The 100,192-nt window shown below is 64.4% G+C and carries 93 protein-coding genes and 1 pseudogene (1 of these 94 cut by a window edge); 44 read left to right on the forward strand and 50 right to left on the reverse strand.

Features of this window, described 5'->3' with window-relative positions:
* The 8 genes from flhA to dnaE all read right to left on the reverse strand — a co-directional run.
* Nucleotides 1-1,559, reverse strand: partial view of a flagellar biosynthesis protein FlhA gene (gene flhA / locus AC5IJH_RS03475; protein ID WP_491901403.1) — the 5' portion only. 562 nt of this gene lie to the left of the window's left edge; 1,559 of the gene's 2,121 nt are visible here — the first part of the coding sequence; the start codon lies at nt 1,557-1,559; its stop codon lies off the left edge, out of view.
* Nucleotides 1,556-2,860 carry an EscU/YscU/HrcU family type III secretion system export apparatus switch protein gene (locus AC5IJH_RS03480; protein ID WP_491901404.1) on the reverse strand — a complete coding sequence of 435 codons (1,305 nt, stop codon included), beginning with the start codon at nt 2,858-2,860 and terminating at the stop codon, nt 1,556-1,558. Before AC5IJH_RS03480 ends, flhA begins: the two co-directional genes overlap by 4 nt.
* Nucleotides 2,861-2,884: 24 nt before the next feature.
* Nucleotides 2,885-3,679, reverse strand: coding sequence for a flagellar biosynthetic protein FliR (locus tag AC5IJH_RS03485; protein ID WP_491901405.1), 795 nt, complete (start codon nt 3,677-3,679; stop codon nt 2,885-2,887).
* Between the two features lie 3 nt (nt 3,680-3,682).
* A complete protein-coding gene (locus AC5IJH_RS03490; RefSeq protein WP_491901406.1) occupies nt 3,683-3,952 on the reverse strand; it encodes a flagellar biosynthetic protein FliQ in 270 nt (89 codons plus the stop codon).
* A gap of 15 nt (nt 3,953-3,967) precedes the next feature.
* On the reverse strand, nt 3,968-4,672 hold the full coding sequence (fliP, locus tag AC5IJH_RS03495) for a flagellar type III secretion system pore protein FliP (protein ID WP_491901407.1): 705 nt from the start codon (nt 4,670-4,672) through the stop codon (nt 3,968-3,970).
* Nucleotides 4,669-5,097, reverse strand: coding sequence for a flagellar biosynthetic protein FliO (locus AC5IJH_RS03500; RefSeq protein WP_491901408.1), 429 nt, complete (start codon nt 5,095-5,097; stop codon nt 4,669-4,671). Before AC5IJH_RS03500 ends, fliP begins: the two co-directional genes overlap by 4 nt.
* Nucleotides 5,094-5,540, reverse strand: coding sequence for a FliM/FliN family flagellar motor switch protein (locus AC5IJH_RS03505; RefSeq protein WP_491901409.1), 447 nt, complete (start codon nt 5,538-5,540; stop codon nt 5,094-5,096). The genes AC5IJH_RS03500 and AC5IJH_RS03505 overlap by 4 nt, the downstream gene beginning before the upstream one ends.
* A 370-nt stretch (nt 5,541-5,910) precedes the next feature.
* The gene (gene dnaE, locus AC5IJH_RS03510; protein ID WP_491901410.1) at nt 5,911-9,465 is read right to left on the reverse strand and encodes a DNA polymerase III subunit alpha; all 3,555 of its coding nucleotides are present in this window, start codon (nt 9,463-9,465) and stop codon (nt 5,911-5,913) included.
* A gap of 983 nt (nt 9,466-10,448) precedes the next feature.
* Here dnaE and AC5IJH_RS03515 point away from each other — a divergent pair.
* On the forward strand, nt 10,449-11,417 hold the full coding sequence (locus AC5IJH_RS03515; RefSeq protein ID WP_491901411.1) for a carbohydrate kinase family protein: 969 nt from the start codon (nt 10,449-10,451) through the stop codon (nt 11,415-11,417).
* A 64-nt stretch (nt 11,418-11,481) separates the two neighbouring features.
* Here AC5IJH_RS03515 and AC5IJH_RS03520 read toward each other — a convergent pair whose 3' ends face one another.
* The gene (locus AC5IJH_RS03520; RefSeq protein ID WP_491901412.1) at nt 11,482-13,335 is read right to left on the reverse strand and encodes a tRNA nucleotidyltransferase/poly(A) polymerase family protein; all 1,854 of its coding nucleotides are present in this window, start codon (nt 13,333-13,335) and stop codon (nt 11,482-11,484) included.
* Between the two features lie 221 nt (nt 13,336-13,556).
* Here AC5IJH_RS03520 and AC5IJH_RS03525 point away from each other — a divergent pair, with 221 nt between their 5' ends.
* The 16 genes from AC5IJH_RS03525 (at nt 13,557) to AC5IJH_RS03600 (ending at nt 28,774) form a co-directional block, all read left to right on the forward strand.
* The gene (locus AC5IJH_RS03525; protein WP_491901413.1) at nt 13,557-14,081 is read left to right on the forward strand and encodes a DUF6982 domain-containing protein; all 525 of its coding nucleotides are present in this window, start codon (nt 13,557-13,559) and stop codon (nt 14,079-14,081) included.
* 40 nt (nt 14,082-14,121) lie between these two features.
* Nucleotides 14,122-15,162: a UDP-3-O-(3-hydroxymyristoyl)glucosamine N-acyltransferase gene (gene lpxD / locus AC5IJH_RS03530; RefSeq protein WP_491901414.1), complete on the forward strand. Its 1,041-nt coding sequence runs from the start codon at nt 14,122-14,124 to the stop codon at nt 15,160-15,162.
* Nucleotides 15,163-15,221: 59 nt separating this feature from the next.
* A complete protein-coding gene (locus tag AC5IJH_RS03535) occupies nt 15,222-16,028 on the forward strand; it encodes a response regulator (protein WP_491901415.1) in 807 nt (268 codons plus the stop codon).
* A complete protein-coding gene (locus AC5IJH_RS03540) occupies nt 16,028-16,405 on the forward strand; it encodes a hypothetical protein (RefSeq protein WP_491901416.1) in 378 nt (125 codons plus the stop codon). The genes AC5IJH_RS03535 and AC5IJH_RS03540 overlap by 1 nt, the downstream gene beginning before the upstream one ends.
* Nucleotides 16,406-16,513: 108 nt before the next feature.
* Complete coding sequence (locus AC5IJH_RS03545) at nt 16,514-17,059, forward strand: AI-2E family transporter (protein ID WP_491901417.1); 546 nt, start codon at nt 16,514-16,516, stop codon at nt 17,057-17,059.
* A 132-nt stretch (nt 17,060-17,191) separates the two neighbouring features.
* A complete protein-coding gene (locus AC5IJH_RS03550) occupies nt 17,192-17,632 on the forward strand; it encodes a recombinase family protein (RefSeq protein WP_491901418.1) in 441 nt (146 codons plus the stop codon).
* A 119-nt stretch (nt 17,633-17,751) separates the two neighbouring features.
* Nucleotides 17,752-18,498 carry a YebC/PmpR family DNA-binding transcriptional regulator gene (locus tag AC5IJH_RS03555; RefSeq protein WP_491901419.1) on the forward strand — a complete coding sequence of 249 codons (747 nt, stop codon included), beginning with the start codon at nt 17,752-17,754 and terminating at the stop codon, nt 18,496-18,498.
* A 118-nt stretch (nt 18,499-18,616) separates the two neighbouring features.
* Nucleotides 18,617-19,357, forward strand: coding sequence for an acyloxyacyl hydrolase (locus AC5IJH_RS03560; RefSeq protein ID WP_491901420.1), 741 nt, complete (start codon nt 18,617-18,619; stop codon nt 19,355-19,357).
* Nucleotides 19,358-19,376: 19 nt separating this feature from the next.
* Nucleotides 19,377-20,300 carry a glutamate formimidoyltransferase gene (gene ftcD / locus AC5IJH_RS03565; RefSeq protein WP_491901421.1) on the forward strand — a complete coding sequence of 308 codons (924 nt, stop codon included), beginning with the start codon at nt 19,377-19,379 and terminating at the stop codon, nt 20,298-20,300.
* A 142-nt stretch (nt 20,301-20,442) separates the two neighbouring features.
* Nucleotides 20,443-21,402, forward strand: coding sequence for a hypothetical protein (locus AC5IJH_RS03570; protein ID WP_491901422.1), 960 nt, complete (start codon nt 20,443-20,445; stop codon nt 21,400-21,402).
* A 429-nt stretch (nt 21,403-21,831) separates the two neighbouring features.
* Nucleotides 21,832-23,130 (forward strand): selenium-binding protein SBP56-related protein, encoded by a 1,299-nt coding sequence (locus tag AC5IJH_RS03575; protein ID WP_491901423.1) that lies wholly within the window; start codon nt 21,832-21,834, stop codon nt 23,128-23,130.
* Nucleotides 23,131-23,343: 213 nt separating this feature from the next.
* A complete protein-coding gene (purQ, locus tag AC5IJH_RS03580; RefSeq protein WP_491901424.1) occupies nt 23,344-24,069 on the forward strand; it encodes a phosphoribosylformylglycinamidine synthase subunit PurQ in 726 nt (241 codons plus the stop codon).
* Nucleotides 24,020-24,883, forward strand: a complete 864-nt coding sequence (locus AC5IJH_RS03585; RefSeq protein ID WP_491901425.1) for a tyrosine-protein phosphatase — start codon at nt 24,020-24,022, stop codon at nt 24,881-24,883. Before purQ ends, AC5IJH_RS03585 begins: the two co-directional genes overlap by 50 nt.
* Before the next feature lie 271 nt (nt 24,884-25,154).
* On the forward strand, nt 25,155-25,370 hold the full coding sequence (locus tag AC5IJH_RS03590) for a hypothetical protein (RefSeq protein WP_491901426.1): 216 nt from the start codon (nt 25,155-25,157) through the stop codon (nt 25,368-25,370).
* A gap of 148 nt (nt 25,371-25,518) precedes the next feature.
* Nucleotides 25,519-27,681: a RecQ family ATP-dependent DNA helicase gene (locus AC5IJH_RS03595; RefSeq protein ID WP_491901427.1), complete on the forward strand. Its 2,163-nt coding sequence runs from the start codon at nt 25,519-25,521 to the stop codon at nt 27,679-27,681.
* 28 nt (nt 27,682-27,709) lie between these two features.
* Nucleotides 27,710-28,774 (forward strand): isoaspartyl peptidase/L-asparaginase family protein, encoded by a 1,065-nt coding sequence (locus tag AC5IJH_RS03600; RefSeq protein WP_491901428.1) that lies wholly within the window; start codon nt 27,710-27,712, stop codon nt 28,772-28,774.
* A gap of 6 nt (nt 28,775-28,780) precedes the next feature.
* Here AC5IJH_RS03600 and AC5IJH_RS03605 read toward each other — a convergent pair whose 3' ends face one another.
* The 7 genes from AC5IJH_RS03605 to mazG all read right to left on the reverse strand — a co-directional run bounded on the left by AC5IJH_RS03605 (nt 28,781) and on the right by mazG (nt 36,223).
* Nucleotides 28,781-30,061 carry a metal-dependent hydrolase family protein gene (locus AC5IJH_RS03605; protein WP_491901429.1) on the reverse strand — a complete coding sequence of 427 codons (1,281 nt, stop codon included), beginning with the start codon at nt 30,059-30,061 and terminating at the stop codon, nt 28,781-28,783.
* Between the two features lie 58 nt (nt 30,062-30,119).
* Entirely contained in the window at nt 30,120-31,376 is a 1,257-nt protein-coding gene (locus AC5IJH_RS03610; protein WP_491901430.1) for an ABC transporter permease, read from the reverse strand.
* Entirely contained in the window at nt 31,369-32,280 is a 912-nt protein-coding gene (locus AC5IJH_RS03615; RefSeq protein ID WP_491901431.1) for an ABC transporter ATP-binding protein, read from the reverse strand. The genes AC5IJH_RS03610 and AC5IJH_RS03615 overlap by 8 nt, the downstream gene beginning before the upstream one ends.
* A gap of 96 nt (nt 32,281-32,376) precedes the next feature.
* Nucleotides 32,377-33,234, reverse strand: coding sequence for a DUF2076 domain-containing protein (locus AC5IJH_RS03620; RefSeq protein WP_491901432.1), 858 nt, complete (start codon nt 33,232-33,234; stop codon nt 32,377-32,379).
* A gap of 91 nt (nt 33,235-33,325) precedes the next feature.
* Entirely contained in the window at nt 33,326-34,453 is a 1,128-nt protein-coding gene (menC, locus tag AC5IJH_RS03625) for an o-succinylbenzoate synthase (RefSeq protein ID WP_491901433.1), read from the reverse strand.
* Between the two features lie 31 nt (nt 34,454-34,484).
* Nucleotides 34,485-35,297 (reverse strand): GNAT family N-acetyltransferase, encoded by an 813-nt coding sequence (locus tag AC5IJH_RS03630; protein ID WP_491901498.1) that lies wholly within the window; start codon nt 35,295-35,297, stop codon nt 34,485-34,487.
* A 50-nt stretch (nt 35,298-35,347) separates the two neighbouring features.
* Nucleotides 35,348-36,223 carry a nucleoside triphosphate pyrophosphohydrolase gene (mazG, locus tag AC5IJH_RS03635; protein ID WP_491901434.1) on the reverse strand — a complete coding sequence of 292 codons (876 nt, stop codon included), beginning with the start codon at nt 36,221-36,223 and terminating at the stop codon, nt 35,348-35,350.
* A 67-nt stretch (nt 36,224-36,290) separates the two neighbouring features.
* Between mazG and AC5IJH_RS03640 the strand changes: the two are divergent.
* Together AC5IJH_RS03640 and AC5IJH_RS03645 are read left to right on the forward strand one after the other, a co-directional pair.
* Nucleotides 36,291-36,665 (forward strand): annotated as a pseudogene (locus AC5IJH_RS03640) (prepilin peptidase); the annotation flags it as partial.
* Nucleotides 36,666-36,714: 49 nt separating this feature from the next.
* Nucleotides 36,715-37,146 (forward strand): prepilin peptidase, encoded by a 432-nt coding sequence (locus AC5IJH_RS03645; RefSeq protein WP_491901435.1) that lies wholly within the window; start codon nt 36,715-36,717, stop codon nt 37,144-37,146.
* Between the two features lie 10 nt (nt 37,147-37,156).
* Here the strand turns inward: AC5IJH_RS03645 and AC5IJH_RS03650 are convergent, their stop codons facing one another.
* Both AC5IJH_RS03650 and AC5IJH_RS03655 read right to left on the reverse strand, forming a co-directional pair.
* Entirely contained in the window at nt 37,157-37,726 is a 570-nt protein-coding gene (locus tag AC5IJH_RS03650) for a DUF1569 domain-containing protein (protein WP_491901436.1), read from the reverse strand.
* 95 nt (nt 37,727-37,821) lie between these two features.
* Nucleotides 37,822-38,703 carry a tetratricopeptide repeat protein gene (locus AC5IJH_RS03655; protein ID WP_491901437.1) on the reverse strand — a complete coding sequence of 294 codons (882 nt, stop codon included), beginning with the start codon at nt 38,701-38,703 and terminating at the stop codon, nt 37,822-37,824.
* Nucleotides 38,704-38,827: 124 nt separating this feature from the next.
* Here AC5IJH_RS03655 and AC5IJH_RS03660 point away from each other — a divergent pair, with 124 nt between their 5' ends.
* From AC5IJH_RS03660 to recR, 4 genes are all read left to right on the forward strand, one after another.
* Nucleotides 38,828-39,271, forward strand: coding sequence for an SET domain-containing protein (locus AC5IJH_RS03660; protein WP_491901438.1), 444 nt, complete (start codon nt 38,828-38,830; stop codon nt 39,269-39,271).
* Nucleotides 39,272-39,463: 192 nt separating this feature from the next.
* A complete protein-coding gene (gene dnaX, locus AC5IJH_RS03665) occupies nt 39,464-41,593 on the forward strand; it encodes a DNA polymerase III subunit gamma/tau (RefSeq protein WP_491901439.1) in 2,130 nt (709 codons plus the stop codon).
* Nucleotides 41,594-41,680: 87 nt separating this feature from the next.
* Complete coding sequence (locus AC5IJH_RS03670) at nt 41,681-42,001, forward strand: YbaB/EbfC family nucleoid-associated protein (protein ID WP_491901440.1); 321 nt, start codon at nt 41,681-41,683, stop codon at nt 41,999-42,001.
* A 9-nt stretch (nt 42,002-42,010) separates the two neighbouring features.
* Entirely contained in the window at nt 42,011-42,610 is a 600-nt protein-coding gene (gene recR / locus AC5IJH_RS03675) for a recombination mediator RecR (RefSeq protein WP_491901441.1), read from the forward strand.
* An 11-nt stretch (nt 42,611-42,621) separates the two neighbouring features.
* Here recR and AC5IJH_RS03680 read toward each other — a convergent pair whose 3' ends face one another.
* Nucleotides 42,622-42,993 carry a response regulator gene (locus AC5IJH_RS03680; protein ID WP_491901442.1) on the reverse strand — a complete coding sequence of 124 codons (372 nt, stop codon included), beginning with the start codon at nt 42,991-42,993 and terminating at the stop codon, nt 42,622-42,624.
* A 257-nt stretch (nt 42,994-43,250) separates the two neighbouring features.
* On the opposite strand from AC5IJH_RS03680, the gene AC5IJH_RS03685 reads away from it, so the two are divergent.
* The 5 genes from AC5IJH_RS03685 to AC5IJH_RS03705 all read left to right on the forward strand — a co-directional run bounded on the left by AC5IJH_RS03685 (nt 43,251) and on the right by AC5IJH_RS03705 (nt 51,455).
* The gene (locus AC5IJH_RS03685; protein WP_491901443.1) at nt 43,251-44,588 is read left to right on the forward strand and encodes an ABC transporter ATP-binding protein; all 1,338 of its coding nucleotides are present in this window, start codon (nt 43,251-43,253) and stop codon (nt 44,586-44,588) included.
* Nucleotides 44,585-46,336, forward strand: a complete 1,752-nt coding sequence (locus AC5IJH_RS03690) for an ABC transporter permease (protein WP_491901444.1) — start codon at nt 44,585-44,587, stop codon at nt 46,334-46,336. Before AC5IJH_RS03685 ends, AC5IJH_RS03690 begins: the two co-directional genes overlap by 4 nt.
* A gap of 182 nt (nt 46,337-46,518) precedes the next feature.
* Nucleotides 46,519-48,111, forward strand: a complete 1,593-nt coding sequence (locus tag AC5IJH_RS03695) for a two-component system sensor histidine kinase NtrB (RefSeq protein WP_491901499.1) — start codon at nt 46,519-46,521, stop codon at nt 48,109-48,111.
* Between the two features lie 106 nt (nt 48,112-48,217).
* Nucleotides 48,218-50,380, forward strand: a complete 2,163-nt coding sequence (gene glgX / locus AC5IJH_RS03700; RefSeq protein WP_491901445.1) for a glycogen debranching protein GlgX — start codon at nt 48,218-48,220, stop codon at nt 50,378-50,380.
* Between the two features lies 1 nt (nt 50,381).
* Nucleotides 50,382-51,455 (forward strand): Gfo/Idh/MocA family oxidoreductase, encoded by a 1,074-nt coding sequence (locus AC5IJH_RS03705; protein WP_491901446.1) that lies wholly within the window; start codon nt 50,382-50,384, stop codon nt 51,453-51,455.
* Between the two features lie 13 nt (nt 51,456-51,468).
* Here the strand turns inward: AC5IJH_RS03705 and AC5IJH_RS03710 are convergent, their stop codons facing one another.
* The 6 genes from AC5IJH_RS03710 to AC5IJH_RS03735 all read right to left on the reverse strand — a co-directional run bounded on the left by AC5IJH_RS03710 (nt 51,469) and on the right by AC5IJH_RS03735 (nt 61,732).
* The gene (locus tag AC5IJH_RS03710; RefSeq protein ID WP_491901447.1) at nt 51,469-52,311 is read right to left on the reverse strand and encodes a sugar phosphate isomerase/epimerase family protein; all 843 of its coding nucleotides are present in this window, start codon (nt 52,309-52,311) and stop codon (nt 51,469-51,471) included.
* A 190-nt stretch (nt 52,312-52,501) separates the two neighbouring features.
* A complete protein-coding gene (locus tag AC5IJH_RS03715) occupies nt 52,502-52,744 on the reverse strand; it encodes a hypothetical protein (RefSeq protein ID WP_491901448.1) in 243 nt (80 codons plus the stop codon).
* Between the two features lie 159 nt (nt 52,745-52,903).
* Nucleotides 52,904-56,911, reverse strand: a complete 4,008-nt coding sequence (locus AC5IJH_RS03720) for an Ig-like domain repeat protein (protein WP_491901449.1) — start codon at nt 56,909-56,911, stop codon at nt 52,904-52,906.
* A 453-nt stretch (nt 56,912-57,364) separates the two neighbouring features.
* Complete coding sequence (locus AC5IJH_RS03725) at nt 57,365-58,909, reverse strand: amino acid permease (RefSeq protein ID WP_491901450.1); 1,545 nt, start codon at nt 58,907-58,909, stop codon at nt 57,365-57,367.
* Nucleotides 58,910-59,109: 200 nt separating this feature from the next.
* Nucleotides 59,110-59,808 carry a thiamine phosphate synthase gene (gene thiE, locus AC5IJH_RS03730; protein ID WP_491901451.1) on the reverse strand — a complete coding sequence of 233 codons (699 nt, stop codon included), beginning with the start codon at nt 59,806-59,808 and terminating at the stop codon, nt 59,110-59,112.
* Between the two features lie 31 nt (nt 59,809-59,839).
* Nucleotides 59,840-61,732: a M61 family metallopeptidase gene (locus AC5IJH_RS03735; protein ID WP_491901452.1), complete on the reverse strand. Its 1,893-nt coding sequence runs from the start codon at nt 61,730-61,732 to the stop codon at nt 59,840-59,842.
* 87 nt (nt 61,733-61,819) lie between these two features.
* Here AC5IJH_RS03735 and tmk point away from each other — a divergent pair, with 87 nt between their 5' ends.
* Together tmk and AC5IJH_RS03745 are read left to right on the forward strand one after the other, a co-directional pair.
* Entirely contained in the window at nt 61,820-62,479 is a 660-nt protein-coding gene (gene tmk / locus AC5IJH_RS03740; RefSeq protein WP_491901453.1) for a dTMP kinase, read from the forward strand.
* Between the two features lie 33 nt (nt 62,480-62,512).
* Nucleotides 62,513-63,943 carry a cytochrome P450 gene (locus tag AC5IJH_RS03745; protein ID WP_491901454.1) on the forward strand — a complete coding sequence of 477 codons (1,431 nt, stop codon included), beginning with the start codon at nt 62,513-62,515 and terminating at the stop codon, nt 63,941-63,943.
* Nucleotides 63,944-63,993: 50 nt separating this feature from the next.
* On the opposite strand, the gene AC5IJH_RS03750 is transcribed toward AC5IJH_RS03745, so the two are convergent.
* From AC5IJH_RS03750 to AC5IJH_RS03760, 3 genes are all read right to left on the reverse strand, one after another.
* Nucleotides 63,994-65,019 (reverse strand): SDR family oxidoreductase, encoded by a 1,026-nt coding sequence (locus AC5IJH_RS03750; protein ID WP_491901455.1) that lies wholly within the window; start codon nt 65,017-65,019, stop codon nt 63,994-63,996.
* Nucleotides 65,020-65,241: 222 nt separating this feature from the next.
* Nucleotides 65,242-65,421, reverse strand: a complete 180-nt coding sequence (locus AC5IJH_RS03755; RefSeq protein ID WP_491901456.1) for a hypothetical protein — start codon at nt 65,419-65,421, stop codon at nt 65,242-65,244.
* Nucleotides 65,418-65,648, reverse strand: a complete 231-nt coding sequence (locus tag AC5IJH_RS03760) for a hypothetical protein (protein ID WP_491901457.1) — start codon at nt 65,646-65,648, stop codon at nt 65,418-65,420. The genes AC5IJH_RS03755 and AC5IJH_RS03760 overlap by 4 nt, the downstream gene beginning before the upstream one ends.
* A 110-nt stretch (nt 65,649-65,758) precedes the next feature.
* Between AC5IJH_RS03760 and AC5IJH_RS03765 the strand changes: the two genes are divergently transcribed.
* On the forward strand, nt 65,759-66,154 hold the full coding sequence (locus AC5IJH_RS03765) for a (R)-mandelonitrile lyase (RefSeq protein ID WP_491901458.1): 396 nt from the start codon (nt 65,759-65,761) through the stop codon (nt 66,152-66,154).
* A 13-nt stretch (nt 66,155-66,167) separates the two neighbouring features.
* Here AC5IJH_RS03765 and AC5IJH_RS03770 read toward each other — a convergent pair whose 3' ends face one another.
* From AC5IJH_RS03770 to AC5IJH_RS03780, 3 genes are all read right to left on the reverse strand, one after another.
* Entirely contained in the window at nt 66,168-66,560 is a 393-nt protein-coding gene (locus AC5IJH_RS03770; RefSeq protein WP_491901459.1) for a putative quinol monooxygenase, read from the reverse strand.
* A 94-nt stretch (nt 66,561-66,654) separates the two neighbouring features.
* Entirely contained in the window at nt 66,655-67,587 is a 933-nt protein-coding gene (locus AC5IJH_RS03775; protein WP_491901460.1) for an SDR family NAD(P)-dependent oxidoreductase, read from the reverse strand.
* Nucleotides 67,588-67,639: 52 nt separating this feature from the next.
* Nucleotides 67,640-68,206 (reverse strand): TetR/AcrR family transcriptional regulator, encoded by a 567-nt coding sequence (locus AC5IJH_RS03780; RefSeq protein WP_491901461.1) that lies wholly within the window; start codon nt 68,204-68,206, stop codon nt 67,640-67,642.
* 85 nt (nt 68,207-68,291) lie between these two features.
* On the opposite strand from AC5IJH_RS03780, the gene AC5IJH_RS03785 reads away from it, so the two are divergent.
* Both AC5IJH_RS03785 and AC5IJH_RS03790 read left to right on the forward strand, forming a co-directional pair.
* Nucleotides 68,292-69,389, forward strand: coding sequence for a DNA polymerase III delta subunit-related protein (locus AC5IJH_RS03785; protein WP_491901462.1), 1,098 nt, complete (start codon nt 68,292-68,294; stop codon nt 69,387-69,389).
* A 322-nt stretch (nt 69,390-69,711) separates the two neighbouring features.
* Nucleotides 69,712-70,008, forward strand: a complete 297-nt coding sequence (locus tag AC5IJH_RS03790) for an Hfq-like protein (protein WP_491901463.1) — start codon at nt 69,712-69,714, stop codon at nt 70,006-70,008.
* 28 nt (nt 70,009-70,036) lie between these two features.
* Here the strand turns inward: AC5IJH_RS03790 and AC5IJH_RS03795 are convergent, their stop codons facing one another.
* The gene (locus AC5IJH_RS03795) at nt 70,037-71,122 is read right to left on the reverse strand and encodes an L-threonylcarbamoyladenylate synthase (protein ID WP_491901464.1); all 1,086 of its coding nucleotides are present in this window, start codon (nt 71,120-71,122) and stop codon (nt 70,037-70,039) included.
* A 43-nt stretch (nt 71,123-71,165) separates the two neighbouring features.
* Here AC5IJH_RS03795 and AC5IJH_RS03800 point away from each other — a divergent pair, with 43 nt between their 5' ends.
* Nucleotides 71,166-71,750: a class IV adenylate cyclase gene (locus AC5IJH_RS03800; RefSeq protein ID WP_491901465.1), complete on the forward strand. Its 585-nt coding sequence runs from the start codon at nt 71,166-71,168 to the stop codon at nt 71,748-71,750.
* A gap of 10 nt (nt 71,751-71,760) precedes the next feature.
* On the opposite strand, the gene AC5IJH_RS03805 is transcribed toward AC5IJH_RS03800, so the two are convergent.
* The gene (locus AC5IJH_RS03805; RefSeq protein ID WP_491901466.1) at nt 71,761-73,974 is read right to left on the reverse strand and encodes a winged helix-turn-helix domain-containing protein; all 2,214 of its coding nucleotides are present in this window, start codon (nt 73,972-73,974) and stop codon (nt 71,761-71,763) included.
* Nucleotides 73,975-74,155: 181 nt separating this feature from the next.
* On the opposite strand from AC5IJH_RS03805, the gene AC5IJH_RS03810 reads away from it, so the two are divergent.
* Complete coding sequence (locus AC5IJH_RS03810) at nt 74,156-74,776, forward strand: hypothetical protein (RefSeq protein WP_491901467.1); 621 nt, start codon at nt 74,156-74,158, stop codon at nt 74,774-74,776.
* A gap of 73 nt (nt 74,777-74,849) precedes the next feature.
* On the opposite strand, the gene secA is transcribed toward AC5IJH_RS03810, so the two are convergent.
* The 5 genes from secA to AC5IJH_RS03835 all read right to left on the reverse strand — a co-directional run bounded on the left by secA (nt 74,850) and on the right by AC5IJH_RS03835 (nt 82,310).
* Nucleotides 74,850-77,963, reverse strand: coding sequence for a preprotein translocase subunit SecA (gene secA, locus AC5IJH_RS03815; RefSeq protein WP_491901468.1), 3,114 nt, complete (start codon nt 77,961-77,963; stop codon nt 74,850-74,852).
* Between the two features lie 125 nt (nt 77,964-78,088).
* A complete protein-coding gene (locus tag AC5IJH_RS03820) occupies nt 78,089-79,015 on the reverse strand; it encodes a tyrosine recombinase XerC (RefSeq protein ID WP_491901469.1) in 927 nt (308 codons plus the stop codon).
* Complete coding sequence (locus tag AC5IJH_RS03825) at nt 79,012-79,932, reverse strand: tyrosine recombinase (protein WP_491901470.1); 921 nt, start codon at nt 79,930-79,932, stop codon at nt 79,012-79,014. Before AC5IJH_RS03825 ends, AC5IJH_RS03820 begins: the two co-directional genes overlap by 4 nt.
* A gap of 149 nt (nt 79,933-80,081) precedes the next feature.
* On the reverse strand, nt 80,082-81,509 hold the full coding sequence (locus AC5IJH_RS03830; RefSeq protein WP_491901471.1) for an MATE family efflux transporter: 1,428 nt from the start codon (nt 81,507-81,509) through the stop codon (nt 80,082-80,084).
* A 60-nt stretch (nt 81,510-81,569) separates the two neighbouring features.
* On the reverse strand, nt 81,570-82,310 hold the full coding sequence (locus AC5IJH_RS03835; protein WP_491901472.1) for a glycoside hydrolase domain-containing protein: 741 nt from the start codon (nt 82,308-82,310) through the stop codon (nt 81,570-81,572).
* Between the two features lie 242 nt (nt 82,311-82,552).
* On the opposite strand from AC5IJH_RS03835, the gene AC5IJH_RS03840 reads away from it, so the two are divergent.
* The 3 genes from AC5IJH_RS03840 to AC5IJH_RS03850 are packed head-to-tail and all read left to right on the forward strand — an operon-like array spanning nt 82,553 to nt 84,659.
* Nucleotides 82,553-83,296, forward strand: coding sequence for an HAD family hydrolase (locus AC5IJH_RS03840; protein ID WP_491901473.1), 744 nt, complete (start codon nt 82,553-82,555; stop codon nt 83,294-83,296).
* Nucleotides 83,293-84,111 carry an ABC transporter substrate-binding protein gene (locus tag AC5IJH_RS03845; protein ID WP_491901474.1) on the forward strand — a complete coding sequence of 273 codons (819 nt, stop codon included), beginning with the start codon at nt 83,293-83,295 and terminating at the stop codon, nt 84,109-84,111. The genes AC5IJH_RS03840 and AC5IJH_RS03845 overlap by 4 nt, the downstream gene beginning before the upstream one ends.
* 35 nt (nt 84,112-84,146) lie before the next feature.
* Nucleotides 84,147-84,659: a (deoxy)nucleoside triphosphate pyrophosphohydrolase gene (locus tag AC5IJH_RS03850; RefSeq protein ID WP_491901475.1), complete on the forward strand. Its 513-nt coding sequence runs from the start codon at nt 84,147-84,149 to the stop codon at nt 84,657-84,659.
* Here AC5IJH_RS03850 and AC5IJH_RS03855 read toward each other — a convergent pair.
* From AC5IJH_RS03855 to AC5IJH_RS03865, 3 genes are all read right to left on the reverse strand, one after another.
* Entirely contained in the window at nt 84,656-85,906 is a 1,251-nt protein-coding gene (locus tag AC5IJH_RS03855) for an NRAMP family divalent metal transporter (protein WP_491901476.1), read from the reverse strand. The two genes, AC5IJH_RS03850 and AC5IJH_RS03855, sit on opposite strands and share 4 nt — an antisense overlap.
* A 129-nt stretch (nt 85,907-86,035) precedes the next feature.
* Entirely contained in the window at nt 86,036-87,295 is a 1,260-nt protein-coding gene (locus AC5IJH_RS03860; RefSeq protein ID WP_491901477.1) for a magnesium transporter MgtE N-terminal domain-containing protein, read from the reverse strand.
* Nucleotides 87,296-87,351: 56 nt separating this feature from the next.
* Nucleotides 87,352-87,762: a hypothetical protein gene (locus AC5IJH_RS03865; protein WP_491901478.1), complete on the reverse strand. Its 411-nt coding sequence runs from the start codon at nt 87,760-87,762 to the stop codon at nt 87,352-87,354.
* A 152-nt stretch (nt 87,763-87,914) separates the two neighbouring features.
* On the opposite strand from AC5IJH_RS03865, the gene AC5IJH_RS03870 reads away from it, so the two are divergent.
* The gene (locus AC5IJH_RS03870) at nt 87,915-88,343 is read left to right on the forward strand and encodes an ATP-binding protein (RefSeq protein ID WP_491901479.1); all 429 of its coding nucleotides are present in this window, start codon (nt 87,915-87,917) and stop codon (nt 88,341-88,343) included.
* Between the two features lie 51 nt (nt 88,344-88,394).
* Nucleotides 88,395-88,742, forward strand: a complete 348-nt coding sequence (locus tag AC5IJH_RS03875) for an STAS domain-containing protein (protein WP_491901480.1) — start codon at nt 88,395-88,397, stop codon at nt 88,740-88,742.
* Between the two features lie 88 nt (nt 88,743-88,830).
* On the opposite strand, the gene AC5IJH_RS03880 is transcribed toward AC5IJH_RS03875, so the two are convergent.
* Nucleotides 88,831-89,571 carry an SDR family oxidoreductase gene (locus tag AC5IJH_RS03880; RefSeq protein WP_491901481.1) on the reverse strand — a complete coding sequence of 247 codons (741 nt, stop codon included), beginning with the start codon at nt 89,569-89,571 and terminating at the stop codon, nt 88,831-88,833.
* 111 nt (nt 89,572-89,682) lie between these two features.
* Here AC5IJH_RS03880 and AC5IJH_RS03885 point away from each other — a divergent pair, with 111 nt between their 5' ends.
* Nucleotides 89,683-90,690 carry an AraC family transcriptional regulator gene (locus tag AC5IJH_RS03885; protein WP_491901482.1) on the forward strand — a complete coding sequence of 336 codons (1,008 nt, stop codon included), beginning with the start codon at nt 89,683-89,685 and terminating at the stop codon, nt 90,688-90,690.
* Here AC5IJH_RS03885 and AC5IJH_RS03890 read toward each other — a convergent pair.
* The 3 genes from AC5IJH_RS03890 to AC5IJH_RS03900 form a co-directional block, all read right to left on the reverse strand.
* A complete protein-coding gene (locus tag AC5IJH_RS03890) occupies nt 90,687-91,262 on the reverse strand; it encodes a LemA family protein (protein WP_491901483.1) in 576 nt (191 codons plus the stop codon). The genes AC5IJH_RS03885 and AC5IJH_RS03890 overlap by 4 nt on opposite strands.
* Nucleotides 91,263-91,304: 42 nt before the next feature.
* Entirely contained in the window at nt 91,305-92,087 is a 783-nt protein-coding gene (locus AC5IJH_RS03895; protein ID WP_491901484.1) for a TPM domain-containing protein, read from the reverse strand.
* A gap of 102 nt (nt 92,088-92,189) precedes the next feature.
* Complete coding sequence (locus tag AC5IJH_RS03900) at nt 92,190-92,858, reverse strand: DUF4142 domain-containing protein (protein ID WP_491901485.1); 669 nt, start codon at nt 92,856-92,858, stop codon at nt 92,190-92,192.
* A 250-nt stretch (nt 92,859-93,108) separates the two neighbouring features.
* Here AC5IJH_RS03900 and AC5IJH_RS03905 point away from each other — a divergent pair, with 250 nt between their 5' ends.
* Nucleotides 93,109-95,178 (forward strand): S9 family peptidase, encoded by a 2,070-nt coding sequence (locus AC5IJH_RS03905; protein WP_491901486.1) that lies wholly within the window; start codon nt 93,109-93,111, stop codon nt 95,176-95,178.
* Between the two features lie 54 nt (nt 95,179-95,232).
* Here AC5IJH_RS03905 and AC5IJH_RS03910 read toward each other — a convergent pair whose 3' ends face one another.
* From AC5IJH_RS03910 to AC5IJH_RS03930, 5 genes are all read right to left on the reverse strand, one after another.
* A complete protein-coding gene (locus tag AC5IJH_RS03910) occupies nt 95,233-96,675 on the reverse strand; it encodes a YncE family protein (RefSeq protein ID WP_491901487.1) in 1,443 nt (480 codons plus the stop codon).
* Nucleotides 96,676-96,822: 147 nt separating this feature from the next.
* Nucleotides 96,823-97,323, reverse strand: coding sequence for a GNAT family N-acetyltransferase (locus AC5IJH_RS03915; RefSeq protein ID WP_491901488.1), 501 nt, complete (start codon nt 97,321-97,323; stop codon nt 96,823-96,825).
* Nucleotides 97,320-97,688 carry a YdcF family protein gene (locus AC5IJH_RS03920; RefSeq protein WP_491901489.1) on the reverse strand — a complete coding sequence of 123 codons (369 nt, stop codon included), beginning with the start codon at nt 97,686-97,688 and terminating at the stop codon, nt 97,320-97,322. Before AC5IJH_RS03920 ends, AC5IJH_RS03915 begins: the two co-directional genes overlap by 4 nt.
* Entirely contained in the window at nt 97,676-97,963 is a 288-nt protein-coding gene (locus AC5IJH_RS03925; RefSeq protein WP_491901490.1) for a hypothetical protein, read from the reverse strand. The genes AC5IJH_RS03920 and AC5IJH_RS03925 overlap by 13 nt, the downstream gene beginning before the upstream one ends.
* Nucleotides 97,964-97,983: 20 nt before the next feature.
* The gene (locus tag AC5IJH_RS03930; protein WP_491901491.1) at nt 97,984-98,628 is read right to left on the reverse strand and encodes an L-threonylcarbamoyladenylate synthase; all 645 of its coding nucleotides are present in this window, start codon (nt 98,626-98,628) and stop codon (nt 97,984-97,986) included.
* A gap of 174 nt (nt 98,629-98,802) precedes the next feature.
* Between AC5IJH_RS03930 and AC5IJH_RS03935 the strand changes: the two genes are divergently transcribed.
* Both AC5IJH_RS03935 and AC5IJH_RS03940 read left to right on the forward strand, forming a co-directional pair.
* Nucleotides 98,803-99,633, forward strand: coding sequence for a TrmH family RNA methyltransferase (locus AC5IJH_RS03935; protein WP_491901492.1), 831 nt, complete (start codon nt 98,803-98,805; stop codon nt 99,631-99,633).
* On the forward strand, nt 99,630-100,192 hold a 563-nt coding region (locus tag AC5IJH_RS03940), incomplete at its 3' end, for an AAA family ATPase (protein ID WP_491901493.1). The genes AC5IJH_RS03935 and AC5IJH_RS03940, both read left to right, overlap by 4 nt.

A 100,192-nucleotide genomic window follows, 5' to 3' on the forward strand; every position in this document is an offset into this window, starting at 1 on the left:
TTGGTCTCCGCTCGGCTGAGCAGCTCGTGCGCGTAGCGCCGCACCAGCTCGGATAAGTGCATGGTGATCACCGTGGTCGGATCGACCACCGAGTACCCGGCAGCCAGTGCCTGCTCTTCGAGTGCCGGAGCGATCCAGCGTGCCGGCACACCAAACGCGGGCTCGCGTGTCTCACGGCCCGGCAGCGGGCGCGCATTTGTGTCTGCCGAAACAGCCAGCAGTTGATTCGCCTCGGTCTGCCAGCGGCCAATCTCGACCCCGCGCAACGAGACGACATATTCCCTGGGCTTCAGTCGCAGATTGTCCGCGATATGAACGGGTGGCACGATGAAGCCAAGCTCAGTGGCCAGATGCCGGCGCAGCGTGCGGATGCGCGGCAGCATCTGCCCGCCCTGCTTCTCATCCACCAGCGGTATCAACTGGAAACCGATCTCGAGCGAGAGCTCGTCCATGCGCAGCAGGCCGGCCAGGTTCTCGCCCTGTGCCTTCTCTGCATCCTTCTTTGCCGTCTCTGCCGCAGCGACGGTCGCGTCCGGAACGGCATGACGCCGTGCGACCTGGCGGCCCGTGAACAGCAGCGCGCCGGCCACCAGTACGAAGGGCAGCTTGGGCAGCCCTGGCACCAGCGCCATCGCGCCCAGCACTCCTCCCGCCAGGTACAAGGTCGATGCGCGGCCGAGTAGCTGCTCGCCCAGCTCCGCCCCCAGTGCGCCAGCCGACGATGCGCGGGTGAGCACCATGCCGCCTGCCACCGAAACCAGCAACGACGGAATCATCGTCACCAGCCCATCGCCCACGGTGAGGATGGTGTACGTCTTCACCGCATCGGCCAGCGCTACGCCCTGCTGCAGCGTTCCGATCAGCAGACCCGCGATGATGTTGATGGCTGTGATCAGGATGGTCGCCATCGAATCACGCTGATTGAAGCGTGCAGCGCCATCCATGGCGCCATAGAACTCGGCCTCGCGCGCCACTGCCTCGCGGCGTTTGCGTGCTGAGACTTCATCGATCAACCCGGCGTTGAGATCGGCATCGATCGCCATCTGCTTGCCCGGCAGCGCGTCAAGCGTGAAGCGCGCCGTCACCTCGGCCGTGCGCACCGCGCCATGGCTGACGACCAGGAATTGAATCGCGATCAGGGCGAGGAACAGGACAAAGCCGACAACGTAATTTCCGCCGACCACGAACTGCCCGAACGCCTCGATCACACTTCCCGCCGCGGCCGTGCCCTCGCCGCCATGCAGCAGAATGCGGCGGCTGGACGCAATATTCAGCGAGAGCCGGAACAGCGTGAGCAGCAGAAGGAGCGTTGGGAAGACAGAGAAGTCGACAGCCTTGCGCACCTGCACCGCGGCGAGAAACACAAGGACAGCGGCTGCAATCGATATCCCGAGCAGCAGGTCGAGCACTATGGCGGGCAGCGGAATCAGCATCACGAACACAATGCTGATCGCGGCAGCCGGCAGCGCGAAGGCGCGCATTCCGTTCAGACGGCGCAGCCAGGGAGCAGCTGCGGACGATGGTGTGCCAGGTACGGCGAGAGGGGCGGCGGTGCTCATAGCGTGTCCTCAGAGGGGATCGGCCGCAGCGCAAGGCCGGCCAGATTGGCGAGCGTAGGTTCTGTCGACGTGCGCTCTGTTGTCGCGCGCCTCGATGTTGTGCGCGTGGGTGTTGGCCCTTGCGTGGTTGCCGGGCGTGGCGCTGCGTTCGGCCGCCCTGGATTCGTCACATCTCGGGTGGCTCTCGCGCCAGAGGTTTGCGTGCTCGCACCCGGAACAGCCGCTGAAGACGTCTGCTGATGCGCGCGCATGCGGCGCATGCGCTCCTCAGCCTCCTGCCGGAAGAGGTAAGCGAGAATTGCAGCCACGGCGGCGTAGAGTTCGCCCGGGATGTTCTGCCCCGGCTCGACGGCGCGGTACAGCGAGCGGGCCAATGGCGGATTCTCCACCAGCGGAATGCCCGCCCAGCGCGCCTCTTCACGAATCTGCGCGGCGAACAGATCTCTGCCCTTGGCCAGCACCTTGGGCGCTTCCATCGTGCTCATGTCGAAGGACAGCGCCACCGCATAGTGCGTGGGATTGGTGATGACCACGCTCGCCTTGCGCACATCAGCGCGCAGGTTGCGGCGACGCATCTGCCGCTGCAGGCCGCGGATGCGGCTTTTCATCTGCGGATTGCCTTCGCTCTCCTTGAACTCCTCACGCATCTCCTGCTTGGTCATCTTGAGGCGGCTCTCCCACTGCCGCCACTCGACCAGGAAGTCGATCAGCGACCAGGCCAGCAGGATCCACGCGGTGTTGACGAGCAGCTCATATGCATCGCCCAGCACCTCAGGAATGTGCGCGAGGCTGAAAGCCGGCAGTTGCGCGAGCGATGTAAGGAAGCGAAACCACTCATACGCGAGCAGCGCCACTGGAACCAGCGAACGGCCCAGGCGCACCAGCGAGCGCGTCGAGACGATATGCTTTGCGTTCTCGAACGGATTGAGCTTCGACCAGCGCGGCGTCAGTCCATCCGGATGGATGGTGATGCCCTGGTTCTGAGCCACGGCGACGACCAGGCTGGCCAACGCCGCTGCGAGCATGACCAGCAGGCACGGCGCCGCACCGGTCACGATAATGTGGACCATCGCCGTGCTCAGCGCATCACCGGTCAGCTCCCGCTCACGCATCAGGACGAGAGACTGTTCGTACGCGTGCCGCCACACCGGAAGCCACAGCCGCACAGCCCAGCCCAGGGTGAGACTGCCGGCGAGCAGGCCAGCCGAGGAGACCAGGTCGCGACTGCGCGGTCGGTCGCCTTTCTCAATGGCTTTCTGGCGCTTTTGCGGACTGGCTTTCTCTGTGCGATCACTGCTCATCAACAAAACTCCTCGTGTACTCGATCAGGCAGGGTGGGCGGCCAGTCCGGCCAGCATGGTTTGCGCGCTGTTTAGTAGGCCCTCGAAGCGCGCTTCGAAGAACGCCGGCCACAGCGCGAGCGAGCCGATCAGCATGCCGTAGCCAAGCAGCGTCTTTACAGGAACCGTGAGCGAGAGAACCGGAAGCTGCGGTGCGAGGCGCGCCATCAGCGCGACACCGATCTCGACGAGCAGCGTGGCCGAGAGCACCGGCAACGCGAGCTGCAGTGCAGCCAGGAACACCCCACCGGTGAGCCCGATCAACGGCAGCCCGATGTCACGCGGCGCGATACCAGCCCCCACCGGAACCGTTACGAAGGTCCGCAGCAATGCGCTTAGCAGCACACGGTGGAGCCCGGCCGCGAGCAGCACCGTCGTCTCAAACAACCCGAGCATCTGCGACAGCAGCGGTGTCTGCACCGAACTGTTCGGGTCGAGCAGGTTGACCAGCGAGAAGCTGAACTGCAGGCCGAGGATTTGCCCGGCAAGCGAGGCGAGCTCATTCAGCATGGAGAGCGTGAGGCCCAGCACAGCCGAAACACCCAGCTCACCCAGAATGCTCCGCAGATCGATCGTCGCGTGCGCACCGGGCAGCCCGGCAGCGAGCGGTGTCAGCAGTGCAGTAAGCGCCACTAGGAATGTGGCCTTCACCTTGACCGGCAGCGCTTGCGAGGAAAAGATGGGCGCAAAGACAAACAAACCACTCACCCGGATACACACCAGCAGTGCGGTCGTCAGGAATGCGGCCCAATCGTTCGGAAGTGACGCGAGAGTCGGCATCGGCTAGCTCGCGAAGCGGTGCAGGTCGCCCAGCAGCGATCCGGTGAAGTAGACCAGCCGGTGCATGAACCACGGCATGCCGACCAGCAGGACGCCTGCAACGATCAGCAGGCGAGGCACGGTCGAGAGCGTCTGGTCCTGCAACGACGTGAGGGTCTGGACCAGGCTGATGATCAGACTGGAAAGACCCGCAATCACGAGAACAGGAAGGCTCAGGATCAGCGCTTCATGCAGCGTCATGCGCATCAGTTCGGAGACCTGGTCGGGCGTCATCTGTTTCTCCGTTGGTTACGAGAAGCTCTTCAGCAGTGATCCGGCGAGCAGGTTCCAGCCGTCCACCATGACGAACAGCAGGATCTTGAGCGGGGTCGAGATCGTGACAGGTGGGAGCTGCATCATGCCGATAGAGGTCGTCACCGAAGCGACGACAAGATCGACCAGCAGGAAGGGGAGGAAGAGGACGGCGCCGATCTGAAATCCGGATTTCAGCTCCGACAACATGTAGGCCGGCACGACGACGCGCAGGGGGAGGTCCGCAGGCGTCTTCGGACGAGCGACTGCGCCCGCGTTCACGAACAGAGCCAGGTCCTTCTCACGTGCGAAGCGCAGCATGAACTGCTTTGGGGGGACGGTGCCCCGCTCGATTGCCTCCCAGCCGGAGATCTGGCCCTGCTGGAAGGGCTGGATTGCCTGCTGATTCACAGCCACCATCACCGGCTGCATCAGAAACCAGGTCATCATCAGCCCCAGCCCCATCAGCGTCTGGTTGCCCGGTGCGGTCTGCGTCCCAAGCGCCTGGCGCAGGAAGTGGAAGACCACCAGCAGCCGCACCATCGGCGTGATCGAAAGCACGATGGCCGGCACCAGCGTCAGCATCGTCAGGGTGAAGACGATCGTCCACGGGACGGAGTTGTTGTTGCCCTTCAGTGCTTCAAGGGTGCGCTGCCCCTCCGGGCTGATCACCCACATGGCAAGCGAGGTGGTCGCGGTCATGCCCGCCCCCGTGCCCGCAACCGAGCCGCTGTGCGCGGACGAGCACTGTTGCGGCCCGCAGATTGCACCGGCCGACGAAGCGGCGTGATGCTGGGCGTTCCGTCCGCCCCAACGCCCACCACCATGCGGCTGCCGGCGACATCGACCAGCAGCAATGAACTCTTCTGTCCGAGAGACACACGGTCGAGCACCGCAACGCGAGCGCCCTTGGTCGCGCGCCTACCGGCGAACAGCCGACCGAGCAGTCCTCTTGCGAGCACGCTCTGTTTAGGCTGCCGCATGGACTCGAGCACATTGGCCCAAAACGGCGGCATGGACGGCTTCGGAGCCGCACTCGTCTGTGACGAGCGCGCATTCCACGGCAGGGTCGCGTCAATGTGCACGGTCGCGACCGGACGGGCAAACCAGGCGTGCAGGGCGGTCATGCTTTCCTCCGCCACTTGTGCCGCCAGGCCAGGCGCTTTACGCGCGCAGTGAGCTGCTGCTCGACGGACTCAAGCTCGACCAGCAGCAGCCGCTCACCAGCGGCGGTCAGCACCAGGTCGCGCACCGAGAGGTGCTCGGTCATCAGCAGCGCGCCCGTGTCCAGGTCCTGCAGGTCGCGCAGGGTGAAGCGGACCAGCGGCACGCGGAGTTCCACGCGGAAGGGGATCTGCTTCAAGTGATCGGGCAGCACGACCGTGCGCTCGGCCAGCGTCCGCTCCTCGAACTCGCCTTCTTCGATATCCGTTGAGTTCGCCGGGACAGGCGCGAGCTCGGTGCACTCCGGCTCGACCGGCGGTGCCATCTCTTTCAGCGGGGGCTCGAGCAGCGGAGGCTGCACCTGCGGAGCGGCGCCGAGGGCACTCGCTGGCTCCGGTGCTTCCATGGCTTGTGGATGTGTGTCCATGCCCGGGACAGGTGCACGCCGGCAGCCACGTTGTGGCGCCGTCTCCTTAGAAGGCTGTGAGAGTGCAGCCAAGTGCAGCAGGGGTGCACAAACACTGGCTCTGCCGGCCCTCAACCCGGGCGAGGAGAGCCACACAATCTCAAACCATCGCCGGATGGGCCAGCGGTGTGGAATCGATTCTTAGAGGACCGCAAGAAACCCGGCGACCGCTAACTATCGGGTCAGCAGACTGGGGAATGCGCGATCCCGGCGACCACCCCTGGCGACCATACGTGGCGACCTTGTGTCACAGCTCCCGTCACACATTAGATCGGCAGGAGTGCCCAAGGACTTGAGCCAGCAGATCGCGTTAGTCGATCGCCTGGACGGCGCCGCGGCCGAGCAGCTCCTCGGCCCGCTCGATGAAGACCCGGTCGGCCCCGACCGACAAGCCCGCCGGCTCAAGCATGACTACGAACTCACCCCGTTGCTCCAGGTTGATCATCAGCTTGCCCGGACCGGGAGCGCTTTGAATCATCGAGTGCAGCGAGAGCAGGGTCTGCTCGTTCGCGCGCTCTAACGTCACCTTGATGCGCACGTTCTGCGGAAAACGTACCCTCACATCTTCGAGCGCCGTGATTGACGACACCGCCAGCTTGGGCGCGGCGTCTTCTTCTGCACGCAACTGCCCGCGCACCACCACCGGGACATCAATCTTCAGTGCCTCTGCGAGCTTCGGGTAGTCCTTGGGGAAGCAGATCAGGTCGATCTTGCCCATCTGGTCTTCGAGCGCAGCCTGCGCATACAGTTCGCCCGAGCGCTTCGACTTGGCCACCTTCAGCCCGACGATCACGCCAGCGACAGCAATCTCGTTCTCCGGCTGTTGCCCGCGGCGAGTGGGCGGCGGCGACGGCTTCATCTCAAGCGCATCCGCAGTGCTCAGGGCCTTCACGTTCTTGATCTTGTCCGCGTACTTGTCGAGCGGGTGGCCGGAGACGAAGAAGCCAAGCACCTCCTTCTCGGACTGCAGACGCTGGTTCTCATCCCACTCGGGCACATTGGGCAGCGGATCGATCGCGTGCGCGCCGTTGCCGTTCGATGAAGCACCATTCGCGGTCGCATCGTCAAAGATCGCTCCCAGTCCGGCGAACAGGCCGGACTGGCCAGCCGCAAGGTCCCGCTGCGACTTCTGCGCTCGCTCCATCGCTTTGTCGACGGCCGCCATTAGTGGCCCGCGCGAGCCGAAGCTATCGAGCGCACCCGCCTTGATCAGCGATTCGATGACGCGCTTGTTCAGCAGGCGCAGATCGACCACCTCGCAGAACTCCCACAGCGACTCGAAGCCGCGCTGCTTCTCCTCAAGGAGCTTCGCGCGCGCGGTCAGAATCGAGTCGATCGCATTGCGGCCCACGTTTTTGATCGCGGTCAGACCGAAGCGGATCACCTTGCCGTCCGGTGTAAAGTCAGCATCGGAGACGAGCGCATTCGGCGGCTCGACCGAGATCTCCATCTCTCGGCATTCGCTGATGTACTTGACCACGTTCTCCGGCTTGGAGATTTCGCTCGTCAGCAGCGCCGCCATGAACTCGACCGGGTAGTGCGTCTTCAAATAAGCCGTGTGGTAGGCCAGCAGTGCGTACGCGGCGGAGTGCGATTTGTTGAAGCCGTAGCCCGCAAACTGCTCCATCAGGTCGAAGATGCGCGTCGCCTTGTCCTTCGGGCGCTTGCGCTCTGCCGCACCGGTCAGGAAGCGCTCGCGCTGCTTTGCCATCTCTACCGGATTCTTCTTGCCCATCGCGCGACGCAGCAGGTCCGCTTCGCCGAGCGAGTAGCCGGCCAGCACGTTCGCGATCTGCATCACCTGCTCCTGGTAGACGATGACGCCCAGCGTCTCCTTCAGCAGCATCTCGAGCTCGGGCAGTTCGTACTCCACCTTGCGCCGGCCCCACTTGCGCTCGATAAAGTCGTCGATCATGCCGCCCTGGATCGGTCCCGGACGGTACAGCGCGTTCAGTGCGGTCAGGTCTTCGACCGTCGTGGGTTTATAGCGGCGCAGCACATCGCGCATGCCGCCCGATTCGAATTGGAATACGCCGGACGTCAGCGCCTTATGGAAAACATGCTCGTACGTGCGCTGGTCATCAAGCGGCACCGTCGCCATGTTGACTTCACCGCCCTGGTTGCGGCGGATCAGCTTCAAGCAATCATCGATCACGGTCAGCGTGGTCAGCCCAAGAAAGTCCATCTTGAGCAGGCCCATCTTCTCGACCGCTTTCATGTCATACGCGGTGACGATCTCGTCGTTCTTCGACCGGCTCACCGGCACCAGCTCGGTCAGCGGCTTCGGCGCAATCACCACGCCGGCGGCGTGCACACCCGCACCGCGCACCAGTCCTTCCAGCTTGCGTGCCGTGTCGACCAGTTCCTTCACCAGCGGCTCGGCATCGTAGGCGGTCTGCAGTTGCACAGAATCTTTCAGCGCCTGCTCAATCGTGATGCCGATGGTCGCGGGTATCAGCTTGGCAATGCGGTCCACATCGCCATACGGCATATCGAGCGCGCGACCCACGTCCTTGATCGCCGCCTTCGCCGCCATGGTGTTGAACGTGATGATCTGCGCGACCTGCTCGCGGCCGTACTTGCGCGTGACGTAATCGATCACCTCGCCGCGCCGGTTCATGCAGAAGTCGATATCGATATCCGGCATCGACACGCGCTCCGGGTTCAGGAAGCGCTCAAACAGCAGCTCATTCTGCAGCGGATCAATGTCCGTGATCTCCATCACGTAGGCGACCAGCGACCCGGCCGCCGAGCCACGCCCCGGTCCCACCGGGATATCGTGCTCCTTGGCGTAGCGAATGAAGTCCCACACGATCAGGAAGTAGCCGGGGAACTTCATCTGCTTGATGCATTCAAGCTCCCGCTCCAGCCGCTCGCGGTAATCCGACTCGGACTTGCGCAGCAGGCCGCGATCCTTCAGGTGCTGGATCGAGGTCTGCAGCCGCTTCTCAAAGCCGGCGCGGCACACCTCCTCGAAGTACGAATCGATCGTGTGGCCCGGCGGCACCGCAAACTCCGGAAACGGGTTGTCCACCTTGTTCAGCTTCAGGTGGCAGCGCTCCGGGAACTCCATCGTGCGCCGCACAACCTCGGGCGCATGCGAGAACAGGCGCTCCATCTCTGCGGCCGACTTCACATAGAACTGGTCGGAGTCGAACTTGAAGCGCTTCGGATCGTGGATCGATCCGGCCGTCTGCACGCACAGAAGCACCTCGTGCGCGTGGTGATCGTCCTCGCACAGGTAGTGGCTGTCGTTGGTCGCGACCAGCGGGATGCCCAGCTCTTTTTCCAGGCGAAACATATCCGCGTGGATCTTTTTCTCGAGCTCGAGCCCCTGGTCCTGGATCTCGAGGAAGAAGTTGCCCTTGCCGAAGATGTCCTGGTAGCCGGCGGCTGTGGCGCGCGCCGCCTCGTACTTGCCCGCCATCAGGTTCTCGCAGAACTCCCCCGCCAGGCAGCCGGAGAAGCCGATCAGCCCCTTCGCGTGCTCCGCGAGAAAGCGCTTCGAGATGCGCGGCTTGCGGTAGAAGCCATGCAGCGAGGCCTCGGACGTGATCCGGACCAGGTTGCGATAGCCCTCTTCGTTCTCCGCCAGCACCAGCAGGTGGTTGTAGTCATCGCCCTGCGGATCGGCGCGATGGTCTTCTTTTTTGCAGACGTATAGTTCGCAGCCGAGGATAGGCTGGATGCCCTTGGCCTTCGCCGCGTCGAAGAAGTGCACTGCGCCGTAGATGTTGCCGTGATCCGTGATCGCGACAGCCTTTTGGCCAATCGAATCGACGTGCGCAACCAGCTTCTCAACGTCACAGGCGCCGTCGAGCAGGGAGTAGTCCGTGTGCAGATGAAGATGGGTGAATTCAGCCATAGCCCTGCTTCAATTCTAGGCGGGTGCATGCCCATTGACAGCGCGGGAGCCTGTGCGCGACCGGACGATTGTGAGGAAATCAGGGGCAAAACATGCGCTCAATCGCGGGCCGCCATCGGGCTCGCTTTCAGGGTGGATCCGCAGCGCGCCCACCTGTAGCAAGCCTTGTCTCTGCAACGTTAGGCCTCGGATGGTGTAAACCGCCTGGCAGCAAGCAGAAGCTAAAAGCGTTGGCAGAACTCCGTGCTGAAGTACCTGGTAAGGAACCGGTGTTGTGGCTCCTTCGACCATAAGGACGCCTCCAGCGACACCGTACCCGAGCCGTAGACCTCTGCTCGCGCACCCTGTCCGGTATCTCCGGGCCACACGACGGTGGCATCCAGCGTGTGCGTGCCCCTCTCGATCGGAATCAGTACTTCATCCTTCCCGCTTCCATTCAGAACCAGGAAGTCTTCCCCAGCTCTGGACAAGCAGGAGTCTGTACTCCTGAACTGGTTGAGGCGAACCGATACGAACCCCTCATCGTATGACTGCAGCGTGTATTGCAGTCGGACGCGAAGCGTCACCGGCGCGCCTCGTTGGAATCTCTGTGTTGGCAACGTGACTGTAAGGTTCGAGATTGAATCGCTGAGAAGCGGAGCCTTTCCGCGCTGATTGCGGGGCGGTTGTTTGCGGCAGCCCGCGCCGCTAAGGACGGTGAATCCCATGCCGACGAAGCAAAACAAAGCAAGACGCAGGGGTGAAGAGACGGGGCGAGAGGCGAACTTGCGTAGTTTGAGCATCGCGTCTTTTGCGATTCGCCCGCGTGCCATGCTGGGTCAGTTCTGCCCATCGACTCCCCACGCTTTTGTGCACTTGTCGGACGCAGCCTCGCGAGAGCCTCTGGTTCAGGATACTCACCCAGGAGCATACAGGTCAGCACCTCGACGCACGCCATTCGGCGAACCGACAGAGGGCGCCCGCGCCCGCTTACAATCATCCCCATGACGCTGTCGCCCTCGGTCGACCTCGTCGGCGTGGGGCTGAACGCGACCGACACTCTCATCCACGTGCGTGAGTTTCCGCAGCGTGGCGCAAAACTCGAATACGAACACGAGACCGTGCTGCTTGGCGGCCAGGTGGCCACTACGGTCGTCGCCTGCCAGACCTGGGGCCTCTCCACGCGCTACATCGGCAAGCTGGGCGACGATCACGCGGCCACGCTGCATGCCGAAGCCTTTGCGCAGCTCGGCGTCGAGTCGCACCTGGTGCGCGTGCCCGATGCGGCAAGCGCCCGCTCGCTTATCCTGGTCGACCCGCAAGGTGAGCGAACCGTGCTCTGCCGGCGCGAGGAGCGGCTGACGCTCGACCCCACTGAGCTGCGCCGCGAGTGGATCGAGAACGCGCGTGCGCTGCACGTCGATGGACATGACACCGCGGCTGCGACACAATCTGCACGCTGGGCGCGTGCGGCCGGCGTCCCGGTGATCGCCGACCTCGACGAGACCTATCCGGAGGTCGACGCGCTGGTCGAGAACGTCGACTACCTGATCGTCAGCCGCGACTTCCCCGCCCGGCTCACCGGCGAGTCCTCGCTCCCCGATGCGCTCCGCGCCCTGGGCCGCCGCTACGGCTGCCGCCTGACTGCGGCCACGCTTGGTGCGGACGGCGTGCTCGCGTGGGACGGCGAGCGCTTTCACCATGCGGCCGCCTACTGCGTTCCTGCCGTCGACACGACGGGCGCGGGTGACATCTTCCACGCCGGATTCATCTATGGCCTGCTCGCAGGTTGGCCGCTCGCCCGCCAGCTCGACTTCGCGTGCGCTGCTGCGGCGCTCAACTGCACGGCCGAGGGTGCCCGCGGCGGCATCGGGCCGCTTGCCGGAGTGGAGTGCGTGATCGCCGAGACACGGCGCTATGCCGCGGCGTCGGACGTGCTCGCCAGCCTCGACCGAGTCGCGCCTTCAAGGTAAGGCCCTGCATACAAGAAGAGGCGAGCCATCGGCTCGCCTCTTCCGCTTGCAAAATCGACTTCGTCTACCGGCGCTTCGCTGGAGCCTTCTTGGCCGGCTTCTTCGCAGCCGGCTTCTTTGCCGGAGCCACCTTCTTGGCCGGTGGCTTCGCAGCCTTCTTCACCGGCTTCGGAGCGGGCTTCGCTGCTTTCTTCGCGGGCGCTGCCTTCTTCGGCGCAGGCTTGGCAAGCTTCGCTGGAGCGGCCTTGACTGCCTTCTTCGCGGGCGCGGCAGGCTTCTTCGCCGGCACTGGCTTGGCATTGACCTTGCTGGCTGGCTTGGCAGGGGCAGCTTTCGCAGCAAGCACCACCTTCGCCGGAGCAGCTTTGGTTGGTGCCACAGCGGCCTTCACTGCGGCAGAAACGGCCTTGGCCGGAGCGGGAGCAGCCTTGGCAGGCGCTGCCGCCGGCTTCAGCTCGGGCTTCGCGGCAGGTTTCCCCTTCGCTGGCGCAGTGGGCGGAACGGGAGCCGTCGCAGCAGCCGGCGCAGCCTCCGGGCTTTTGGCCGCCTTGGCTGCTTCGTCCTTCTTCTTGGGTGAGTCTTCCTTCTTCGAAGACTTCTTCTTCGCCGCGCGCGGCTTGCGCAGGTTGACCGGAGGCGGTGGCGCGGGCGGCGAGTACGGCTCGAGGAACGCGCGCAGCGCGGCCTCGTCGTTCAACTTGTTATCGATGGTCTGAAAGAACAGCTCTTCGAGCAGCTCGGGATAGCGCTCGAGCTCCGGCGTGATGCGCATCTCGAGCATCAGGGCGGTCGGAACCTTCTGCCGCGCCTCCGGCCACACTTCGAACAGGTTCTTGTACTTGCTCTGGATCGCGGCATTGCGACCGGTCAGCCCCAGCCACAGCACCGGCTCGGCGGCGGAGCGCGTCAGCAGCTTCCACGAAGCCGACGGTGCGCTCGCATCCTTATGGGTCAGCCGGGCAGCAAACGCCTCGGCCTCCTTGCCCAGACGCTCCCACTCCTTCACAAAGCCGGGCCGCACAAACAGCTTCTTCAACGCGGCAACGTCCTTCGGCTCCATGCGCGCGGTCAACAGCTCCATCGCGGCGGCGGAGCTATCCGGGTAAATCCCTTCCATCTGGAGGCGGGTCTGCAGCTCATGAAGCTGCGCCATGCCCTGCGCGTCCGCGGTGTTGGCGCTCCAGGCTGGGAACAGCTCTGCCAGCCAGCCCTGCTCTTCGAGCGTCCGGAGCATGTCGAGCGGTGATTCCTCATGCCCGATCTCTTCCAGCTCATAGCCGCGCTGAAACGCGCTGATCAGCTTGAAGACGCCCTCTTCGCGCGCATTGTCGAAGCGCTGCTTGGTGCGCTCATCCATCTGCCAGCCCAGGCGGGCGCTCAGTCGAGCGGCACGGAAGAGTCGGATGGGATCTTCGAGAAATCCGTAGTTGCTGACCAGCCGCAGGCTCCGCATCTCGATGTCGGCGACGCCGTTGGTCGGGTCCATCAGCAGACCGAACGAGCCCTCGTTCAGCGAAATTGCCATCGCATTGACGGTGAAATCGCGCCGACGCAGGTCTTCAAGGATGCTGGTCCACTCATAGACCGGGTGGGCAGGCTTGGGAAACGTCTCCTTGCGAGCCGACGCGATCTCCAGCCGGACACCGCCCGCATGGCGCAGAAATATGGTCTGCGAGGCGGGGTGCGAGCCCCACAGCAGGAATCCGGCGGCTTCGAGTGGTTTCTGGAGGTCGAGGGCATTTCCCTGAACCGTCACATCCAGATCGCGGACGGGGTGGCCGCTGGTCAGGTCACGCACCGCGCCGCCGGTCAGGAAGCTGGTCATCCCCTCACTACGGGCAGTATCGCGAACCGCAGTCAGCGCATTGCGCTGCGCCGGAGACAGGCGGCGCTCCAGCAGGTAAACGTAGTCGGGCATCGGGTTTGTCAGCCGCCCCTTGCAGCCGTCGCGTGGCTGGCTCTATCTATATCGTTCTGTGAGGGTTAGCACGATAACATGCAGAATCTCACCGCCTAACGTTAGCATAATGTGACATTCTTGGCTACCGTTCTGCACACTTTGTGCTGCAGCCACGCATCAGATATGCGACAATCCGCAGGCCCGGGCGCTCCTCTACCCGGCAGAGCGCGGATCCACTCATGGGCGGCACACAGAAAAAGGCGATCCTTCGCATGCAGGACGGCTCCTGGCTGGCCGGCTACCTGCCTGCAGGCGACTTTGTACGTGCCGGTGCCGTCGAACTGCTGGACCTCTCCGCCAGGCGACAAACCATTGTTCTTCAGTCACTTCGCTGGATCTGCTTTGTGCGCGACTTCAACTCTGGCGAGCCTGCCAACCCCGAACGCCTGCTGCGCACCACCTTTGCATCCCGTCCCCGACTGGCTGGGCTGTGGCTACGACTGACCCTGACCGACAACAGCGAACTTGAAGGCGTGGCCGCCAACGATGCCACCCTGCTGGACCCGAATGGGTTACTGCTGACCCCGCCGGATACCCGCTCCAACACGCAGCGTCTGTTCATTCCGCGCTCCAGCGTGCGCGAGTTCACCGTGATTGCCGTCGTCGGCACCGCCACCGCGCAACGCAAGCCACCAGCCGTCGCTCCCGATCGCCGCGCCGGCCAGGGCGACCTCTTCTCCGCTGCCAATCCCAAGGCGGTCTGAGCCGGCCGGCGCTTTCGACGCGGCGATTACCATGCCAAGCATGAGACTTAGCGACCTGGCCGACCGCCTCGGGGCCACGCTTCACGGGGACGGCGAGCTCGAGATTCGCGGTGTCGCCGGCATCGAGGACGCCGGCCCCGGCGAGCTCACCTTTCTTTCGAACCCCCGGTATGCCCCGCTCGCTCACACCACCCGCGCCAGCGCCGTTCTGGTCGAGCCGGACTTCTCCGACATTCCAGCTGCCACGCTGCGGCTCAAGAACCCCTACCTCGCGTTTGCCCGCGCACTGGAGCTATTTCACCCCATGCCGACGTACGCGCCCGGCATTCACCCCACGGCGGTCATCGACCCCACGGCACGCATCGGACGAGACGCGCACATCGGGGCGTATGTCGTCGTGGGCGAAGACGTCGTGCTTGGCGATGGCTCTGTGCTGCTGCCCCACGTCGTGCTCTACCGCGGGGTGCAGGCCGGCAGCGCACTGTTTGCGCATGCGCACTCTATCGTTCGCGAGCACTGCGTGCTGGGTGACCGCGTCATCCTCGGCAATGGCGTCGTGGTCGGTGGCGATGGCTTCGGCTTCGCCAAGCGCGAAGACGGCGGCTGGCACAAGATCCCACAGTCCGGGCCAGTGCGCATCGGCAGCGATGTCGAGATCCAGGCCAATGCCTGCATCGACCGCGCCAGCGTCGGTGCGACCGTGATCGCGGATGGCGCGAAGATCGACAACCTGGTTCAGGTCGGTCACGGCTCGAGCGTGGGCGAGAACACGCTCCTGTGTTCGCAGGTCGGGCTTGCCGGATCGACCGAGATCGGCCGCAACGTGATTCTCGCTGGACAGGTTGGCGTCGCCGGACATTGCCGAATCGGTGATGGTGTCATCGCGACGGCACAATCGGGTATCCCGAACGACGTCGCTGCAGGTAAGGTCGTCAGTGGCTATCCGGCGATCGACAATCGCCAGTGGCTGCGTGCGTCGGCTGCCTTCCTTCGCCTGCCGGATCTTGTTCGTCGCATGCGCAGTGTCCCCGGGTCCCGTGATCCGCAGAGCGATCGGGAAGATAGCAATCCGCAGAAATAAAAGAGAGGAGCGAGGAAGCACGGCAGCGCTCGCGTGCATCCGCGCATCAGATTCTGTCAATGTCCGACATCGAAGAGATCAGACCTGCTGGGGGTGTGGCCGAGGCTGTGCAGGAAGCTCCTGTCCGCGTACTGCTGCTGGATGATCACCCGGAGAACCTGCTCCTGCGCTCGACCATTTTGCGTAAGCACGGCTACGTCGCGGAGACGGCTGACTCCGTCGAGGCCGCGCAGCAACTGTTGGACAACATCGACATCGCTGTCCTCGACTACCACCTCGGCGCAGGCCGCTTCGGCACCGACGTGGCCGCCGAGCTGCGCGAACGCCGGCCCGAAGTCCCGATCATCATTCTGTCGGCCACCCTCGAGCGTCGCTTCGGCGGGGTCGAGGACATGCACCTGCTCAAGGGCTACAGCTCGATCGACGATCTCGTCACCGCGCTGCGATCGTTTGAAGCCAAGCGCCGTGGCAAGCCGGTCGTCGTCGACGCGCGCGACTTCTTCTACTCGCGGATCAACATGGCGATGGGCGATGACATCGTGCTCGAGATCCTCGACGCGAACGGCAACTGGCAGTACGTGAACGAGACATGCGCACGCCTGCTGGAGCAGCCGCGCGACTGGTTCCCCGGCAAGAACATGTTTGTCGAGATGCCCGAGCTGGCCACCGACTGGCGCGACATCCTGCACACGGTCGCCGTCGATCGCGAGACCTATATCGACCGCACCTACCGCGGACTGCTGAACCTGCCGCGCAAGGGCGAGGGCTGGGTGTGGAATGTGCTCGCCTTCCCCATCAAGCTGCACAACAACCAGACCGGTGTCGTGCTGACGGCGCGCATCCTTGAACGGAAGACCACGCTCTGATGCGGCAACCCCTCCTGCTCTCCCTTTCCGTGCTGCCGCTGCTGGCCGCCGGCTGTCATGCGCGCCCCGACCCGGGCGCACCCACGGCTCCCTTTCAGATCACCGTGCATAACCAGGGCGGCGACATCCATCAGATGGAGGTCGACTACCCAAACGCCAGCTTTGGCCGGGACTACATGCCCTCCGGTGGCACCTACAGCTACACGCCGAAGCTGATCGGCTCCGGCCCGCTCAAGATCAGCTTCAACGATGCCGGTGGCAAGAACCACACCGCGACCGGCCCGGTGCTGAACGACCAGATGCGCGCCACGCTGATCATCTCGATTGGTGAAGATGAGGGCATCATTTTTCAGGGCCTGCCGCAGCCCGGTCGTTAGCACCGCGATCAGAATCGTCACTGCGAGAAGAACGTTGTCCGCCCTGGCCAGCTATCACATGCGCTGTTGGGGCGCGACTCTCACGCCGGATCGGAGGTGCCGCACTCGATGAGCACGCCTCCCGACCCTCGCCTGCCTGACTCTCGCCTGCCCGAAGCTCCAGCGCGGCTTGCGCCCTCCACCCGGGCCGCTCACGCCCCTGCATCGCAGCACCTGCGCACAGCCGGCTCGGCACTGGCTAGCTGGTGGCGCGCGGTGTCGATCGAGGCACTGTGCGTTGCGATCCTTTGGCTGATCGGGCTCGAAATCCTGCACGTGCCGCTCGCGCCCGCATGGGCTCTGGTCGCCGGGCTGATGGCGTTTGTTCCCAACGTCGGCGGCGTCATCGCGCTGATCGGCCCCGTGTTCAGCATTCTGTTTACGGGTCGTGATCTCTACCGGCTCGGGTTCCTTTTCGGCATGTACGCGCTCATCGTCATCATCGACCAGCTCGCGCTCCAGCCGTGGCTGATGAAGCGCACAACCCGTGTGCCGGTGTGGGCATCGATTCTCGTGCCGATTGCGCTCGGGATCGTGGTTCCCTTCTGGGGTGTGCTGCTGGCGCCCCCGCTGCTGGCCGTCCTCTACGCCTTTCGGCGGCCGAAGCAGCGCTAGCCTCCCGTCCCGCGCTGTCCGCAAGCGAACAGCTCTTTTTGCTTCCGGACACTCCCGTCGTTCTGTCGCCAGTGTTCGGCGGTCCGTTTGTGGCACCGCGCGTGCTCTTCCATACGGCGAAAGGACCCTCCCATGCCGTCCTATGAACGTGTTCGTGATGTCGTGACCGGTGCGTTTCCGCAGGATGTGATCGAGCAGCGACGCCAAGGCGGCTGGCAACTCGTATCCCTGGACTGGCGGCGCGAGTTGCCGGGCGATGAGCCGCCGAGCGCTGGCGCGTTCGCTGACGAGATCCCATACGGACTACGCATCTCTGACGATGGGCAGCGGCTCGAGATCGATACGCAAGAGAACCTCGTGCTCCTGCAGATGATGCAGCTGCTCGCGCAGGACTTCTCTTACTCAAGCATCGTCGGCGATCTGAACGAGAAGGGCTACCGCACCCGCGAGGGCCGCCCCTGGTCGCGCGTGGCCGTGTTCAACATGATCCCGCGGCTGATCGAAGTTGGCCCGCGCATGTTCTCGTCGAAGGAGTGGGAAGAGCGTCGTCTGCAGTTCGCAAAGATGGTGTGACGAGGCTGGCGGCGACGCTGAGAGATCCTGTTCTGAGTGCTACAATCGGGTGTCCCGGCGCGCTGCCTGCATCACCAATGGCGGCTTGCCGACCAGTCATCGCACGCAGCAGAGGTCCTATGTCCGGCCACTCCAAATGGGCCACAATCAAGCACAAGAAGGGCGCGCTGGACGCCAAGCGCGGCAAGATCTTCACCCGTCTGATCAAGGAAATCACCATGGCCGCTCGCGGCGGCGGTGATCCCGATGGCAATCCGCGCCTGCGCACCGCCATCCTCGCGGCGAAAAACGAGAACATGCCGCAGGACAACATCAAGCGCGCGATCCAGCGCGGCACCGGCGAGCTGCCGGGTGCGCTCTACGAAGAGATCACCTTCGAGGGCTACGGTCCGGGCGGCGTCGCCGTCATCGTCGAGACCTCGACTGACAATCGCAACCGTACGGTGAGCGAAGTGCGTCACTCGTTCGCGAAGAACGGCGGCAATCTCGGCTCGGAAGGTTCGGTGCGCTTCCTGTTCTCAAAGAAGGGCCTGATCGCCGTGCCCAAGGAGAACGCCGACGAAGACAAGCTCATGAACCTGGTGCTTGAGAACGGCGGCGACGACCTGAATGACGAAGGCGACACCTGGGAGATCCTGACCGACCCGGCCGCATTCAACGCTGTGCTCGAAGCCATTCGCGCGGCCAAGATCGAGACTGCGATGGCTGAGATCACCATGATCGCCAGCACCTATACCAAGCTCGAAGGCGCACCGGCCAACCAGATGATTCGCCTGCTCGAGGCGCTCGAAGATCACGACGACGTGCAGAACGTCTACTCCAACTTCGACATGGACGCGAAGCAGATGGAAGAAGTCGCTGGCTAACCACCGGCTGCCGCACACCGAAGGCCGCCCGCTGCCGGCGGCCTTCTTTCTGTCACCTTCGCTGCTCGCTCACGTCTCATTGAAGAACTCCGGCGCGCTCGCGCATCCGATACGACGCATGCAAACAATCTGCCGACTTCCGCTAGCCGTCGCGCTGGCCTCCACTCTCGCTCTGCCTCTGGCTGCTCAGTCCAGCAGCCGCACGAGCACGACCTCGCAGACTGCGACTCTCTCTCCGGTGCAGGATGTGCTCTCGCGCCGCGCGTGGAACTACGGCGTGTTCTTCGACGGCGGGTTCAGCGCCCGCAACAAGCCGGACTTTCGCTTCCTGAACGCAGGTGGACGCGTCGGCAAGATTCTTACCGATCCGATCGGGCCCAGCATCCTGCGTGGGCAGTTCGAGTACAGCGCGGAGCTGATGCCGTGGTGGCAGGGCTACACCAGCCCGTTCAATCGCTACAACCTGACCGCGACCAGCAACCCCGGTGTGGCCGCGATCCAGGGACCCTATCGCACCGGCGGCACCTACAACGGCGTCAGCACGACGCCGATCATCTTGCGCTGGGATCTGCAGGGCACCAAACGCATCCTGCCATTCGTGCAGGGCGCGGGCGGGCTGATCTGGACCAATCACAAGTTTCCGCCTGTCGGCCCCTTTCCGCTGCCCGGCCACCAGGGCACCAGCGTCTGGAACTTCACGCCGCAGTTCGGCGTCGGCGTGCAATACTTTCTCGCGCCGCGGCGTTCGCTCACCTTCAACGCCAACGCGGTCCACATCTCGAACGCCTCGCTCGGCGACGCCAACCCGGGCGTGAACGCGACCGTGCAGTTCCAGATCGGCTACAGCTGGTGGAAGTAGTGCGAGCGATGCCCCGTCCATGACTCGTCCAACGACGCATCCGGTGATCGAATGCGTGCCCAACTTCTCTGAGGGGATGAACAGCGAGCGGGTGCTGGCCATCGTGCGCGCCATGCAGGTGCCCGGCGTGTCGCTGCTCGACTGGTCGCAGGACGCGGATCACAACCGCTCGGTGGTCACCATCGCGGGACCGCCCGCGGCGGTCGTCGAAGCAGCGATCCTCGGCGCCGGCAAGGCAGCAGAGCTGATCGACCTGACCCGGCAGACGGGTGTGCACCCCCGCATCGGCGCGGCCGACGTCATTCCGTTCGTGCCCGTGCGCGATATCTCGCTCGAGCACTGCGCACTGCTCGCCCGCCAGGCTGGCGAGGAGATCTGGCGTCGTTACAGCGTGCCGGTCTACTTCTACGAGGCGGCTGCCGCCCGCCCGGACCGCTCGCGGCTCGAAGATGTGCGGCTCGGCCAATTCGAAGGGCTGCGCGATGCGGTTCGTCGCGACCCGGGCCGACGTCCTGACGTCGGCGGCCCGGACCTGCACGCGACCGCCGGCGCCAGTGTGGTGGGCGCGCGGCGCTTCCTGATCGCCTGGAACGTGTTTCTCGACAGGCCTGACGTGGCCCTCGCCCGTTCGCTGGCACGCGAAATTCGTGATTCCGGGGGCGGGCTGAAGGGCGTCAAAGCCTTGGGCGCCATGGTGCGTGGCCGCGCCCAGATCTCGATGAACCTGACCGACTTCCGCGTCACCCCGCCCAGCGCCGTCTTTGCCGACCTGCGCCGCCGAGTGGAAGGCCGTGGCGCCCGGATCATCCAGGGCGAGCTGATCGGGCTGATCCCGGAGGCTGCAGTTGAGCAGGACAGCGAGTGGCTGCGTCAATTAGAGGACTTCTCGGCCGAAACCAAGGTCCTCGAGCGCCGGATGGAACATCCGCTGCCCTGGCCCTGAGCCCCAGGTTCGATGCCGCAGTAACAAAGAGGGCGTAACCGGGTTGTCACCCGGAAGTGATAGAGAGAGCGCCGCCACACCGCCGTAAGATAGATAGTCGAGCGGTGTCTCTGGCGCCGATGCGCGAAGGAAGCTGGTTCTGATGATGAAGACCCTTGGAAAGCTCGTTGGTAGTGCCCTGCTCGTTCTTGGAATGGCCGCGTTGCCCGCTGCGGCTGCACAGCTCAGCGCCGACGCCCGGGCCGCCATCCCCCGCGACGTGCAGCAGTTGATCGTGATCGACTACCGCGCCATGCAGAACTCGCCCGCCGCCATGCAGCTCAAGGGCAAGGTCATGCCCCCGGAGCTGAAGAACCTGGAGCAGGCGTTGCAGGTCTCCGGCCTGAATGACAACCACGATGTCGACGAGCTGGCGTTCGCCTCCTTCCGCACCAAGGGATCGGGCGAGTCGACGCGCATCGTTGGCGTGGCGCAGGGCCAGTTCTCGGTCGACGAGATCATGGCCAACTTCAAGAAGAAGAAGATCAAGCCGGTAGCGCTGCGCGACAACCGTGTCTACCCGCTCGGCGCGTCGGGCATGCAGGTCGTCTTTCTCAACCCGACCACGATGATCTTCGGTCAGCACGACTCGCTGATCAACGCGCTCGATACGCGTGACGGGCTGCAATCGAGCCTGCTGACCAACAACACAATGGGCGACATGATCTCGTCCGTTCAGGATGAGCCGCTGTGGAGCGTGCTCGACCAGAAGGGTACGCAGACGATGATGCAGTCGCTGCTCGGCCAGGGCGCCAGCCTGGGCGACTACGACACTATCAAGAAGCGGATCCTCAGCTCCTGGTACACGATGGACTTCCAGAACGGTGTGAAGTTCAACCTCGACGTGCTGACGCCGGATACCTTCACCGCTGCGAGCATCGCTTCCCTGCTGAACGCTGCCGCGCTCTACAAGAAGATGAGCGGCACGGACATCGAGAAGCAGGCGCTCGACGGGACGAAGATCGACTCCAACTCCGGCAAGCTGATCGTCAGCTACTCCTCCAGCGATCGCCAGTTCGCGACGCTGCTGCAGTCGAGCCTCTTCCAGTCGGTCGTCCACTAGACGCACTGGCACCTGAAGACACAAGGGCGCCGCACTCGCGGTGCCCTTTGTGCTGTACGCGCCTGCACAACTCTCTGGCCGAACCGATAGGGGCTCTCACCGGCGGCCGCCGGCACATCGGCGCGAGGCGCTCTCACCGGCTTCGCTGATTTGCGTATCTTTTCGAGCCGGAACTGCGAACCACGTGTCATAATCGGACGCCTTCAAGCCAGCAGCTTAATCAACGGTTCTCCCCCGGATTCCGCTGCTGTTTCGTTTACGTCCATAGCATTGGGCCCACCAGCGGTCTGTAATCCCCTCTCGGTTCCTGGAGGGTCCGGATCACACAACAGCCCCCTGCTTCCAGATAGCCCTGCAGCTAAACGATTTGGTTTCCTGAGGTGTCGGATGTTGAAGAGGAATTGGGCTACGGGAAAGTTGGCGAGGCTGGTGAGCCTGGCCGCAGCGGTGCTACTAACGACCGCCTCCTACGCGGAAAACAATGGGGGGAGTCCGCATCAGGTTAGCAGCGGACCCCAAAGCGATAAGGTGCTCTACATCTGGGCGCAGGACGAAGCGCATATCGCTCCAGACTTCCTTGCTGTGGTCGATTTCAACGAGGAATCTGCGAAATATGGGCAGGTCATCAACGTTGTACCGCTGCCGCCGCCCGGCAACATTGGGAATGAGCCGCACCACTGCCATCTCAATTCAAACAAGACGATCTTAGGGTGCGGCGGACTGCTGAGCCTGCTCAAGAATCAGAACGGAATTTTCTTCTTCAACGTCGCGGACGCGAAGAAGCCGAAGTTCATGTTCTCTGCGAAAGCCGTTGAATCGAGCATGACCGACGACTTCCTGCCCATCGAGAACGGTGGATTTCTCATTACACAGATGGGCTCATCGACCGGCATGGCACCTGGCCGGGTTGCAGAGTTCGATGGCCGTATGCGCTTCGTGGCGAACCACTTCGGACTTATGTCGATGTTTCAGGAATGGCCTGAAACCGCGCCTCTGGACGGGTTTAACCCTCACGGTATCTCGGCGCGTCCGGATCTGAATTTGATGATGACCTCGGACTTCCTCATGCCGAGTAGCACATTGATGGGTTCCATGGGGCCGGTCCTGCGAGGGTCTGTCCGTATCTGGGACTATCGAGAACGCAAAATCACGAAGACCGTCGACCTGTTCGCGCCGGACGGCACTCCTGCGCAAGGCACGATGGACGTGAAGATGCTTCCGTACGATTCGCATGGCTATGGGTACACGTCCGGCATGTTTGACGGCCACGTGTACCTGATCGATCCTGAGCATGGCCGCGGCACTCCCGTATTTGACCTCTCCACGGTCGAGCCTCATGTAGACACGCCGGTCCGCGGTGGCATGGGGCAGATCATGGCGACGCCGCAATCTGGCGACCGGCTCATCCTGGGTACATTCATGGCAGGACAAGTCGTTATGCTGGACGTCAGCAATCGTTTTAATCCGAAGCAGCTCTCCGTGGTGAGTTTCGGCGCGAATGCCGGGCCGCACAACCTGGTACTGAACGACGACGATAGCCGACTTGTGATCACCGACTACTTCCTGAATGAAGACGCCGCCGGGATCATTCACTTCGAAGGCGACCACAAAGTCCACGTGCTCAAAGTCACGCACGATACGCTGACCGAAGACAACCGATTCAAACTGGACTTCAATACGGCATTCAAGACAGGTCCAGCGCGTCCTCACGGCATTGCGATGAAGTAAGCTCGTGTTCTCGACCGGCCGCCCAGGTCAAACTGTCTCTTCGAGCGCGCTCGAAGAGATGAAAGAATTGACCCGAACAGGGCTGGTTGGGACCACCTTGCCGACAGAGTCCGCCCGGTGGACGCAGGAGGGTGCTCCGCCGCTGGCCCACCCTCGCCGGGGAGGGGCGTCGCCTGTCACCTCCTCCTTGCCGCGCTTTGCTACGCTAGAGGCATGAAATTTGGCGTCCTCGTCTTTCCCGGTTCGAACTGCGACCATGACACCTTCCACGTCATTGCGGAGGTGGCGCGCCGGCCCGTGACCATGCTGTGGCACGAGTCGGAAGACCTCGAGGGCTGCGACGCCATTCTCATCCCCGGCGGCTTCGCCTACGGCGACTACCTCCGCACCGGCGCCCTTGCCCACTTCGCGCCCATCATGCAGTCGGTCAAGCGCTTCGCGGCCTCCGGCGGTCTCGTGCTCGGCATCTGCAACGGCTTCCAGATCCTCTGCGAGTCCGGCATGCTGCCCGGCGCGCTGATGCGCAATGCCGGCCTGAAATACGTCTGCCGCCAGGTCCACCTGCGCACCGAGACCAGGGATTCGCCCTTCACCAGCCGCCTCACGCGCGGGCAGGTGCTGCAAATTCCGATCGGCCACATGGAAGGCAACTACTACTGTGACGAATCGACCCTGGCGACCCTGAAGCGGGACGACCGCGTCGCCTTCCGCTACTCGACCCCCGCGGGAGAGATCACAGCCGATGCCAATCCGAACGGCTCGCTTGAAAACATCGCCGGCATTCTGAATGAGGGTCGCAACATCCTTGGCCTGATGCCGCACCCGGATCGCTCGAGCGAGGGGCTGCTCGGCTCGGCCGACGGGCTGCTGGTCTTCCAGTCCATGATCGATGCGCTCGGCACAGGCGAACGGCAGCCAGCCGCCGCAGTCCACGCCTGATCCCATGATCGACATCCATCATCACCTGCTGCCCGGCGTCGACGACGGCGCGCCCGACCTGAACGTGTCGCTTGCCATGGTCGAGATGGCGCTGGCCGATGGCATCACCCACATTGCATGCACACCGCACGCCAGCCATCACTACCAGTACGATCCCGAGCGCAACGCCGCAGTCTTCGCCGAGCTGCAGGACGCCGTGCATGCCCGCTTCGGTGAGCAGATGACCTTAGCGCTCGGCTGCGACTTTCACCTGATGTACGACAACATCGAGGACGCGCAGCGCTACCCGACGCGCTACACCATCAACGGCCACAACTACCTGCTGGTTGAGTTTCCGGACACTGCGATCTCGCCCAACACGGCGCGCACCTTTTACGATCTGTCGCTCTCCGGCATGACGCCCGTGATCACCCACCCGGAGCGCAACCTGATCCTGTCGCGCCAGCCGGAGCGCATGTACGAGTGGATCCAGGCCGGTGCGCTGGTGCAGGTCACCGCCGCATCGCTGCTCGGTCGCTTTGGACCGATCGCCGAGCGCGCCGCGCATTGGCTGCTGGACCACCGCTGGGTCCATTTCCTGGCCACCGACGCGCACAACACCCACTCGCGCCCACCGCTGCTCAGCCCGGCGTTTGCCGCGGTCGCCGAGCGCGTGGACGCCGCCACGGCCGAGCGGCTGTGCCTGCACAACCCACGCGCCGTCTTCTACGGCGACGCCCTCGGACCGCAGCCCGAACCGGCCCCGCCACACTCGGTTGCAGGCCGGCGCGCGGCGGGCAAAGGCGGATTTTTGAGCCGTTTCTTCGGCCGCTGACGTTACCGTAGTGACTCTCTCGCCGATCCGGGTGCTGCCCGTTTCGATGTATAGACCCAACAACTTAGACCTCGTAGGCTGACGACACAGGAAAGCGAAACATGGGTGTGCTCTCTTCCAGCCGGAGGCTTGGGAGAGGCTCGCCTTCCTCGCGCCTGGACTTCCCCGCGGGACATCTTCGGTTCATCCGGGGATCCCAGATCAGGTGTGGTTTGGCGAACGGTAAGTTCGAACTGCGCAGCAAACGTTTTACCCGTCCCGGAGTGGCCGCATGAGCGACTTCCTCGCTTCGATTCTCGGTCTTGGTTTCACCCTCGTGGTCTGCCTGCTTGCTGTGCAGGCTCTGTTGAGCCCGTGGCTCCGCGTCCGGCGCAGGGGCGAAGAGGGACGGGCCAGAAAGCGCGCTCCGGAAGCCGCGCCCTCCCACACCACGCATCCAGCACCGCACATCACTGCTACCCCGGAGACCACCGTCCAGGTCGGCTGACCGTCTCGCACGGTGGCCGATGGTGACGGCGGACGTTCTCTGAAGCCGGGCTGACCCGAAGCAGCATGCCACGCCTCCATGCAACCGCCGGAGGACATCGCGCAGTACCCGTTATGCACCACGGTCTGTGCGACCATGAAGTAGCCGCATGCCTCCGCCGTCGCCGACTCCGCTGTTTCCTGCCACGCCGGTCCCGCCTCTGCCCGATGCCGGGGCGCTAACGCCCGAGCTCTCGCTGCGCGCCCTGCTCGAGCGCACCTTCGGCTTTGCGAGCTTCCGTGCCAATCAGGAAGAGGTCTGCCGCGCCGCGGTTGCCGGGCGCGATGTGCTGCTGGTCATGCCAACCGGCGCAGGCAAGTCGCTGTGCTACCAGCTTCCAGCGATCGCGCGGGGCGGCACCGCGCTGGTCATCAGCCCGCTGATCGCCCTCATGGAAGATCAGGCCGCCAAACTCTCCGCGCTCGGATTGCGGGTCGCCCGCATTCACTCCGGCATGGATCGCGCGGCCTCGCGGCAGGCCTGCGTCGACTATCTCAGCGGCAATCTGCAGTTCCTGTTCATCGCGCCGGAGCGGCTGCGCGTGCCCGGCTTCGCGGAGATGCTCGGCAAGCGCCGGCCGTCGCTGATCGCAATCGACGAGGCCCACTGCATCTCGCAATGGGGGCACGACTTCCGCCCGGACTACCGGACACTCGGCCAGCATCTGCACCTGCTCCGGCCCGCCCCCGTCCTCGCCCTGACGGCGACCGCAACCCCCGTCGTGCAGCGCGACATCCTCACCCAGCTCGGCCTCGAACAGGCGGTGCCGTTCATCCATGGCTTCCGCCGCGACAATCTCGCGATCGAAGTCGTCGAGCTTTCAAAGCCGCAGCGCACCGAGCGCGCGCTTGAGCTGCTGCGCCCGCCCGAGCATCGGCCAGCCATCGTCTATGCGCCCACGCGCCGCGATGCCGACGAATGCGCTGCTTACCTTGCGGTTCACTTCCCTGCCGCGGCTTATCACGCGGGGCTCAGCCCGGAGCAGCGCGACAATGTGCAGCGTCGCTTTCTCTCCGGCAAGCTTGACGTGGTCGTCGCCACGATTGCGTTTGGCATGGGCATCGACAAGGCCGATGTCCGCACCGTCATCCACACCGCGCTGCCCGCGAGCCTTGAAGCCTACTACCAGGAGATCGGCCGCGCGGGCCGCGATGGCCTGCCCAGCCGCACCGTCCTGATGCACTCCTTCGCCGACCGGCGCACGCACGAGTTCTTCATGGAGCGCGACTACCCGGAGATCGATGCGCTCGAGCGCATTCACAGTAGGCTGCTTGGCCCCAAGGGCAGCGCGGCGCCGGACCCGATCCATCGCGAAGAGCTGCGCTCCGCTCTGCGCATGGATGCCGAGATCTTCGAGAAGGCGCTCGAGAAGCTTTACATCCATGGCGCCGTGACGGTCACGTTTGATGAGCTCGTGAGCCCCGGCGCCGAGGTTTCAGCGTGGCGCAAGACCTACCGCTCGCAGGCCGAGCATCGGCGACTGCAGTTGGAACTGGTGACACGGTTCGCAGAAGGCCATGCCTGCCGCATGGCAGCGTTGGTCGGGCACTTCGGCGATACGGCGGACAGCCGACGCCTGTGTGGCCGGTGCGATTTCTGCTCGCCCGAACGCGCCATTGCACAGAGCTTCCGCTCGCTCAGCACCCAGGAGGAGCAGGCGGCGCGCGGCATCCTGAAGGCGCTGCGCAATGCGTCCTCGCCCTCAACCGGCCGCCTCTACAAGGAGCTCTACCCGCGCGAAGAGCTCTCGCGCAATCACTTCGACGATGTGCTTGGCGCGCTCGCGGCTGCCGGCTATGTGCGGATCGAGGATGCCAGCTTCGAGAAGGACGGTCGCCCGGTGAACTACCGCAAGGCGGCGCTCACGCGCGAGGGTGAAGACTTCTCGGAAGGTGCGCCGCTCGAGCTGAACCTGCGGGAACGCGCCGCACCAGCCAAGCGCAAGCGGCTGCGCAAAGACACCGCGGCAGAGAGCGCGCCACGCACCGCTGGCGGCAGCACATCGTCGCGGCCCCGGCCCGCACCCGAGCGGCCCGTCATCCAGCTCTCGCCCGAAGGCGAAGCGCTCGAAGCGCGACTCAAGGAATGGCGGCTCGCGCTGGCGAAGCGCGACGGCAAGCCGCCGTTCTTCATCTTCGGCGATGCGGTGCTCCGCTCGATTGCAGACGCACGGCCCACCACGCTGGCTGCGCTCGCGCGCATCAGCGGTGTGGGTGCAGCCAAACTCGAGCGCTTCGGTGCAGATATCTGCCGACTCTGCCGCGAGGGCTGACGCGCAGGGCTGATGTAGTATTCCCCGCATGCTCGCTCGTCCCCTCGCTGCCGCTGCTCTCCTGTTCCTCACCATGACCTCTGCTCAAGCGCAGTCCGCAACGCCCGCCCACAAGTGGTCCATCGTCGTGCATGGCGGGGCCGGCGTCATCGAACGCAAGTCGATGTCACCCGAGACCGAGGCCGAGTACCGCGCCGCGATGAAGACCGCGATCGAGACAGGCGCTGCCGTGTTGTCGCGCGGTGGGTCGTCGCTCGATGCCGTGCAGGCGACCATCCAGTACCTCGAGGACAATCCGCTGTTCAACTCGGGGCGAGGCGCGGTCTTCTCGTCGGAAGGAAAGAACGAGCTCGACGCGGCGATCATGGATGGCGCAACGCTCAAGGCCGGTGCGGTCGCGGGCATCACGCACACGCGGCACCCGATCGCCGCAGCGCGTGCCGTGATGGAGCAGTCGTCGTACGTGATGATCGCCGGTCATGGCGCGGATGATTTCGCCGCGAGCAAGGGCCTGGAGCAGGTGCCGCCCAGCTTCTTCTTTACCGAGCGGCGCTGGCAGGGGCTGGTCAAGCAGTTGCAGCAGGAGGGCAAGCCGGCGCCCGCGCGACCGGAAGGCGCGCCGCCCGCGCCTGACAAGCCCGTCTCTGAAATCGAACCGCCCGATGCGCACAAGTACGGCACGGTAGGCGTCGTCGCTCTCGATCATGCGGGCAACATTGCCGCGGGCACCTCGACCGGCGGCCTGCAGAACAAACTGCCCGGCCGCGTGGGCGACTCGCCCATCATCGGCGCTGGCACCTATGCATCGAATCACTCCTGCGCTGTCTCCGGCACGGGCACCGGCGAATACTTCATCCGGCTTACCATCGCGCGTGAAATCTGCGCGCTGGTCGAAGATAAGCACATGAAGCTGCAGGCCGCAGCCGACCAGGTGATCCATCAGCAGTTGCAGGATCTGCACGGCGACGGCGGCATCATCGCCATCGCGCCGGACGGTCAGGCCGTGTGGAGCTTCAACACACCCGGCATGTACCGCGCACGCATGGCAGAAGGTGGCCAGCCTACGATTGCTGTCTACAACGACGAGCCCTAATTGGGGTCAAGGTCGGCGGTAGACCACGCCGTCCTTGATCACCAGCCGCACATCCTTGACAGCCGTGATCTCGTGCGTCGGGTCGCCCGCCACGGCGATCACATCGGCCAGCATCCCCGGATGCAGTCCGCCCAGGTCCTTGCTGTGGCCGAGCACGGCAGCATCGGTCGCAGTCGCTGCCGTCAGCGCCTCGACGGGGGTCATGCCGTCACGCACCAGCCAGTCGAGCTCGCGCCAGTTGTCGCCATGGGTGAAGACACCGACATCGCTGCCGCAGCCGATCGTCACGCCGGCTTTGCGCGCCAGTGCGAAGGCATGCTCTGCCCCTTGCATGTCCTCGGTGGGCGCGCTGCCACGTTTGTAACCGTGAAAGTACTCTGAATACGCCTCGACCGCGGTCAGCGTCGGCATGTAGGCGATGTGCTTCTCGGCCATCAGGCGGAAGGTGGCCTCGCTGCCATTGTCGCCGTGCTCGATCGTGTCCACCCCGGCCAGCGCGGCGCGTCGCATGCCCTCGTCCGACGCTGCGTGCACCGCGACCGGACGACCCGTGTCGTGCGCGGCCGCGACCATCGCGTTCATCTCCGCCTGCGTAAACGTGGGCCTCGTCTCACCATTCGGACCGGTGCGGTAGTCGGCGTAGATCTTGATCCAGTCCGCACCGCGCGCGGCCTGCTCGCGCACCGCGGCTACGGCCTCTGCTTCGCCGGTCGCCTGCTGCGCACCCTGGGGCAGTTCGACATCCGGGCGGTAGTTGCGCACAGCGGGACCGTATGCTCCGGTGGCGACGATCGCGCGCGTCACCACCCACAGCCGCGGTCCGGGGATCACGCCCTCTTCGATCGCGCGCTTGATACCAACGTCGGCAAAGCCCGCGCCCTCGGTGCCAAGATCGCGCAGCGTCGTGAAGCCGGCCATCAGCGTAGCCTCGGCGTGCTTTGTCGCCACGACAGTGCGATACGCCGGCGGCTCCGTCAACACCTGCGCATCCCACAGCGTCTCGTTGTAGGGGTGGAGCAGCAGGTGCGAGTGCAGGTCCATCAATCCGGGCAGCACTGTTGCGCCGGGCAGCGCGATGCGCTCGGCATCGGGTGGCACCGTGACACTGGCGCGGGGGCCGACGGCGCGGATGGTCTTGCCGTCGATCAGCACCACCCAGCCACTGTGCAGCGGCTCGCCGGCCGTCCACACTTGTGCGGGCTCAAGCAGAATCGGGTGCGCGGGCCGTGGTTGGGCAGCAACTGCTGTAGCAGTCAGAGAAGCAAGGAGAACGCAGCGGCGAAGCATGCGTGCGAGTGTACTGTGCCGCGCCGCACCGGAAAAGCGCCCAACAGGAGAAGCCTGCCTAGCTGTAGCGCAGCCAGCGCACCAGCTCCGGCAGATTCGCACGCTTGCCGTACATCAGGATGCCGACGCGATAGATGCGCGACGCCAGCCAGAGTGCGCCCCATATGAACACGAGCAAGAGCACGACCGAGAGCGCAAGCTGCCACACCGGCGGCATCTGCGACGACAGCCGCAGATACATCACGATGGGCGTGCATGGCGGGAACAGCGATAGCAGCACGACTGGCAGTGCCGTCGGATTGCTGACGATATAGGTGATCAGCACGATGCCCACAGTCAGCGGCGCAACGATGATCATGCTGAACTGCTGCAGCTCCTGCTCACTGTTCACGCACGCGCCGACCGCGGCAGCGATCGCGCTGTAGAAGAAGAAGCCCAGCAGGAAGTAGACGAGAAAGAACGCGAACTGCAGCGGATGAATGCCAAACGCGCCGGGTCCGCCCTGCGCCAGTGCAGCGCCCGCCTGCGACGCAAGCAGCACAAGAGCAGCCGCGATCCAGATACCGAGTTGCGTCAGCCCCGCCGCGCCAACGCCAAGCAGCTTGCCTGCCATCAGCGTCTGCGGCTCAGTGGTCGAGAGCAGCACTTCGTAGATGCGCGATGTCTTCTCTTCCACGACGGAGCGCGCCACGTTCATGCCGTAGAACACGACCGTGAAGTAGAGCAGAAACATCATCGCGTACGCGCCGAAGAAGCTCTTCATCGAGTTCGCCGGCACCACTTTCCCGCCTCTGACCTGCAGCGTCTCGAAGACGACTGGCTGCTGGATCGCGCTGATCTCGGCCGCGCTCGCCCCGTGATCCTGGAGTTGCAGGCGCTCGCTGGCGCGCATCACCGCGTCATCCAGCCCGCTGGCAGCAAACAGATCGCCGGCGGAGCGCAACACCAGCTGCGCCTTCGCCACACGGCCGCCCTCCTGCTCCAGCCACACATAGCCGTCCAGCTGGCGCGTCTCGACGCGCTTCGTCAGCGCTTCGCGATCTGCCTCCGTTGCAGGAGCGACGATCTTGGCGATCGGCTGCTTGCTGTGCGCGCTCGCATGCTCGTGCATCTCCTGCGCCACCTCGCGTGCCAGCCCAGCATTGTTCGAAGCGATGACGAGCGTCTTCGCTCCGGAACCGAGCCGGGCCGCGCCCATGCTGCCCGCCATCAGCACACCGATGCTGATGGGAAACAGGATCGTCATCACTAGGAAGGCCCGGCTGCGCACCCGTTCCATGTATTCGCGCTTCGCGATCAGCAGCACATCACGCATCGGCCCTGCCCCCCACGGTGCGAATGAAGATCTCCTCAAGCGAAGGCTCGACCACCTCGAAACGCTGAATCTGCGCGCCACTTGCTGCAAGGCGCAGCAGCGCCTGCGGGTCGGTCCCATTGGTCAGCCGGAATTCCGCGCGTCCTGCAAACTCCCGCAGATCGGCGATCCCCGGCGTATCCAGGAACGAGCGATCGCCGCTGTACTCGATCACAATGCGGTCGCGCGCGAAGCGTGATTTAACGCTGCGCATCGTGCCTTCAAGCACTGCCTCGCCGCCATTCACCAGGCAAATGGCGTCGCACAGCTTCTCCACCTGGTCCATGCGGTGCGTCGAGAACAGGATGGTCTTGCCGCGCCGCTTCTCCTCGAGCAGCGTCTGCTCGAGCAACGACGCATTCACCGGGTCGAGCCCCGAGAAGGGCTCATCCATGATGATCAGGTCCGGATCGTGCAGCAGCGTCGCGATGAACTGGATCTTCTGCTGCATGCCTTTCGACAGCTCCTGCGTTTTCTTTTCGATCGCCTCCGTGATGTCGAGGCGCTTGCACCATGAACGCGCTCGGCTCTCCGCGTCACCTGCGCTCAGCCCGTGCAACTGGCCCATGAAGATGAGCTGGTCGATTACCGTCATGCGCTTGTAGAGCCCGCGCTCTTCTGGCAGATACCCGACACGGCGCAGCAGCTCGCGGTGGAAGGGCTCTCCAAAGAGCTGCACCGTCCCGGAGTCGGGCAGCGTCATCCCGATCATCATGCGGATCGTGGATGTTTTCCCCGCGCCATTGGGGCCGAGCAGCCCGAACAGCATGCCGGGCTCGATCGCAAGGCTCAGTTCGCGAACGGCTATCTTGGCGCCATACGCCTTGACGACCCGGTTCAGTGCAACGATCGGTTGAGTTCCCATGTTTGCAGACGAAGTGGCTCAGTCTAGCAAACGCAGTGACGGCCGCCGTTCAAACAATGAAGGCGGCCGTCACTTTTCTTCAGAATGAGTCCCTGCTTAGGACAGGCTGTCGTCGAAACCGCCCCCACCATCGTCGAAGCCGCCGCCGTCATCGAGCGACGCATTGTCGTAGGAGCCGCTGTCGTCGAGCGTCGGAAGGTCGGTGTCGACCTGCGGGCCGCCGTCATCCGCTATCTGCACATCGTTCGCCGTGTCCTGCTGCGGATCGAGGCTGCTGTCGCCCTCACGCGCAAACTGCTGGATGTCAGCCTGGCTGGCCGCATCGCGATCGGGAGATGGCGAGTCGTAGTAGTTGTTGATGACGGTCTCTTCCGGTCGGCCTCCCGTCTCGCCGAGCCCGAAGCCGCCACCACCAAATCCGCCACCACCGAAACCGGCGCTGTGACCGAAGCCATGCATCAGCGACTCGACCCCTTCAAACGCCAGTGCGCCCGCAGCGACACCAGCCGCGGTCTGCGCTGCCGAGCGCAGAAAGCTCGATCCGCCACCGGCTACCGGGGCATACGCCTGCGGCGCACCGTAGGCTGAGGGAGCGGGCTGGGCGTACTGCGGCTGACCGTACTGCGGGACCGGCGTATAGCCGGCGCGCGCTGCGGGCTGCGCCTGCGGCGCTGGTTGATCCTTGTGCCCGAAGAGCGCACCCAAAAAGCTGCCGCTCTTCGCTGGCTCGTGCTGGGCCTGCGCCTGCTGCCGCAGCGCGGCGATTTGGGCCTGCGCCTGCTCGAGCGCGTAGGTCTGTACCAGCACAGTCTGCGCCAGCACGTACGCGGCATCGCGATTGCGAGCGGTCCACTGCTCAATGCGCTGGGCGGCCTCGGGGTCCCGCTCTTCCAGCCGCGTGCTATCCACGCGTGCCATCAGGTCGTCCAGCATCTTCTGTTCCTGCGGGGTCATGCGATCTCCTCCGGCGGCGCAGCCTGCTCCCGCTGCGCGCATCCGTGTTGTTGGATGTAAAAACGCAGGGGAGGCAGGCGCAGTTCCCGACTTAGGAGGCCACCGTCTGCAGCGCACGTACCTCTTCGCGGCGCACGGTCAGCTTGTCGATCAGCCCGGTCTTCACGGCAAAGCCGCGGCCCGGCGTGGTTGGTACGGTGATCGTGCCCTCGCTCGAGACCTCGACCGGCGGCTCGATGATGTCCTCCGCCCAGTAACGCTTCGAGGCAGAGACATCGCCGGGCAGCGTGAAGCCGGGCAGCGCCGCGAGTGCGATGTTGTGTGAGCGGCCGATGCCCGTCTCGAGCATGCCGCCGCACCACACTGGAATGCCGCGCTCCATACAGGCGTTGTGCACGGCGATGGCTTCGGAGAAGCCGCCCACGCGCCCGTTCTTGATGTTGATGATGCGGCAGGATTCCATCTCGACCGCCGCCAGCGCATCGCGCCGGTTGCGGATCGATTCATCCAGGCAGATTGCCGTCTCCATGCGCTTCTGCAGCATGGAGTGGTAGTAGAAGTCATCGGCCCACAGGGGCTGCTCGATCATCAGCAGGTTGAATCGGTCGAAGTCCGCCAGGTGGTCGAAATCGCGCATGCGGTATGCCGAGTTGGCATCGACGCTCAGCATGATCTCCGGCCAGCGCTTGCGCACGGCTTCAAGTACCGCGACGTCCCAGCCCGGCTGCACCTTCAGCTTGATCCGCTGGTAGCCCGCATTGACCTCGCGCTCGATCTTCGCGAGCTGCTGCTCGATTGTCGGCTGGATGCCGACGGAGACACCGCAGGCGATCTCCTCCTGCGTTGCGCCCAGCAATGCGGCCAGGGGCGCCTGCTCGATCTGCGCCTCGAGATCCCAGATCGCATTCTCGAGCGCCGCCTTGGCCATCCGGTTGCCACGCACCCGACGGAATGCCTTGGGACAGTCACCGCCATGCGACGGCTCGGCGGCCGCCAGCATCGGCGCCAGTTCCTGCAGCAGAACGACCCACGCTGTATCGATTGACTCTTCCGAGAAGTACGGGTGCTCACCCGCCACGCACTCCCCCCAGCCGACCAGTCCTTCCGCATGCACTTCGGCGAGCAGCACACGCCGGTCCGTGGTCGTTCCGAAGCTGGTTACAAATGGCTCAACCAGCGGCATGCGAATCTCTCGCAATACGATCGCATCGATCTTCACTCGGTCACTCCTGTCGGTTCCGCGGCCGGCGCTAGGCCGAGGTTTGGTGCGTGCTGGCAGGGGGCGACCAGCGGCTCAGTTCAAAATAGCCGTTGCCCTTTTCATCCCGGGAAAACCCGGTCACTGCAAGACCCAGCGCGAACGCATCCGCGAACCGTTTCTGATTGGCACTTTGGCGTGCCATCGCCTGGTCCGCCGTAGCGACGGACTCTTTCCACTGCATCACCTCGGCCGGCAGCTCGATCCGCTGTTCCGGATCGTGCCGTGGCGGGCGTCGGCCGGCCGCTGCCTCTGTCACCCGCTCCGAATCCAGCCACCATTCTGCATGAAGCCGGTCCGTCGGGCGTCCCCCTTGTGTTCTGGCCGTAGAGGGACCGTAGAAATTGGGGCTGTAGCTCCGGGTGATGGCGCCCAGCTTTTCGATATTGAAAAAAGAGTTTTTGATCTCAAGCGGATCGAAGGTCCACTCGATCAGCCGGATGCCCCGGCTCAGGGCGTCTTCCCGCTGCGCCAGCTTCAGCCGGCGTCCCACCCCGGTATTGCGAAACTCGGGGCGCACCGCAAGCATGTGCGAGTGCAGGAAGGGGAGGCCATGGCGCAGCCCCGGGATGGCAAGGTTGAAGCCGGCCAGCATTCCCTCAGAGGTAAAGGCCCCGATTACCTGGCCCCCGACCCGCTGCGCCACCGTGAACAGCCGGCGGGGCACAACATCGACCGGATCGTAGCCCCAGGTCGCCGTTTGCAGCGCCACACAGAGCTCCAGCTCTTCGAAACCGCGACAGTGACGAACGTCGAGCGGAGAGAGCTCCGCTACCTGGGCTGGACGTTCCGCTTGCTGGTTCATCGGCAAAGTTGAGCCTGCATGGATGAGGTGAACAGGAACGCCTCCTGATCTTACCGGACGGCCGGGCTACCCTGCTGCTTGGCAGCTTTCCACAGGTCTTCGAGCTCCGCGGCAGCCAGTTCGGTCAGGGGCCTGCCGGGAGCCTGCTCCATGTGCGCGAAACGCGTCCGAAACTTGGTATTTGTGCGCTTCAGGGCCAGTTCCGGGTCAACTTTGAGCCGACGCGCCAGGTTCACAACCGTGAAGAGCAGATCGCCCACCTCACCTTCCACGGCCTCGAGCGGAGCCCCGCTGTCGGCCTCGGCCACAATCTCGCGGCACTCCTCCTCGACCTTCTCGAGCAGTCCTTCGTGGTCTGGCCAGTCGAAGCCCACACTGGCAGCCTTCTTGCCCAGGCCCGCAGCCTCAAGCAGCGCGGGAAAGCTGCGCGGCACCCCGGCCAGGAGCGATGCATCCTGCGCGTCGCTGTCCCCAGCATTGTCTGCCGCGGCCTTCTTCTCTGCCGTTTTGATTGCGTCCCAGTTGCGCAGTACACCAATCGCATCCGTGGCCGCCCCCGTATCGACCACCGCGCGATTGCCAGCGGCGGCGCTCGCCTCGTCCCCGAAGACATGCGGGTGGCGGCGGATCAGCTTGCGGTTCAGGTGCCCGAGCACGTCCCGGATGGAAAAGTGCCCGGCCTCGTCGCCCATCTGCGCATAGAACAGCACCTGCAACAGCAGATCGCCCAGCTCTTCGGCGAGATGATCCCACTGCTCGCGTTCGATCGCGTCGAGCACCTCATATGTCTCTTCAAGCGTGTACTTGCGGATGGAAGCGAAGCTCTGCTCCCGGTCCCACGGGCAGCCATCGGGGCCGCGCAGCCGCGCCATGATGGCCACGCTCTCCGCAAACAGCGCGCCCGCATCCTCGGGTGTGTCGCTCATCTCTCCACTCTAGCCGAGGGCCGCGTCGCTTATCAGCAGGGTGCAAGGACCTATACTGCGACCGGCGATGCAGACCCTTCAGCTCCTCTTCGCAGCGCTCTTCGGCTTCGCCTTCGGCAGCTTCCTGAACGTGTGCATCAGCCGGCTGCCGCAGCACCGTTCGATCGTGCGACCGGGCTCGCAGTGCCCGCTCTGCCGCACACCGCTGCGCGCGTGGGACAACATCCCGCTCGTCAGCTTCCTGCTGCTGCGGGGGCGCTGCCGGAGCTGCCGGCAGGCCATCTCGTGGCGTTACCCGCTGGTGGAGCTGGCCACCGCGGTTGCGGCTGTGCTCTGCATCCTGGTCTTCGGGCTGACTCCGGGCAGCGTCGCCCTGGCCCTGTTCTGCGCGTTGATGATTGCGCTCGCGGTCACCGATCTCGAAACACTGCTGCTGCCCGACGCGCTGACATTCCCGGCAATCGGGCTTGGCCTCGTGGCCCGCATGCTTCATGGCTGGCTGGGCGCGGTCCACGCCGGGGCGGGGCCCCTGGCAAGCCGCGCTGCTGTGGGGTCTGCGCGGCGCTATCTCGGGCGTGGCTACCGCCCTGGTGCTGCTCCTGCTGCGGTGGACCTATTGGCTGCTGCGGCGCCGGCAGGGCATGGGAATGGGCGACGTGAAGCTGGCGGCAGCCATCGCCGTCTGGCTGGGCGCACGGCAGGCGGCCGTCGCCTTCCTGCTCGCATCGGTCGGCGGCGCCATCGTTGGGCTCTTGTTGCTCTACGTGCGGCGCCGCGGAGCGGTAGCGGAGGGCGCGCAGGCGCTCGCCGCAGGCGACGCCGCGATTCCATTTGGATTTTTTCTGTGTCTGGCGGCGATTTACTGCGTGTTCTACGGTCCGGAGACGCTCACCTGGTATCTCGGTTTCTTCTCCGGACGGTGATCGCGGTCGCTTAGACGCGCGCCATGTGTCTTGCCTGCACCACTTCGACCATCAGGCCATTCCGCACTTCCGCGACCTGGCGTGTGTGATGAAGCAGGTGCAGCACGTGATAACGGCGCAACTGGTCCACGCGCAGCGGCCCAAGCAGAAAGTGGCGACTGACGCGCTCCATACCGAAGCGTTGGCGGGTCTCTTCAAGAACGGCGTCCAGCGCTTCGATCGACTCACCGATGCGCTCCACCAGTTCACGAACGCTCGCCGAATTCAGGCGATCCGGCGGCGTTGTCTCTGGCGGCGCCCCCACACCCTTCGGCATATGCCCGGCACTCAGCACCATCAACTGCATCATCCACTCGGTGCGTGTGCGATTGCGACTGCAGGAGCGATCCGGGCGTCCTTTAGCGAGCCGCTCTTCGAGAGCCGTGCGGGTCTGATCAAGAGCGAGGATCAGGTGCTCAACAATCTGCTGGATCGACCAGCACTGCGGGCGTCCCCATGGATGGACGTGCGCCGACGTTGCATCGAGTGTCGCAATCTCGTCGGAGAGGCGGCGGTACGCGGATGCAAAGACCGGATGCACGATGGACCAACCTCCACGAGAACTGTAGACCGCGGCACCTGCCTGAGCAACTAGGCAAAGTGTGGTGCCAATAATGAACTTGAGTACCCGAACATCTACTTTTGCAGGTCGCCAAGTGCCTTGCGGGCAGACCTGGCTTCCTTGCCATCGGGCGCGACGTCAAGATACAGCTTGTAGTTCGCCAAAGCTTCGTCTTTTTTGTGTAACTTGTCCGCGGTCGAAGCCAGCCCGTAGATAGCATCCAGGTTGGCCGGATCCAGTCGCGATGCCTCGGCGAAGCGCGCGTAGGCGCCCTGGTAGTTACCTTCGGTGTAGTAATACTTGCCGACCCGCACATCATCGGCCGCCCGACCTTCACCGGCCAGCGAGCCGCTCTCGATGTCCTTGGACGAGGGCTTGCGCAGCCGATGCCGCGCGCCGCTCTGCGGAACATCGCCGTTCGGACCGGCACCGTTGGGGTCGGCGCCGTTCGGGTCCGCAGCGCCAGAGCTGCTGCTGCTCGAGCTCGACGAGCCGGCCGGAGCCGATGCATCGCTGCTCCCTGCACTGGCCGCAGCGCCACGCGAGACGTCTTCCGGAAATGGGTTCTCTTTGGCCGCTTCCCCCGGCTTCTGCGACGGCGGAGCGGCTGGGGCCGCAGGCTGTTGCGGGTTCGATGCTGGGGCCGGGACGTCTGGAGTCTTCGAAGCATCGGGAGCATTGGGGGGCTGGGATGCGCTGCTTCCCTGCTGTTGGGCCGCGTGCTCGGACACGTCTGCAGGGAATGGGTTCTCCTGAGCAGTGGAGTGCGGCCGTACGGGCTTCTTTCCACCTGAGTCGCTGGCCGCTCCAGCTTGCGGCTTCTTCTGCGCGTCAGGCTGCGGCGTTTGAGCGGGTGCTGCGAGAACTGCCGAGGCCGGCAGCAGCAATAGCGCAAGCGCGAAGGCCGCACTGCTCGCAGACTTCCTAACAGGCGTCTCCCGGTGATTGCTGTTCATGCCCGCTGCCTCTCGACCTCAGGGTATAAGACGCAGCTCGCGGCTGTCCGGCGTCCTGCGACCGGCGCCGGGCGAGGCTTCGCTCTATACTGCGGGTCTATTCCGCATCGCGAGGCAATCACCCATGGGCCTGATGATCCGCTCCTCTGCTATACACGCCGCCGGCTGCTACACCAGCACGCCTATCTCGAAGGGCGCGCGCGTGGTCGAGTACACCGGGCCGCGCATCTCGAAGACGGCGGCCGACAAGCTATACGAGGAGTCGCCGATCACTTACCTGTTCGGGGTGGGCAGCCGCTCCCAGGTCATCGATGGGCACGGCGCGGCCATGTTCCTGAACCACTCCTGCGACCCGAACTGCGAGACCGATGAGATCGGTGACCGCGTCTGGATCCTGACGCTCCGCGACATTGCCGCCGGGGAAGAGCTTACCTACGACTACCACCTCTACGACGGGGACGAGGACGAGGCGCGTTGCAACTGCGGCACGGCAACCTGCCGCGGCACGATGTACTCACCAGAAGAGATCACGAAGCGCGCCCGCGCGGCGAAGCGTCAGAAGGGCTGAGCGCAGCGACGCGAGGGTAGGCCCCGAGCCACGCCCGCGCTCAGGCCCGTGCTCAGGGGCCTTTGACCACCGCAACCTGCGTCTGCGACCTGTGGCTCAGCAGGTCTGCGTTGCACCGAACACCGTTCCCTCGGCTCGCGGTCGCGGGGTCCTCCACAGCCTGCGGGACTACAATCAGACCAGACCCTACCGATGGCTTATCAGGTTCTTGCCCGCAAGTATCGTCCCCAGTTTTTTCGTGATGTGATCGGCCAGGAGCACGTCACCCGCACCCTGCTGAACGCGCTTGAGCAGGGGCGCATCGCGCACGGCTACATCTTCAGCGGTCATCGCGGGATCGGCAAAACCACGATCGCGCGCATTCTGGCGATGGCGCTCAACTGCCAGCGCACCATTGGCTCGCCCGAGCGGCCGACCGCTGAGCCCTGCGGCATCTGCGACGCCTGCACGGAGATTCGCGCCGGCTCCTCGGTCGACGTGATCGAGATTGACGCCGCCACCAATCGTGGCATCGACGAGATTCGCGAGCTGCGCGATGCGGCGCGTTATCGCCCGGCGCGCGACAAATACAAGATCTACATTCTCGACGAGGCGCACCAGATCACCGATGCGGCCTTCAACGCACTGCTCAAGACACTCGAAGAGCCGCCCGATCATGTCGTCTTCATGATGGCGACAACGCAACCCGAGGACATCCCGCAGACCATCCGCTCGCGCTCGCAGCACTACGCATTCCACGCGGTTCGCTATGAGGACATCCTCGGCCAGTTGCGCAGCCTTGCGGAGCACGAGGCGCTCGACGCCGATGACGCCGCATTGGCGCTGCTCGCCGAGGCCGGCGATGGATCGATGCGCGATGCGCTGTCCATTATGGATCAGGCGATTGCCAGCGCCCTTCCCGGCCCGGATGGCCGTCCGCATCTCGACGCAGAGCAGATTCGCGAGCTGATGGGCACGGTGCCGAATACGGTCTTCGAACGCCTGCTCGAATCAGTGAGCGAGAACAACAGTGCGGCCGTATTGACTGAATTGGACACGCTGCTCAATGCGGGCAACAGCCCGGCGCAGCTGGCGCGCCAGATGGTCCGGTACCTGCGCAATGCGCTGATGGCCAAGCTGGGCGGCGAGAAGAGCGAGCTGTTGCAGATCTCCGATGACGAGCGCGCCCGCGTCGCGCGCACCGCCATGCTGTTCGCGGAAGAAGACCTCACGCGCTTCCTGCAGATCCTGCTGCGCACGTTCGATGAGCTGAACTACCGGCAGGAGCCACGCTTCCATCTCGAGCTTGGGCTGCTCAAACTGGTGCACACGCAGCGTCTTATCCCCCTCGAACAGTTGATGAGTCAGTTGCCGGGTGGCGGCACAACAGCTCGCAGCAGCGCACCTCCGGCGCCGCGCGCAGCCACACCGCCAGCGGCTCCCGCCCGGCCGCCTGTCCGTTCATCGGCACCGCCTGCGCCGCCATCGCGCAGCGCTTCGGCGGAACTGCCCTCAACCCCGCCGCAACGGCCCTCGCCGGCTCCTCCATCTCCCGCAACAACGGAGCCACAGCAGCCAAGCTTCTCGCCGTTCGAGTCCGACACGCGCCGCAAATCCGGGCCCACCGGTCTGTCTGCTGCAGAGCCAGTCGCGATAGCGACTGCCACGGTTGCTGAGCCGATCGCGGTGGGACTCGCCGTTGCGTTGGCCGAGGCCGAGCCTGAGCCAGCCGCGATCGAACTGGCCCCCCAGGCCGAGAACGTTGAGCTTCCGCTACCGATGATCGAGCTGCCGCCGCACACAGCAGCCGCCGGCGTTGAGCCCTCCGAGCCGGAGATCAGCGGTCACGCCTCGGAAGAGCAGGAGCGCATCGCGGCCGACCTCGAAGAAGAGATCGCCTCCGATGGTGAGCCTGCGTCGCCTGAGGCAGAAGCGGCCTATCGCCACGCCATCATCGATCCGATCACCGCACTGCGCGATGCCGTCACGGTGGCGCTGCATGACAAGGGGCACGAGACCGCGAGCGCACTGTTGCGCGCCGGCCAGTGGTCCATCGCTCCGGACACCATCACAGTGACTGTCGCCGTCAAGAAGACGATGCTCTCGCTGACCATGAATCCGGAGGCGGAGCGCATCGCGCGCACGGCTCTGCAAGCAGCAGGCAGCCAGGCGAAGCTGGTCGTGCTGCCGGGTGAAGGCGGCACGTCTATACCCTCACCGGCAGCCTCCGCCGCCAGCGGCAGCATGCAGTCAAAGGCGCTCGACAATCCGCTGGTCAAGCAGGCCCAGGAGCTATTCCGCGCCGAGGTGCGCAGCATCCTCGACCTCCGGGGGAAGTCCTGATCTGCGCGGACCACCCTGACCTGCGCGGCATCTGATTCGCGCCTTCCACCGCAACAAGCCCCCAACCGTCAACAGAGAGGACCACGGATGAACCCCGAAGACCTGCAGAAAATGCTCGGCCAGGCGCAGGAGATGCAGCAGCAGATGGACGAGCGCCTGGCCACCACCACGGTTGAGGCCACCTCCGGCGGCGGCGCCGTCACGGTGAAGATGAACGGCCGCAAGGAAGTGCTCTCGCTGAAGATCGATCCAAGCGCTGTCGCCGGTCTGGGCTCGAACGCCGCCGACCTGGAGATGCTTGAAGATCTGATCATCGCCGCGCTAAACGAAGCGGGACGCCGCGCCGACGAGAAGATGCAGTCCGGACTCAGCGGCATGCTGGGCGGCATGGGGCTTCCCGGGTTCTGACCCGACCCCATGTCCCGCTTCGCAGAGCCCATGGCGCGCCTCATCGAGGAGCTGCGCAAGCTGCCCGGCATTGGCGCAAAGAGTGCGCAACGGCTCGCGTTTCACATTCTGCGTTCGAGTGAGGCCGATGCTGTCGCGCTCTCAGACGCAGTGCGCGACTTGAAGGCCCGTCTGCGGCTCTGCTCGGTCTGCAACAACATCACCGACGTCGACCCCTGCGTGTACTGCGCGAGCCCGACACGCAACCAGCGCCTGGTCTGCGTGGTCGAGGAGCCGACCAGCATCGCCGTGATCGAGCGCACACGCAGCTACAACGGCGTCTATCACGTGCTGCACGGCACGCTCTCCCCGCTGCACGGCGTCGGGCCGGAGCACCTGCGCACCGGTACGCTGACGGTTCGCGCACAACGCGGCGATCTTGACGAGGCAATCCTCGCGACCAGCCCGACGCTTGAGGGTGAGGCGACCGCGTCGTTCATCGCCGACCTGCTCAAACCATTTGCGATCCGGGTGACGCGCATCGCTACCGGCGTGCCCGCCGGCAGCGACATTGAATATGCGGATGAAGTGACGATGACGCGCGCGCTCGAAGGGCGGCGCGACCTGTAACGCTGCGCGGACTAGCTGCGCAGACGCGCGAGCAGGTCCTGCGGGTGAACGGGCTTGGCGAGGATTTCGAATTCGTGCCCCTGCACGCGGGCGCGATCCAGCAGATCAGCCGTGGCCGCCTGGCCGGAGAACAGCAGGATCTTGCAGGACGGCAGCATGCCGCGGATCTTGATCGCCGCGTCGATGCCGTTCATGTCGGTCATGATGACGTCGGAGATGAGCATGTCGGGCTGCAGGGTCTTCGCTGTCTCGACTGCTTTCTCGCCGCTGTAGACGGCGGTGGCTTCAAAGCCGGACTGGTTCAGAATGATGGACAGTGTATCGGCGATCACACGCTCGTCGTCGGCGACCAGGACCTTCGGCTTCTTCGGATTCTCGGACATTCGCTCCCTTTATGCGCAAAAGTGGCAGCAGCCGCATGATTGCGGCGGCGCTCTGTAGTGTTGACGCGGCTACTTGCCTGCTCTCGCCTAGATGATACGCTTCGGGTGAGAAGATGCTTCATCTTCCCGCAAACTGACAACCGATACATTCAGGGGACGATGCGAGGCGAGCATCGGCCAAGTGAGCGCGCCCTCTAACGGCGCCAATGCACTAGCTCCGTGTCAAACGGACAAGCCGGCTGGACCGGGCAGGGTTCATGACTGAAACGATCATTCGCGCCGACAAGGTCGAGAAGTACTATGCGCAGCCGAGCGAGAACCGCATTCAGGTCATCGCGCCGACTGACCTCGCGATCGTGCCCGGCGAGATCGTGGCGCTGCTCGGACCCTCCGGCTCCGGCAAATCAACACTGCTGCGCATGCTCACCGGGCTCACGCGTCCCTCCGCCGGCGAGGTCTTCTGGCACGAGGCGCCCATCGCGCAGGCGAGTCCGAACGTTGCCATCGTCTTTCAGAGCTTCGCGCTTTTCCCGTGGCTCACGGTCTTTGAAAATGTCGAAGCGCCGCTCAAGGCGCGCGGCATGTCTGCGGACGAGCGGCGTGAGCGCAGCCTACGCATCCTCGACACGGTGGGACTCGATGGCTTTCAGGCCGCCTTTCCCAAGGAGCTGTCGGGCGGCATGCGGCAGCGCGTCGGCTTTGCTCGCGCGCTCGTCGTCGAGCCAGAGGTGCTCTTCATGGACGAGCCCTTCTCCGCGCTGGACGTGCTCACGGCAGAGAACCTGCGCAGCGAACTGCTCGAGCTGTGGCAGAAGAAGACGATCCCCACGCAGGCGATCTTCATCGTGACGCACAACATCGAGGAGGCGGTGCTGCTGGCCGACCGCATCATCGTGCTCGGCCGCAATCCCGGCCACGTGCGCGTCGACTTCCGCGTCACGCTCTCCCAACCGCGCGATCGCAAGTCGAACCTGTTCACGCAGCTCGTCGATTACATCTACACCGTGCTGACGCGGCCGGACGTGAAGCCCAGCAATGTGCCGGAGCGCGTCGCCATCCGCGATCAGCGGCAGATGCATTACCAGATGCTGCCGCATGCGCGTCCAGGCGGCATCGCCGGTCTGCTCGAGATCCTGATCGACCGCGGTGGCAAGGACGATGTCTACCGCCTGGCCGATGAACTCGCCTTCGAACTCGACGATCTGTTCCCCATCGTCGAAGCCGCGCAACTGCTCGGCTATCTCAAGCTCGAAGAGGGCGACGTCGCGATCACGGAGAGCGGCCGCCTCTTCGCGGAGTCGGAGATCCTGAAGCAGAAGGAACTCTTCCGCGAGGCCGCGCTCGAACACGTGCTGCTGTTGCGCCAGATCACGCGCGCGCTCGACACCAAGGCCGACCACACCGTGCCCGAAGAGTTCTTCCTGGACATGCTCGATGAGCAGTTCTCTGCGGACGAGACCCACCGCCAGCTTGAGACGGCGATCAACTGGGGACGCTATGCGGAGCTGTTCGACTTCGACGCGGGCCGGCGCCGGTTCGTGCGGCCGGAGGTTGAAGAGACAGCCGGGCTGCCGGTCGAGGAAGTCGTCGAGTGAAGCCTCTGCGCGTCCCCACCCTGTCGCGCACGCTGGTCGTCGAGCGCTCGTGGCCGGTGGTGCTCGACCTCACGGTCGCCGCCTTCTGCCTGGCAGTCTTCTATTGCTTCGTGCTGCTGGGCCGCTACTGGTTCGGTCACATTGTGCCTGCGGCGCAGATCTCGCAGTCCGCCCGATCTCTGCCGCTCTACGCGCTCTACTCGATTGTTCGCATCGGCGTGGCCTATCTCCTGAGCCTGCTCTTCGCGGTCGGCTACGGCTACTACGCCGCCTACCATCCGCGCGTTGAAGGCTTCATGATCGCGGTGCTCGACATCCTGCAATCGATCCCCGTGCTCAGCTTTCTGCCCGGGGTCATGCTGGTGATGGTGTCGCTGCTGCCCACGCGCCAGCTTGGTGTTGAGCTCGGCGCGATCCTGCTCATCTTCACTGGGCAGGTCTGGAACATGGCCTTCAGCTTTTACTCCTCGATCCGCAGCATTCCGCGTGAGTTGCGCGAAGCCTCGCAGATTTACGGCTTCAGCGCGTGGCAGCGCTTCTGGCAGCTCGAGCTGCCGTTCTCGGCTATCGGCCTCGTGTGGAACTCCATGGTCTCGGTCGCGGGCGGCTGGTTCTTTCTCATGGCCTGCGAGATGTTCGTGCTCGGCGATCGCGACTTCCGCCTGCCCGGACTCGGCTCCTACCTGCAGACCGCCGCCGGCAATGGCAATTCGCGAGCGATGATCTGGGGACTCGTCACCATGATTGCAATCATCGTCGCGACCGATCAGCTCATCTGGCGTCCCGTGATCGCGTGGTCGGACAAGTTCAAGTTCGAGCAGGTGGAGAGCACACAGCGCATCAACTCGCCGATCCTGTACGCGCTGCGGAATTCGAATGCACTTGGCTGGGTGCGCGAGCGCACGATCGCTCCGCTTGGCGAGCGCGTCTACCACTCATTCGCGGTGCGCCGCCTGCGCACGCTGCATCGGCCGGAGCGCACAGCAGCCGCGCGCCAGCGTTCACTGCTGGTCAACTCGGCGGTATTCGCGGTTGTCCTTGTCGTGGCTCTCATCGCCGCCTTCCATGCTGTCCTGCTGCTGCGGGAGGTCCACGGACACGATCTGCTGGAACTGCTTAAGGGCGCCGGCGCTACCTTCCTCCGTGTCAACGCTTCGCTGTTCATCGCGGCGCTGTGGACCATTCCGGCAGGCGTTGCCATCGGCTTCCATCCAAAGCTCGCACGCGTAGCGCAACCCATCGCGCAGATCGCAGCCTCTGTTCCCGCCACGGCGCTCTTCCCGGTTCTGCTGATCGCGCTGGTCCGCGCCGGCGGCGGACTCGGCATCGGCTCGATCGCGCTCATGCTACTCGGCACGCAGTGGTACATCCTGTTCAACGTCATCGCAGGCGCCATCGCCATCCCCTCCGACCTGAAAGAGGTCTCCGGGCTGTTCCGCTTCTCAAATGTGCAGCGCTGGCGCACCCTCATCTTGCCCGGCATCTTCCCCTACCTGATCACCGGCATGGTCACAGCCTCGGGTGGCGCGTGGAACGCGAGCATTGTCGCGGAGTACTTCCACCTGCACGGCCAGACACTGTCCACGCTTGGCCTGGGGGCAGAGATCAGCCGCGCCACCGATCACGGCCAGTTCCACATTCTGCTCATGGCCACCATCCTGATGGCGCTGATGGTCGTCACTATCAATCGCATTGTCTGGCGTCCGCTCTTCCATCTCGCCGAGACCAAGTACCGGCTCGAAGGCTGAGCATCAATGAACAAGTTGCGCCTTCGCCACGTCTCGATGCTGCGTTAAGCTGTGACGAGACCACCTGTTGGCATTCCCAACTTTCCTTCCGGGCCGCGCGAGCAGGCATCCCCTGGGCCCGAACTCGCATCAAGGCAGCGGATCCCCAAAAGTGAAACGAAAGGTGTAAAGGCCCCTCGTTGATGCGCGCCCCGGACCAGCTTGACGCAGTCACTGAGCTCTCTCCGTTGCGCATTCTTCTGATCGAGGACAGTGAGGACGATGCCTACCTGCTGGCGCGCTACCTGCGCCGTGCCGGGTATGAGCCCATGCTGCGGAGGGTCGAGACCGCCGACGCCATGCAGGCCGAGCTGAGCGACGGCAAAGCCGAGTGGGATGTCGTGCTCGCTGACTTCAACCTGCCGACCTTCAGCGCGCCCGCGGCGCTTCACCTACTGAAGCGCATGGGCCACGAGCTGCCCTTCATCATCATGTCCGGCGCGATCAGCGAAGAGACTGCGGTGGACGCGATGCGGGCGGGTGCGCACGACTATGTCTCCAAGCAGAACCTGGCACGGCTGGTGCCCGCCATCGAGCGCGAGATTCGCGAGGCGCGCGCACGGCGGCTGAAGCGCGATGCCGAAGCCGCGCTCCGGGTCAGCGAGGAGCGCTTCCTGCGGCTCGCGCGCGCCATGCCGGTCGGCCTCATCATCACCCAGTCCGACGGAACGGTGCAGTATGCCAATACTGTGATCGAACGCATGCTGGGCTACACCGAACACGAGTTGCGCAGTGGCGTGGTCAGCTTTGAAAGCATCTTCGCGCAGGGAGCAGAGACCGTGCTCACCCGGCTTGCAGATGCGTCTGCTTCGGCTGAGCTACCGCGCTCGTTTGAAGTGCTCTGCCGCTCGCGCAGCAATGCCGAGGTCCCCGCCCTGCTGGCGATTGCGCCCCTTGCGCCCGAAGAGGCCTCAGGCCCTGCGCAAGACGGTATGCCGCAGCGTGAGGAGATCGCCGTCTTCTTCATCGATGTCACCGATCAGAAGCGCAGCGAAGAGGTGCTGCGGCGCACGGAGAAGCTGGCAGCCACGGGCCGCCTCGCCGCCTCCATCGCACACGAGATCAATAATCCACTGGAAGCAGTGACAAATTGCCTGTTCCTGATCGGCTCCGGTCCGCTGGAAGAGCCTGCGCGAAGCTACCTGGGACTGGCCCAGCAGGAGCTCAGCCGAGTCAGCCATATCGTCACGCAGACACTGCGCTTCTATCGCCAGAGCACACGCCCCGTTGAGTCCGACATCAACGAACTGCTCGACAGCGTGGTCGGCCTCTATGAGCCTCGTCTGCGCAGCTATTCGATTCGCATCGAGCGGCGCTATCGAACGGTTCCACCGATCATTGCGTATGCCGGGGAGATCCGGCAGGTGCTCGCCAACCTCGTCGGCAATGCGGTGGATGCGATGCAGCGCGGCGGCGGCCGTCTTATCCTGCGCAGCAGTCCAGGGCGTCATCCGCAGACAGGGACGCCCGGCGTGGCAGTCACCATTGCGGACACCGGCACCGGCATGGATGCGCACACCCGCTCCCGCATCTTCGAGGCTTTCTTCTCGACCAAGGGCCTCACCGGCACAGGACTCGGCCTTTGGGTCAGCCACGCCATTCTGGAGAAGCACAGCGGTCGCGCCGCGGTGCGTAGCTGGATGCGCCATGATTCCGAGAGCGGCGGCGGTACGGTGTTCCGCGTCTTTCTGCCGCTCGTATCGGACCTCTCCGCGGCTGCCCAACGCACAGTCTGACCGCTCAATCGCTCTCGCTGTTGCGGCCAAGCAACAAACCTCAGCCTTCGGGCTTCTGACTCACCAACCCCTCTGCAGGCTGAACCCCTCCAGGAAAAGAGAACACATGGCACGCACGATTCTGCCCGGAAAACCCTACCCGCTCGGCGCCTGGTGGAACGGCCGTGGCACAAATTTCGCTCTCTACACGGAGAAAGCTACAGGCGTCGACCTGTGCTTCTTCGACAGCGAGAGCAACGAGACGGATTGCATGCGCCTCGAGGAGTGCACTGCTTTCGTCTATCACGGCTTTGTGCCCGGCGTGCAGCCCGGGCAGCGCTACGGCTTTCGCGTGCATGGCGCGTGGGACCCGGCGCAAGGGCAGCGATTCAACGACAAAAAACTGCTGGTCGATCCCTATACCAAGTCCATCGAAGGCTACGTCCAGTGGGACCAGTCCATCTTTCCGTACACCTTCAACGGGCCCGATGCAGACCTGGTCAAGAACGAAGAAGACAGCGGGCACGGCATGCCGAAGTCCATCGTCTGCGATCCCGCATTCGACTGGACAGGCGACCGCCGGCTTCGCGTCCCTCTGGCGGACTCGATCATCTACGAGGTTCATGTCCGCGGCTTCTCGATCGCGAATCCCGACATTCCGGAAGAGCTGCGCGGCACGTACGCCGGCCTCGCACACCCGGCCAGCCTGGCGTACCTGAAGCGGCTCGGCATCACCGCGGTCGAACTGCTGCCCGTGCATCACTTCATCAACGACGCGAACCTGGTCGAGATGGGATTAAGCAACTACTGGGGTTACAATACTCTTGGCTTCTTCGCACCCGCGGAGCGGTACAGCTCGGACAAAACACCCGGCGCTGCGGTCCGCGAATTCAAGACCATGGTCAAGGAACTGCACAGAGCCGGCATTGAGGTCATCCTCGACGTCGTGTACAACCACACCTGCGAAGGCAATCAGATGGGCCCGATGCTGAGCTTCAAGGGCATCGACAACACTGCTTACTATCGCACCGTACCCGAAGATCCGCGCTTCTACATGGACTACACGGGCACCGGCAACACGCTCAATGTGCGACACCCGCAGGTGCTCAAGCTCATCATGGACAGCCTGCGTTACTGGGTGACGGAGATGCACGTTGACGGCTTCCGCTTCGACCTGGCGGCCACTCTCGCGCGCGAACTGCACGATGTGGACCGCCTCTCCGGCTTCTTCGACATCATCAACCAGGACCCAACACTGGCCGACGTGAAGCTGATTGCCGAGCCTTGGGACGTGGGCGACGGCGGCTACCAGGTCGGCAACTTCCCCGTCATCTGGGCGGAGTGGAATGGCAAGTACCGCGACACCGTGCGCCGCTATTGGAAGGGCGATGAAGGGCAGCTCAGCGATCTCGGCTATCGCCTGACCGGTTCGAGCGACCTCTACCAGCACGACGGCCGCCGACCCTACGCGAGCATCAACTTCGTGACTGCGCATGATGGCTTCACGCTGCGCGACCTGGTCAGCTACAACGACAAGCACAATGCGGCCAATGGCGAAGACAACAAGGACGGCGCGAACGACAACCACTCATGGAATATGGGCGTCGAGGGCGACACGGACGATGAGACCATCGTGCACGCGCGCGAGCGGCAGGTCCGCAACTTCCTGGCGACGTTGATCCTGTCCCAGGGTGTGCCGATGATCTGCGGTGGCGACGAACGCGGGCGCACGCAGCATGGCAACAACAACGCCTTCTGCCAGGACAACGAGATCAGCTGGTATGACTGGACACCGAACGAGCGCACCGAGTTGCTGATCGAGTTCACCCGGCGACTCATCCACATCCGGCGGCGCCATAACAACTTCCGCCGGCGCAAGTTCTTTCAGGGCGCGCAGATTCACAATTCGGCAGCGCGGGACATTGCCTGGTACGACGCGAGCGGCGCAGAGCTCGACGAGGGCGCATGGAATGCGCCCTGGGGCCGCAGTGTCGGCTTCATGCTCAATGGCAACACGCTCAACCAGAAAGATCCCCAGGGACGGCCGATCGTGGACGACTCGTTCCTGATCCTGATGAACGCTTACCATGAGGGCGTCGAGTACACACTACCGGCGTGCCCGGCCGGCGGCCATTGGGAGTGCGTGATGAACACGGACGACCTGCACGAGGAGTTCCAGAACCGTCGCGTGAATGGCAGCATCATCGTTGCCGGGCGCTCCATGGTGCTGCTCACCGAGTGCACCGCGGATTCCAATCTGGACGAAGCCGGGCCGGAGGACAAGGTCTAACGTGAGCGCACCCATTCGCTGCGGAGTCATCGGCTTCGGCCTTGCCGGACGCATCTTCCACTCGGCTGTGATCGATGCAACCGAGGGGCTCACACTGGCGGCGGTCGTGCAGCGCACAGGCGATGCCGCCAGAGCGGCCTACCCCGCAGTGCCGGTCTATCGCTCGGTGGAGGCGATGCTCGAAGAGGCGGACATCGAGGTTGCCGTTGTCGCCACTCCAAATCAGTCGCACGCGCCGCTGGCGGAACAATGCCTGCGTGCAGGCAAGCATGTCGTCATCGATAAACCGGTGGCGGTCAGCGCGGCAGAGGCGGCTTCCCTGCTGCCCATTGCTCGTGCGGCAGGACGGCGCGTCTTCGCCTACCACAATCGTCGCTGGGACGGTGACTTTCTCACCATCCAACAACTAATCCGGGAGGAGCGGCTGGGCGAGATTCGTGCGTTCGAGTCGCACTTCGACCGACTGCGCCCCACCCCGAAGGCGAATGCCTGGCGCGAAGCGCCGGAGCCGGGCAGCGGCATCCTGCTCGATCTGGGCGCTCACCTCGCCGACCAGGCCCTCGCGCTGTTCGGCTTGCCTGAGGCGGTATGGGCCGATGTGCGTGCGGAACGCGCCGGCTCGCAGGTGGATGACACCTTTGACCTGCGGCTCTACTACGGCAACGTTGCGGTATGGCTGCGCTCGTCGTCGCTCTCCACCCTGCCCGCGGTGCGCTTCCTGCTCCACGGGACGAAGGGCAGCTACCGCAAGGATGGGCTCGACCCTCAGGAGGACGCTCTGCGCGCGGGCGACTTCTTCCGGTCATCGCCTTGGGGCATCGATCCCGAGTCCGCGTGGGGGCAGATCAGCACACTGGGCGACGGCAACCGGGTGGAGCACACCGTCGTGCCTACTCTGCCCGGCGACTACCGCGGCTTCTACGCCAATGTGCGCGATACGCTGCTCGGCCGCGCCGAGCAGGCCGTCACACTGCTGGATGGCTGGCGGACCCTGCGGTTGTTGGAGTGGGCGCGCGAAAGCAGCCTGAGCCGCGCCGCAGTTCCGTGCGACTGGAGCAAGACGCCGCAGGCCTGACGCGCAGAGACTGCTAGCTGAGCAGGCGGTGCAGGTACTGGTAGCTGGTCTTGAGGCTGTCGATCGGCGGCACCTCGGTCTGGTCCTGCTCGACGTAGTAGTGCTCGATGCCAATCTTCTCGGCTTCGGCGAAGATCGCCTTCCAGGGAATCGTGCCGCTGCCTACCTCGGTGAAGTGGAAGGCGCTCTCATTCAGCTCCTGCGAGGTTGGCTGGCCGGCTTTACGGTCCTTGATGTGGAGCAGGCGCACGCGTTTGCCGAGCTGGCTCAGCAGCAGCACCGGATCGCGGCCCGCCTGCGTGATCCAGTAGGTATCGAGTTCGAGCCAGACCAGCTCCGGATCCGTCTCCTTGAGCAGAATGTCGAAACCCGTGGTGCCCTTCAGGTCCTGGAATTCGTAATTGTGATTGTGGAAGGCGAAACGCATCCCCTGCGCCTTGCACTCCTTCCCCCACTGATTGAAGACGGCCGCGGCACGGCGAAAGCTCTCGGGCGAGCCCCATTGCGCCTTCGGCAGCATGGTACAACCCATCCACTTGAGGCCGAGGTGCCGGCCATAGGTGATCTTGCTGGGAAAATCTTCGTAGTTGAACAGGCCGCTCGAGACCGTCAGCCCGGCACGCCGGATCGTAGTCAACAACTCGTGGGCTGGGATGGTGTGCAGCGCACCAGAGGTCTCTACCTCCTCGTACCCAATCTCATGGACCTGCCGGAGCACGGAGAGCAGGTTGTTGTTCTTGATCTGATTGCGCAACGTGTAGAGCTCGACGCCCAGGGGAGGATGCCGTCGCCCGGCGCCAAGGGCCAAGCCTGGCCATGCCGCTGCCGCGAGGGCGAGGAAGGTTCGCCGGTTCATGGGGGCAATCATAGCGAGAGACGCGCCGAAGTTCCACCACACACCCGGGGGATACGGGCGGGAAGTTCTTTGCCGGGAGCAACTTGGGCGCGGAGAAGTGGCAGTGTTCCAAAACGGTAGACGATCCGGGGACGACGCTGTCGCCGTCCCCGGACTATCACCGTTGCCTGAAGATGGGGGGCTCTGCGGCTCAGGCGGCCACGCGGCGCCGCGCCTGCGGCTCTTCGCGTAGTGCCAGCCAGATGCCTGCGGCAATCTGGGTCGCGCCCACAAGACGGGTCAGCCCCGGCCGCTTGGACATGAAGCCCATCAGGGTACGAAACGGCTCCGGCCCCATGCGCCATGCCAGGGCATCGCGCTCTGGTGAGGCCAGGGCCAGAAGGCCATCGCCCACCAGGACGATCGCGGTCAGGTGCTTGAACTGAAGTGTCATCGAGAGAACCTCCGTGTGTTTCGATGCAGTCGATTGTGAAGCCGGGTCCAGGAGACCGTCGCCCCACTGCGTCGCCAGTTTAGATGCGCATTCATTCTTCAGCCCCAAAACAGCAGGAGCCGGGCTCGCGCCCGGCTCCGCTGGTGGTGCGTTGACTCCCTACTGCACGACCAGCTTCAGCGGCAGGGTGTGGACCACTGTCATCGTGGTGTTGGGCAGGGTGGGGCTCAGGACCGTCGCCGTGCCGGTAACGATCACGGTATAGGTGCCCTTGGCGAGTGTTGCATTCGCGCCCGGAGCTCCCTGGCTGAGCGATTGGCTGGAGCTCTTACCCAGACCGCTCGCCAGAGTCGTTCCGCAACCACTGATGCCGACGCTCGCTGCGATGAGCAGGACCGCACCCAGCAGCGACTGCCAGGAGCGTCGCCGCGCCGGCAGGCCGAACAGGAACAGGCAGGCCAGCGCCGCGCCACCTTCACTTGCCCACAGCAGGCCGCGGTGCCCCGGGATAAGCGGAGCAGGCTGGACTGCAGCCACTGTCACACCGGGACCTGCACCGCAGGTGACGGTCAGCTGGGAGACGGGGTTGGGAAGCGGGTTCTGGTTGGTGGTCGAGCAGGTGATGTTCGCCGGCGTGGTGAAGGTCAGCGCGACTCGCTGCTTCAGCGTGTCGAAGCCCTTGAGCGCATCCACTTCGAGGCTGTAGCTGGCCTTCGCGGACCCGGTCGCGGTCCCGTAAGTCAGATCACTCCGCAACTGGAAGTCCGGGGTGCTCTGCTCGTCGTAGACGTTGATGGTGTACGCGACTGTGGAGGGCGTGTGATTCGCGTCCCCGTTGTACTGGGCAATGATGTAGCTCTGTCCCGTGGGCACGGGGAGAGTGAAGTTCGCGTTCGGGTTCAGGTTGGGATCGATCGTGAAGGCAGCCACGCCATTCACGAGCGGCACCGGGTTCGGGACGGCTGTGCCGTTGCTGTGGCTCTGCTGAATGAGCTGGCCGTTCGAGAAGAACGAGACGTTGCCGGTCGGCGGGGGCGTGTTGTTCCCTCCACCATTGCTCGCCACCGTCGCGCTGAAGCTCACCACTGAGGTGTTCAGGAAGGTAGTGACGCCGGCGGTGGGCGTGGTCACCAGGCTGGTACTGCTGTTCGCAATGCCGCGGGTGAAGCCGACATTGAAATTGACCGCGGCCGAGGTGGAGGCCTGGTATTCACCAGTTCCGTCGGGTACGTAGGTTGCCGTCAGCGCCACCGGGCTGGGGGTGCCGAAATTGAAGGTGTTGCCCTTCATCAGGAAGGCAGCGGTCGCACTCGGGCTGCTGCCTGAGTTGTTGCCGCGATCCAGACGCGCCGTGCCGAGCAGGGTGGTTCCGGCAAAGAAGTTCACCGTGCCACCAGGAGCGATGCCCCCGGCGGTTGCCGCGCTAGGCGTCACCGTCGCTACCAGGTAAGTGGCGCTGTTGCGGGCTGCGATGCTCGGGTCGGTCGAGGCCAGGGTCGTCGTCGTCGGTACGCCGGCGATCACCAGTGACGGGGCGGGTCCGGAGAGACGCGCACTGCTAAAGGTCGGATCACCTGCGTAGTTCGCCGAGAAGACATGCGGTCCAGGCGTCAGGCTGGTCGAGATGAACGTGGCAAAACCCAGTGCATCGAGATGGAGCGTTCCGACCTGGGTCCCGTTGTCGAACAACTGCACGTAGCCGGTGGCTGCCTGCGGATCGTTGCCGTCGTTCAGATCGCCCACCTCGAAGGTGAACTCCACGTGCGATCCGTAGGGCAACGTCTGACCCGTATAGCTGTTGGGCAGCGGATTGCCGCTCTGGTCGGTAGTCAGGAGCACCAGCTTGCTGGTCACCTGGCTCACCGTAACGGGCAGCACTGCCGTGGTTGCGCCATAGACGCTGTCGCCGGCATAGCGGGCCACGACGTTGTAGCTGCCGCCAGGAAGGATGTTGGCAACCAGCGGATCGTTCGCCGTGCCGCCCGCCAGAGTCAGGAACTCAGGGGCCGAGCTGGCCGGCTGCAACGCCGTGGTGTTGATGCTGACGTCGCCGGTCGGGGTCGCACTCGAGCCCGCCACGGTGACATTGAGCTGTACCAGCAGGTCATCGTGCTGGAAGCTCGACACTGGCTTGCCATTCTTCGTCAGGCTCACCGTCAGCGTCGCTGCCGGCTTGGCGGCAGGCCACGCGTTGATCAGGTTGGCAACATCCGCACTGCCCAGACCAGAGGCAGCGTCGAAGCCCGGCAATGCCTGGTAACCAGTGGTGTAGCCGCCCACGCAATCCGGGCTGCCGGCGACGCACTGTACCTGATTGTTGCCGTTGACGATGTCATGGAACGCGCCGGGGGTGGCCGACGCGGCGTAGAGGTTCGGATTCAGGTTGCCCTGGACGCCCTTCGCCTGCACGATCAGCGCTGCGATGCCGCCGAAGGCGCCGACCGAGACGTTGGGAGACAGGACACCGTTGTAGGCGAGACCGCCGTCCGGCGAGCCACCCACGCAGTCTGTCGCCAGGATGCACAGGATGTAGGTGCTGCCATTGGCCGGGAATGCGCCGAAGATGGACACGTCCGGCACAACGCGACCGCGGAAGGAGATCTGCGGTGCCACTGCGCTCTGGTAGGAAGGCTGACCGATATTGCTGTGCGCGACCGCCGATATCGCAGGTGTGGTGAATGCGGGGTTGCTCACACCGCCGCCACTCGCGATCACGCTGGGATCGAACTGGATCTGGTTATTCGCCTGGTTGCTGACGTTAAACGGCTGCTCCGGGATGTAGCCCTTGGCCGAAGTGTAGGAGGAGTTGTCCTCGCTCCAGTACTGCAGGAAGCCGCCGAGATTTGTGAGGCTCACTGCACCATTCGGTCCGTAGTAGAAGTCGCTCGAACCGACGGCAGTGTTGTAGGGCGTCGACGCGTAGCCGTTCACTGCAAGGCCATGGCTCGCAAGGGCGACACCGTTCCCATCCGTGCCGACATCGCAGCCTGCTGCACCTGCGCTGCCCGAGGTCACGACGACCGAGATGCCCTGCGCGGCAGCCTGCTCCCACACTGACTGGTAGAACTGCAGACGCGATGGCGTGAAGTTGGCTTCGCAACCTTCGTAGCCGAAGACCAGCACGTTCACCGTGTTGTCTTCGACGGCCCGCACCGAGGCCAGGTCGATGCCCGGGGAGAGGTCTGTATCCGCTGCGGTATAAACGTTGATCTTGGCTGCAGGCGCGGTGGCGGAGACCAGCTCAATCTGCCCGTAGGTCAGGTCCGCATCGGCCGCGATGCCGGGATCCACACCGTCGACGACGACGGCCGGATCGTTCGCCGGCAGGCCGAAGGTGGTGCGGTATGCCGCAGGAATCGCCAGGTTCACGTTCGAATCGGAGATGATGCCCACCGTCACGCCCGTGCCGTCAAACTGTTTGGTCGGGATGTCGTAGATCACCGCCAGATCGCCGGGCGAGACCGACTCGATCCCGTTGTTCTGGTCCGCGTACAGCGGGTGTGACTTGCCCGTCTTTGCGTCGCGGACCATGGCAACCGTGCCATGCGCCTGCGGCTGACGGTAGTTGCTCAGGCCGGCGATGCCGTGCACCACCGAAGCCAGCGCCCGGGGAACCTGCACGTCACTTGCATTCGCGGTGAAGGTGCGTCCGTTGGCCTGGTAGCTGTGGACCTCGGTACCGAAGCTCGCGCGCACCTGCGCAGCGGTTCCGGAAAACTCAATTGCTGTCTTGCCCTTGTAGGTGCGTCCGACGGCGAAGCCCTGGGCCGAGAGGTACGAACTCACGGTCTGCAGGTCGGCGTCCGAGACACCGAAGCGCGCACCGAACTGCTCAGGCGTCAGCCACTGGTGGTAGTGCGCGCTCTTCGGATCCTTTTGCGCGGCCAGAAACTGGTCCAAAGCGGACTGCTGCTCCGGGCTGCGGTCCAGCAGCAGCACCATGCGTCCGGAGGCGCTGTCTGCAACGCGTCCCAGGTCCGCCGGACCACGGGTGAATGCGGGTCGCGTGCCCTTGAGCGTCACCGTATTGGCGGGATCGACCACACCCTGGATGCGCGGCACGGCCGCCACGGACATTTGTCCAAAGCTGGCCAGCGGGGAGAGAAGAGTGAGCGCAGCAAGCGGCGCGGCGAGGCGGAGCCTGGAGAGAAGACGGTGTGTCAGCATAGCCATCCTGAACAAGGTTCGTGCGGCGATTGGTTCCGTTCTGTTGCCGGAGGCGGAGCCTCCGTGCCCGACGGATTCTGTACGGACCCCAGAGGGTCCCGGATGCAACATGTGCTCCCCTGCAGCGGTCCTGAAGGACACGCACGGAGAGTCGTAACCAGCCCTGATGCAGATTGCAGCATCAAAGGTGTCCGCTGCGGGAGAGAATCTTTTCCATAGACATCACCCGGACGCGCAACGCGCTCAGCGCGATCGGTACGCGCTCCGGTCCCGCCTGCAGATTCCCTGCGGAGAAGAGGCGTAGCACGATCGATCTGAAGTGTAGCCCGAAGGTGGTAGACGTGTCTGTGGTTCTTAGACAAACGTTAGGCATCTGCCTGCGGTCACCACAGCCGTGATGAAGTGACAACGTCTGCCGGACACGCCGAGGTCCGCTTCCGGCCCCTGCGGTCCCTAGCGTCCCAGCGTCTCGTGCGCCGGCAAAGCCTGTACTTTGCTATGTTTCGCCGAGTAGCCGAAGTAAATGGCCAGGCCGACGATGAGCCAGATGATGACCACAATCCAGGTCAGCCGCGGCAGCGAGAACATCAGATAGAGCGCCGTCAGAATTCCCAGGATGGGAACGAGCGGCACCAGAGGCGTGCGAAACGGGCGATGGAGGTTCGGGTGCCGCCTCCGCAGGATCCACACCCCGGCGCTCACAATGCAGAACGCGAGCAGGGTTCCCATGTTGACCAGCTCCGAGAGCCGCTTAATGGGCAGCACTGCCGGCAGGAACGCAACGATCGAACCGACCAGTATGTTCGAGATCCAGGGCGTGCGGAACTTGGGGTGAATGGCGCTGGCCCAGCGCGGCAGCAGGCCATCGCGCGACATGGAGAAGAACACGCGCGACTGGCCGAGCAACATGACCAGCATCACGGTTCCAAGGCCGAACACGGCTCCAACCTTCACCAGGAGGCTGCCCCAGCTCACACCCGTGGCGTCGATGCCAACGGCCACTGGATCGCTGACGTTGAGCGCGTGATAGTTGACGAGCCCCGTGAGCGTGAGCGAAACGGCAATGTAGAGGATGGTGCAGACCACCAGCGATCCCAGGATGCCGATCGGCATATCCCGCTGCGGATTGCGTGCTTCCTGCGCCGCGGTCGACACCGCGTCGAAGCCGATGTACGCGAAGAAGACGGATGCAGCGCCCGCAGCGATGCCGTTGAAGCCGAAGTTGCCCGCTTCATCTCGCGGCGGGATGAAGGGATGCCAGTTCGCCTGACGCAGCTCCGGATGGTGCATGAGGAAGCCGATGCCCACCACCAGGAAGACGCCGACGCAGACCAGCTTCACGATCACGATCAGCGTGTTGAAGTTGGCCGACTCTTCAATGCCAACGACCAGAACCGCTGTTACCGCAAGAATGGCCAGGAAGGCGACGAGGTTGAACACGCCCGTGACATGCGGCAGATTCGACACATCGGTCCCGGGTGGCAGCGCGCCGGAGGACATCCATCGCCCGTGGAGGTTGTAGAGGTCGCTCCCCGTAGTCGCGGTGAAGCGAGCCATTGCTGGAGAGATGTGGATGTGCAGCTGCTCGACTAACGAAACGAAGTAGCCCGACCACCCGGAGGCGACGGTCGCGGCGCCGAATGCGTATTCCAGTACGAGGTCCCAGCCGATGATCCAAGCCACCAGCTCGCCAAGTGTGGCGTAACCATAGGTGTAGGCCGAGCCGGCGATGGGGATGATGGACGCGAATTCGGCGTAGCAGAGCCCGGCAAATGCGCAGGTGATGCCGGCCAGGACGAAGCTGAGGGCGATCGCGGGACCTGCGTGCGTGGCCGCAGCCTGACCCGTGAGCACAAAGATGCCGGCGCCGATGACGGCGCCGATGCCCAACGTGACCAGGTTGACCGGCCCGAGCGAGCGCTTGAGGGTGTTTTCCCCCTCTTCCTGCGACTCACTGAGCAGCGCGGAAAGGGGCTTGGTTGCGAGCAGTCTAGCCAAACGGTTCGTCCTCCAGAGGCTCCGTGCCGGGCAGCGCGGCACCGGCAGATCATCGTCACCGGACGTGGACAGCGGTACCCGACACTCTCAACCCGGAGAGGACGTCTCGATTCTGTCGAGCACGGGGGGCCGGATCTCCTACATCAGTAAGAAGGCCGGCGGTTCTGCCGCTTTCGTGTCCTTGACTTTGACGTTCAGTTCTATCGCAAATGAGAGAGAAAGTCCCGCACCCGTTCCTGAATCGTCTCGCCGGCTGCGAGCGATGACCCTGAGTCGTGTGATGAGAGCGACCCCAGTGGCTCGGTTGGGAGCAGCCCTGAGATGACCGCCACAGCGTCGGCACCGGCTGCAAGCACCCCGGCTGCGGTCTCCCGGGTGATGCCGCCGATCGCGACCAGTGGCAGGCGTGTGATCGCGCGCGCGGCTCGCACCCCGTCGAGTCCCACCACCGGGTCGGGGTTGCGCTTCGAGCCGGTCGCGAATACGGGGCCGATCGCAAGATAGTCGGCCACCCCCGTGTCGACGGCTGTGCGCATTTGATCGACATTGTGAGTAGAGACGCCGAGCAGCACCTCGGGGCCGATCAGTTGGCGTGCCTGTTCCGGCGGCAGATCCTCCTGCCCCACGTGCACGCCATCCGCGCCTATGTCGGCACAGAGGTGTACCCGGTCATTGAGCAGCAGCACGCAGTTCTCTGCCGGGAACATTGCGCGCAGCCGGCGCATGCGCGCCACCACCTCGGCATCGCTCGCAAGCTTGTCACGGTACTGCACCCAGCGCACACCGGCGGCGAACAGCGCCTCTGCCGCCCGGTCGAGCGAGATGCCGGCTGCGCGAAGGGCCTCCGCATCGAGGATCGGGTAGAGCGCGGGGAGTTGCTCGCGATGATCCGGACGCATCAAGCCACACCCATCGCGCTGCCGCCGCGCACTACTTCTTCACCGGTGCCATTGGCCTCAGAATGTCGGCCAGCACGTCCGGCGCGCCCTTCTCCCGTTCGAGCACCGGGTAGCGCTGGCCGCCGTGATAATCGATCTTCAGCACCTTGAAATACGACGTGTTGGACACGATGAACTCGAGCGGTCCGCTGTTCTTCTGGTCCGCGCCGCTCTTCGCCTGATCAATGGCTGACTTCAACAGCTCATCCTGGTAAGCGCGGCCGTTCACCGCGACGATCTGCATGCCCGGCCCGAAGCCCGCCTTATCCGCAGGCGAGCCGACCAGCACATCGCTCACCTTGCCCCCATCGCCGACACGCAGCCCAAGCGACCACCACGCGATCACACCATCGTGCTCCTCGGCGGCGGTGTAGGGAGACTCCTTGTCGGTGTAGCTGAGCTTCCAGCCGCCGCTCGTGATGCCACCAAGAGGCGCGTGATGCACCTTGCTCGTGATCCGCTCATGCAGAAAGGCGGCCCAGTCGTACGGCTGCACTGCATTCAGGTTCGCGACCACATCGTCGAACGTGTACGGCACCACCTTGGGCGCGGTGTCGCCGCCCAAGCCGTGGAAGCGCGCGCAGAAGTCGTTCAGGCTCTTCCTGCCGCCACTCTGCTTGCGGATGATCGTGTCCGCCTCAAGCCAGAGCAGCTCGCCCTCCGGGTAGTAGTCGACGTTGCGCCGCCAGTTATCCCACTGGTCGCTGGCCGAGTAGAGGATCTGCGCTGACACCGCCGTGTCTTCGAGGTCGCGCCACGTGCGGCCCGGTCGCGCATCGAGCGTGGCCGCAGTCATCGCGACGGCATCGCGGTACTGCTCCGGTGTCCAGATGCCGCTGCGCGCGGCGAGCACGTCGCCGAGATATTGTGTCAGACCCTCGTAAACCCACAGCAGTTCGCCCTTCATGGGCACCTGGTAGTTCGCCGTCGCGAGGCCGGCGGGGCGGCGGTACTTGCCATTCCAGGAGTGGGTGAACTCGTGCGGCAGCAGGTCCGCGCTCAGCAGCGAGAGGTTCGGGTCGAGAAAGGTCTTCTCCGGCACGCGGTCATCGCTCGACTGGTGATGCTCGAGCCCGAAGTGCGCCACCTGGTCGCTCAGCGTCATCAGGAAGTGGTAACTACCGAAGTGGCGTGACTTGTAGAGCGCGCCCGTCTCCCGCACCAGATTGTTGAAGCCGGCCAGCAGCTCCGGCTTAATTTCCAGATCCTCCGGTCCGTCGGCGACCACGTCGAGATAGTGCCTGGGCGACACCTCAGGCGCGAGCGGCCACTCGCGGAAGTACTTACCCGTCAGGAGCGGCGAGTCGATCAACTGCTCGAGCGTCACCGTCTGGAAGGCAGGGTTCTCGTCGCTGCCGCCGTTACGATTGAGCGCTGTGCCGTACTTCCAGCCAGCGAGCAGCCTGGCATCGGGGGTCACCCGCACATCGCTGGCGTTGGCACCATCGGGATAGAGCAGAAGCGTATTCCAGCTCACCATCGCGAGGCTCGCGCTGGTCGACGCGCCTGCCGAGAAGCCTGAGGCCGCCGCCGTCGCCAGGAAGTCGAGCTTCACCTTTAGCTCCGTCGCGCCCTCCGGCACACGGATGTGGAAGGCATACATGTCGACATCGTCGCGCCGCCACGCGATCTGCTGTCCGCCGGCGGTGAACGTCAGTCCGGTCAGGTCATCGATCGGTCCCGTCGGTCCGTGCTCCCCCGGAATCCACTTCGGATAGACCAGCGTGTGGTCACCCGGCGTGATGGGCAGCGTCTCTTCCGCATGCATGATCTTGCGCGGCGCATCCGTGACATCGATGTGTAACTGGATGGGAGTTGTGGTCTGGGCGAAGGCGGCAGCGGGTAGCAGCAGAGCGGTGGCACAACAGAGTCGAAAGGGCGGCAACAGGAGCTCCAAAGACAGGATGACCAGCAACGGAGGGCCAGTGTAACTGCTGCGGGCGGCGGCTGGCGCCAGTGCTACACTCCCGGCATGCAGCGCGGCCTGTTCGTGACTCTGGAGGGGCTGGATGGCTCCGGCAAGTCCACACAAATACGCAAGCTGCACGAGTGGCTCATCGCGCGCGGCGAGACCGTGATCGCGACGCGCCAGCCTGGCGGCACGCGGCTGGGCGACCGTATTCGCAGCCTCTTGCTCGACTCCCGTGGAGCCAACATTGACTTCCGCACCGAGCTCGGCCTGATGTTTGCCGATCGAGCCCAGGCCGTTGCGGAGGTGATCCGGCCCGCGCTCGACCGTGGAGCTATCGTGCTCTGCGATCGCTTCACTGATTCCACGGAGGCGTATCAAGGGGGCGGCCGCCAGCTTGGCTCGGAGTGCGTGCTTGCGTTGCATCGCACACTGGTCGGCCTCGATCCCGATCTCACCCTGCTGCTGATGCCCGACTTCGATGCGTCGCTCGAGCGAGCACGCGGCCGCAACCAGCGGGTGCTCGCCGCCACGGGCAAGGACGAGAACCGCTTCGAGGCGCTGGACACCGCATTCTTTCGCCGCGTCCACGACCAATACAGCGTGATCGCTGCCCGCGAGACTGTGCGTGTGGTCGCAATCGAGGGTGATGCCGGGGTAGAAGAGGTGCACCGCCGTGCAGTATCCATAGTGGAGGAGCGTCTTCGCAAGATTCGGTCCTGAATCTCAGGAGAGGTTCTCTGCTCTGCAACCACCATGGCCACCGCACCCCGCTCTCCTGAACACGACGACCTTCCAGCGGAACGCAAGCACACGGTGATCGCGCGTGGTGGCTATCGTTACCCGCCCGGGCTGAAGCTGAATCTGCCCTTCTACATCATTCGTCGCTTCTTCAACCCGTCGAATCCCATCCTGCTCTTCCAGCACCTCGCCGAGACATACGGCCGCATCGCGCACTACAAGCTGGGCTGGCAGCACATTGTCTTCCTGAACGACCCGGAGTTCATCCGCGAGATCCTGATCCAGCATCCGCAGGACACGATCAAGGAGCGCACCCAACGGCGCATGAAGATCCTGCTGGGGGAAGGCCTGATCACGAGCGAAGGCCAGTTCCACATGCGCCAGCGCCGCATCGCTGCGCCCGCGTTCCACCGCCAGCGTATTGCTGCCTACGCGGACACCATCACGGAGCGCGCTCTGCTGCGGCGTGCGCAGTGGCAACGGGGCCAGACGCTCGACATCGGCGCCGAGATGATGGCGCTCGCACTGGAAGTGGTCGCACGCACGCTGTTCAACACCGATGTGACCAGTGATGTGCTCGAGATCAACCGCGAGGTCAACGTGATCATGGACCTCTACAACTACCTGATCGCGCTGCCTGCGGCCGAGGCCTACCTGCACGCGCCGCTGCCCGGGCTGACGCGCTTTCGTCGCGCACGCGCGCGCCTCGATGCCGTGGTGCACCGCATGATCGAGGAGCACCGCAGCCGCGCGCAGTCCGGCGACACGCGCGACGAGGCCGACCTGCTGTCCATGCTGATGGCCTCACGCGATGAAGAGGGCGGCGGCCGCATGACGGATGAGCAGCTGCGTGACGAAATCATCACCATCTTCCTCGCCGGATACGAGACCGTCGCGAACGCGCTCACTTGGACGTGGATCCTGCTGGCGCAAAACCCGGACGCAGCGCAGCGTTTCTACGACGAGATAGACACGGTGCTCGGCGGACGTACGCCGACGCTGGAAGACCTGCCGCGGCTGCGCTACACAGAAATGGTGTTCGCCGAGTCGATGCGCATTTACCCACCCGCGTGGGCCATGGGCCGGCAGAGCACCGCTGTAATCGAGCTCGGTCCCTACCGCTTCCCTGCCGGCACGTACTTCTTCTTCAGTCAGTATGTGATCCAGCGCGACCCGGAATACTTTCCCGACCCGCTGCGCTTCGATCCCGAGCGCTTCACGCCCGAAGCGAAGGCGAACCGGCCGAAGTTTGTTTACTTCCCCTTCGGCGGCGGCGGACGTCAGTGCATCGGCGAAGCATTCGCGTGGATGGAAGGCGTGCTCATCCTGGCGACCATCGCGCAGCAGTGGCGGATTACGTTACTCCCGGAGGCACGTATTGACGTGCAGCCCAAGATCACGCTGCGCCCGAAATATCCTGTGCCGATGCGAGCGGACGCACGCTAGGAGCCCACCCTGGCTCCTAACGTGAGGTGTAGGCGGCAAGTTAGCCGCGATTACGGCTGACCTTTGCCGCCACCCGCACCGTAGATGTTGCCCGTGGTGTAACTCGCGTCGTTCGCAGCAAGCTGTACGTAGATGCTCGCAAGCTCCGCAGGCTGACCAGCGCGGCCCAACGGATAATCCTGCCCAAACGTCACCAGATGCTGCTGTGTCGCGCCTCCGGAGACCTGCAGCGGCGTCCAGATGGGTCCCGGAGCAACGCCGTTCACACGGATGCCCTTCGGGCCAAGCTGCTTGCCGAGCGACTTAACATAGTTCATGGTCGCGGCTTTGGTCTGGGCGTAATCATAGAGATTGGCCGACGGGTCGTAGGCCTGCTCGGAGGTCGTGCCGATGATGCACGAGCCCGGCTGCAGATGCGGAAGCGCGGCCTTGATGATCCAGAACGGCGCGTAGATGTTTGTCTTCATCGTTGCGTCGAATGCTTCGGTCGTGAGCTGGAGCAGGTCTTCGCACTGCTGCTGCCGGCCGGCATTCGACACGACGATGTCGAGGCCACCGAGACCCTCGACTGCTTTCTGTACGAGATCGGTGCAGTAGTTCTCCTCGCGCAGATCGCCGGGGATGGGGATCGCCTTGCGTCCCGCCGCCTTGATCAGGTCGATCACCTCGCGCGCGTCCGGCTCCTCTGACGGGTAATAGCTGATCGCCACATCCGCGCCCTCACGCGCGAACGCAATCGCCGCGGCGCGGCCCATGCCGGAGTCGCCGCCTGTGATCAGTGCTTTGCGTCCGGCCAGCCGTCCCGATCCCTTGTAACTGGTCTCGCCATGATCCGGCCGCGGATTCATCTTGCTGGCGAGTCCCGGCCATGGCTGCGTCTGGCTGGGATAGGGCGGCTTCGGATATTTATCCCGCGGATTCACGAACGGTGCGGTTGCACCACCCTGGGCCTGACCCTCTGGCGATCCCTCGGCTTCGGCCGCTGGCACAGCAGCGGTCAGCGCTGCGCCGGCAATGCCTGCTCCCAGCGTGCTCACCAGCTTGCGCCGTGACATTTCATGTCTGTCAGAACTCATGCGGTTGTCTCTCCTCTTGAACACTGGCGTGCCACAGGAGGAGACCCATGCGCCTCGTCTGCCCGACACCGTGATCTCTGTAGAGGAGATGCGGCCGCAGCAGGCAAGTGTTTCACGCCCGTGCGAGAGACAAGGGAGAACCCTGACTCTCAAGAATGAGCTGCATCGGAGGTGAAACCGCAACATGTCGCCGAGTCGGTGCCGTTTCCCGGCTTGACCCTATCAGCCGTTTTCGACGCGAGTGTTGATGTCTGCGTACGCTACAGCAATAAGCGCTCGGAGCGCTGAAGCGTCGGTAGCAGCGCCAGGCCGCAGCTTCACGTGACGCATCCGCTTGCCTTCGCCTTCGAGCAGGCGGGCAGGGTCGGCCAGCCCTGCACCCTGGAAAAACCCCACATTCATGTCATGTGCGCCGTGAACACATACAGGTACGCGAACGGCACATCGCCCAGGCAGGCGACCGGACAGCCATCATGCAAGGCCTCGCGAACTTCATCGCCGCACCGGCGCATCCGCTCAAACCACTCGCGTGTCATCTGACCCAATTCGCCCGGACGCGCGTCCAACCATGCATCGACCGCTGGATCGCGTTCGACCGTACCGACGAATCGCAGCAACTCCGATTGCATGGCGGCTCCTGGATCGTGCGAGTAATCCTAGGCGCCGCACCTGCCCGCAGGATCCTTCTAGACTGTCGAGTAGAACTCATCGCGCATGAAAGCTCAGGACACGGAGAGATATGGAAATCAAGAGAGTCGGATCGCAGCCATCGGGCAAAGGTCCGTCTGACTGGTTCACGGGGACAGTGCGCATCGACCCGCTGTTTACGGCCCCCGAGCCGGCGCTCGTTGCCGGTGCAAGCGTGACGTTTGAGCCAGGTGCGCGCACCGCGTGGCACACCCATCCACTGGGCCAGACGCTGATCGTGACCGCAGGCTGCGGCTGGGCGCAGCGCGAGGGCGGCCCGGTCGAGGAGATCCGTCCCGGTGACGTTGTCTGCTTCTCACCGAACGAGAAGCACTGGCACGGCGCCGCTCCGACCACGGCCATGACCCACATCGCGATCCAGGAGAAGAAGGACGGCAAGGTCGTGGAATGGATGGAGCACGTCACCGACGAGCAGTACCGGCGCTAGCTAAAGGTCGAACTTATCTGCTCTTCGCGCCGAGCAAAATGGGATCCGTTTCAACCAGCGTCAGGGACCGGACCATGTCGGCAGTAGTCGCCTTGTATCGCCGGAAGTGAGGCGTCACAAGGTGACTCTGGTAGGCCGCCGAACTTGCGTACATCTCAAACAACCGAATCTGTGTTGGGTGATCCTTGACGGCGACTGCATACAGGGTCAGCACGCCGGGTTCAATACGAATCGACGCCTCGATCTCCTCTCGGAGCGCAGCCTTGTACTTCTCCAACTGGGCAGGATCGATCTCGAGTTGCGCCAACCGCACCACGCGGTCGTCCTCCGTGGCAGCGGAAACGCTCGCGGCCGACCAGAGAAGACAGCCCGCGAACGCGGCTGTGCCGATAAGCAAGAGCTTCATCTTGGTCATGCTGAGCCCCCGAAGAGACTCTACACCGCCCGATCTGGCGTGCAGTGCCGTGCGCGCGCCTCTCAACACTAGTTGAACTGCCGCATCAGGCTTGTTGCGCCAGGAGCGCGCGCGTTTCCGCCACGATGCGAGCATCGAATCCAGGGTCGCGCACGAGCGCAGATGGAAGCATGGGACGGCCCTCGTCGTCGTAGTACATGCCTGTTTCTAGCAACTCGTTCAGCAACACCGTTGTGATCACGCGCGCGGCCTGTTTGGGCGTGCTCCAGTACTTCATCACGGGCGCAAGCAAGGTGAGGACATACTTCCCCAGCAGACGTAGAACAACGTTGCTGTCGCGGCCAAGAGCTGTAGCGGGACTGAAACCGGGCTCGACTGCATTGATGTAGAGGCGCGGCGTCTCGCGGGCGAACTCGAGCGCTGCCGCAAGGATGCACTGCTTCGAGGTGGCATACGCATCGAAGCCCCGCATCTTCGCACCACCCGGAGTCCACTCTCCGCGCGCACTTGCCTCAGCGGAGATGTAACGACCGCCGCGGAACCCTGCAGCCTTGGCGGGTTTGCGTTCGGGGTCCTCCACCCCAGAGGCGATGAACACGATGTTGGCGCCATCTGAAAGGTGAGGCATCAGGGCCTCGGTGAGCACGAAGGGCCCGAGATGGTTTGTGGCATAACTCATGTCCCAGCCCTGCGCGCTCCTTGTCGGGCGCGACTGCATTACGCCGGCATTGTTGACGAGCCCTGCAAGCGGCAGCCGAAGATCGACGATCTCTGCTGCTGCGCTTCGCACGCTCGCCATGTCTGACAGGTCGCAGACGACAGAGAGGGCTCGCCCGTCCCTCTGCTCGATCGACTTCTGGACGTCTGTGAGCTTGTTCAGATCGCGTCCTACCAAGACGACGGTGCCGTGCCTGGCCACCTCGAAGGCGGTGGCGCGACCGATACCGGATGTAGGCCCGGTGATGATGTAGGCCCTGCTGTCCAGGGAGCGCTTGTCGGAACTATGTTGCGTTGTCATCTGGAGAACTCCTTTAGTGTCTGACCAGTCAGTCATGTATGAAGCGAAAAGATCAGCCCAACATGCGCCACACGGCATCGAAGCCAATCTTGCAGTGCTTCTTCGCATTCGCCGGGTCCTGAGCAATGAAATCCATCGTCGTTTCGGCGAGTGAGTTCGCGAGCGAAAGGACGAAGCCCATCGGCGCCTTTCGCATGGATCCTGTCGAACGAACCCGCTCCAGCAAAGCCGCGGCGCCGGCCATAGCCTTGCTGGCTGCCGCATGAGTTGCGGGCGTGATCTCATCGGAGACACTCAACTGGGCCAGGGCACGTCGCTTTTCGGGAAAGCGAATGGCCCAGTCCATCCAGTTTTTCCAAACCTGGAAGAACTGCTCACGCAGTTCGTCAGTCTCACGCACACCCTTCAGCGATGCCGTTGCCATCTCGACCTTGAGTTGAAGATAGAGAGCGTTGAAGAGCTCTGACTTGGTCTCGAAGTACGTGAACAGCGAGCCGTTTGCCACGCCCGCCTCTTTGGCGATGCCTGCGGTTGGCGCGCTTAATCCCTGGGTCACGATAATGCGCGTTGCGGCTCCGAGGATCGCGATTCGCTTGTCGTCGCTTCTCGGCCGGGGCATAGTCAAACCCTATTCGTACGCGTCCAGACAGTCAACTACATACGGCGCGAGTTGCCCCGCCCTTCTCCCCTGCTACGCTGACTGGGTGAACTTCGCCGACTTCCTGGGCAATGCTGCGGTCGTCCGCCGCCTGCGCGAGACGCTGGCTGCGGGTCGTCTGCCCTCGGCCATGATCTTCGCGGGGCCGCGCGGCTCCGGCAAGTACACGCTAGCCCTGCTCCTCGCCCAGGCGGCAAACTGCCTCACCCCAGTCACCACGGACGGATTGCCCGATGCCTGCGGCGTTTGCGCCAACTGTCAGCGAATCGCCCAATCCTTCGATCTGGACGCACGGTTTGCGGAGGCCGTCGCCGCGCGTGAGGAGATGCGCGATGCCGACAAGAAGGACACCCGCGTCCTGATCCAGACGCACCCGGACCTGCTGATCATCCCGCCCGATCCGCCACAGTTACTGATCAAGCTGGGCCAGGTGCGCTCCGTGATCGGGCGCATCTATCGGCGCCCGTCGCAGGCCGCGCGCGCCTTCTACATCTTCACCGCAGCCTCGTTCATGAAGGAAGCGGCCAACTCGCTGCTCAAGGTGCTTGAGGAGCCGCCACCGCACGCGACTCTGATCCTGCTGGCAGAGAACCCGAGCGAACTGCTTCCCACTATCCGTTCACGTGCCGCGGTCACCCGGCTTGGCGCCCTGCCCACGGGTGAGATCGATGCCTTGCTCGCCGCGCGCCGTCCGGACCTGAAGGCTGCGCAGCGCACCTTGGTTGGCCGGCTGGCGGAAGGTGCCGTGGGCCGCGCGCTCGGCTTCGACCTGCCCGCGTATCTAGCCAGTCGCGAGGACGCGCTCACGCTGCTGCGCACTGCACTTGCCGACCCCGACTGGAGCACCCTTTTTCGCATGACGGAGGGCTACCGCGCTGGAGCAGAGGGCGCGGAGAAGACCAGCGTGCTGCTGCACACGCTGAGCCTGCTGCTCGAAGACCTGCTGCTCCTCCAGGCCGGCACGCCGGTGCTGATCCGCAACACCGATCTGGTCGGCGAGCTCGGTCGCATGGCCCCGGCCGCGACGGTGCCCTGGATCGAAGCAGCCTCCCGCGGTCTCGATCAGGTCGAGTCGGGCATGCGCCGCAACCTGCTCCGCTCGCTGTCGCTTGATGCCTTCGCCACCGCGTTGGCCCAGCGCTGACGCTCCCGCACTGGCTCCGGGCACATCGATTGTTCAGTCGTTCACAGCCGTACTCCGCTGCATGAAAAATTCATGCAGGGTTGCCGGCAGAACCTGCGCTATGATCAGCAGGCCCTCCGACCCAATCGTCTCTGCTGCACACCTTTCCTGAACGCGCTTCGGCCGGAATCCGCATCTACATCTGTTAACAATCAGGCACGCTATGGCGAAGACATCGGCAGTCTCCTCTCACGACGAGGACGAGGCAGCGCAGGGCACTCGGATTCCCTCGCTTCCTCCCTCAGGCCCACGAAAGCTGGTTCGTCCCAGCCTCACTGCCGGCATGACCACTCGCCGAACCTTCGCGCGGAGCAATGCTCCGCTGCTCAGTCATCAGCAGCTTTCCGCGCCCTCCCTGAACGGGCACGGGTCCCCTTCGCATGCGGAGACCTTCTACCTCCAGAAGCAGGTGCAGTCGCAGACCGCGATGGTATTTGTGCTGGAAGGCGGCGATCGCGTCGAAGGCTCGATCGAGTGGTACGACGCCGACGTAATCAAGGTCCGCCACGGTCACACCCGCACCCTGATCTATAAGTCGGCGATCAAATACCTGCACAAGGCCGGCGAAACCGGCTCCTAAAGCTACCCCGGGGCCACGCCACTGACGGCTAACTCGCCCGCGCGGCCTTCTCCAGCCGATCGCGAAGGGCGCGGCCGATGCCCCGTTCCGGCGGCAACGGGCACACGATGTGCGTGGCCTGCTGCGCATCCAGCCAGCGCAGCCCGGCAAACAGCCGCTGGGCCAGCGAGTCCAGATCACCCCAGTGCCCCCAGCCGAAGACGGCATCCGCAGATTGCGCATCGGTCCTGAACTCCTCGGGCGCCATCACGCCGATGCGCGTGCCTTCCCCGCCCTCGCGTACTTTGGCGACCGCGCGGAACAGGCGAAAGCCGATCGCGGCCTCTTCGTCTCCATCCGCATCTGTGTCCACCAGCACCATGCGCGCGCGCGGCGCGTAGTGGCGCATCCCCACACCCGGCGAAGGCAGACTCTGCGGATCACCGCTCGGAGTGTGGCCGTTCTCGCGATAGATCTCGACCGGCCCGACAACGCCACGCAGCGCTTCAAGCGCCACCGCGCCCGGACGATACAGCACGACGGGTGAGCGGCTGGCATCGACCACCGTTGACTCGAGCCCATGTCGCGCCGCTCCGCCATCGACGACCGCGTCAATGCGGCCATCCAGGTCTTCGAGCACATGCGCCGCCGTGGTCGGACTTGGGCGGCCGAAGAGATTGGCGCTCGGCGCCGCAATCGGCATCGCAGCCGCTGCGATCAGTGCAAGCGCGACTGGATGCGCCGGCACCCGCACGCCCACAAGGTCGCGTCCTGCCGTGACTGCATCGGGAACATCCGGCCCGCGTGGCAGCAGCAGGGTCAGCGGTCCTGGCCAGAAGGCCTGCATCAGCGCTCGCGCCGGATCGCTGACCTCGCGCACCAGCCGGCCCAGCGGCATGCGATCGCCCACGTGCACGATCAGCGGATCCCACGCGGGACGCTGCTTGGCCGCGAAGATGCGCTCCACGGCCCCGGGATCGAACGCGTGCGCGCCAAGTCCGTAGACCGTCTCCGTGGGAAAGGCGACCGTGCCGCCGGCTCGCCAGATCGCCGCGACCCGCTCAAGAATCGCGGCGGATGCCGCCCGGTTTTCGAGGTCCTGAACACTCAGCGACAGTCGCTCTGTCTCTGCCATTCCATCCATTATGGAGGGTCCGCCTGCGTTGTACACTCGCCAGATGCAGTCGATTGAGATCGAAGTAAAGTTCCGCGTACGCGATCTGCGGGGCGTCGAAAGCGCTCTTCCGCAGCTCGGCTTCCACTGCGAGACCCCCCGCACCTTCGAACAGAACACCCTCTTCGACACACCCGACCACAGCCTGCGCGCCAAGCGCGAGATTCTGCGCCTGCGCCGCTACGGTGACAAATGGGTGCTGACCCACAAGCAGACCACACCCAACGATTCACCCGAGGCGAAGCACAAAGAGCGGATCGAGACCGAGACCAGGGTCGAAGACGGCGAGGCAGTCGCAGCCATCTTCCGCACCCTCGGCTATGCCGAGTCGTTCGTTTACGAGAAATACCGGAGCGAATGGACGGACGGCACGGGACACTGCGTGGTCGACGAGACACCGATCGGTGAGTATGCCGAGCTCGAAGGTCCGCGTGAGTGGATCGATCGCACGCTCGAGGCACTGCGCGTGGACCCTGCCGACGTCACCATCCTGAGCTACGGACGGCTGTTCGAGCAGTGGCAGCAGCAGACCGGCAGCCCCGCGCAGAACATGGCGTTCGCCGAGATCACGCCCGCACTGGTTCGCTAAGACCAGTCCGCTAGTGCAGGGTGAGCCGGAAGAGGTTCCGGTGCATGGTCGTCTTCATGTAGGCGTAACTAGTTGGTGCGCCCGCAGCGAAGAGGAAGCCGCGCGGAACCGACGTCGCGCCCCGGATCTCACTCGCCTCCGCGTTCGCCACGATGCCGCCCGGTGGCAACGCCGGGAGAGTGTCGCCGACGCCAATCGGAATCGCAAGGCTGCGGCCCGGCTTGTCGTCTGTGGCCTGTTCTGTCTGAATGAAGAGATACCGTCCATCCGCCGACCAGATCGGAAGACAATACGACGCACACAGGCGAACCGGCGGGCCCCCATCGAGCGGGATCGCTGCGGGCGCGGGTTGATTGCTCGATGGCAGATTCGGCACACCCGCAATCAGCCACCGACCACCGGGTGACACGCCGTTGAACTCCACCACGTGATACGGCACCGCCCGGATCGGGGCTGATAGAGAATCCTTCACGCGCCCGATGTAATCAGAGCTGCCTTCGGCAAACATGGCGTAGATCGCGCCATCGCGGCCAAACTGCGGGGACAACGCACCCCGTGCGCGCCATCTCACGGGCACGGAGGACCGGTTCGCCGGCGCGGTCCAGAGCTCACTGATCCCGTCCGCACCCTGCGTCGTGTAGGCGACCCTGTCGCCATCCGGGGCAATGTCGTATCCCAGGATCGCAATGCCCGGAAGCACTGCTTCGCTACTGCCGGTAGCTGGCGAGTACCGCCACAGCTCTGCTCCTGAACCCGCCGTCCTGCGGCGCAGCAGGAAGTAGAGCGCTGAACCATCCCGCACAAACCGCGGAGGCGGGGTATCCAGCACCTCGCCCTCCGATGAGATCGGCCGGTCACTCGCTGAATCGTGTAGCCACAGAGTGCGCTCGTTCGTGCCCAGCGAGGTAATGATTGAGTCGCCAGACTGGTCGACGGCTAGCCCGTCTTCCTCCGTCGGCCCAAACGTTATCTGCTGCGGCGCGCCGTGCGGAAAACGCTGACGCCAGAGGTGACTCTCTTCCCGCACCACGCTGTCGAAGTACATCCACGAGCCGTCGCGCGACCAGCCCGCTGCAATGCAAGGGCCACTCGGACCGACCTGCCGGGTCGGCGCGCTGCCGTCCAGCGGCACTAGCCGGCAGGGACCCCAGTCGCCGCTGCCCGCCATCTCCACCGCCAGCGCCCACTTGCGATCGGGCGAGGCGTGCGCATCGTGCACCATGCCACGTTCATGCTCGGGGAAATACAGGTCTCGCTGCGCACCTTCTGTGAGCGTGCCGGTGACCAATCCCAGGTGGATGCCGCTACGCGCCTTTGAGAACAGCAGCCTGTCATTGTCCAGCCAACTCAGCCCGGCGGCGTCGTGCAGAAAAAGCTGCGGATTGCCGCCGAAGAGAGATACCGCATAGGTCGAAAACTCCACCCCTTCGAGAACTGTATAGACCACCTGCGATCCGTCCGGCGAGAACCGCAGCCCGTACTTCGGGCGGCGATCCGCCGTCAGCAGCCGTGGCTCTCCACCTGGCAGCGCCTGGACATAAATGGGGTCCTCCGACAGGAACCCGTGAGAGCCGCGAAGAAACGCGACCATATGCCCGTCAGGAGACACTGCCGGTGTGACCGCCGAATCCGTGAGGTCAGTGAGTTGCATGTAGTCGATCTCTGGCCGGCGAACACGCGCGTGGTACACAGCGCTTCCCATTGCGACCGCAAGCGCGACCACAGTTGCCATCGCAAGCCATCGCCAGACGCGCAAGTGTTGCGGCGTTTTCGGCGCGTCGCCTGCTGGGCCGCTCGATGATTCGGGCGTAGCCTCGACTGCTGAAAGAACGGAGGCAGATTCAGACGCGCCGAATGCACTGTTGTGGGCTCGAGCGCCGTTCGTCGCAGCCGTGACGCTGACGGCAGCCAGAAAGCGATAGCCCTTACCCGTCACTGTCTGGATGTAGCGGGGATCGTCGCTGTCATCGCGCAGCGCATAGCGCGCCTTGCGAATGGCTGTATTGATGCCGTGTTCGACGTCGACGAACACTTCCGCGCCCCAGAGTCGCTCCGCGATCTCGGTGCGGCTGACCAGCTCTCCATTGCGTTCGACCAGCAGCAGCAGCAGTTCGAGCGGCTTGCGTTCGAGCCGCAGCGGGTATCCCGCGCGACTCAGCGTGGAGCCGTCGCGCTCCAGCCGGAACTCACCGAACTCGAATGCCTGCTGCGTCACGGACCCCATGGCCCTCTCCCCCGCAGGAGCTGCCGGAGTGTTTCGCCTTGACCGATGCAAGTCCATGACAGCAAAAGCTCTCCGGCTTCACCTGAACTTCACCACGAAGTCACCCGCGCGCCATTGTCCTCCTGCGGCGAAAGGGCGCTACTTACGGTCAGCCGGTGCGAACCGGCCCAAGGGGGATCCTATGAATCGCATCTACCAACGCCTGCTGCCGAGTTTCGGCATGCTGATCTTGCTGCTCAGTACCTCGTTTGCCGCCCGCGCAAGCTGCGGCCTCGCCGGTGGGCGAGCGCACCCAGTCTCCATGACTCTGCCGCACGGGACGCCAGGATCTCTGCTGGCGATCAGCGATGCGGACGATGCTACTCCATCGATTGTGGGGATGTGGCATGTCAAATTCATCGCCGAACGCAATGCCGAAGGACCACCGGACGGCACACTGATCGACAACGCACTCGTCGTCTGGCACAGCGATCACACAGAGATCATGAACTCGGCCCGGCCGCCGCAGGATGGCGACTTCTGCCTGGGCGTCTGGGAAGAGGTCGGCACGCGCACCTACAAGCTGAACCACTTCGCATGGCTGGCCAATGACACCGCCAACGCTCCCGGCGGGATCGGGAAACCCTCCGGACCGACCCGCATCCGGCAGACCGTCACGCTAAGCCCGGACGGTCACACCTTTCGGGGCACCTTCAGCCTGGACGCCTACGACACCTCCGGCAATAACGTCACGCACATCGGGGGTGATGTGATCGCCACGCGCGTGACCCTGGGCACCGGGACCGGGGACCTGCTGAAGTAGCTCGGCCGAGGCATGGAAAACAAAAAGGACGGGCCTCGGCCCGTCCTTTTACTCTTGTGAATGATCGCTGGGACTAGTCGCCGTCTGTCCCGGCGAAGTCCTTACCGTGACACTTTTTGAACTTCTGCCCGGAGCCGCAAGGGCAGGGATCGTTGCGCCCCACCTTCTCGCCTGTCCGCCGTTGATCGACAGCCTCCGGCTCGCCATGCCCGTTGCTCGCCGCGTGCGCATGCTCGAGTTCGCGCTTCTTGCGCCGCTCGAACTCGCGCTCGATCTCATCGATCGTGGTGCGAGTCTCGCCCACTGGCATGGGCTTCCAGGTCTGCCGTGGCGGCGAACTCGGCACCGGCTGCTGCGCCGGGGCGTGCCCATTGCCATTCGTCGGTGCGGGGCGCGCTGGCGCCTGGCGCTGCTGGATCGGGCCGCGTGTCGGCGCCCCTGCCCCTTGCGCCGCTGGTGCCGCGAGTTGTGGCTCTGGCGCGGCCGCCAGCGGCTCTGCTGCTGACTGCAGCGGGCGCGTGATCGGCTGGCCATCCGGCCCGACGATCTGCATCAGGAACAGGTAGCGGACCGTGTCCTCCTGGAAGCGCGTCATCATCGCCTCGAACATGTCGAACGATTCCTTCTTGTAGGCCACCAGCGGGTCCTGCTGCCCATACCCGCGCAGCCCGATCCCTTCCTTCAGGTGGTCCATGTTCAGAAGGTGGTCCTTCCACAGCCCGTCGAGCACGCTGAGCATGATCATGCGCTCGTGGTAGCGCATGCCCTGCCCGCCGATGATCTGCTCCTTCAGCTCGTAGGAGCTCTTGAGCTTGTCAAACAGTGCGTCGCCCAGTTCATGCCGGTTCAGCTTGTCGAACGCGATCTCCTCCGCGTCGGCGTTGAAGCCGAAGTGCTCGACCAGCTTCTGCTTGATCCCGGCGACATCCCACTGATCCGGGTGCATGGACTCGGGCGCATGCTGATCGAGGATTGTGCTCAGGATGCCCGCGACGTAGTCCTCTAAAATGAGATCTTTCTGCTCCAGACCTTCAAGCAGCTGTTTACGTAAGCCGTAGACCGCCTCACGCTGCTTGTTCATCACATCGTCGTACTCGAGCAGGTGCTTGCGGGCTTCGAAGTTCTGCGACTCAACGGCCTTCTGCGCGCCTTCGATGCGTCGGCTGATCATGCCGCTCTCGATCGGCACACCTTCTTCCATGCCCATGCGCTGCAGCAGTGGCCCAACCCATTCCCGCGCGAAGATGCGCATCAGGTCGTCTTCAAGCGACAGGTAGAAGCGCGATGCGCCGGGATCGCCCTGGCGGCCGGCGCGGCCACGCAGCTGGTTGTCAATACGCCGCGACTCGTGCCGCTCGGTGCCGATGATGTGCAGGCCGCCCGAGGCCAGGACTGCCTCGTGCTCCCTCTTCGTGTTCGCCTGGTGCACCTGGAAGGCGCGGTCCCACGTGTCTTGGGCAGTCTCAAACTCCTGCCCCGAGTAGTAGAAGCGAATCATGCCCGGACCAGCCGTGGGGGAAATAGCGCCCTCTGCCGCGCTTACCGAGCGAGCCTGCCCGCGTTTGACGAGGTCCTGCTTGGTGACGAACTCCGGGTTGCCGCCGAGCAGGATGTCCGTACCGCGGCCGGCCATGTTGGTCGCGATCGTCACCATACCGAGCCGCCCCGCCTGCGCCACGATCTCTGCTTCGCGCTCGTGGTACTTCGCGTTCAGCACGACGTGCTTGATGCCCTTGCGCTGCAGGATTTGCGACAGCAGCTCGCTCTTCTCGATCGACGTGGTGCCGACCAGCACTGGCTGCTTGTTCTCATTCAGCTTCAGGATCTCGTCCGACACGGCGAAGTACTTCTCGCGCGAGGTGCGGTAGACGACGTCCTGGAACTCCTTGCGCAGCATCGGGCGATTGGTCGGGATGACCACGATGTCGAGCTTGTAGGTCTTGTCGAACTCGGCTGCTTCCGTCTCCGCCGTACCGGTCATGCCGGCCAGCTTCTTGTACATGCGGAAGTAGTTCTGGAACGTGATCGTCGCGAGCGTCTGGTCCTCGCGGCGGATGTTCACGCCTTCCTTAGCCTCGACCGCCTGGTGCAATCCGTCCGACCAGCGGCGGCCCGGCATCGGACGGCCGGTGAAGGTGTCGATGATGATGACTTCGCCATCCTTGACCACGTACTCGACGTCGTTGCGATAGAGATTGTGCGCCTTGATCGCGGTCTCGACGTGGTGCTTGAAGTCCCAGTTCTCCGGGTCGGCGATGTTGCCGATGCCGAGCAGGCCTTCGATCTTCTCCCAGCCCTCGTCGGTGACGCTGATGGTCTTGTGCTTTTCATCGACGACGTAGTCGCCGGTCAGGATCTTGTCTTCGCCCTTCTCGATCTCTTCACCGCGCTCGAGCGACGGAATGATGCGATTCACGCGCGCGTACTTGTCGGTCGTCTGATCCGTCGGGCCGCTGATGATGAGCGGGGTGCGCGCTTCGTCGATCAGGATCGAGTCGACCTCGTCTACGATGCCGAAGTAGTGACCACGCTGCACGCAGTCGCTCAGTTCGAACTTCATGTTGTCGCGCAGGTAGTCGAAGCCGAACTCGTTATTCGTGCCGTAGGTGATGTCCGCGGCATAGGCATCGCGGCGCTGCGCGTCGTCGAGGTCATGGACGATCACGCCGACCTTCAGGCCGAGGAATTCGTAGATCTTGCCCATCCACTCGGCATCGCGCTTGGCGAGATAGTCGTTCACTGTGACGACGTGCACGCCCTTGCCGGCAATCGCATTCAGGTACACGGGCAGCGTGGCGACCAGCGTCTTGCCTTCGCCCGTCTTCATCTCGGCGATCTTGCCGGAGTGCAGCACCATGCCGCCGATCAACTGCACATCGAAGTGGCGCATGCCGACGGCGCGCTTGCCCGCCTCGCGCACGACTGCGAAGGCCTCGGGCAGCAGCTCATTCAGGGCCTCCTGCTCGGCGGTTTTGCGCGCTTCCTTGTTCTCGTCGGTGTCGGGGATGTCCTTCAACCGCTCGGCGAAGCGGGTGCGGAATTCATTGGTCTTCTCGCGCAGCTCCGCATCGGAGAGCCCCTGCAGCTTCGGCTCCCATTCGCCGATCGCGGCCACAGTGGGCATCATGCGCTTGACGGCACGCTCGTTGCTGGTGCCGAAGATCTTCGTCAATGCACTGCTGATCAAAGAGTTCCTCTGGGGCCAAGCGATATCCGGCCCGAAACACCATTTTACGCGATCAGGAGGGCACGGAACGCGACCGCTGCGTCACAGACGCGCCCCGACCGAGGTGCAATCCGTCCGCTGCCACGCTACTTCGCCCGCGGATGCGTCCGATCGTAGACCTCCGCGACCTGCCGCACCGTGAGCTGGGTGTAGCGCTGCGTGGTGGACAGCCGCTCATGCCCAAGCAGCTCCTGGATCGCGCGGAGGTCCGCCCCCTCCTCCAGCATATGGGTGCCGAAGGCGTGGCGCAGCGTGTGCGGGTGGGTCTCCGGCGCCATGCCGTGCTGGATCGCGATGCGTTTCACAATTCGACCGACAGAGCGGGTCGTCAGCCGACCGCTCGCCTTCACCCGGGCGCTGATCAGCAATGCGTTCACCGACTTGCGGGCAGCCTTCAGGCGCTCCTCACGCTCCGGCAGGTAGGTGCGGATGGCCGCGGCAGCCGCATCCCCGAACGGCACCAGCCGCTCCTTCGCACCCTTGCCACGCACCAGCAGCGTCCCCGCAGCCCAGCGAATGTGCTTCAGGTCCAGCCCGACCAGCTCTGCATTCCGGATGCCGCAGCCGTATAGCAGCTCGAAGATGACGCGATCGCGTGCCGGCCAGCCCGCCTCTTCTTCGTTGGGACCAGCATCGAGCGCGCGGTTGAGCTGCTCGATCGTCGGTACGCGCGGCAGATGCTTTGGCAGCTTGGGCGTCGACACCAGGGCGGCAGGATTCTGCTCAACATGCCCCATCCGCGCCAGCCACTTGTACCAGGAGCGGATCGCGGCCAACGCTCGCGCGGCAGAGGCCTTCGATAGCCCGCGGCTATAGAGCTCTGCCAGGTAACCGCGGATGTGCAGGTGCTCGACACGTGTGATGTCGCAGTGCTTGCCAAACTGCTGCTCGAGGTACGCGGTGAACTGTGCCAGCTCGCGTTGGTAGGCGCGGATCGTGTGCGCCGAGGCCCCTCGCTCACTTTCGAGCATGGCAAGGTACTGCTCACGCAGCGCGTTAAGGCCCGTGCTCACGCGCCGCCCCGCTGCTTGGCACGCGGATGATGCGCGCGATGCACGGCCTTCAGCCGATCGAGCGCGAGATGCGTGTACACCTGCGTGGTCCCGATATCGGCGTGGCCCAGCAACGTCTGCACGGTGCGGAGGTCCGCACCGTGGCCCACCATGTGGGTGGCGCAGCTATGGCGCAGCATATGCGGGCTGGCCGTCCCACCGGACCTGGTCTTCACCAGCTCCCAGATCCAGCCGCGGGTCAACGTCCTTCCCTGTTGCGACAGAAATAAGCCACCGCCCGTGTTTCCTTTCGCCAGCAGAGGCCGTCCACGCTCCACGTACTCGGCAAGCGCCTCGACTGCGGCACGCCCCACCGGAACGACGCGCTCCTTGTCGCCCTTGCCGCGCAGCCGCACCTGCCCAAAGTCCAGCTCCAGGTCCTGCGGCCGCAGGGCGGTCAACTCCGAGACGCGCAGCCCGCCTGCGTAGAGCAGCTCGAGGATCGCGCGATCGCGCAGCGCCACGGCATCCCCCGCTACGCCTGTCGCAGTCACGGTTGCAGTCTCAAGCATCTCGCTCACTTCGCTCTCGGCCAGCGCTTTGGGCAGTACCTTCCATGCCTTGGGCGACTCGACATTTACGGTCGGGTCGTGACGGATGCGCTTCTCGAGCAACAGCCATTTGTAGAAGCCGCGCAGGCAGGAGAGCTTGCGTGCGACCGTGCGCGGCTCGATCTGGTGCAGCCGTAGGTGTTCGACAAAGCCCGACACCTCGCGCTGCTGCGCCGTTTCGAGCACGGCGTGGGTGCCTTCGAGGTACTCGGCGAACGTGGTCAGATCGCGGCCATACGCCTCGCACGTGAGTGGACGCAGCCCCTTCTCAACCCGCAGGTAAAGCAGGTAATCGCGCAACAGTGCCGCGTTGGAGCCCGCCGCCACACCCTGATTATCTGTTCTGTGTGTGTACAAGGTGCGCTGGGTCGACGCCGCGAACCTACTTCGTTATGGCGGGTATGTGTCGGCCCGCACAGGTGCTGATGACACAGGGCCGGCCCTGCTCCCTATTCCTGCGCACCTGCACCCTGCTGTTAAATCTTCTGTCGCCGCCAGCGTCCCTGCCGGAACAGCACGATGCTCGCAGCGACCATGAACACCTCTGCAATCACGACGGAGGCGAACACGCCGTTCTCGCGCAGCGGCGTCTTGTGCGCCAGCCACCAGGATAGCGGCAGCTCGAGGATCCAGAAGCCGACCAGGTTGACCAGTGTCGGGGTCAGCGTGTCGCCCGCGCCGTTGAAGGCCTGCAGCAGCACCATGCCGTAAGCCCACAGGATGTTGCCGCTCGAGAAGATGCGTAGTGAGTCGGCAGCCACATGCGCGACGGCCGGGTCGCTCGTGAACAGGTGCACAATCTGCGGCGCGAAGATGAAGAAGACCACCCCCATCGAGCCAAGGAAGATCATGTTGTACAGCCCGGTGCGCCACACCGAGGCAGCCGCGCGATCTGGCCTTCCCGCGCCCAGGTTCTGCCCGACCAGCGTAGCCGCGGCATTGCTCAGCCCCCACGACGGCAGCAGGATAAAGATGATGATGCGAATGCCGACCGTGTAGCCGGCGAGCGCGCTCGCGCCGAAGACGCTGACGATGCGCACCAGCACCAGCCAGCTCGCCTGGCCGATCATGAACTGCAGGATGCCGCTTGCGGCGACGCGGATCAGCTTCACCATGACGCCGAGGTTCAGCCGCATCTGCCGCATGCCGATGCGCAACCTCTCTGTGCCCCGGGCAAGCCGATAAAACTGATACAGCACGCCGATGCTGCGTCCGGTCAGCGTCGCTGCCGCCGCACCGGTGACACCCAGCTTCGGAAAGGGGCCCCAGCCGAAGATCAGGCAGGGATCGAGCGCCAGGTTGATGATGTTCGCCACCCAGAGCAGCCGCATCGCGATTGCGGCGTCGCCAGCCCCGCGGAAGATGGCGTTGTTCAGGAACAGCAGCAGCAGCACACCGCCACCGCCGAGCGCGATACGTGTGTAGCCCGCGCCAGTGGCGACGATCTCCGGCGTACCGCCGGCCAGCCGCAGCAGTTGGGGCGCGTAGTGGATGCACGGCACCGCGATCATTACAGATACCGCGAGCGAGAGCAGGATGCCCTGCATCGCCGCCACGGCTGCGCCTTCGGAGTCCCTCTCGCCGATGCGCCGTGCCACCATCGCTGCCGTCGAGAGGCCCAGCCCGAGGCCGACCGCGATGATCAGCGTCAGCATCGACTCGGTCAGCCCGACGGTTGCTATCGCATTCGGGCCGAGCCGCCCTACCCAGAAGATGTCCACCACCGCGAACAGCGACTCGAGCACCATCTCGAGCACCATCGGGATCGCAAGCAGCAGGATCGCGCGGTTCAGGTTGCCCTTGGTGTAGTCGCGATGCGAGCCACGCAGCGCCTCGAGTATGGAGGGCCAGAGGCCGGGCTCGCGCGACTCGGCGCGCTCGTCACTCGAGAGGGTCGGTTGCACGGAGCGCACCTTTCACTGAGGCGTTTGTGCAGCGACACGCCTGCCCTGCCCGGAAGGCGACTAGCGACCGCCGGAGGGGTCTGAGGAGTCTGCTGCGTCGAGGTCTACGAACCCATACTGCCCGTGATACACACCCGGCGCATAGCACTGATTGTCGGCGTCATAATTTTTCGGACAACCGCCGGTAAATTGCGCGCGCCGCGGCGACAGCGCGTACTGCCACATGATGGCGTTGGGTAGCCCGAGCTCGGGCGAGGGACGCGGCGGCTTCGGCAGCACGGTGCACCCGGGGGACGGCGGGCACTCATCGCGTGCCACCCACAGCGGAATCTTCCATGACCCCGCCTGGCGCAACAGGTCCTGCGCCGTGTTCACGGTAGCGCCGTTGCCATCGTCCACAGGAATGCCCGAGCAGTAGACGCCTGCGCGCCATCCCGCGCGGCGCATGCCATCCACGAAGCCGAGAATGTAGTTGAGCTGCTCCGGCAACAGGCGCCCGCCCTCCTCCTGGTCGAGAAAGACCAGCGTGCCTTTGGGGAAGCCTTCCTTCACCGCCGAAGCGATCGCTGCCGCAGCATCGGCGCGACCCAGCGATGCGGCATCCTTGCCCTTTAGATCCTTGTCGACCTTGCCGTTCCAGAGCACCGCGAAGCCGAAGCCGCGGTCGCGCAACAGCGCTCGCTTCCCTGTCCAGGAGTTGGCGGTCTCGCCCGGGGGCGCGTTCAGCCAGTAGCCGGTGAAGGCAAAGGTGCGGTGCAGCGCTCCGAGCAGCGAGTCGCCGGGGTAGTCATTGCGATCCATGCCCGTAAAAGTCAGTCGGGTGGGTGGGGCGGAGGCTGACGCGTCCTGCGCCCGGGCCACGCCGCTCGACAGCACACATGCACTTAGCAGGACCGCTGCTCTCAAAAGGGCGGGGCTTGTCTTCATCTATGTTCGCGTCGCTCCGTCCATGGGGCATCCGGCAATTTCGACCGGGTAGCGCCCGCGGGGTCGTTGCTGGTACAGCTTTACCACGGCTCGGTATCATGGCCGGAGGAGAACGCTTGACCCCGACTCTTCCTGCACACCTCTCGGCCCGCGACTTCCATCAGGCCGTGCTCGCCGCATCTCCCCGCGTGGCCGTCTTCGACTGCGACGGTACGTTGTGGAGCGGCGATGCCGGCTTCGGCTTCATGCAGTGGTCCATCTCGACGGGCCTGGTTTCGCGCAATGCCGCCGACTGGATGGACTCGCGCTACCGCCTCTACCGCACGGGCGAGATCTCGGAGCTCGCCATCTGTGGCGAGATGGTGCAGCTCTACACCGGGCTTGAAGAGTCCGAAATGCGTGAAGCAGCCGCGGTCTACGTGCGCGATCATGTGCGCGCGAATGTCTTCGCCGAGATGACGGCGCTGATCGCCGACCTGCAGGCGCGCGACTGCGAGATCTGGGCTGTCAGTTCCACGAACAACTGGGTGATCGAGGAGGGTGTGCGTCCCTTCGGCATCTCGGCCGACCGCATTCTCTGCGCAAGGGTTGCCGTGGTCGATGGCCTCACCACCAGCCGCCTGCTCGACGTACCGACCGATGAGGGCAAGGCGCTGTCTCTCCAGCGTGTCGATCGCGGGCAGCCCGATGTGGTCTTCGGCAACTCGATTCACGATGCCGCCATGCTTGCGCTGGCGCGCGCTCCGTTCGCCGTGAACCCCACACCCGGCTTGATCGACATCGCCGGCGAGCGCGGCTGGCCTGTCTTTATTCCTGCTGCGATCACAGCCCGCAAGACCAACGACGCAGCCCAGGGATGACTGCCTCTCCCGGGCTGCGCATCGTCTCGCTTCAGCCCAGTGTCAGCATCATCCTGGACCACCTGGGCGCCCTGGACACGCTGGTGGGCTGCACCAAATACTGCGTCGAGGCGGTACCCGCACTCGCCGGGCGACCCATCACGGTCGTCAAGGACTCCTGGTCCTGCACCACGGACGAGATCCTCAGCGCACGACCGAATCTCGTCGTCGCCTGCGTTCCCTACCGCATGGAGTCACTCGCCGCGCTGCTCAAGGCGGGCTGCCCCGTGGTCACGCTCGCGCCCCGCACGCTCGCGGACATCGTGGGTGACATCCGTTTGCTCGGCTCCATCGTTCTTCGAACACTGGAGGCAGAGGCGCTCGTGCAATCGATGGATCAGCAGATCGAAGCCGTGCGGGCTGCCATCGCGGACCGTCCGCGCCCGACGGTCTACTGCGAGGAGTGGGGCAAGCCACTCATCCATTCGCAGCCGTGGGTGGCGGAGCTGGTGGAGGCGGCTGGCGGCCGCTTTCTCGGCACGCCCGCGGCCCAGACGACTCCCGAGGCCGTGGCTGCGGCCGACCCTGACGCCATGATCTTCTGCTGGTGCGGCGCCGGCGATCGCGTGCCGCTCGACCGCGTCATCGAACGGCGCGGCTGGCGGGACCTGAAGGCAGCCCGCTCGGCGCGCGTCTTTTGCATTGCGGATGAGTGGCTAAACAGCCCCGCGCCCAGCATTCTGCGTGGCTTACGAGCCATCGCACTCGCCCTCCACCCCGACCGTTTCGGCACAAGTTTCACGCCGGGCGAACAACCGCGCGGCCTGTCCATATAGTCCCGAGGCAGCATTTCACCATCTAGACACTTCAGGTGACAGACCACCCCAACCCGGATGTCACGCCCATGCCCGTAGACCGATCTCCGGGCGAGAGCCGTCGCCAGGGAGCAGGAGCCGTCGACGCGGCAGGCGAGGCGCGCCCCGAACGTACGGTGCGGCTGGTTGTCGCCGCCCTCATCCTCCGTGGCCAGGAGGTGCTCATCTGTCAGCGCCGTCCGGACCAGCCGCTCGGATCCAAGTGGGAGTTCCCCGGCGGCAAGATGGAGCCGGGCGAGAGTGCAGAGCAGGCACTGCGCCGCGAGCTACAGGAAGAGCTCGGCATCGAAGCCACCATCAGCACGCGCATCGCGCATATCCGCCACAACTATCGCAGCGGCGGCGCCGTCGATCTGCAATTCTTCGTCGTGAATGAGTACGCAGGCGAGATCAAGAACATCATCTTCCAGGATGTTCGCTGGTGCCCCCTGCGCAACCTGCCGCAGTACGACTTCCTGACCGCCGACCGCACGCTGGTGCGCGACCTCGCTGCGGGCAAGCTGCTCTAGCTGCCGCCCCTCAGCAACTGCACCATATAGGCGACGGACAGCACCACAATGATGCCAGCGGTCAGCCACGCCACCCCGTTCATCCAGCGCGGGTTCACATACTTGCCCATCAGGTCCTTGCGGTTGATCAGGAGCAGCATCATGATCAGGATCACGGGCAACAGCACGCCGCTCAGCACCTGCGTCTCTTCGACGACTTTCATCGGCTGGATGTGCGGCAGCAGCACCACGCCCGCGCCGCCCGCGATCAATAGTGTGTACAGCCAGTAGAACGCCGGGGCCTGCTTGAACGTTTGATCGACCCCCGACTCGAGCCCCAGCCCTTCGCAGATGGTGTACGCGGTCGAAAGCGGCAGGATGGACGCCGCGAAGAACGACGCATTGAACAGCCCTACAGCGAAGAGCAGGTATGCGTACTCACCGGCCAGGGGTTTCATCGCTTCGGCAGCTTCCGACGGCACATTGATAGCGCCCACGCCATGCACAAAGAGCGTCGCCGCGCACGCGACAACGATGAACCACGCGACCACATCGGTGAAGATCGATCCGATGATCACATCGAGGCGCGACGCGGAATAATCCTTCACCGCGATGCCCTTCTCAACTACGGAAGCCTGCAGGTAGAACTGCATCCATGGCGCGATCGTCGTGCCGATCACCGCGATCGTCATCGACACGTAGCCCGGGGTGCGCCAGACATTCTCGTGGGGCAGTTTGACGGTGGCCATCATCGCCTCGCGCCAGCTCGGGCCCGAGAGCACACCCGTGATGATGTACGCGATGTAGAAGACGCTCGCCGCCAGGAAGACCTTCTCGACGCTTTTGTAGTCGCCCTTAACCGCGAGCAGCCACACCAGGACGGCGCACACCGGCACCGAGATGTAGCGGCTGACGTGAAACAGTTCGAGCGAGCCAGAGATGCCGATGAACTCCGTCACCACGAGGCCGAAGTTCACGATCAGCAGCAGCACCATCGTGATGAATGTGGCGCGTAAGCCGAACTCTTCGCGGATGAGGTCACTCAGGCCCTTGCCCGTGACCACGCCCATGCGCGCGCACATCTCCTGCACGATCACCAGCGCCACCGTGATCGGCAGCATGGTCCACAGCAGTGAGTAGCCGAACTGCGCGCCGGCCTGCGAGTAGGTCAGGATGCCGCCGGCATCATTGTCTACATTGGCAGTGATGAAGCCCGGCCCGAGCACAGCAAGGAACAGCAGAACCCGGGTTTGCCAACGCTTCCACATGCGCTCGTTGTCGTTTCCTGGGGCTGCGAAGCTTCAAGACGAGGAGCGCAGGAAACGGCGCATGCGCACAGCCCACTGCCGACCATACCAGAACAGCTCAGGATGGCAATCGAGGCGGCCTGGGTGAGTTTAGCCCCGACCGCGGAGGAACGAGATCACATCATCGGCCTCGATGATGCCGACCAACCGGTCGCCACTGTTCACCACGGGTAGCGTGCGCAGGTTGTACTTGTCGAACAGCTCTGCCACCTGATTTTCCTTCGCATCCACGCGGCAACTGATCACCTGCGCCTCGCTCAGCACGGATAACCGCGTCTCAGGCCGTGCCAGCATCAGGCGCAGCAGCGGTACTGTGCCCTTGAATACCTCATGCGAGTCGGTGAGGTAGACCTCGCTCACGTTGTCGGGATCGCCTTCGAACTGTCGCAGCGCCTCGATTGCCTCGCTAACGCTCGCCTCGGCCCCCACCGCGACGAAATCGGTGGTCATGTAGCCGGCCGCCGAGTCCTCACGGAACTCGAGCAGCTCCTCGACCTCCTGCCGCTCTTCCGGCTCCATGCTGTCGAGAATTGCGTCTGAGTGCGCCTCTGGCAGATCGGCCAGCAGATCGGCAGCGGCGTCGGGATCCATCTCCTCGACGATGTCTGCCGCACCCTCGGAGTCGAGTGACGAGATCAGCGCACGCTGCAGCCTGGGATCGACCTCCTCGAGCGCTTCGGCCGCGACGTTTTCATCGAGGCTATGGAAGACGGCCTCGCGCTCTGCCGGCGCAAGATCTTCAAGGATGTCGGCGATGTCGGCCGGGTGCATCGCCGCGAGCTTCTCGTGCTCGATCTTGAGTCGCACTCGACGCGCGGGGTCGACCTCGATCACATCGACGAACTCCCAGGGAATGACACGCGCCGGCAGTCGCCGCGAGACCGCGGCCACACGCGCCGAAGGCAGCAGGCCCTTCAGCAGTCGCCGTGTCGCTCCACGTAGCCCGACCTCCACCTGCGTCACGCGCAGCGGCGTCGCCCCGGCCAGCGGCGCCTGCCAGCAGAGGTCCACATCATTCACGCGGACGACCTTGCGTCCGTGCACATCAATGATTTGCCGATCGAGCAGATCCTGCCGCAGCAGCAGCACGTTCTCCTGCCGTTCGGCGGAGAGCGGCTGCGCGTCGGCCGACATAGTCAACCCACCAGCCGGCGTGGGCCGCAGCCCATCAATCAGGATGTATTCGCGGCCGCGCGTTCCTTTGAGAACGAGCGCCAGCACGCGGCCGGCTTCCTGCCCTGTGCCGACGGCCACATCGGCGACGCGCCCGCGCATCTGTCCGGTCGCATCGACGACCGGCGTTCCCTCAAGCAGTGTGAGACTGCTCTCTTCTGTGCAGGCCACGTGCATGCGAGCCCGAGTCTATCAGTCGCCGTCGCAACGAACGAGGAGGCGGCGACGAGCTCTTAATGTAGTGAGGTCGGCGGTTCGTGAATGTGGTGGATCACGATGGTGTCGTCTTTGAACTCCACGCGGTCGTAGTCGCGACCCTTCGACGCCACGTAGCAGCCGCACTCGGTGTTCGCATGGTGCGCCAGGCTGATGCCGTCCTCGGTGCCCTTCAGTTCGCGATCCGCCCGGGCCAGCTTCATCTGCGCATCGCTCGCCGCCTTGGTCGTAGCGTCGGACTTCTGCGCGTCCTGAGCTTTCTGCGCAGCATCTGCCTTGGCCTGCGCGTCCGCGACTTCGGACTTGGCCTCGGCTAATTGCTTCTGTTCGTCGGGGGTGAGCTTTTCTGTCCGCACCTCGGGAGGCGGCGGAGTGCTGGGCGGGGGCGCCAGTTGCGGCATGCCGGAGAGCAGGAGAAACAGCAGCATCGACATAGGCTCATCCTATCTCGGGCTTGAGGTGACCATCATCAACCTTAGTTTCCTTGACATAGCGCCGGGCCGCAAAGCACACTGCCGAAACACAATGTATCGTCTGCAATGGGACAGCGGGGCAGGCAGATACCGCACGAGGAGCGAGAGTGACCGGATCCCAGGCGACGCGTATCAGCTACACACTCGACTCTTCCCTTGACAGCGTGAACCGGGTCGAGCACACGGCAACCGAGATGGCGCAGAAGGCCGGCTTCGATGAAGACGAAATCTTCCGCATCTCCATGGCAGCCCGGGAGGCAGCCGTGAACGCCGTACTGCACGGCAACAACTACAGCCCGGACAAGCGCATCACCGCCTCGTTTGAGACCACGCCCAAGTCGCTGGTGATCAAGGTCGCAGACCAGGGAGCCGGACTCGATCCCGCCACCCTGCCCGACCCGCTTGCCCCCGACAACCTGCTGCGCGGCTCCGGTCGCGGCATCTTCCTGATCCGCTCCTTCATGGACGAGGTGGAGTTTCGCCAACTCAACCCTGGCCTGGAGCTGGTCCTTATCAAGCACCTCGCAAGTGCCTGACCCGCGTGGTCAGGCAAGCGCAACAGCGCAGTCATTTTCAGGAGGAACACTGTGAGCATGAAAATCTCGACTCGTCAGGTCGACGGAGTCACCGTATTGGACACGAGCGGACGCATCACGCTCGGCGAAGGCAGCGTACAGGTCCGTGATGCCGTGCGCGATCTCCTCGCCAAGGGACAGAAGCACATCCTCGTGAACCTCGGCGATGTGAACTACATCGACAGCTCCGGCATCGGCGAGCTGGTCAGCGCCTTCACCACGGTCAAGAACCAGGGCGGCGAGCTCAAGCTTCTCAACCTGACCCGCAAGGTGCACGATCTGCTCCAGATCACGAAGCTCTACACCGTCTTCGACGTCAAGGACGACGAAGCCAGCGCTATCGCCTCCTTCAAGAAGTAGCTGCTCAGGCAGTCGCTCCACGAACGAGTGTCTTCGCAGAAAGGCTGCCCCACGGGCAGCCTTTCTGCGTTTCTGCGCCACCGCGCCGTCACACAGCGTTGATGCCGCCGTCCACAAACAGCTCCACGCCAGCTACGTAGCTCGAGTCGTCCGACGCGAGAAACACCGCTGCCTTCGCGATGTCGCTGCCCTCGCCGATCCGTCCTCTGGGCACCATGCTCGTGACGTACGCCAAGACCTGCGGATCGCCCGCCAGGGTCGCTGCATTGCCGGGAGTGTGGATCGGGCCCGGGCTGATGACGTTCACTCGCGGTCCCGTGCCGCGGAGCTCGGCGGTGAAGCCCCGGGCAAAGCTGCGTACGGCTGCCTTGGTCGCGCCATAAATCGACATCCCCGGAAAGCCGGAGCTGCCGATAAACGAGCCGTTCAGAATGATGGACCCACTCTGGTCCATCAGCGGCAAGGCCTTCTGCATGGTGAAGTACACGCCCTTCACATTGATATCCACGCAGTGGTCGTAGAACTCTTCGGTGACCTGCTCCTGCGGCTTCTGCTCATACACGCCCGCGTTCGCAAACACCACATCGAGGCGGCCCTTCTTCGCCTTGATCTCCGCATAGAGCCGGTCCAGATCCGCCAGCTTGCCGGAATCGGCCTGAATGCCGGCCGACTGCGCCCCCAGCTCCTTCACTGCCCGATCCAACGGCGCATCCCGGCGTCCGGTGATGAACACAAACGCACCTTCCCGGATGAACTCCCTCGCCGTGTCCAGCCCCATCCCCTCACTGCCGCCCGTCACGAGCGCGATCTTCCCGTCCAACTTTCCCATGTCACTCTCCTGTGTCGACCTGCCAATTAGAGCGCAGCGGGCTCACGCAGGAATTGCACAATCCGCCATGACGTTTGCCGGATCCTCCAGTTTCTCGCATCCTCGGCGTGCGTGCTGAGTCCAACCAGAACAGTGATCCCGAACCAGGAGCCTCGCTCGCCCCATCGTCTGGCGCACACCATCAGCCGCCTCTGCGCGGCGGACGGCTATCACGCAACCGCGATCCCGGGCTACTACCTCGCGCGGTTTACGACGACGGACCTGCCCCGGACAACGCTCGATCAGGCTGTGTTCTGCATCGTGGCCCAGGGAGCGAAGTCCATACTGCTAAACCAGCAGCGCCTGATGTACGACCCATTTCAATACCTGCTGGTCTCGCTCGACCTGCCGCTGGTCGGGCAGATCGAAGAGGCGAGCCGCGCCAAACCCTTTCTCGGCGCAAGCCTGGTGCTGAATTTCGAAGAGATTCGTGAGCTGATCGAGAGCTGCCCTCTGCCCCGGCAAACCGCGCCGCCACTCCGCCCTGGCCTGATGGTCGGCTCCATGGATGAGGAGCTGCTCGACGCGGTGACCCGGCTCACAGTGCTGCTCGGGCAGCCAGCGCAGATCGCGGTGCTCGCGCCCCTGATCCGCCGCGAGATCTACTACCGCCTGTTGGTCGGAGAACAAGGTGGACTGCTACGCAGCATGGCCGTCGATCACGGCAAGGTGCAGCGCGTGGCCGCCGGCCTCGGCTGGCTCAGACGCAATGCCGCGCGACGCATCCGCATGGAAGAGCTCGCGCGCGAAATGCACATGAGCGCCTCCGCCATGCATAGCTGGTTCCGTGCCGTGACAGGCATGAGCCCGCTGCAATTCCAAAAACAACTACGGCTGCAGGAGGCGCGCCGTCTGCTGCTCGCAGAATCGCTCGACGCAGGAAATGCCGGTCGGCGCGTCGGCTACGAGAGCGCCTCGCAGTTCAGTCGCGAGTATCACCGGTTCTTCGGCGCTCCGCCATTGCGGGATGTGGAGCGCCTGCGTGCTGCTCTCACCGGCACGCTGGCCGCCGACAATGGCCACGCCAATCTGGAGCGAGTGGCTGCTCCCGTCGCGGCCGATCGCACAGCAAGCGCCTAGAACTTCACCTGCGGCGCGTTGCGGGCTCCCTCGCTCGCCTGGAAGTACGCGTTATTCACGTGGTAGCCAGCCATGCCCGCCCAGATGCTGTTGGGAAACTGCTGGATGAACGTGTTGTAGTCGCGCAGCGTCTGGTTATAGCGGCGGCGCGCTACCTGGATGCGGTTCTCCGTCCCTTCCAACTGATCCTGCAGCGAGAGGAAGTTCTGGTTCGCCTTCAAGTCGGGGTACGCCTCGGAGATGGCCAGCAGCCGTCCCAGCGCCGAATCGAGCCGCCCGTTCGCCTGGATCTTCTCCTCGGGCGAGTGCGCATTCAGCAGGCCGGCGCGCGCGTTCGCAATGTCCGCAAACACGGTCTCCTCGTGCTTCGCGTAGCCCTTCACGGTCTCGACCAGGTTCGGGATCAGGTCAGCGCGGCGCTGCAGGGTCGTATCGATGTTCGACCATGCCTCCTTCACATCGCTGTCCTTCGCCACCATCTGGTTCTTCGCGCTCACATAGCTGCCGCCCACCAGCAGCAGCACAACCACGACCACTGCCAATCCGACCAGCCACCCCATGCCACGTTTCATCGTGTGTCTCGCTCCTTACGCTGTGTGCAGCTTACCGTGTCACTAAAACGACGCTCCGCCACCACCCGAATCGCCACCACCGCCGCCACTAAATCCGCCACCGTCGCCACCACCGCCGCCCCATCCACCGCCGCCACCGAAGCCCCCGCCCCAACCACCCCAGCCGCCGCCACCACGGTAGTAGCCGCCTCTGCGGCGAAAAAATCGCCCAAAGAAGAAAAGCAGCAGGATGCCGAAGAAGATGAGCTGGATGATCCCCGGGCTGGAGGATTGCGGTGCCTGCTCGGCCGGCAGCTCCCGCGTGCCTGCCAACGTGACGTTCGCGTTCTTCGCGATCACGCCAGCCAACTCCTGGCTGCCCTCGCTGACCGCGCTGTTGAAGTCATTGTTCTGAATCGCAGGGCGAATGCCGCGGCCGATGCGGCCGGCGAGGCTGTCCGGGACTACGCCCTCGAGACCGAGACCGACCTCGATGCGACCACGGTGAACGTCCGAGACCAGCAGCAGCAGAATGCCGCGATTCGTCTTCTTCTCACCGATGCCCCACTTATGGAAGAGGTCATTCGAGAACTGCTCGATCGGCTCATCTTCGAGCGAACGGATGGTCACTACGAAGAGTTGCGCGTGCGCTTGCTGTTCCAGTTGCAGGCAGAGCGCGTCCGTCGACGACTCAACATTCGGCGACAGCACGTGTGCGAAGTCACTGACATAGTTGGTCGGGGCGGGGAGCTGGTCCACGCGCTCCGCATGAACGACCGGCAGCAGGAGCCAGCCGGCGAACAGGAGGAACAAGATGACCCGCACACAAGAGGAGAAAGCGCGCACACTCACATTCTATTCGGTGGCTTGCACTGAGTTGTCAGCGACTCCGGGCGCACAAAAAACGGGCGCCCCTGTACGAGGGCGCCCGCTGTGAGGAGCAAGTGGCTACTTCGAGCTCTTGCCGCCGCCGCCATTTACCTGCTGATTCAACTGCTGCGCGAGCTGCAGATGCTGCTGGATCACCTGGCTGCCCTGGGTGACCACTTGCTTCAACTGCGGGTCCTGCGTCGTGCTCTGTTCCCGCTGGAACTCCATGTTGTCCTTCTTGTGATCGGCCAGCATGTCCTTGGCGTAAGCCTTATCGAAGGCGTCCCCATTCAGGGACTTCATCTTGTCCATCTTCTTCATATCGCCGCTCGGGGGACTGTCGGGCACCGTCACGCCCATCTGTTCGGCCACCGGCTTCATCTGGTCGATCAGCTTCGTGTGGTCGTCGACCATCTTCTGCGCAAACTGCTTGACCTGATCATTGCTACTCTTCTCAAGCGCCAGCTTGCCCATTTGAACTTCGCTCATGCTGCCGCCGAGCGCTTTCTTGACGAAGGCCTTATCCATTCCCTTGCTGCCGGTGTTCTGGGTCACGCCTTGACCCATCCCGGGCTGATCCTGCCCTGCGGCCATGCTGCCCGGGCCGCCGGTCGACTGCGACGCCGAGCCCTGCTGTCCGCTGCCTCCTGCGCTTCCCGTCGCGCCCGTGCTGCCGGTCTGCGCCCACATGGGGCTGGTACAAAGTGCCGCGGCCATGGCCAGAGTCCACATTCGATTGCTTCTCATGATTCCTCCGTGTTGCTGTTTGAGTCGTGTTGCTGTGAGTCTTTCGACGCGGGCTCCGCACCTGCTCTCGAATTGTGCAGAGCACATGACGGCGCAGTGCCGTCGCAGACGCCCGTACGCCTGCTAGATAAGTAGCCCACCGTGGCACGATCGTTGCCCGCACTTCAGCGAAACTGCTCCTCGCTGCTCGATACCACGCAGTCACACAAGGCAACCCTTCGCGCTGAGAGCAAGCAGCTATCCTGAAGGCATGCCTGAGTCAGCCAACCCGCCCGTTGCCCGCCGCGAGCCCACCACCACCCGCCTGCACGGACACACGCTCGTCGACGACTACGCCTGGCTGCGCGAGAAACAGTCGCCCGAAGTCACCCGTTATCTTGAGGAGGAAAACGCTTACGCGGAAGCCTGGATGGCTCCCACGCGAGAGCTGCAGGAGACGCTCTACCGCGAGATGCTGAGCCACATCAAGGAGACCGACGAGTCGTACCCCTACCGCTACGGCAACTACTTCTACTACTCCCGCACGATGGAAGGCTCGCAGTACACAATCTACTGTCGCCGCCAGGGCGCGATGGACGCACGGGAAGAGATCATCCTCGATGGCAACGAGTTAGCCAAGGGACACCCGTTCATGTCGCTGGGCGGCTTTGCGCTGTCTGAAGATCAACAGCTGCTCGCCTATTCCGTCGACCACACCGGCTTCCGCCAGTACACGCTGCACGTGCGCGATCTGCGCACCGGCGAGACGCTTCCCGACACTGCTGAGCGCGTTGGCTCGATCGTCTGGGGCAACGATGCCCGCACCCTCTTCTACTCGGTTGAGGATGAAGAGACGAAGCGGCAGCACCGCCTCTATCGCCATCTGCTTGGCGAGCCGCAGTCGAACGATGCGCTCGTCTTTGAAGAGCCGGATGAGCGCTTCAACCTCGGCGCCGGCAAGACGCGTGACCGCCAGTACCTCTTGCTCGAGATCGCGAGCCACACCACCAGCGAGATCCGCTTCCTGCCCACCGCGGAGCCCACCGGCGAGTGGCGCCTGATCGAGCCGCGCCGCGACAACATCGAGTACTACGCCGATCACCGCGATGGGCTCTTCTACATTCGCGCCAACGACGCCGGACGCAACTTCCGCCTGGTCACCGCGCCAGTTACCGATCCCGCGAGCGCGCAGTGGCGCGAGATCATTCCCCATCGCGAGAACGTGATGCTTGAGGATGTCGACCTGTTCGCCGACTTTGCCGCGGTGGGCACGCGCTCGAACGGTCTACCCCACATCGCGATCGCAGGATTCCAGCAGGACGGCGCCATCACCGAGGGTCGCGAGATCGACGTCCCGGAGCCGGTCTACTCGATCCACGGCGGTACCAACCCGGAGTTCTCGACCACAAGTTACCGTTACGGTTACCAGTCTCTCGTGACGCCCGCGTCGGTGTACGAGATCGACATTGCCTCCCACACCTCTATCCTGCGCAAGCAGCAGGAGGTGCCGGGCGGCTTTGACCGCACGCTCTACGCATCGGAGCGCGTCTTTGCCCGCGCTGAGGATGGCACCGCCGTCCCCATGTCGATCGTCTACCGTCGCGACCAGAAGACCACCCATAATCCGCTTCACGTCTATGCCTACGGTTCGTACGGCTACTCGCTCCCGCTGGGCTTCAACAGCAATCGATTGAGCCTGCTCGACCGGGGCGTGGTGCTCGCGTACGCGCACATCCGCGGCGGCGGCGACATGGGCAAGCCGTGGCATGACGCTGGCCGTCTCATGCAGAAGCGCAACACCTTCACCGATTTCGTCGCGGCTGTCGAGCACCTCACTGCGCATGGCTTCGGCGACCCAGCGCGTGTGTCGATCGAAGGCGGCAGCGCCGGCGGGCTGCTGATGGGCGCAGTCACCAATCTCAGACCGGACCTCTTCCGCGCCGTCATCTCGCATGTGCCATTCGTCGACGTGATGAACACCATGCTGGACGCGTCGCTGCCGCTCACCGTGCCCGAGTACGAAGAGTGGGGCAATCCCAACGAGCCGGACGCCTTCAGCTACATGCTCAGCTACTCGCCGTATGACAACCTGAAACCCGGCGCGTACCCGGCCATTCTGGTGAAGACCTCACTCAATGACAGCCAGGTCATGTACTGGGAACCTGCGAAGTACGTCGCACGCCTGCGCACGTTCAAGCAGGACAACACGCCGCTGCTGCTCTACACCAACATGGCTGCCGGCCACGGCGGCGCTTCGGGCCGCTACGACTACCTGCGCGAGATCGCGTTCGACTACGCGTTCCTGCTACGGACGCTGGATATCGTATCAGCGAGTGCTTAAACGAGAAGAGCCGCAGCACCCGCTGCGGCTCTTCACTTGATCGACTCTGGTGAGTTACTGGACCGTTACCGGGCAATAGGGGGAGGGATCGCGCACCGGGTTGCAGGGAATGCCCTGCCCCGCGGCGCGGCTCATCGTGATGCTGTTGAACTCACCGTTGGTCGCCGTCGCAGAATTGCTCGGGCCGCCTGCCGTCTGTGTTGTCGAGCGCAGATCCAATCCGAAGTTCTGCAGGAACACGTTCGCCGTCACGACGTCCGTATCTGTTCGTATCGAAGTGACGAACTGGCTGTCCTTCGCCAGCACGTAGACCTTGCCGGTTCCAGTCAGCGAGACGGAGGCGATCATGTCCGGGTGCCCGCCACCGAACACCGGGATCGTCTTCGTCACGGTGTAGCTGGTCAGGTCGACAACCGAGACTGTCCCATCCAGCTGATTCGCAACATAGGCGCGGCTGCCATCCTGCAGGATGGTGACGGCGACCGGGCCATGACCAACCGGAACGGTGTGCGTCAGCCCGAAGTTTGGTCCGTCATTGCCGTAGATATCGAGCGCCACATTTACAACCGTGATCGTGTTGGAGTCGTAGTTGGCGGTCACCAGCACGCCCGCTGGCTGATACAGCGCCGCATGCACGGGGCCGAGACCAGCCACTGTCCCGGTGCTCAACGAGAGCGTCGGATGCGCGGCATCGATCGCGTTCTGCTGCACGTTGATCACGCTGACGTTGTTGCTGCCACGATTCAGGATGAACGCGCGATTGTTGTCGCCCGACATCAGACCGTACACCGGGCAGACACCCACCGGCAGCCGCGCCGAGATGTTGTTCACGGTGGTCTCGATCGCAGACACCTCGCCGTTGTGCGTGGCTGGCACGCTGGCGGGCGTCTCGCAGTCGTTCATGCCGAGCGGCACGCCACCCGTGGCAGTCTGGCTGATGGCGTAAATGCGGCTGGAGCGCGGGGTGCCGGCGAACTGCACCGGGTTCGGCGCGATCGGAATCTCCTGCTGCAAGGCCGGGGCGGTCGCGACCGTGTTCGACGTGGACGGCGGCACCTGCAGGCTCAACACCGCAAGCGCTGCATTCGCCGAAGCCACAGCAGTGGGCGACAGCGGCGAGAACGGCTCGAGCAGATACAGATCGTTTGTACCCACGAAGATCGCTGTCGGATTCGCGCCCGGGGTCAGCGTGGAGTTGGTCACATTGCGCGTCTGCAGCCCGAAGCTGCTGCTGGCGCTGATCGCCACAGTCGTCGGGTAGGCATCCAGCGTGACGCTGGTGTTGCCGTTGCCGTTCAGGCTGTAGCCCCCGCTGCCGCTGCTGTTCAGCGCAAACGAGAACGGGCCGGTGCCCAGCGTGGCCTGTGCCGTGATCGTGTCACCCGTTCCGCTGGTCAGCGTGGCCAGCCCGGTCACGGAAGGACCACCGCTGGACAGCACCACAAAATTGGCACCGGCAGACTGAGACGCAGGTCCGGTGGGATTGATCGGGGTCACGACAGGACGGTATTGGGCACCACAACCGCTTAGCAGGCCCAACAGGCCCACGGCTGCAAGCCAAGGGGTTTTCACCCCTGCTCGACTCAGCACTCGCTTCAACCTCATGCAGACAGATATTTCGTGATTGTTCTACCGGATTGTAAATCAGCGGTGAGGGCCGGGTGTCGGCGGCGCACTCTCCTCCACGAGCGCCGCGATTCGCTTGCGCAGAAAGACCGTGGCCTGCGGGTTGTCGTTGTAGCGCTCGCACGACACGTAGCCATGCCGCCGATAAAAGCGCAAGGCGGCCACAAGATCGTCCTTCGAATCGAGGTATAGCCAGCAATAGCCTTCCCTGCGGGCATACTGCTCCAGCGCAAGCAACAGCGCGTCCGCCACGCCCTGGCCACGCGCCGCGGGGCGCACGTACAGGCGCTTGATCTCCCCCGCATCGTCGATCGTGCTCAGCCGGCGCAGCGCGATGCACCCTGCCAGCTCCCCGTCTGCGTCGGCCAGCCACAGCCCTGCTCCGGTCGCGAAGTAATCGCCGGCGAAGCTCTCCGGCGAGTCGCGCTTCACCACGCCCACGGCGTCGTTGTACTCCTGCACGATCGCGTATGCAGCCGCGCGGTCATCCTCGCCGGCACGCCACACCCTCAGGCTCACCGCAGTCGCAGCCGCCAGCCGGTGTAGCTTGCAATCTCATGCAGCACGCGGCGCAGGTGCTGCCACCGGCTGATGGGCCGGCCCACGGCGCGCGGCGACGTGTAGACGGTCAGCCCATAGCTTTCGCACAGCTCGTGAATGCGGAACAGGTGCGTGCCGTCCGAGACCGCGATGATGCTGTGCAGTTGGTTCTCTCCGGCGATGGCGGCCAACCGGCGCGCGGATGCGACCGTCGACCGGCTCTGCGTCTCCGCGATAATCTGCGGCTCGGGCACACCCTGCGCCATCAGGTAGCTCTGCCCCACTTCGCCCTCGGAGTGCCGCGGATCGCCGCTACCCCCAAGCGTGATGATCAACGGCGCCATGCCGCGACGGTACAGCAGCAGTGCCTGCTCCAGCCGTGCGCGCAAGACCGGGGACGGGCGCCGTCATATTCGGCCGCGCCGAAGACGGCGATCGCGTCCGCAGGCCGTGCCTGGTCTGTGGTCGCATACTGCTCGATCCGGCTGTACACCCACCCGCACCACACCAGCAAAAACACGCCACACACCGCCGCCACACTGCGCAGCAGCGTGCGCCGTGCCGGCCAGCGCATCAGTCTCGCCGCAACCGGGCCTGCGACATGGGCGTCCGCGTTCATGGTGTGGCGCTCCCGCCGAATCAGCTCTGCAGTGCCAGCGCAATCTCGTGCGTCGGGATCGCTCCCTCGCGCAGGATCGCCCACGCGCCGTCACCGCCGGACAGGTCGACGATGGTGGTGTGCGCACTCCGCGCTGTCGGCCCGCCATCCACGATCAGCGGAATGCGATCGCCAATCTGGTCGCGCACACAGGCCGCGTAGGTGCACTCCGGTGCGCCCTGCAGGTTGGCGCTGGTCGCCGTCACTGGCAGGCCAAACGCCGCCACGACTGCACGCGGAATCACCGCATCCGGCACGCGCAGGGCAACGTTGCCCGTATTCGCAGTCGAGCGCAGCGGCAGCTTCGAACCCGCGCGCACGATCAGCGTCAGCGGCCCTGGCCAGAAGCGTTCCGCGAGTGTGTCAAAGGCATCGCCGAGTTCGCGAGCGATGTCGTACGCCTGCGATACATCGGCAATCAAGAGCGAGAGCGGCTTGTGCTTCAGCCGGCTCTTCAGGTCGTAGATACTCTCGACCGCACGCAGGTTCACCGGATCCACGGCGAGGCCGTAGAAGGTGTCCGTTGGGAGACCGACCACTGCGCCCGAGCGCAGACACTTGACGATATAGGCGACGCGGTCCGTCTCCGGCTCGTCCGGATGGACACGAAGGATCTCTGCTGACAAGGACGCTCCCCGAACACTCCGGCCGCATTCGCCACCACCTGAACAGCAGGCGTGGCCATCCGGCGCGATGGTGCTTGCGATGCACAAGCATAGAGCATTTTGCTTCCAACCGTGCCTGCAACTCTGGCCGCTCCGGCGCACGCGCCCCGCATCTCCACGGGTAAAATCGCCCCCATGGCAGGAGTCCTGCGCTCACCCACGCCGCGACGTATCGAGAGCCGGCAGAATCCGCGGGCGAAAGAGCTGCGCGCGGCACTCGCGCACGGCGGCAGGACTGATGCCGGGCTGATCGCAATTGAAGGCGAGCACCTGCTCGAGGAGGCCGTACGGAGCGGGCTGCACATCGCCACCCTGTTTCTGCGCGATGACCGCACGCGACCCGCGATGATCGAAGCGGATGAGGTGTTTCTCCTGCCCACGGCCGTCTTCGAAGGCCTGTCCGCGACCGAGACGCCGCAGGGCATCGCCGCGCTGGTCGCACCGCCAGCGATGACGCCGGCCGCTGTCTTCGATCACCCCGCACCACTGGTGCTCGTGCTCGTCGCCCTGCAGGACCCCGGCAACGTCGGCACGCTGATCCGCTCAGCCGAGGCCTTCGCGGCAACGGGAGTCCTGCTGCTGCCCGGCACGGCAAGTCCGTGGAACCCCAAGGCGCTGCGCGCGTCTGCCGGCTCAGCCTTCCGCGTGCCCCTGCTCTCTGCTGCCGAGGACGGGGCGCTTGCCCTGCTCCGGAGCCACCGCGTGGCCACCTTCGCCGCCGTGGCCCGCGCCGGTGTCGCGCCCTCAGCCGCGAGACTCGACAGTCCCGCAGCGCTCCTGATTGGCAACGAAGGCGCGGGCCTGCCTGCCTCGCTCATCGCCGCCGCGGACCACCGCATCACGCTGCCCATGCCGGGCCGCGTAGAAAGCCTCAACGCAGCCATCGCCGGCAGCCTGCTGCTCTACGAATGTGCCCGCCAGCGCAGCGCGGCCCAGGCGTCTGTGCTTGCAGGTGTTCCGCGATGAGCCTCTTCGGCGGCACGCCCGAGCTCCCTCCTTCGCGCGAGTCGCGCCACGCTCCGCTGGCCGAGCGTATGCGCCCGCACTCACTCGCCGACTACCTCGGCCAGCAGCACCTGCTCGCGCCCGGCAAGCCGCTGCGCCTGCAGATCGAATCCGGCGACCCGGCCTCCATGATCTTCTGGGGACCGCCGGGTGTCGGCAAAACCACGCTCGCCAAGATCGTCGCCGAGACTACGCAGGCCACCTTCATCGAGTTCTCCGCCGTGCTCTCCGGCATCAAGGAGATCAAGCAGGTAATGATCGATGCGGAGAAGGCTGCTCAGTACGGCTCCCGCACCATCCTGTTCGTCGACGAGATTCATCGCTTCAACAAGGCACAGCAGGATGCCTTCCTGCCTTACGTCGAGCGCGGCACCATTCGTTTGATCGGCGCCACCACGGAGAACCCGTCGTTCGAGATCATCGCTGCCCTGCTCTCCCGCTGTCGCGTCTACACGCTGCAGCCGCTCAGCGAACAGGAGCTGCTGACGCTGCTCGAGCGCGCACTCGCTGACCCGCGCGG

It is taken from the genome of Candidatus Dedyshia acidiphila (assembly GCF_051025295.1).
Classification (GTDB): Bacteria; Acidobacteriota; Terriglobia; order Terriglobales; family Acidobacteriaceae; genus KBS-83.

What these genes read in the sequence shown, in the direction of transcription:
- AC5IJH_RS03480 (WP_491901404.1), bottom strand. Translation starts at nt 2,860, where the DNA reads ATGAGCAGTGATCGCACAGAGAAAGCCAGTCCGCAAAAGCGCCAGAAA.
- AC5IJH_RS03485 (WP_491901405.1), bottom strand. Translation starts at nt 3,679, where the DNA reads ATGCCGACTCTCGCGTCACTTCCGAACGATTGGGCCGCATTCCTGACG.
- AC5IJH_RS03490 (WP_491901406.1), bottom strand. Translation starts at nt 3,952, where the DNA reads ATGACGCCCGACCAGGTCTCCGAACTGATGCGCATGACGCTGCATGAA.
- fliP (WP_491901407.1), bottom strand. Translation starts at nt 4,672, where the DNA reads ATGACCGCGACCACCTCGCTTGCCATGTGGGTGATCAGCCCGGAGGGG.
- AC5IJH_RS03500 (WP_491901408.1), bottom strand. Translation starts at nt 5,097, where the DNA reads ATGACCGCCCTGCACGCCTGGTTTGCCCGTCCGGTCGCGACCGTGCAC.
- AC5IJH_RS03505 (WP_491901409.1), bottom strand. Translation starts at nt 5,540, where the DNA reads ATGGAAGCACCGGAGCCAGCGAGTGCCCTCGGCGCCGCTCCGCAGGTG.
- dnaE (WP_491901410.1), bottom strand. Translation starts at nt 9,465, where the DNA reads ATGGCTGAATTCACCCATCTTCATCTGCACACGGACTACTCCCTGCTC.
- AC5IJH_RS03515 (WP_491901411.1), top strand. Translation starts at nt 10,449, where the DNA reads ATGACGCTGTCGCCCTCGGTCGACCTCGTCGGCGTGGGGCTGAACGCG.
- AC5IJH_RS03520 (WP_491901412.1), bottom strand. Translation starts at nt 13,335, where the DNA reads ATGCCCGACTACGTTTACCTGCTGGAGCGCCGCCTGTCTCCGGCGCAG.
- AC5IJH_RS03525 (WP_491901413.1), top strand. Translation starts at nt 13,557, where the DNA reads ATGGGCGGCACACAGAAAAAGGCGATCCTTCGCATGCAGGACGGCTCC.
- lpxD (WP_491901414.1), top strand. Translation starts at nt 14,122, where the DNA reads ATGAGACTTAGCGACCTGGCCGACCGCCTCGGGGCCACGCTTCACGGG.
- AC5IJH_RS03535 (WP_491901415.1), top strand. Translation starts at nt 15,222, where the DNA reads ATGTCCGACATCGAAGAGATCAGACCTGCTGGGGGTGTGGCCGAGGCT.
- AC5IJH_RS03540 (WP_491901416.1), top strand. Translation starts at nt 16,028, where the DNA reads ATGCGGCAACCCCTCCTGCTCTCCCTTTCCGTGCTGCCGCTGCTGGCC.
- AC5IJH_RS03545 (WP_491901417.1), top strand. Translation starts at nt 16,514, where the DNA reads ATGAGCACGCCTCCCGACCCTCGCCTGCCTGACTCTCGCCTGCCCGAA.
- AC5IJH_RS03550 (WP_491901418.1), top strand. Translation starts at nt 17,192, where the DNA reads ATGCCGTCCTATGAACGTGTTCGTGATGTCGTGACCGGTGCGTTTCCG.
- AC5IJH_RS03555 (WP_491901419.1), top strand. Translation starts at nt 17,752, where the DNA reads ATGTCCGGCCACTCCAAATGGGCCACAATCAAGCACAAGAAGGGCGCG.
- AC5IJH_RS03560 (WP_491901420.1), top strand. Translation starts at nt 18,617, where the DNA reads ATGCAAACAATCTGCCGACTTCCGCTAGCCGTCGCGCTGGCCTCCACT.
- ftcD (WP_491901421.1), top strand. Translation starts at nt 19,377, where the DNA reads ATGACTCGTCCAACGACGCATCCGGTGATCGAATGCGTGCCCAACTTC.
- AC5IJH_RS03570 (WP_491901422.1), top strand. Translation starts at nt 20,443, where the DNA reads ATGATGAAGACCCTTGGAAAGCTCGTTGGTAGTGCCCTGCTCGTTCTT.
- purQ (WP_491901424.1), top strand. Translation starts at nt 23,344, where the DNA reads ATGAAATTTGGCGTCCTCGTCTTTCCCGGTTCGAACTGCGACCATGAC.
- AC5IJH_RS03585 (WP_491901425.1), top strand. Translation starts at nt 24,020, where the DNA reads ATGCGCTCGGCACAGGCGAACGGCAGCCAGCCGCCGCAGTCCACGCCT.
- AC5IJH_RS03590 (WP_491901426.1), top strand. Translation starts at nt 25,155, where the DNA reads ATGAGCGACTTCCTCGCTTCGATTCTCGGTCTTGGTTTCACCCTCGTG.
- AC5IJH_RS03595 (WP_491901427.1), top strand. Translation starts at nt 25,519, where the DNA reads ATGCCTCCGCCGTCGCCGACTCCGCTGTTTCCTGCCACGCCGGTCCCG.
- AC5IJH_RS03600 (WP_491901428.1), top strand. Translation starts at nt 27,710, where the DNA reads ATGCTCGCTCGTCCCCTCGCTGCCGCTGCTCTCCTGTTCCTCACCATG.
- AC5IJH_RS03605 (WP_491901429.1), bottom strand. Translation starts at nt 30,061, where the DNA reads ATGCTTCGCCGCTGCGTTCTCCTTGCTTCTCTGACTGCTACAGCAGTT.
- AC5IJH_RS03610 (WP_491901430.1), bottom strand. Translation starts at nt 31,376, where the DNA reads ATGCGTGATGTGCTGCTGATCGCGAAGCGCGAATACATGGAACGGGTG.
- AC5IJH_RS03615 (WP_491901431.1), bottom strand. Translation starts at nt 32,280, where the DNA reads ATGGGAACTCAACCGATCGTTGCACTGAACCGGGTCGTCAAGGCGTAT.
- AC5IJH_RS03620 (WP_491901432.1), bottom strand. Translation starts at nt 33,234, where the DNA reads ATGACCCCGCAGGAACAGAAGATGCTGGACGACCTGATGGCACGCGTG.
- AC5IJH_RS03630 (WP_491901498.1), bottom strand. Translation starts at nt 35,297, where the DNA reads ATGAACCAGCAAGCGGAACGTCCAGCCCAGGTAGCGGAGCTCTCTCCG.
- mazG (WP_491901434.1), bottom strand. Translation starts at nt 36,223, where the DNA reads ATGAGCGACACACCCGAGGATGCGGGCGCGCTGTTTGCGGAGAGCGTG.
- AC5IJH_RS03645 (WP_491901435.1), top strand. Translation starts at nt 36,715, where the DNA reads ATGGCTGGCTGGGCGCGGTCCACGCCGGGGCGGGGCCCCTGGCAAGCC.
- AC5IJH_RS03655 (WP_491901437.1), bottom strand. Translation starts at nt 38,703, where the DNA reads ATGAACAGCAATCACCGGGAGACGCCTGTTAGGAAGTCTGCGAGCAGT.
- AC5IJH_RS03660 (WP_491901438.1), top strand. Translation starts at nt 38,828, where the DNA reads ATGGGCCTGATGATCCGCTCCTCTGCTATACACGCCGCCGGCTGCTAC.
- dnaX (WP_491901439.1), top strand. Translation starts at nt 39,464, where the DNA reads ATGGCTTATCAGGTTCTTGCCCGCAAGTATCGTCCCCAGTTTTTTCGT.
- AC5IJH_RS03670 (WP_491901440.1), top strand. Translation starts at nt 41,681, where the DNA reads ATGAACCCCGAAGACCTGCAGAAAATGCTCGGCCAGGCGCAGGAGATG.
- recR (WP_491901441.1), top strand. Translation starts at nt 42,011, where the DNA reads ATGTCCCGCTTCGCAGAGCCCATGGCGCGCCTCATCGAGGAGCTGCGC.
- AC5IJH_RS03680 (WP_491901442.1), bottom strand. Translation starts at nt 42,993, where the DNA reads ATGTCCGAGAATCCGAAGAAGCCGAAGGTCCTGGTCGCCGACGACGAG.
- AC5IJH_RS03685 (WP_491901443.1), top strand. Translation starts at nt 43,251, where the DNA reads ATGACTGAAACGATCATTCGCGCCGACAAGGTCGAGAAGTACTATGCG.
- AC5IJH_RS03695 (WP_491901499.1), top strand. Translation starts at nt 46,519, where the DNA reads ATGCGCGCCCCGGACCAGCTTGACGCAGTCACTGAGCTCTCTCCGTTG.
- glgX (WP_491901445.1), top strand. Translation starts at nt 48,218, where the DNA reads ATGGCACGCACGATTCTGCCCGGAAAACCCTACCCGCTCGGCGCCTGG.
- AC5IJH_RS03710 (WP_491901447.1), bottom strand. Translation starts at nt 52,311, where the DNA reads ATGAACCGGCGAACCTTCCTCGCCCTCGCGGCAGCGGCATGGCCAGGC.
- AC5IJH_RS03715 (WP_491901448.1), bottom strand. Translation starts at nt 52,744, where the DNA reads ATGACACTTCAGTTCAAGCACCTGACCGCGATCGTCCTGGTGGGCGAT.
- AC5IJH_RS03720 (WP_491901449.1), bottom strand. Translation starts at nt 56,911, where the DNA reads ATGCTGACACACCGTCTTCTCTCCAGGCTCCGCCTCGCCGCGCCGCTT.
- thiE (WP_491901451.1), bottom strand. Translation starts at nt 59,808, where the DNA reads ATGCGTCCGGATCATCGCGAGCAACTCCCCGCGCTCTACCCGATCCTC.
- tmk (WP_491901453.1), top strand. Translation starts at nt 61,820, where the DNA reads ATGCAGCGCGGCCTGTTCGTGACTCTGGAGGGGCTGGATGGCTCCGGC.
- AC5IJH_RS03745 (WP_491901454.1), top strand. Translation starts at nt 62,513, where the DNA reads ATGGCCACCGCACCCCGCTCTCCTGAACACGACGACCTTCCAGCGGAA.
- AC5IJH_RS03750 (WP_491901455.1), bottom strand. Translation starts at nt 65,019, where the DNA reads ATGAGTTCTGACAGACATGAAATGTCACGGCGCAAGCTGGTGAGCACG.
- AC5IJH_RS03755 (WP_491901456.1), bottom strand. Translation starts at nt 65,421, where the DNA reads ATGAATGTGGGGTTTTTCCAGGGTGCAGGGCTGGCCGACCCTGCCCGC.
- AC5IJH_RS03760 (WP_491901457.1), bottom strand. Translation starts at nt 65,648, where the DNA reads ATGCAATCGGAGTTGCTGCGATTCGTCGGTACGGTCGAACGCGATCCA.
- AC5IJH_RS03765 (WP_491901458.1), top strand. Translation starts at nt 65,759, where the DNA reads ATGGAAATCAAGAGAGTCGGATCGCAGCCATCGGGCAAAGGTCCGTCT.
- AC5IJH_RS03770 (WP_491901459.1), bottom strand. Translation starts at nt 66,560, where the DNA reads ATGAAGCTCTTGCTTATCGGCACAGCCGCGTTCGCGGGCTGTCTTCTC.
- AC5IJH_RS03775 (WP_491901460.1), bottom strand. Translation starts at nt 67,587, where the DNA reads ATGACAACGCAACATAGTTCCGACAAGCGCTCCCTGGACAGCAGGGCC.
- AC5IJH_RS03780 (WP_491901461.1), bottom strand. Translation starts at nt 68,206, where the DNA reads ATGCCCCGGCCGAGAAGCGACGACAAGCGAATCGCGATCCTCGGAGCC.
- AC5IJH_RS03790 (WP_491901463.1), top strand. Translation starts at nt 69,712, where the DNA reads ATGACCACTCGCCGAACCTTCGCGCGGAGCAATGCTCCGCTGCTCAGT.
- AC5IJH_RS03795 (WP_491901464.1), bottom strand. Translation starts at nt 71,122, where the DNA reads ATGGCAGAGACAGAGCGACTGTCGCTGAGTGTTCAGGACCTCGAAAAC.
- AC5IJH_RS03800 (WP_491901465.1), top strand. Translation starts at nt 71,166, where the DNA reads ATGCAGTCGATTGAGATCGAAGTAAAGTTCCGCGTACGCGATCTGCGG.
- AC5IJH_RS03805 (WP_491901466.1), bottom strand. Translation starts at nt 73,974, where the DNA reads ATGGGGTCCGTGACGCAGCAGGCATTCGAGTTCGGTGAGTTCCGGCTG.
- AC5IJH_RS03810 (WP_491901467.1), top strand. Translation starts at nt 74,156, where the DNA reads ATGAATCGCATCTACCAACGCCTGCTGCCGAGTTTCGGCATGCTGATC.
- AC5IJH_RS03835 (WP_491901472.1), bottom strand. Translation starts at nt 82,310, where the DNA reads ATGGATCGCAATGACTACCCCGGCGACTCGCTGCTCGGAGCGCTGCAC.
- AC5IJH_RS03845 (WP_491901474.1), top strand. Translation starts at nt 83,293, where the DNA reads ATGACTGCCTCTCCCGGGCTGCGCATCGTCTCGCTTCAGCCCAGTGTC.
- AC5IJH_RS03855 (WP_491901476.1), bottom strand. Translation starts at nt 85,906, where the DNA reads ATGTGGAAGCGTTGGCAAACCCGGGTTCTGCTGTTCCTTGCTGTGCTC.
- AC5IJH_RS03860 (WP_491901477.1), bottom strand. Translation starts at nt 87,295, where the DNA reads ATGCACGTGGCCTGCACAGAAGAGAGCAGTCTCACACTGCTTGAGGGA.
- AC5IJH_RS03865 (WP_491901478.1), bottom strand. Translation starts at nt 87,762, where the DNA reads ATGCTGCTGTTTCTCCTGCTCTCCGGCATGCCGCAACTGGCGCCCCCG.
- AC5IJH_RS03880 (WP_491901481.1), bottom strand. Translation starts at nt 89,571, where the DNA reads ATGGGAAAGTTGGACGGGAAGATCGCGCTCGTGACGGGCGGCAGTGAG.
- AC5IJH_RS03890 (WP_491901483.1), bottom strand. Translation starts at nt 91,262, where the DNA reads ATGAAACGTGGCATGGGGTGGCTGGTCGGATTGGCAGTGGTCGTGGTT.
- AC5IJH_RS03900 (WP_491901485.1), bottom strand. Translation starts at nt 92,858, where the DNA reads ATGAGAAGCAATCGAATGTGGACTCTGGCCATGGCCGCGGCACTTTGT.
- AC5IJH_RS03905 (WP_491901486.1), top strand. Translation starts at nt 93,109, where the DNA reads ATGCCTGAGTCAGCCAACCCGCCCGTTGCCCGCCGCGAGCCCACCACC.
- AC5IJH_RS03920 (WP_491901489.1), bottom strand. Translation starts at nt 97,688, where the DNA reads ATGGCGCCGTTGATCATCACGCTTGGGGGTAGCGGCGATCCGCGGCAC.
- AC5IJH_RS03925 (WP_491901490.1), bottom strand. Translation starts at nt 97,963, where the DNA reads ATGAACGCGGACGCCCATGTCGCAGGCCCGGTTGCGGCGAGACTGATG.
- AC5IJH_RS03935 (WP_491901492.1), top strand. Translation starts at nt 98,803, where the DNA reads ATGGCAGGAGTCCTGCGCTCACCCACGCCGCGACGTATCGAGAGCCGG.